The following is a 112,364-nucleotide window of genomic DNA, read 5'->3' on the forward strand; positions in this document are numbered from 1 at the left end:
GGTGGCGAGGATGACGCGGCGGTGTGCCGCGGGCGTGAGCGCCGCGTCCTGCACCGCGGCCGGGGCCCGGCCGTGGACCTGGAGCACCTCCGCGTCCACCCCGCCGAGCTGCCCGGCCACCCGGGCGATCTCCCCGACGCCGGGCAGGAAGCACAGGACATCGCCGGAACGTTCCGCCAGCGCCCGCCGCACCACCGAGGCCACGTGCGCCAGCTGCGCGGGATCCACGCGCATCCCGTGCGGCGGCCGCACCGGCCGGGCCGGCGGGGCCCACACCGTCTCCACCGGGTACGACACCCCGGCCGCCTCCACCACCGGCGCGCCCCCCAGCACCCGGGACCAGCCGGCCGCGTCGGTCGTCGCCGAAGCCGCCACCAGCCGCAGCTCCGGGCGCAGGGTCTCCCGTACGTCCAGCAGGAAGGCGGCGACCGTGTCGGCGTCGAGGTGCCGCTCGTGGCACTCGTCCAGGATCACCACGTCCACGCCGGCCAGCTCCTGGTCGCGCTGGAGCCGCTGGAGCAGCACGCCGGTGGTGACCACCTCCACCACCGTCCCGGCGCCGGCCACCCGCTCCCCGCGCACCGTGAAGCCCACCGAGCCGCCGACCTCCTCACCCAGCAGCCAGGCCATGCGCCGCGCCGCGGCCCGGGCGGCGATCCGCCGCGGCTCGGCGACCACGACCCGCCGCCGCGGGCCGCCGCCCACCAGCCCGGCCAGCACCAGCGGCACCAGCGTGGTCTTGCCGGTGCCGGGCGGGGCACAGAGCACGGCGGTGCCGTGGGAGTCCAGCGCCGAGACGAGGGCGGGCACGGCCTCCCGTACGGGAAGCGCGTCGAGGGAGGCCTGGCGGATCCCGGAGGTCGGGCGCGTCAACGCAGCTCAGTCCCTCTCGCACACGAAGATCGCGGTGCCCGGGATGAGGTTGCCGCGCAGCGGGGACCAGCCACCCCACTCCTGGCTGTTCCATTCGGGCCACTCCGGCTCGACCAGGTCGACCAGGCGGAAGCCGCCCGCCACCACATCGCGGACCCGGTCCCCGATCGTGCGGTGGTGCTCCACGTACACGGCACGGCCCTCCTCGTCCTGCTCGACGTACGGGGTCCGGTCGAAGTAGGACGCGGCGACGGACAGCCCCTCGGGGCCGGGCTCGTCGGGGAAGGCCCAGCGGATCGGGTGGGTCACGGAGAAGACCCAGCGGCCGCCGGGGCGCAGGACGCGGTGCACCTCGCGCATCACGTTCACCGGGTCGGCGACGAAGGGGACGGCGCCGTAGGCGGAGCAGGCCAGGTCGAAGGAGGCGTCGCGGAAGGGCAGCCGGCCGGCGTCGGCCTCGACGAGGGGGACGTCCGCGCCGATGCGCAGGGCGTGCTGGAGCTGGCGGTGGGAGAGGTCGAGGGCCACGGGGCGGGCGCCCTGCGCGGCCAGCCAGCGCGAGCACTGCGCGGCGCCGGCGCCGATCTCCAGGACGTCCTTGCCCTTGAGGGAGGCGGCGGGGCCGAGCAGGGCCGCTTCCGCTTCGTCCAGCCCCTCCGGGCCCCATACGAAGCGGTCGTCGCCGAGGAAGGCGCCGTGCTCGCTCTGGTACTCGTCGGCGTTGCGGTCCCACCAGCCGCGGCTGGCCCGGCTGCTCTCCGCCTCGCCGGCGTCACGCCGGGTGGCCTCCGCGTCGTCCCCGGAGGCGGAATCCGCCTCGTACGCGTCTTCGGGGGCGTAGTCCTCTTGGTTCATGGGGCCCGTCGTCGTAGTCTGCGGATGTCTGCCGAGCGGAAGCAGGGACGTGCCATCACGGCGTCCCCGCCCACGAATTGTGCCGGTTGTGCGGCGATCTGCCGGGGGTGTCCGCCTTCGCGCATTGACCCTGTCCGGCCGCCCCCGTATGCTACAAGTTGCGCTGCGAGCCTGTGCTCCTCAGACCTAGCAGGCTGCGCTTGCATCTGTTGATGTCCCCTCGGTTTTCGAGGCCCCTCCGCTCCTCGCGGAAAGGGGGTCTCCTTGGCTGTCCGGCTTCGGCAGATGCCGATAAGGGCTCCCGGCGTAGCAGTACCTACGACTTTCTGTCCGTAACCGGAGCCCTTTCCCACATGACGAGCAGCACCGAGACCACCTCTACCACTCCGCAGGTAGCGGTCAACGACATCGGTAACGAGGAAGCCTTCCTCGCCGCGATCGACGAGACGATCAAGTACTTCAACGACGGCGACATCGTCGACGGCGTCATCGTGAAGGTCGACCGGGACGAGGTCCTGCTCGACATCGGTTACAAGACCGAAGGCGTGATCCCGAGCCGCGAGCTCTCGATCAAGCACGACGTCGACCCGAACGAGGTCGTCAAGGTCGGCGACGAGATCGAGGCCCTGGTTCTCCAGAAGGAGGACAAGGAAGGCCGTCTGATCCTGTCCAAGAAGCGCGCCCAGTACGAGCGCGCCTGGGGCACGATCGAGAAGATCAAGGAAGAAGACGGCATCGTCACCGGTACCGTCATCGAGGTCGTCAAGGGTGGTCTCATCCTCGACATCGGCCTCCGTGGCTTCCTGCCGGCCTCCCTCGTCGAGATGCGTCGCGTCCGCGACCTCCAGCCCTACGTGGGCAAGGAGCTCGAGGCGAAGATCATCGAGCTGGACAAGAACCGCAACAACGTGGTCCTGTCCCGCCGTGCCTGGCTGGAGCAGACCCAGTCCGAGGTCCGCCAGACGTTCCTCACCACCCTGCAGAAGGGTCAGGTCCGCTCCGGCGTCGTTTCCTCGATCGTCAACTTCGGTGCCTTCGTGGACCTGGGTGGCGTCGACGGTCTCGTCCACGTCTCCGAGCTGTCCTGGAAGCACATCGACCACCCGTCCGAGGTCGTCGAGGTCGGTCAGGAAGTCACCGTCGAGGTCCTCGACGTGGACATGGACCGCGAGCGCGTCTCCCTGTCGCTGAAGGCGACGCAGGAGGACCCGTGGCAGCAGTTCGCCCGGACCCACCAGATCGGCCAGGTCGTCCCGGGTAAGGTCACCAAGCTGGTTCCGTTCGGTGCGTTCGTCCGCGTGGACGAGGGCATCGAGGGTCTGGTCCACATCTCCGAGCTGGCCGAGCGCCACGTGGAGATCCCGGAGCAGGTCGTCCAGGTCAACGACGAGATCTTCGTCAAGGTCATCGACATCGACCTCGAGCGTCGCCGGATCTCGCTGTCCCTGAAGCAGGCCAACGAGTCCTTCGGTGCCGACCCGGCGTCGGTCGAGTTCGACCCGACCCTGTACGGCATGGCCGCGTCCTACGACGACCAGGGCAACTACATCTACCCCGAGGGCTTCGACCCCGAGACCAACGACTGGCTCGAGGGCTTCGACAAGCAGCGCGAGGCCTGGGAGACCCAGTACGCCGAGGCGCAGCAGCGCTTCGAGCAGCACCAGGCGCAGGTCATCAAGAGCCGCGAGGCCGACGAGGCCGCTGCCGCCGAGGGTGCTGCCGCCCCGGCCGCCGGTGGCAACGCCGGTGCGGGCATCTCGGGTGGTTCGTACTCCTCGGAGTCGGACGAGACCTCCGGCGCCCTGGCGTCGGACGAGGCCCTGGCCGCGCTCCGCGAGAAGCTGGCCGGCGGCCAGAGCTGATCGCAGCGCGCTTCACACTCCGGTGTGAGCCGAGCTGGTCGAGTTGAACGGTAAGGCCCGTCCCCTCAGGGGGGCGGGCCTTACCGCGTTTCCCCTCGCGTGATCCGTTGCGTTCCTGTGAATGCGGCCAACTGGGGAATGGTGACGGGGCCTTGGACGTTCTTCGCAGAGAACGCGGCGAGGAGGAGTGGTGACGGTGCTTGATCCACAGGGTTTGTACGAATGGGACGCCAAGGGTCTGGCGGTGGCCGACCTGGCGGTCGCCCAGGACTCGGCCGGGCTGGTCATGCTGTACCACTTCGAGGGGTACATCGACGCGGGCGAGGCCGGCGAGCAGATCGTGGAGCGGCTCCTGGACACCCTGCCCCACCAGGTGGTCGCCCGTTTCGACGCGGACCGGCTGGTGGACTACCGGGCGCGCCGCCCGCTGCTGACCTTCCAGCGCGACCACTGGACCGAGTTCGAGGAGCCCCGGCTGGAGGTCCGGCTCGTCCAGGACGCCACCGGAGCGCCCTTCCTGCTGCTGTCCGGCCCGGAGCCGGACGTGGAGTGGGAGCGCTTCGCCGTCGCCGTCCGGCAGATCGTCGAGCGACTCGGCGTCCGGCTCTCGGTCAACTTCCACGGCATCCCGATGGGCGTCCCGCACACCCGTCCCGTGGGCATCACCCCCCACGGCAACCGCACCGACCTCATGCCGGGCCACCGCAGCCCCTTCGACGAGGCGCAGGTCCCGGGCAGCGCGGAGTCGCTGGTGGAGTTCCGCCTGGCCCAGGCCGGGCACGACGTGCTGGGCGTCGCCGCGCACGTACCGCACTACGTCGCCCGCTCCCCGTATCCGGACGCCGCGCTGACGGTGCTGGAGGCGATCACGGCGGCGACCGGGCTGGTGCTGCCGGCCGTGGCGCACGCGCTGCGGACCGAGGCGCACCGTACGCAGACGGAGATCGACCGCCAGATCCGGGAGGGCGACGAGGAGCTGGTCGCCCTGGTGCAGGGGCTGGAGCACCAGTACGACGCGGCCGCGGGCGCCGAGACCCGGGGGAACATGATCGCCGAGCCTACGGAGATCCCGTCGGCGGACGAGATCGGCCGCGAATTCGAGCGGTTCCTCGCGGAGCGCGAGGGCGAGAACTGACGCGGAGGGGGCTGTAGGGGCGCCGGGGCCGGGGTCTAGGCTGCGGGCATGCTGAAAGTGGGCCTGACGGGCGGAATCGGTGCCGGCAAGAGCGAGGTCTCGCGGCTGCTGGCGGGGTACGGGGCGGTCATCGTGGATGCCGACCGGATCGCGCGGGAAGTCGTCGAGCCCGGCACGCCCGGGCTCGCGGCCGTGGTGGCCGCCTTCGGGGAGGCGGTGCTGACCGCGGAGGGGGCGCTGGACCGGCCGAAGCTGGGGTCGATCGTCTTCGCCGATCCCGCGAAGCTCCAGACCCTCAACGCGATCGTGCACCCGCTGGTCGGGGCACGGTCGGCCGAGCTGGAGGCCGCCGCGGGGGCCGACGCGATCGTGGTGCACGACGTGCCGCTGCTCGCGGAGAACGGCCTGGCGCCCCTCTACGACCTGGTCGTCGTGGTGGACGCGGCGCCCGGGACGCAGCTGGCGCGGCTGACCGCGCTGCGCGGGATGGCCGAGCAGGAGGCCCGGGCCCGGATGGCCGCGCAGGCCACCCGGGAGCAGCGGCTGGCGGTGGCGACCCTCGTGATCGACAACGACGGGCCGCTGGAGGCGCTGGAACCGCAGGTGCGCGCGGTGTGGGAGGAACTCACGGCGCGGGCGGCGAAGCGGGCCGTGGAGCAGGCGGCGGACTGACGCGGCTGACCCGGCCATGGAATAGCGGGCGCGCGGAGGAGCGTTGAACGCGGCCGCAGAGGGAAGGAACAGATCGTGTCCGACACCACGCCGCACTCCTCGCCGTCCCCGTCGTCCGGTGCGGCGAGCCCCGAGACGCACGTCATCGACTACCGGGCCGCCGAGCAGCTGCTGGCCGCTCGCGACCCGCGCGGTGCGGTCAAACTGCTCGACTCGGTCATAGCCGCCCACCCGGAGAACACCGCGGCCCGGCTGCTGCGCGCCCGCGCCTTCTTCGCCGCCGCCCAACTGCGTCCGGCGGAGCTCGAGTTCGAACTGGTGCTGGAGCGGGAGCCGGACAACGCCTTCGCCCACTTCGCGCTGGCCCGTACCCACGAGCGTTCCGGCCGGCCCGAGCAGGCCCGCAAGCACTTCCGGCTGGCCGCCGCGCTGGACCCGCAGCCCGAGTACCTCCAGGCCGCCCGTTTCGAGGACTGAGCCCCCGGGCGGCGGTCTCAACGGCTGCGGGGCGGCTCGTACGGCGGGATGTCCGGGCCGGGCTGGTAGTGCGGGCCCTGGTGGATGTGGTGCAGCACCACGGCCAGGTCCACGGTCACGATGACCGCCAGGACCCCGCAGGCGGCCGCCCAGCCGGGACGGTCGGCCAGTGAGAAGCCGGCCGTCCCGGCGACGGCCCAGATCAGCCCCCACACGCCCAGCCAGAACCGCAGCCGCAGCGGGCTGCGCGCGGTCACCGGCTCGTTTCCGGAACGCATGGCCATCGCCACCTCGCCTTGCCTGATGTCCATGGTCCCACTCCGCGGCGTGCGCGGGGCCGGCGTGCTACGGGTTGAGCTTGTTCACGGCGGTGGTGGTCGTCTTCTTGAAGGCGGGGACGGGGCCGTCGGAGAGGTTGCCCATCTGCCCCCACTTCACGACCGTCACCGTGGAGCCGTCGCGTCCGATGCCGTAGAGGTGTACGCCGGGCTCGGAGTCGGGGACCGAGGTGTGCACGCCGTACACGTGGGCGCCCTCCTCGACGGGCAGCCGGCCGTAGTCCTGCCAGGAGGCCGTGCCGCCGGGGGTGGCGCGCAGCCAGTCGGCCGCGCAGGCCGCGACCTTGCGCTCCAGGGCGGCGGCCAGCTTGGCGGCCGCCGAGGCCGAGGAGGACCGTACGGAGACCTGCACGGCGCCGGTGTCGAACTCGGTGCGGAAGGTGCGGTGCCAGCTGCCGGTCGCCGGAAGGGCGCCGTCCAGGCAGAACGGTGCGAACTCGGGCAGCCCCTTGGTGACCTTGTCGGCGTACCAGGCGGAGCCGGGGTGCGGTGGCAGGTCGGCGCCGGTGAGGAACCCGGGCGCGGTCGCGGCCGTGGCAGTGGCCGACCCCGTCACGACGAGGGCGGTGGCCGCCGCGAGGGCGGCGAGGGCGGTGGTGGCGGTGGCGGTGCGTCGGAACATGGTCGGTTCTCCCCGTTTCCATCGGTGCCTGGGCGTACGGCAAGAGCCTTGCCCCGAGGCGGGGTGTCGGGCCACGGATCGGGGCGGATTCGGGACACTGGAATGGCCGTACGTGCTGTCACCTGGGGGAACACCCCCAGCATGGAACGGAGTCGAGGGACGGGGGGACGCTGTGGGCGGGGACGTGGGCGAGGCGGAGCGGTTCGCGGGGCTGATGCGGGAGCTGAAGGAGCGCGCCGGGCTGAGTTACGGTGCGCTGGCGCGCAAGCTGCACACGAGCACCTCGACCCTGCACCGCTACTGCAACGGGGAGGCGGTGCCGGCGGAATTCGCGGTGGTGGACCGCTTCGCACGGGTCTGCGGGGCGTCCGCGGGGGAGGCGGCAAACCTGCACCGGGCGTGGCTGCTGGCGGACGCACGGCGACGGGAGGCGACCCGGGTGGTGCCGCAGGCGCGGGGGCGTGATGCGGCAGCGGGGCCGGGGCGTGGTGCGGCGCCGGACCAGGGGGCGGAGCGTGGTGCGGGTGCGGACCCTGGGCCGGAGCCGGAGCCGGAGCCGGAGCCGGAGCCGGAGCCGGAGCCGGAGCCGGAGCCGGAGCCGGGGCGCGGTGCGGGGCAGGCGCCGGGGGCGGAGCGCGGTGCGGGGCCGGGCCTGGGCCCGGTTTCCGTGCCCCGGCAGGGCCCGGGGTCCGAGCCCCGTGCGGAGCCGGAGGCCGAGGTCGCGGTGGTCGCCCGGCCGTCCTGGTACCGGCGGCGGGTGGGTGCGGCGGTCGCAGTGGGGGTGGCGGCGGGAGTGGTGGCCGTGGCGGCGCTGGCGGCGGCCGGGCCGGAGCGCGGTACACCGGCGGGCGCCGCAGGGCCCACCGCCCGCCCGGCCCCGACCACCTCCTCGGCGTCGATCCTGCCCGGGGCCCCCGCCACGTCGCCGTCGGCCGGAGCGTCCGGACCGGCCGACGGCCCCGCCGCCTCCCCGTCGGGGGAACCGACCCCGGGACCGGACTCCGCCTCCGCTCCGGCACGCCGGCCCACGCCCGCGCCGCCCGCTCCCGCCGTGCCGCTGAGGGCGGCGGTGCGGTCACACGTCTGGGCCGCGGGCTGCGATCACGCCTACCTGGCCGATCGGAACCCGGGCTCGGTACCCCCGCCGCCGGTGGAGGCGGACGCACCCGCCTGGGCCGCGGCCCAGGGCGCCGTGCACGCCGGAACGCAGATCGTGGAGGTCACGCTGCACGGCACGGGCGCGGGCAGCGTGGTGCTGGAGGACCTGGAGGTACGGGTGGCCGCGCGGCGCACCCCGCCCGCCTGGAACGTCTTCCAGATGTCGCAGGGCTGCGGCGGGGCGCTCACCCCGGCGGTCTTCGCGGTCAACCTGGACGCGCCGCGCCCCCTGGCCCGGCCGGTCGCGGGGAACGACGGCGACGGCACTATCCCGGCCCCCTCCTTCCCCCTGCGCGTCTCGGCGTCCGAGCCGGCCGTCCTGCGGGTGGAGGCCACCACCACGGGCTGCGACTGCGACTGGTACCTCGACCTCCGCTGGACCGGCCCGGCCGGCTCCGGCACCCTCCGCATCGACGACGCCGGCCGCCCGCTGCGCGCGAGCGCCGCCACCGGCCGACCCGTGTACGGCTATGCGACGGAACGGGGCCGCTGGGCACGCTGACCCGCAGCCTCCCCCCGGAGAGCCCGCCGGACAACGAGACGGGCCCGCAAGACCAGGCGGGCCCCGGCAGGAGCCGGCGGAAACACGCAGGTCAGGCCCGTTGTCAGTGGGCGCGCCTAGACTCGGCGGCAGAGGGGATCCTCATCGGTCGGGCAGCAGGGGAGGGGGACACAGTGACGACAGCACCGCAGTCGGGGGAGCCGCGCGCGCTGCTGCGCCATGCCGCCGTTTTCCTGCCCGCTGCCGTCCCCCGGGAGGGGCGCATCGCCTTCTGGGCTCCCGACGGGGACGCCCTGCCCGAGGCCGGTACGCCGGCGCCGCTCACCGTCGTCCGCCCGCACGGTGACGGGGTCCGCAGCCGGACCGTGCCCGCCGTGACCTTCTCCGTCACCGCCGCCCTGCCCCTGCTCGCCGGAGCGGCCCGCAGTCCCCTCGCGCATCCGGCCACCCGCGCCTGGGGCACCGCCGCCACGCAGGCGCTCACCCTGGTCGCCCGGGGCAGGCTGCTCCCCGGGCTGACCCCCGAAGGGGTCGACGCGTGGCGGGCCGGGCCGCTCGACGCCGCCGATGTCGACCATCTCCGCGCGGTCGCCGCCGCGCTGCCGTACGAGGGGTACGCGACCCCGCTGGCCGGCCGCCGCCCCCTGCACCTGCCCGAACCGGAGGCCCTGGTCCGCGCCTTCCTCGACGCCGTCGCCGACAGCCTGCCCCGCACCCCGGCCGCGGCCGTGGCCGCGGGCCGGCCGTTCGCCGCCCGGGAGCCGCAGCAGGTGCCCGGGATACGGGACTGGGCCGCGCAGGTCGCCGCCGGAGCCGATACGGGTGTCGGGATCTCGCTGCGGCTCGACCTGTCCTCCTTCCGCCTCTTCGACGAGGCCGAGGAGGCGGACACCCGCCGCGCGGGAGCCGCCGTCGTCCAGGTGCACAGCCTCGCCGACCCCACCCTGGTCACCGACGCCGGACAGCTCTGGGCGGGCACGGCGGCCGCCGGGTTCGGCCCCAGGGCCCGGATCGACGCCGTGCTCGCGCTGCGCCGGGCCGCGCGGGTCTGGCCGCCCCTGCTGCGCCTCCTCGACCAGCCGGTCCCCGATGCGCTGGCCTTGTCCGACCCGGAGCTCGAAGACCTGCTCGGCGCAGCCGCGAGCCGGCTGGCCGCCGCCGGGGTCCCTGTCCACTGGCCGCGCGAGCTGGCCCGTACGCTCTCCGCCACCGCCGTCGTACGGTCCACGGCGCCCGGCTCCGCCACCGACGGCACCGCCTTCTTCGACGCCGAACACCTCTTCGCCTTCTCCTGGGAGCTGGCGCTCGGCGGCGACCGGCTCACCCCGGGGGAGATGGACGCCCTCGCACAGGCCCACCGGCCCGTGGTGCGGCTGCGCGACCAGTGGGTGCGGGTCGATCCGGAGCTGGTGCGCAAGGCGCGCAAGCGGGACCTGGGGCTGCTGGACCCGGTGGACGCGCTGGCCACCGTACTGTCGGGCACGGCGCAGATAGAAGGAGAAGCGGTCGAGGCGGTTCCGGTGGGGGCCCTGGCCGCGCTGCGGGAGCGGCTGACCGCAGAGCAGGCCCCGCTGCCGCAGCCCGCCGCCCTCAAGGCCACCCTGCGCGACTACCAGGCGCGCGGCCTTGCCTGGCTGGACCTGATGACCTCCCTCGGGCTCGGCGGCTGCCTCGCCGACGACATGGGCCTGGGCAAGACCGTCACCCTGATCGCGCTGCACCTGCACCGGGACCGACCCGAGCCCACGCTCGTGGTGTGCCCGGCGTCCCTGCTGGGCAACTGGCAGCGGGAGATCGAGAAGTTCGCCCCCGGCACGCCGGTGCGCCGCTTCCACGGCGGCAGCCGCAGCCTCGACGACCTGACGTCCTGCGCCGGAGGGTTCGTGCTCACCACGTACGGGACGATGCGCGCCAGTGCGCCGCTGCTCGCGGAGCAGCGCTGGGGCATGGTCGTCGCCGACGAGGCGCAGCACGTCAAGAACCCGCACTCGGCGACCGCGAAGGCGCTGCGCACCGTGCCGGCCCCGGCCCGGGTCGCGCTGACCGGCACGCCCGTCGAGAACAACCTCTCCGAGCTGTGGGCGCTGCTCGACTGGACCACGCCGGGCCTGCTGGGTCCGCTCACCACCTTCCGGGCCCGCCACGCCCGCCCGGTGGAGCACCAGCAGGAGGAGGACGGCGGCAACGAGGCGGCGGTGGCCCGGCTGTCCGCGCTCGTCCGCCCCTTCCTGCTGCGGCGCAAGAAGTCCGATCCGGGGATCGCGCCCGAACTGCCGCCGAAGACGGAGACCGACCACCCCGTCTCCCTCACGCGCGAGCAGGCCTCGCTCTACCAGGCGGCGGTGGACGAGGCGATGGCCGTGATCGAGTCGAGCGAGGGCATGGAGCGGCGCGGCATGATCATGAAGCTGCTGGCCTCGCTCAAGCAGATCTGCAACCACCCCGCCCAGTACCTGAAGGAGGAGCAGCCCCGGATCCCGCACCGTTCCGGCAAACTGGCCCTGCTCGACGAGCTGCTGGACACGATCCTGGCCGAGGGCGGCTCGGTGCTGGTGTTCACGCAGTACGTGACGATGGCCCGCCTCATCGAGCGCCACCTCTCGGCACGGGGGATCTCCCACCAGCTCCTGCACGGCGGGACGCCCGTGGCGCGCCGCGAGGAGCTGGTGGACCGGTTCCAGGCGGGCGAGGTCCCCGTTTTCCTGCTCTCCCTGAAGGCGGCCGGCACCGGGCTGAACCTCACGCGCGCCGGGCACGTCATCCACTTCGACCGCTGGTGGAACCCGGCCGTGGAGGAGCAGGCCACCGACCGCGCCTACCGGATCGGCCAGACCCAGCCCGTACAGGTGCACCGGATCATCGCCGAGGGGACCGTGGAGGACCGGATCGCCGAGATGCTGGAGGCGAAGCGGGCCCTGGCCGATGCGGTGCTGGGCTCCGGGGAGTCGGCGCTGACCGAGCTGACCGACCGCGAGCTGGCCGACCTGGTCTCCCTGCGGAGGCCCGCATGATCACCGCGCGCGACGACCGCCGCCGCACCTTCGAGACCGTGCCCGCCGGGGTGGAGGCGGTCAGCTGGTGGGGCCGGGCCTGGGTGTCGGCCCTGGAGGAGGCCTCCCACGACACGGCCCGGCTGGCCCGGGGCCGCACCTACGCCGCCGAGGGGCACGTCGACGCGGTCACCGTCACCCCCGGCCGGATCGTGGCGTACGTACGGGGCAGCCGGCCCCGCCCCTACCGCACCGAACTGACCCTGCCCGCCTTCGCGGACGCCGAGTGGACCGAAGTCCTGGAGGAGGTGGCAGGCGACCCCGCAGCCCTCGCCGGCCTGCTGGAGCGGGAGGTCCCGCAGTCACTCGCGGCGACGATCCTGCCCGCCGCCGGCGAACTCCACCCGCACTGCTCCTGCCCGGACTTCGGACGTCCGCCGTGCAAGCACGCGGCCGCCCTCTGCTACCGGGCGGCCCGGCTCCTCGACGAGGACCCCTTCGTGCTGCTGCTCCTGCGCGGCCGCGGCGAGCGGGAGCTCCTCGACGAGCTCGCCCGCCGCAACGCCGCCCACGCCGCGCGCGAACAGCCCGATGCCTCCCCCGACTTCCCGGGCGTCCCGGCCCGGGCGGCGCTGGCCCGCACGAGCCTGCCACCGCTGCCCGCGCCGCTCGCCGCGCCCGCCGCGGCGGGACTCCCGCCCGCCTACCCGGCCGACCCCGCGGCGCCGGACCCGCTCGCCCTGGACCAGCTCGCCTCCGACGCCGCGGCCCGCGCCCTCGCCATCCTGACCACCGCCGAGGACCCGATGGCCGGGTTCGGCCTCTGGCAGGACGCCGTCCGGCTGGCCTCCGCGCACCCCACGGCCGGCCTCACCGGCGCCGCCCGCACCCTCTACCGGGACCTGGCCCGCGCCACGGGCCGCACCACCACCGACCTCGCCCGGGCCGCCGCGGCCTGGCGCCAGGGCGGCCGTCCCGCCCTGGCCGCCCTGGAAGAGCCCTGGGACCCGCCGGCCGGTCCCTTCGACCGGGCCCGGCCGGCCCTCCTCGCCGCCGCCGAGGGCTCCTTCCGCCCCGACCGCAACCGCCTCACGGCCGGCACCCGGCAGCTCCGGCTCGGCCGCGACGCCCTCTGGTACGCCTACGAGTCCCGCCCGGAGGCCGAGGACTGGTGGCCCACGGGACGCCCTTCCCCTGACCCGGTCACGGCCCTGCGGGGCTGATCCCGGCCGCCCAGCGCGTCAACGTGGCGAAGTCGCGGTCGCGCAGGCCGTGGCGGGGGTGGATGCGCAGCAGGAGCGCCGGAGTCGGGTGGTGGGCGGCCACCCAGGCGCGGTCGGCGGCGGTGATCATGTCGTCGACCCAGGCGAAGGGCCGGCCGGCCGCCCAGTCGAGGAGGGCCCGGGTCTTCCAGGACAGGCCGTCCGGGTCCCGCGCGAAGAGTTCCGGCCATTCGATGACGGGCAGATCACCCGGTAGTCCGATGTGCGGGGCGATCATCGTGTTGGCCTGGTGCGTCCAGGCGGTGGCCCAGGCGAGCTCGAACGGCAGGGCCAGCAGCCGGGGGCCGTGGGAGGGGTGGAGCCGTACCCGCGCGCCACGGCGGGCGCTGCGGGATTCCGGGTCGCGGTAGGAGAGCCAGACGTCCGGTTTCATCCGGTGGCTGGTGTAGCCGCGCAGGCGGGCGAAGGGGGCCCGGAAGGGGTTGAGCGGGCCGTCCACGTCGAGGAGGAGCAGCGGTCGTTCAGTCATGAAGTAGGCACTACCCAGTACACGATGGAGTGAAATGCCTACCGGCTCTATAACCCGAATGGGTTGGGCGCGTTGTTTCCGGTGCGGGCGCGATGCCCGTGAAACCCTCCGGAAGGCAGGAAATCTGATGCGTCACAGTCGTCGGAACGGCTTGATCGCGGCGGTGGTTGCGGGAGGTGGGCTGGCGGTCGCGGGTGTGGGCGGGTTCGCCTACGCGGACGCGGACGCGGACGGCCGGGCCGAACGGTCGCCGGGGCTGTTGTCCGGGAATCTGGTGCAACTGCCGGTGCACGTCCCGGTGAACGCGTGCGGGAACACCGTGAGCGTGGTCGGCGTGCTCAACTCGGCCGCGGGCAACAGCTGTACGAACGCGCATCCGGAGCCGCGGCCCTCGGATCCGTCGTCCCATCCCTCGCACCAGTCGAAACCCGGGACCGGCAATGCCGGCGGAGCCGTCGCGCAAGGGCGCGGAAAGGATTCACCCGGGCTGCTCTCCGGCAACGGACTCCAGCTGCCGGTCGACGTGCCCGTGAACATCAGCGGCAACGCGGTGAGCGTCGTCGGCGTCGGCAACGGCTCCCACGGGAACACCTCCGTCAACGGGGACACCCCCACCGGCGGCACGCCGTCCCAGCCGCCTGCCACCGAGCTGCCCGTGACTCCGCCCCCGCCCCCGGCCCCGCCCGCCCCGCCGCGGCCCGGCGAGTCCCTCGCCCACACCGGCGCCGCCGGAATCGGCTACCTGATCCCCGGCGGGGGAGCCATGCTGCTGGGCGGCGTGCTCCTCTACCGCCGCTTCCGGCTCAGCTAGGAAGCCGGCGCCAGCCGTCCAGGATGGCATCGATCTGCGCCGCCAGCCGGGCCCGGGCCGCGAACCGCGGGACACCTGCCATCAGCAGGGCGTCGTACTCGGTGTCGGTGTGCCGCACGGCGGCCCGTACCGCGACCGAGACCGCCAGTTCGTCGAGGGCTCGGCCGGCCGCGGTGCGGCCCACCCGCCCGCTGCCGCGCACCGAGGCGTGCGTGGCTATCGCCACCGCCCGCTCGGCCGGGCATCCGGGGAACAGCCGCACGATCTCGGCGGCGAAGGCCGCCGTGAACCGGGTGTCCTCGGCCGCCCGGCGCAGCCGGTCGCGTTCCCTGCGCCGCGCCCGCGCCTCGGCGTCCGCGAGGCAGGCGCGCTCCGCCCGGGCCAGGGCGGCATCCTCGACGAGGAGGCCCAGCCGCTCGTAGCGGCGGCGGCGCCGGTTGAAGCGGAGGACGACGGCACTCAGCGAACTCGCCTCACGGGAACGGCGGGTCAGCGCCGCGTCCCCGCGGGGGAGGTAGACCAGATGCCCGAGATCGGCGCAGTCCAGGCAGCGCGGGACGCCCGCCTCGCGCACCAGGTGCCGGAGCGGCCCCTGCCGGCACTCCGCACAGTGGATCTGCTTCAGAGACTCGAACACCACCAGGCTCATACCGATGTGATACCGCCGCCCGGGCCGCCTATCACCTGGAACGGGACGGAGGTTGCGGTTTCGCCAACTCCCGCTCGTCGGCCGGAAATCCACCTACCGTGACGCCAGCGGGCCGAGCGGTGGCCCGTGGAGGAGGGGACATGGGCGGACGGCAGGCGACGGCACGGCCTCCGAGGGCAGCGAACGCGGGCGATCTCGTCGGGCGGGAGATCGTCATCGAACCCGGCGGCTGCACCGGCTGGCACTACCACCGGGTGCCGCTGATCGCCCTCCTCAAGTCCGGGACGCTGACGCGGATCCTGCACGACCACACGGTCGTGGTGCACCACCCCGGCTCCACCTTCGTCGAGCCGGCCGGCATCCGGCACATCCATCTCGGGCGCAACCTGGGCACCGAGCCGGTCGTGCTCTACGTGACCTGCGCCCTGGCCGAGGACGACCCCCTGTCCATACCCGCGCCCGCCCGGGAGTGCCGGTGCGGCTCACACCGGCCGGCGCATCTTCCCGCGCACCCGGCAGAAGTCCCCTGAGGCCGCGTGCGGCCCGCCGGCTCCCTTACCGACAATGGGCTGGTGCAGTTGGAAGCGATCACATGGCAGCGGATGGCCGAGCGGCTCGCCGGTCACCTCGACGACCCCGACACCCCGCCCGGCGGGCGCGCTTGGCAGCGGGTGGGCATCGACGGAGCGCCGGCCGCCGGGACCGGCGTCCTCGCCGGGCACCTCGCCGACGCGCTGCGCACGCGCGGGCGGCCGGTCCTGGTGGTACCGGCCGAGGGCTTCCTGCGGCCCGCATCCCTCCGCTTCGAGTACGGCCGCGAGGACGTGGACTCGTACCTCGGCGGTTGGTACGACACGGCCGCGCTCTGGAGGGAGGTGTTCGGCCCCACCGACCCCGGCGGCACCGGCCGGGTGCTGCCCGACCTGTGGGACCCGACGACCGACCGCGCGACCCGCAGCCCCTACACCGAACTGCCGCCCGGCGGCGTGCTGGTCGTGCACGGCCCGCTCCTGCTGGGCCACTGGTTCCCCTTCGACCTCAGCGTCCACGTCCGGCTCTCCCCGGGCGCGCTCGCCCGCCGCACCGAGGAGTCCGCACGCTGGACCCTGCCCGCCTTCGAGCGCTACGAGGCGGACACCGACCCGGCCTCGGCCGCAGACGTACTGGTCCGCGCCGACGACCCCCGCCATCCCGCCTGGACCGGCATCCGCAGGTAGTGCCGTCGTACCCCTGTGTGGGTCAGGGCCTGCCGCCCAGTCGGGTGACGGCCAGCGCCGCCGTGTGGCAGCCGGCGCGGGCGGCCTCCACCGGGTCCGCGCCCGCCAGCCGGGCCGCGAGGAAACCGCCGGTGAACGCGTCCCCGGCGCCCGTCGAGTCCACCGCGTCGGCCGGCTCCGCGGCGACCTCGGCGGTGATCCGCCCCCGCTCGGCGACCAGCGCCCCCGCAGCGCCCCGCGTGACCACCACCAGCGGTATCCGGCGGCTCAGCTCCACGGCCGCGCGGGCCAGTCCGGCCGGCTCGGGCAGCCCCGCGAGCAGTTGGGCCTCGTCCTCGTTGGGCAGCAGTACGTCGGCACCCGCCACCGCGTCGAGGAACCGGCGCGGGCCCAGCGTGATCAGGAATCCGGCCGAGGCGGGGTCCACGCTCACCGGCACCCCCCGGCTGCGGGCCGCCCGCAGCGCGACCAGGGCCAGCTCCCGGCTGCTGTCGGCGAAGAACAGGTACCCCGACAGGTGCAGATGGGCCACCCCGTCCAGCAGGGACGGATGCCAGTCGCCGGGGCACAGCCGCAGGGCGGCCCCGCTGTCCGTCAGGAAGGTCCGCTCGGCGTCCTTGCCGACCAGCGCGACCACCGTCCCGGTCGGCTCCTCTCGGTCGACCACCAGCCGGGGCCGCACCCCCGCCTCCACCAGAGCCCGCTCGTGCCACCGGGCGGACTCGCTGCCCACCCGGGCCAGGAGCCGTACCTCCGCGGCCCCCGTCTGCGCCGCCCAGCAGGCCGCGTTGGCCCCGGCGCCGCCCGGCAGGGTCCGGATCCGGGCGGCCGTGTCCGTGGCCGGAGCCAGCGGTTCCGGGTGCACCGCCACCACGTCGGTCACCACGTCCCCGACGATCAGCAGCGCCCCCGGCCCGCCCGGCCGGCCCACCTCGCCCGGGCCGGAGCCGCTCCGGCCGGCCCCGCCCCGTCCCGGCCCGCTCATGCCCGCGCCGCCCAGGCCTCCGCGATCCGGGCCCCGAGCCGCACGTTGCCCCGTACGGCCGCCAGGTTCGCCTCCAGTGAGGCGCCGCCCGTCGCCCGTACCAGGAACCCCAGCAGGAACGGGGTCACCGCCTGGCCCGTGACACCCCGCTTCCGGCACTCCGCCAGCGCCTCGGCCAGCACCCGGTCGTGCAGCTCCGGATCCAGCTGCTCCTCCCGCGCCACCGGATTGGCCACCAGCAGCGCCGATTCAGGCCCCGCCAGCGCGTCCTGAGCGGCCATCACCGCCGCGATCTCCTCGGGCCCCTGCACCGTCCAGTCCACCGGCTCGCCCGAATCGGCCAGGTAGAAGCCGGGGAAGTGCTCGGTCCGATACCCCAGCACGCCCACCCCCAGCGTCTCCAGCCGCTGCAACGTGGCCCGCACGTCCAGGATCGACTTCACCCCCGCACAGACCACCGTGATCCGGGTCCGCGCCAGCAGGGAGAGGTCCGCCGACTCGTCCTGCGTCTGCGCCCACTCCCGGTGTACGCCGCCCAGCCCGCCCGTGGCGAAGACCCGCAGGCCCGCCCGCGCGGCCAGGAAGGCCGTCGCGGACACCGTCGTCGCCCCGGTCGCCCCCGTTGCCAGCGCGGGCGCCAGATCCCGGTGGCCGAGCTTGCGCACTCCCTCCCCGCCCGCGATCCGCTCCAGCTGCTCCTTGTCCAGGCCGGCGTACGCCACCCCGTCCACGACCGCGATCGTCGCCGGAACCGCACCCTCGGACCGGACCAGGGCCTCCAGTTCGAGCCCGACCGCCAGATTGCGGGGGCGGGGCAGGCCGTGCGCGAGGATCGTCGACTCCAGGGCCACCACCGGCCTGCGCCGGGCGAGTGCCTCGCGGACCTCTTCGGACAGGACCGGTCCGCCGGACGGGGATGCAGTTGCTGTGTGCTGTGACATGTCCCCATCCATGGCACGGGACGCACGCCCCCAAACGCGCTCCCGCCCCAGCCGTCACAACCTGTCCGAGTAGCGTTCCTGCCGGAGGCCCGGGACGTACAGGCCGCGCCGGCCGAAACCCTGTGGGTCCTGCGCCCGGGCGGCCTGCTCGCGGGGGGACTGGACAGGGTGACTCGCAGGCCGGGCGGTTGCTGGACGTTCCGCTGACCGCGCCGCGCGGGCGGGCCGGATTACGCTGACGCGCCATGAGCACCAGTGATCACACAGCGGCGGCGGCCGCCGAGCCGGCCCCCGCCTCCTTCGCCGTCTCCGTACCCGACGTCCCCGACTCCGAGCTGGAGGCCGAGGACCTCGACCCCGGCCAGATCGTCTCCGGCGCGCCGGTGGTGACGGGCAAGGTGCTGTGGGAGTCGGCGGACGGCAGGCAGGTGCGCGGGATCTGGCAGATCACCCCGGGCGTGGTCACCGACGTCGAGGCCGACGAGCTGTTCGTGGTGGTCAGCGGCCGCGCCACCATCGAGGTCGAGGGCGGCGGAACCCTGGAGGTGGGCCCCGGGAGCGCCTGCGTGCTGCGGGAGGGCGACAAGACGACCTGGACCGTGCACGAGACGCTGCGCAAGGCCTACCACATCAGCTACTGACCCCCTTGGCGGGCGCGGGCGCCGTCGCGGGGTGGCGGCGGGCGGTGAACAGCGCGAGCGCCGCCAGCGGCAGCAGCAGACCGGCGCCGATGGCGTTCAGCCAGCCGTAGCCCGCCTGGGCCATGACCAGACCGGCGGACGCGCCGCCCACGCCCGCGGCGGTGTTCATGGTCAGGTCGCTCAGGCCCTGTACGGCGGCCCGCGCGGGCTGCGGCACCGAGTCGGTCAGCAGCGCCGAACCGGAGACCATCCCGGCCGACCAGCCGAGGCCGAGCAGGAAGAGACCGGCGGCGCTCTGCGCGTGGTTCCCGGCGGCCGTGCCGGCGAGCAGCGCGGCGACCGACAGCAGCCCGGCCGCGAGGCCGATCACGGACAGCCTGCCGAGCCGGTCGGCGAGCCATCCCATGACCGGCGAGAAGGCGAACATGCCCGCGATGTGACCGCTGATGACGAGGCCGATGAGTTCCAGGCCGGCGCCGTGGTGGCCCAGGTCCATCGGGGTCATGATCATGATCGAGACCATGGTCGTGTGCGACACGGCGACGGTGACGAGGGCGAGCCGGGCCCGCGGGGATTCCCGGACGGCGGCGAACCCCGCGCGCAGCGAGCGGCCCGCGCGGGTCTGCTCCTCGGGCGCCGCCAGCGCCCGGGCGGTCAGCAACGGGTCCGGGCGCAGCAGTACGGCGATCAACGTGCCGGTGAGGACGAAGACGACGGCGGCCCACACGAAGGGGCCCGCCGTCTGGGGTATGGAGGTTCCGGCGAAGCTGTGGCTGGCGGGGGCGGACAGGTTGGGGCCGAGCACCGCGCCGATGGTGGACGCCCACACGACGACGGAGATGGCCCGGGCCCTGCGGTCCGGGGCCGCGAGGTCGGCGGCGGCGAAGCGGGCCTGGAGGTTCGCGGACGAGGCGGCGCCGAACGCGGCCATGCCGAGGAGCAGCAGCGGAAAGCTCTTGACGGTGGCGGCCAGCACCACGAGGGCCGCGCCGGCGGTACCGATCGCATAGGCCAGGACCAGCCCGGGGCGGCGGCCGCGTGCCGTCATCAGCGCCGCGAGCGGCAGCGACACCAGGGCGGTGCCGATCACGGAGGCGGTGGAGGCGAGGCCGGAGAGGGCCTCGGTGCCGCTGATCTCGGTCGCGAGGACGGGGGCCAGGGCGATGCTGATGGGCACGCCGAGCCCGCCGAGGATCTGGCTGGCGATAAGCACGGCGGAGGTGCGCAGCTGCAGCCGGGCCAGATCGGGCAGGCCGGCCGCTCGGGCCGTACGGTCCGTGCCGGGTGAGACGGTCACGCCGTACCCCCCCTTGACGGCTGCACGACCGGCTGCGCGAACGGCTGCGCGAGCCGCTGCGCGAGCGGGTGGGGCTGCGGGGCGGGTGGGAGCGCGCCCGGACCGGGCGGGGCGGCAGGAGTAGTCACCGCGGCAGTGTCCCACCCCTTACCCTGCAGCGGAACCGAGATTCCGCCCGCCCGTACCGCCGGTCCCGTACCGCCCGTCCCCGCGCCGCCCACGCCGCACCGCTCAGAACAGCGGCTGCGGGAGCACGCCCTCCAGGGCGAGCAGCAGCCGCTTGGTCTCGACGCCGCCGCCGAATCCCCCGATGCCCCCGTCGTTCTCCACGACCCGGTGACAGGCCACCACCAGCGGCAGCGGATTCGACCCCATGGCATTGCCCACGGCCTGGGCGGCGCCCGGCTGGCCCACGCGCGCGGCCAGCTCCCCGTACCCGACGACCGTTCCGTACGGCACGGAGCGGTCCAGTTCCTGGAGCACCTGCCGGTTGAAGCCGGAGCTGAAGCGCCAGTCCAGCGGCAGTTCGAAGCGCCGCAGCGCGCCGGAGAAGTACGCGGCGAGCTGGCGTACGGGCTCGGCCAGCAGCACCTCCGCGCCCGGCGCGGGCCGCCGGGCGTCGGCGCCGAGCCGGGAGACGAGGGGGCCGATCATCGCGTCGACGCGGTCCGGCTCGGCATGGAACCCGACCCGGGCCAGCCCCTCCGGGGTCGCGGCCAGGAGCAGGGGGCCGATGTCGGAGGCGACGACGGTCCATTCGAGGTGCGGCCCGCGGGGCCGCTCGGTGCTGTCCACGCCTCCACCGTACGGCGGGGGACCGACAGCGCCCTCCCGCCGGCCGCCCCCGCCGGGCTCAGAACCCGTTGACCGCCGCCCGCACGACGTCCGGGGCGTTGGTGATGATCCCGTCCACGCCCATGTCCGCCACCTTCCGGGCCGTCGCGGCGTCGTCCACGATCCAGGTGTCCACCTCCATGGTCCGGCCGTGGGCGCCCAGCAGGCCGTGCACCGCCGCGACCCACTCGGCCGAGATCGTGGTGTGCCACGGGTTGATCCGGTCGGTGAACTCCGCGTACTTCGGCAGGTCCGCCACGGTCGGGGTGCCCAGGAACGCCGTCACCAGGTCCGGTCGCAGACCGTGCACGATGCGCACGCTGGCGGCGCTGAAGCTCTGCACCACCAGGCGCCGCGTCACGTGGCGCTCGTCGAGCCAGCCGAGCTCGCCCAGCAGGTTCAGGGTCTGCTGCTCGATCCCGGGGTAGAGCTCGGGCTTCTTGATCTCCAGCAGCAGCCGCTGCTGATTGCGGCCCACCCGTTCCATGTACTCCCGCAAGGTCGGCACCCCGGCGCCCGCGAACTGCTCGTCGAACCAGCTGCCCGCGTCCAGCCGGGCGATCTCCGCCGCCGTGAAGTCCTTGACCCGCCAGGGCGCCCGGTCCGGGAAGACCTCTTCGACGTCGGTGGTTCGGGACAGGGTGTCGTCGTGGATCACCACCAGCTCGCCGTCCTTGGTGCGCTGCACGTCGTTCTCGACCCATTCGAAGCCCAGCCGCATCGCCATGTCGATCGCGTCGAGGGTGTTCTCCGGGGCGTACGCCGAAGCCCCCCGGTGGGCGTACACGACGGGGCCGCCCAGCGCTGCCCGGTCGGCGGGGGAGGGGGCGGAGCCGGGGCCGTTGCCGGTGGCGGCGGACGAGGCCGTCCCGCCCAGCAGGGTGAGGGTGAAGCCCAGGAATGCGGCGGCGGCCGCGGCGGCGGGTCGGACGTACATGTGCGTTCTCCTCGGGTCGTGAACCCTGTTCCTGCGTCAGACGGGTGCGGAGCGACAGACGTTGCGGAGGTGTGCTTCACGGCGGGCCTTCACCGCGATCATGGGGTCGAAGATCACCGGGCCGCCACCGAACTACGACAAACGGACCAGAAGGAATGAGATCCGTCCGGCGCGGATGCGTGAGTGTCAGTGGGGGGTCGTACGGTTGACTCATGCGGCCCGTATCGAAGATCGAACGCACGGTGGCGCCTTTCGAGGTCGTCAGCTCCTACCAGCCCAGCGGCGACCAGCCGGCGGCCATCGCCGAGCTGGAGAAGCGCATCCGTGCAGGTGAAAAGGACGTCGTCCTGCTCGGTGCGACCGGCACCGGCAAGTCGGCGACGACCGCCTGGATGATCGAGAGGCTCCAGCGCCCCACGCTGGTGATGGCGCCGAACAAGACGCTGGCCGCCCAGCTGGCGAACGAGTTCCGCGAGCTCCTGCCGAACAACGCCGTCGAGTACTTCGTCTCGTATTACGACTACTACCAGCCCGAGGCGTACGTTCCGCAGTCGGACACCTACATCGAGAAGGACTCCTCGATCAACGAGGAGGTGGAACGGCTGCGCCACTCCGCGACCAACTCGCTCCTCACCCGGCGGGACGTGGTCGTCGTGGCCTCGGTGTCCTGCATCTACGGCCTCGGCACCCCGCAGGAGTACGTCGACCGGATGGTCGCCCTCAAGGTCGGCGAGGAGATCGACCGGGACCAGCTGCTGCGCCGCTTCGTCGACATCCAGTACACCCGCAACGACGTGGCCTTCACCCGCGGCACCTTCCGGGTGCGCGGCGACACGATCGAGATCTTCCCGGTCTACGAGGAACTGGCCGTCCGCATCGAGATGTTCGGCGACGAGATCGAGGCCCTCTCCACCCTGCACCCGCTGACCGGCGAGGTCATCAGCGAGGACCGCGAGCTGTACGTCTTCCCGGCCAGCCACTACGTCGCCGGCCCCGAACGCATGGAGAAGGCGGTCCGCGGCATCGAGGCGGAGCTGGCCGAGCGCCTCGCCGAGCTGGAGAAGCAGGGCAAGATGCTGGAGGCGCAGCGACTGCGCATGCGCACCACCTACGACCTGGAGATGATGCGCCAGATCGGGTCCTGCTCCGGCATCGAGAACTACTCGCTGCACATGGACGACCGCGAGCCGGGTTCCGCGCCCAACACCCTGATCGACTACTTCCCGGAGGACTTCCTCCTGGTCATCGACGAGTCCCACGTGACCGTGCCGCAGATCGGCGCCATGTACGAGGGCGACGCCTCGCGCAAGCGGACCCTGGTCGACCACGGCTTCCGGCTGCCGTCCGCGCTCGACAACCGGCCGCTGAAGTGGGAGGAGTTCCAGGAGCGGATCGGCCAGACCGTCTACCTGTCGGCGACCCCCGGAAAGTACGAGCTCTCGCGCGGCGACGGCTTCGTCGAGCAGATCATCCGCCCCACCGGCCTCGTCGACCCCGAGGTCGTCGTCAAGCCCACCGAGGGCCAGATCGACGACCTGGTGCACGAGATCCGCGCGCGGGTGGAGAAGGACGAGCGGGTCCTGGTCACCACCCTCACCAAGAAGATGGCCGAGGACCTCACGGACTACTTCCTGGAGCTCGGCATCCAGGTCCGCTACCTGCACAGCGACGTGGACACCCTGCGCCGCATCGAGCTGCTGCGGGAGCTGCGGTCCGGCGAGTTCGACGTACTCGTCGGCATCAACCTGCTCCGCGAGGGCCTCGACCTGCCCGAGGTGTCCCTGGTGGCGATCCTGGACGCCGACAAGCAGGGGTTCCTGCGCTCGGGAACCTCCTTGATCCAGACCATCGGCCGCGCGGCGCGCAACGTCTCCGGCCAGGTCCACATGTACGCGGACACCATCACCCCGGCGATGGCCCAGGCGATTGACGAGACGAACCGCCGCCGGGAGAAGCAGGTCGCCTACAACACCGCGAACGGGATCGACCCGCAGCCGCTGCGCAAGAAGATCAACGACATCGTCGCCACCATCGCCCGCGAGGAGCTCGACACCGAGCAGCTGCTGGGCACCGGGTACCGGCAGGCCAAGGAGGGCAAGGCGGCCGTCGCTCCGGTGCCGGCGCTCGGCGGCAAGGCGCAGGCGGGCGTCAGGGGAGCCAAGGGCGCCAAGGGCAAGGCCAAGGCCGCCGAGGTGCTCACCGACCGGCCCGCCGCCGAACTGGCCTCGCTCATCGAGCAGATGACGGAGCGGATGCGGGCGGCGGCCGCGGAGCTGCAGTTCGAGGTCGCGGCCCGGATCCGGGACGAGGTGGGCGAGCTGAAGAAGGAGCTGCGGCAGATGAAGGAAGCGGGCCTCGCCTGACCGGGAGCCTGTCAGTAGGGTTGGTGCACGGCCGCAGGTACACGCTGCGCGTTCGTTAGTTGGGGCGGGTTTATGAGAGGGGACAGCGCGTGACGGTCAACATGACCAAGGGTCAGGCCATCAGTCTGCAGAAGGCGGACGGAGGCACGCTGACCGCGGTCCGGATGGGCCTCGGCTGGCAGGCGGCGAAGCGCCGCGGGCTCTTCGGCTCGCGGACGCGGGAGATCGACCTGGACGCCTCGGCGGTGCTCTTCGCCGACAAGCAGCCCGTGGACGTGGTGTTCTTCCGGCATCTGCAGAGCGACGACGGCTCGGTCCGGCACACCGGTGACAACCTCGTCGGCGGCGCCGGCCAGGGCGGGGACGACGAGTCCATCCTCGTCGACCTCCAGCGCGTGCCGGTGCACATCGACCAGATCGTCTTCACGGTGAACTCCTTCACCGGCCAGACGTTCCAGGAGGTGCAGAACGCGTTCTGCCGCATCGTCGACGAGACCAACGGCCAGGAGCTGGCCCGTTACACCCTCGACGGCGGCGGTCAGTACACCGCGCAGATCATGGCGAAGGTGTCCCGCGCGGGCGCGGGCTGGAAGATGACGGCCCTGGGCAACCCGGCCAACGGCCGCACGTTCCAGGACCTGATGCCGGCGATCCTGCCGCACCTGTAAGCGAAGAAGTACGGGGGAGACGGGACGATGGCGGCCGAACTGGTCCGGGGGCAGAACCACGCCCTGCCCGAACACAAGGTGCGGATCACGGTCTCGGCGGGCACACCGGTGCTCGCCCTGGCCTCGCTCGGGGACGAGCGGGGCGCCGTGACGGGCCCGGAGGGGATCGCGCACCCCGGTGCCTGCGCCCTGCCGGGTGTGGAAGCGCCCGACGGGTCCGCCGACCGGCACCGGTTCGCCGTCGACCTGGACGCGGTGGACCCCGCGGTGCACCGGGTCGCCGTCCTGCTCTCCCTGCCCCCCGGCGGCCCGGCCCGGTTCGGGGCCGTCGCGGCCTCGCACATCGCCGTCGCCGGCCTGGACGGCACGGCGCTCGTCGAGTACACCCTCACCGGGCTGGACGCCGAGACCGCCGTCGTCGCCCTGGAGCTCTACCGGCGCCAGGGGACTTGGAAGGTGCGTGCCGTCGGGCAGGGCTACGCCGACGGGCTCACCGCCCTGTTCGCCGACCAGGGGCTCCCCGCGCCCGTCGCCGCCGAACTGGCGGCCCGCGTGCACGCGTGCGTCGCCGCCCCGGTGGCGCCCGGCCCGGTCCCCGTGTCCGGAGTGCCGTACGCGGGTACCCCGGGCCCGGCGCCCGAGTCCGGCACGTCGCCGACGCCGGCTGCGGAACCGGCGCCCGCTCCCGAGCCGGCTCCCGCGATCGGTGCCGACGGGACCATCAACTACGCCCACCCGCGCCGCCGCCGCACCAGCACCGAGCCCCCCGAGCCCGCCCCGCGGGCCGCCGAGCCGTCGGAGCCGGGCCAGGCTCCGCGCCCCGTCGCCGGGGACGCCAGCGGCTGGTCCATGGACGAGCGGCTCTACAACCAGGTCTGGGGCATGTTCGAGGACCTGGCCCGCGCCGTCGCCGCCTACCGCAGCGCCGTCGACTTCGCCGACTCCCGGATGGACCGCGAGCTCGACGAGGCGCTGTCCGACCCCCGCCACCGCATCGGCGGCTCCGGCAACGCCGCCCGCGACACCGCCCGGGCCCGGCGCGAGGAGCTCGTCGCCCAGGCCCAGGCCGTACTCGACCGGGACCTCGCACAGCTCCTCGCCGAGTGCGAGGTGGTCGAGCCCGCGCTGCCGGCCTCGTACGCCCGCTGGGACAACCCGGTCTGGCACGGCCACCGGGTCCCCGAGGAGGGTCCGCTGGCCCTGCGCCTGGGGGACCTGCACCTGCCCGAGCGGCCCGATCTGCGGATCCCCATGCTCGTAAGGCTCCCGCTGGAGCGCGGTCTCTGGATCGACAACGGCCGCACCGGCTCCGAGGCCGCGATGGCCATGGACACCGACCGGCTGCGCCGGGCCGCCATGGACATGGCCGTCGCCCACGCGGCGAGGCTGCTCGCGGTCCACCCCGCCGACCGCTTCTCCGTCCACGTCATCGACGCGGCCGGGGCCGGCGCCGCCTCACTGGCGCCCCTCGTCCGCGCCGGGGTGCTGGCCGGTCCGCCCGCCGCCGGGGCGGTCGGGGTCTCCGAGACGCTGGAGCGGTTGACCCGCCGGGTGGACCTCGTACAGATGGCGCTGCGGGCCGGTGCTCCCGAGGACCTGCCGCCGGACGTGGACACCGCCGAGCAGCTGCTGATCGTGCACGACTTCCCGCACGGGTTCGACGACCGGGCCGTCACCCGTCTGCGCTACCTCGCCGACGAGGGACCGGCGGTCGGCGTGCACCTGCTGATGGTCGCGGACCGTGACGAGGCCTCGGCCTACGGGCCGCTGCTGGACCCCCTGTGGCGCTCCTTGATGCGGCTGTCCCCGGTGCCCGACAACCATCTCGCCGATCCCTGGGTCCACCATGCCTGGACCTTCGAGCCGGACCTGCCCCCGCAGGGCAGCCGCGTCCTCGACCAGGCCCTGGAGCGGGTGGCGGAGGGCAGGCGCACCCGGCGATGACCTGCGGATGACCAGTACTTGGCATTCCCTTTACCTTTTCGGGCCCGGGCGGGTACCCTGGTGAGCGCGGAGGGGAGTATTCCTGCTTTCCTGCTACGGCGTGCCCGTCAATACGGACCAGCGGTTACAGACCGCAGCCGGTCCCGGGGCGTCGGCCCACGGCCTCCAGGCCGCCCGGGTGGAAGAGACCTCCGGCAGCGATGACGCTGACGAAGTGCTGAGCCATCCGCCGGAGGCGTGTCAACCGTGGAAGTTTCCTGGACCCTGTGGGTGCTGACCATTCTTGGTCTGTCCCTCCTCATCGGCGCCGATTTCTTCATCGGCCGCAAACCGCACGACGTATCGATCAAGGAAGCGGGCGCCTGGACGGTCGTCTGGATCGTCCTCGCCGCGATCTTCGGCCTCGGCCTGTGGTTCTTCGGGAACGCCCAGGCCTCCCAGGAGTTCTTCGCGGGCTTCATCACCGAGAAGTCGTTGAGCGTGGACAACCTCTTCGTCTTCGTCCTGATCATGGCGAAGTTCGCAGTGCCCTCCCACCTCCAGCAGCGCGTGCTGCTCGTGGGCGTACTGATCGCCCTGGTGCTGCGCGCGGTCTTCATCGCGGCCGGCGCCGCGATCATCGCCAGCTTCTCCTGGGTCTTCTACATCTTCGGCGCGTTCCTGATCTACACCGCCTGGAAGCTGATCCAGGAGGCGCGCAAGGACGAGGACGAAGAGGAGTTCGAGGAGAACCGCCTCCTCAAGTCCGTCGAGAAGAAGTTCGGCGTCGCCGACAAGTACCACGGCACCAAGCTCGTCATCAGGAACGGCGGCAAGCGCGTCCTGACCCCGCTGATGGTCGTCATGCTCGCCATCGGCACCACCGACGTCCTGTTCGCCCTGGATTCCATCCCCGCCATCTTCGGCCTCACCCAGGACCCGTACATCGTCTTCACCGCCAACGCCTTCGCCCTCATGGGCCTGCGCCAGCTGTACTTCCTCATCGGCGGGCTGCTGAAGAAGCTGGTCCACCTCAGCTACGGCCTGTCGGTCATCCTCGGCTTCATCGGCGTCAAGCTCGTGCTGCACGCGCTGCACGAGAACGGGGTGCACGTCCCGGTGATCTCGATCCCGGTCTCCCTCGGCGTCATCTGCGGTGTCCTGGTCATCACCACGGTCACCAGCCTGATGGCCTCGAAGAAGCAGGCGGCGGCCGAGGCCGCCGCCCGCCCGGAGAACATCGACGCCTGACGACCTACGCGGGGGCGGTGGCCGCCTCGGCCGCCGCCCCCGGCCGCACCCGTACGACCAGCGGGTTGGTCTCGGGCAGCAACGCGAAACAGCCCAGGCTGAGCAGGGCGATCCCGCTCAGGTACACGGCGACGCCCCACGGCGGACCGGACCCGTCCGCCAGCGCCGTCGCCACGATCGGGGTCAGCGCCCCGCCCAGCACCCCGCCCAGGTTGTAGCCGACGGCCGCTCCCGTGCAGCGGATCCGCGGCGCGTACAGCTCCGGCAGGTACGCGCCCACCACCGCGAACATCGTGACCATGCCGAACAGGGCACCCACGAAGCCCAGCGTCATCAGCAGCGGCTCCGCCGTGCGCAGCAGCGCCACGAGCGGGAACATCCACACCGCGCAGAGGGTGCAGCCGAGCAGACACAGGGGGCGCCGGCCGTAGCGGTCGCCGAGCAGGGCCGCCAGCGGCGTCGCCAGACCCTGGAGGGCGACCGCCGCCATGATGCAGGCCAGGATCACGCTGCGCCCGACGCCGAGCTGCTCGGTGGCGTACGCGAGCGACCAGGTGGTGACCGTGTAGAAGACGGCGTACCCCACGGCGAGCGCTCCGCCGGTCAGCAGGAGCAGCCGCCAGTGGCCGCGGACCACCTCCGCCAGCGGGGCCTGAGCCCGGCGCCCCGTCTCGGCCAGCGCCCGGAACTGCGGGGTCTCCTCCACCGAGCGCCGCAGCCACAGCCCGGCCAGGGCCAGCACCCCGGCCGCCCAGAACGGCACCCGCCAGCCCCACGCGGTGAACTGCGCGTCGGTCAGGGTGGTGGACAGCGCCAGGACGATGCCGTTGGCCAGCAGGAAGCCCACCGCGGGGCCGATCTGCGGGAAGCTCGACCACAGACCCCGCCGCCGCTCGGGGGCGTGTTCGGCGGTGAGCAGCACCGCGCCGCCCCACTCGCCGCCGAGTCCCAGGCCCTGGAGGAAGCGCAGCAGGAGCAGCAGCACGGGCGCCGCCACGCCGATCGTTCCGTACGTGGGCACGCAGCCGACCGCGACCGTGGCGAGGCCGGTGAGCAGCAGGGAGGCGAGGAGCACCGGGCGGCGGCCGTACCGGTCGCCGATGTGGCCGAAGACCGCCGAGCCGAGCGGGCGGGCGAGGAAGCCGGCGCCGAAGGTCCCGAAGGCGGCCAGGGTGCCGGCGAGCGGGGAGAAGGACGGGAAGAAGAGCGGGCCGAGCACGAGGGCGGCGGCGGTCCCGTAGACGAAGAAGTCGTAGAACTCGATGGCGGTCCCGGCGAGGGAGGCCGAGGCGAGGCGCAGCATGCCGGGGTGTCCGCCCGCCGCGGTGCGCGGGTGGCCGTGCCGCTCGGAGGGCGCGGAGGGCCGGGACGGCTCGGGGGACGGGGTGGGGTCTTGTTGCATGGTGCAGCAAATACCCCTCCCCGCCCTTCAGGACGTGCGTTCGGCCGTTCTCGACCGGAAGGAGTGCACCGCGTACCGGAATTGACGGCCGCGGGGCTCTACCAGCCGCGCTCGCGCCACTCGGCCAGGTGCGGCCGCTCGGCGCCGAGCGTGGTGTCGTTGCCGTGGCCCGGGTAGACCCAGGTCTCGTCCGACAGCTGGTCGAAGAGCTTGTGCTCGACGTCGTCGATCAGGCTGGCGAAGGCCTCCGGGTTGCCGCCGGTGTTGCCGACACCGCCGGGGAAGAGGCAGTCGCCGGTGAACACGTGCGCGTGCCCGTGCGGGTCGTCGTAGACCAGGGCGATCGAGCCGGGGGTGTGTCCGACCAGGTGGCGCACGGTCAGCTTGACCCGTCCGACCTGGATCGTGTCCCCGTCCGCCACCGGCACGTCGGTGGCCACCGGGATGCCCTCGGCGTCGAGGGCGCCCGCGTAGGTCCGCGCCCCGGTCGCCGCGACCACCTCGGCGAGCGCGCCCCAGTGGTCACCGTGCCGGTGGGTGGTGACGACGGACGCGATGCCGTCGTCGCCGATCAGGCTCAGCAGCGTGCCGGCCTCGGCCGCCGCGTCGATGAGCAGCTGCTCGTCGGTGGCGCGGCAGCGCAGCAGGTAGGCGTTGTTGTTCATCGAGCCCACCGCGACCTTGGAAATCATCAGGTCCGCGAGCTCGTGCACGTCGGCCGGACCGCCGACCTTGACCTCTCCGGTGTACGTCATGGCTTGATCCTAGAGCGGCGGGAGCTCGGGAAGGGGGCCGCCCGCCGTGGTCAGGGAGGCGCCCTTGTCGCCGCGGCCGGCCAGCCAGGCCAGCAGGCCGGCGGCGGTGCCGGACACCGTGACGGCCGGGTCCCCGGCGGAGCCGGTGCGCCAGCGGCGCCCGTCGGCCGCGGCCAGGGCCACCGGCGGCACCTCCGGGCGCCCGGACCAGCGGTCGGCGAGGAACTCGATCTCCCGCTCGGTGAACTCGTCCGGGAGGTCGCCGAGCTCGTAGCCGATGTTCAGGTCGACGTGGTGCAGCTCGACCTCGACGAGCCGGCGGAAGGGCACGTTCGAGGCGAGGTCGGTGACGCCGTTGCGCAGCTCGACGGTGCGCGACCAGTCCTGGGCGGGCTCGCCGGTGGCGAGGAAGCGGGCCGCGGAATCACGGAGGTCCGTCAGGTGTTCTTCCAGGGGCCGACCGGAGTCGCGCTCGATGTCCGCGTCGCGCGCGGCGGCGCTCTCGTACATGGGGCGCCCTTCGAGGACGTTCACGAGGGCGTCGGCGTTGCGCGCGAGGTGGGCCAGGATGTGGCCCCGGGTCCACGCCGGCAGATGTGACTGCTCGGCGAGGGCGGCGTTGTCCAGTTTCGCGACCGCGGTCAGCAGTCGGTCCGTGGCTTCACGTACAGATCGCAGGTCGTGCACATGATCAGTCATGACGGCGAGCCTAGTGGTTTCCGGGCCGCGGCCACACGATCGGGTGAAGAGGTCTGCGGAGTGCCGTAAATCGAATGTGCGTGCTATACGCTCGAAGTCCAGACTTCAAATCCACCGCAGCGGCGCCCCCCATACCCTGGGACGGGGGCCCGTGCCCCCGCTCTCTCAAGAAAGGTGCGGACCGGCGTGACCGACCGTCTCATCGTTCGTGGCGCTCGCGAGCACAACCTCAAGAACGTCTCGCTCGACCTGCCCCGCGACTCACTCATCGTCTTCACCGGACTCTCCGGATCGGGCAAGTCCTCCCTGGCCTTCGACACGATCTTCGCCGAGGGTCAGCGCCGCTACGTCGAGTCGCTCTCGTCGTACGCCCGCCAGTTCCTCGGGCAGATGGACAAGCCCGACGTCGACTTCATCGAGGGCCTCTCCCCGGCCGTCTCGATCGACCAGAAGTCGACCTCGCGCAACCCGCGCTCCACCGTGGGCACCATCACCGAGGTCTACGACTACCTGCGTCTCCTTTTCGCCCGCATCGGCAAGCCGCACTGCCCCGAGTGCCGGCGCCCCATCTCCCGCCAGTCGCCGCAGGCGATCGTCGACAAGGTGCTGGCGCTCCCCGAGGGCAGCCGGTTCCAGGTGCTCTCTCCGCTGGTGCGCGAGCGCAAGGGCGAGTTCGTCGACCTCTTCTCCGACCTCCAGACCAAGGGCTACAGCCGGGCGCGGGTGGACGGCGAGACCATCCAGCTCTCCGAGCCGCCCACGCTGAAGAAGCAGGAGAAGCACACCATCGAGGTGGTCATCGACCGCCTCACCGTCAAGGACAGCGCCAAGCGCCGGCTCACCGACTCGGTGGAGACGGCCCTCGGTCTCTCCGGCGGCATGGTCATCCTGGACTTCGTCGACCTCGCCGAGGACGACCCCGAGCGTGAGCGGATGTACTCCGAGCACCTCTACTGCCCGTACGACGACCTGTCCTTCGAGGAGCTCGAACCGCGCTCCTTCTCCTTCAACTCGCCCTTCGGCGCCTGCCCCGAGTGCACCGGTATCGGTACGCGCATGGAGGTGGACCCGGAGCTGATCGTTCCGGACGAGGAGAAGTCCCTCGACGAGGGCGCGGTCTCGCCGTGGTCGCTCGGCCACACCAAGGACTACTTCCAGCGGCTGATCGGCGCGCTCGCGGGCGAGCTGGGCTTCCGCACGGACATCCCGTGGGCCGGGCTGCCGGCGCGCGCCAAGAAGGCACTGCTCTACGGGCACAGGACGCAGATCGAGGTCCGCTACCGCAACCGGTACGGGCGGGAGCGCGCCTACACCACGGCCTTCGAGGGCGCCGTGCCGTTCGTCAAGCGCCGGCACGCCGAGTCGGAGAGCGACGCCAGCCGCGAGCGCTTCGAGGGCTACATGCGCGAGGTGCCCTGCCCGACCTGCGAGGGCACCCGGCTCAAGCCGATCGTGCTCGCGGTGACGGTGATGGAGAAGTCCATCGCCGAGGTGGCCGCCATGTCGATCAGCGAGTGCGCGGAGTTCCTCGGCAGGCTGCGGCTCGACGCCCGCGACAAGAAGATCGCCGAGCGGGTGCTCAAGGAGGTCAACGAGCGGCTCCGCTTCCTGGTGGACGTCGGTCTGGACTACCTCTCCCTCAACCGGGCCGCCGGCACCCTGTCCGGTGGCGAGGCCCAGCGCATCCGGCTCGCCACGCAGATCGGCTCCGGCCTGGTCGGCGTGCTCTACGTGCTGGACGAGCCCTCCATCGGCCTGCACCAGCGGGACAACCACCGGCTGATCGAGACGCTGGTGCGGCTGCGCGACATGGGGAACACGCTCATCGTGGTCGAGCACGACGAGGACACCATCAAGGTGGCCGACTGGGTCGTGGACATCGGCCCGGGCGCGGGCGAGCACGGCGGCAAGGTGGTGCACAGCGGGGCGCTGAAGGACCTGCTGAAGAACACCGAGTCGATGACCGGGCAGTACCTGTCCGGCAAGCGGTCCATCCCGCTGCCGCAGGCCCGCCGGCCCGTGAACGGGGAGCGCAGGCTCACCGTGCACGGCGCCCGGGAGAACAACCTCCAGGACATCGACGTGTCCTTCCCGCTGGGCGTGCTCACGGCCGTGACCGGTGTCTCGGGCTCCGGCAAGTCGACGCTGGTCAACGACATCCTCTACACGCACCTGGCGCGCGAGCTGAACGGCGCGCGCTCGGTGCCGGGGCGGCACACGCGGGTGGACGGGGACGACCTCGTCGACAAGGTCGTGCATGTGGACCAGTCGCCGATCGGCCGGACGCCGCGCTCGAACCCGGCGACGTACACGGGTGTCTTCGACCACGTGCGCAAGCTGTTCGCGGAGACGATGGAGGCGAAGGTGCGCGGCTACCTGCCGGGCCGCTTCTCCTTCAACGTCAAGGGCGGCCGGTGCGAGAACTGCTCCGGCGACGGCACGATCAAGATCGAGATGAACTTCCTGCCGGACGTCTACGTCCCGTGCGAGGTCTGCCACGGTGACCGGTACAACCGGGAGACCCTGGAGGTCCACTACAAGGGCAAGTCCATCGCCGAGGTCCTCAACATGCCGATCGAGGAGGCGCTGGACTTCTTCGAGGCGGTGCCGACGATCTCGCGGCACCTGCGGACGTTGACGGAGGTCGGGCTGGGCTACGTACGGCTGGGCCAGTCCGCGCCGACGCTGTCGGGTGGCGAGGCGCAGCGCGTGAAGCTGGCGTCGGAGCTGCAGAAGCGGTCGACGGGGCGGACGGTGTACGTGCTGGACGAGCCGACGACGGGGCTGCACTTCGAGGACATCTCGAAGCTGATCAAGGTGTTGTCGGGGCTGGTGGACAAGGGGAACTCGGTGATCGTCATCGAGCACAACCTCGACGTCATCAAGGTCGCGGACTGGGTCATCGACATGGGCCCCGAAGGCGGCTACGGCGGCGGTCTGGTGGTGGCCGAGGGGACGCCGGAGCAGGTCGCGTCGGTGGGGGCGAGCCACACGGGCAAGTTCCTGCGGGACATCCTGGGGGCGGACCGGGTCTCCGACGCGGGCTCGCCTCCGGCGAGGGCCGCGGCGAAGAAGGCCCCGGCCAAGAAGGCGGCCGCCGCGAAGAAGGCGGCGCCGGCCAAGAAGGCGACGACGCGGGCCCGCAAGGCGTAGCCGCGCACGGCCGCCGGGCGGGGGCGGGGTGGGTCGGGGCTCGGTCCCGGACCCTCCGCTCCCGTACCTCCGCTCCCGGACCCCCCGATCCCTGGCCGGGGTCTGTGGGGGCGGTTGCGGCGGGGCCGGGCGCGCGCCGGGGCACCTCCTCGGGCGCCGAACGTGGCAACGGGTCGGACGGTGATGCGGGACAGCGTTCGGCGCCCTGCGGGGGCGCCCCGCCACGCACCCGGCCCCGCCGCAACCGCCGGGCGCGTGGCGGGACCAGCCCGGGTACCGAACGCGGCCATCCCTGGCCGGGGTTCGGCGTGCTGCGGGGGAGCCCCGCTCGGAGCGGTGTTACGCGGCTACGCCGATGGCGTGGCCGGTGGTCGACGGGTCGGTCAGGGTCGTCAGGAGGGCGTCCGCCACGTCGGCCCTGGCGATGACCTTGCCGCCCGGGACGTTCCCGTCGACGGCCCGGCGGTAGGCGCCCGTGTGCGGCCGGTTCAGCAGCCGCGGCGGGCGGATCACCGTCCATTCGGTCGTGCTGGCGCTGATGGTCGCCTCCATGACGGCGAGATCCGCGTACACGTCCCGCAGCAGCCTCCGCAGGAGCGGATAGACCACCACCCGCGCGAGCGCCCCGTCCTCCGGGGCGTCCGGGGCCACCGGCGCGGCGCTGACCGCCGACAGCCGTCGCACCCCCGCCCGGTCCATCGCCGAAACGATCGACCGCAGGGCCGGACCGGCGATCGGCGTCAGCTTGGCCTGCTTGTTGCTCGCCGCGCCGAGGGCCGAGATCACCGCCACCCGGCCCGCCAGGACGGGTACGAGCGCCTCCTCGTCCGTCAGGTCGGGGACGACTGCCACCTCCAGCCGGTCGTGGGCGGGCACGTCCAGGCGGGCCGGGTCGCGGACCACGGCCGTCACCTCGTGGCCCGCGGCCAGCGCCTGCTTGACGACCTCGTGGCCGACGCCGCCCGTGGCTCCGAACACCGTGAGTTTCATGGCTCTCGCTCCCGTCGGTAAAGGGTGAGGATGGGTGGGTGAGTATTCACTCACCCGCCGCTTCCCTTAGGGTGAGTGAGTGCTCACTCCAAAGTCAAGCCGTCCCACCCCCGAGCGGATCCTCGACGCCGCCGAGACCCTGATGCGCACCATTGGACTGGCCGCTGCCACCACCAAGGCCATCGCCCGAGAAGCCGGGTGCTCGGAAGCCGCGCTCTACAAGTACTTCGCGAACAAGGAAGAGCTGTTCGTGCGGGTGCTGATGGAACGCACGCCCAACGCGGGCCCGCTCATGGCCGCCCTGCACGGCGGGCCGGCGACGGAGCAGGAGGGGCCCGCGAGCGCGGGTGAGGAGGCGCTCGCCGAGATCGCCCGGCATGCCGCGCTCTTCTACGCCGACGCCATGCCGATGGCCGCCTCGCTCTTCGCCGACCCCGTCCTCCTCACCCGCCACCGCGAGGGCGTACAGAAGATCGGCTCCGGCCCCCACGTGATCCTGGACGCACTGGCCGGCCGGCTGCGCCGGGAGGCCGACGCGGGCCGGCTGCGCCCGGGCGCCGATCCGCAGGCCGCCGCGGCCCTGCTGCTCGGCGCCTGCTTCCAGCGGGCGTTCTTCCTGCACTTCTCCGGCGAGGAGGTGGTCCAGCCGGTGGAGGAGTTCGCCCCCGCCGTGGCCCGGACCGTGTGGGCCGCTATCGGGTGAGCTCGGCCGCGTACGGGGGCTCCGCGCCCGCCCGGGTGCAGGTCAGGGCCGCCGCGTGCGCGGCGTAGGCCAGGACGTCGGGCCAGTCCACCGGCCGGCCGGACGTCGCCGACAGCCGGTGCAGCAGGGCGGCGTTGACGGTGTCGCCCGCGCCGATCGTGTCGGCCACGGTGACCCGGCGGCCCGGGACCGAGTGCTCCGCGCCCTCCCGCGTCCAGACGGTCAGCCCCGCCGCACCCCGGGTCAGCACCACCGCCGACGGCCCCGCCGCCAGCCAGTCCGCGACCCGGCCGCCCAGCCAGGCCGCGTCCTCCTCCGACAGCTTGAGGACGGTCGTGTACGGCAGCAGCCGCTCCAGGAACCGGGCGCGGTACGCCGCCGGATCCGCGATCAGCGCCGGCCTGATGTTGGGGTCCAGCAGGGTCAGCCGCCCGCGCCCCGACTCCCGGCGCAGCAGCGCCTCGTACGCGCTCGCGCCCGGCTCCAGGACCAGCGAGCAGGTGCCGAGCGCGAGGGCCCGTACGGACTCGGGGAGGGCGGGCGGCAGGGTGAACAGCCGGTCCGCGGTGCCCTCGACGTAGAAGCCGTACGAGGCCGAGCCGTCCGGGGCCAGCGAGGGCACGGCGAGGGTGGTCGGCTCCGGCCCGCGCTGCACCAGGGACAGGTCCACGCCGGCCGCCCGCAGCCCGGCCAGCAGGCTCTCGCCGAAGCCGTCCGTCGAGACCCGGGAGCAGAAGGCCACCTGGGCGCCGAGGCGCCCGAGGGCGAGCGCGGTGTTGTACGGTCCGCCGCCCGGCCGGGGCAGCAGCGCGCCCGGCGGCCGCTCCGCGGGCACCAGGTCGATGAGGGCTTCTCCGCCGACGACGATCACGCGGGGGAAGCTATCCCATCGGCCGCGGGTATCGTCGGGTGGGCCGAGCCCCGCCCGTCACCCAGGAGAGTTCCATGCCCGCGCAGCCGTCCTCCGCCCGCCGTACCGTCCTCAAGGGCGCCGCCGCGCTCGCCGGTGCGGTGGGTGCCGGTGTGACGCTGGCGGCCTGTTCCACCGAGGGCAACAGCGGCTCCGGCTCCCCGGCGGTTCCGAAGGAGCCGGTGGAGCTGGGGGCCGCGGCCGAGGTCCCGGTCGGCGGGGCGAAGCTGTACCGCGAGCGGAAGCTGATCGTCAGCTGTCCGGCGGAGGGTCAGTACAAGGCCTTCAGCGCCCAGTGCACGCACGCCGGCTGCGTCCTGGACAAGATCGTCGAGGGCGAGGGCAACTGCCCTTGCCACGGCAGCCGCTTCGACCCGGCGACCGGCAAGGTGCTGCGCGGCCCGGCCACCGACCCGCTGCCCGCCGTCCCGGTCAAGGCGGAGAACGGCAAGCTGATCGCGGGCTGAACGCGCCCGGCGCGCGGCTACTCCCAGTCCCAGGCGATCCCGAGGATCCCGCGCCGGACCGTCTGCTCCACCAGGTGCACCGCCCGGTGCCGGCCGCTCGGGGTCAGGTCCGCGAAACCCGTGCGCGGGGCCTGCGGGCCGGTGCGGGCGAAGCGGCGGCACCGCACCGGCAGGGCTGCCCCGTCGAAGCGGACCTGGAGCATGTACTGGCCGCCCGCGTAGCTGAAACCGCGTACGTACTCGCTGCTGCGCCCGCCCGTGCCGTCCCGGACGCCGTAGCCGAAGACGTACGTGTCCCCGCGCCGCAGCCGGGCGTCGAAGAGCAGCTCCGCGACCACCACGCCGGCCTCCGGGTGGCGCCGGATCCGGCCCGTGCGGCAGTTCTCGTACGCCGTCACCTCCATGCGGGAGGTGTCGCAGCCCGGATCGCCGTGGTGGATCGCGAGGTAGCGGTCGACCCCGTCGCGGTGGGCGCGGACGATCTGCTGCGACGCGCGGGTCCGCATCTCGCCCCCCGGCCCGATGCGGACCCGTTCGTGATGGCCGAGCGAGTGCAGTCCGCCGTCGGGCGGGAGCTCCATCCCCTCCAGCAGCTGCTCGACCGCCGCGCCCACGCTGATGAGGGTCCGGTACGGGCGGGCGGCCGGGCGCGCCGCCTGGCCCGGGCCGGGGTCCGGGGTGCGCAGGAGGCGGGTGAGGGCGCCGTCGGGCAGCTCCAGGATCTGCTCCAGCGCGGTCACGGCCCGGAGGGACTCCGCGTGGCGCGGCCGCCGCGCGCCCTGCTGCCAGTAACTGAGGCTGGTGACGCCGACCTTGATGCCGCGCGCCGCGAGCCGGTGCTGAACCCGGTGCAGGGGCAGCCCGCGCGCGGCGAGGGCGGCGCGCAGGGCCAGATGGAAGGGGCCGCCGCGCAGGAGCCGGCTGAGCTCTGCCGCGCCTGCCGTGTCCCCGGTCGGCCGCATGGCGACTCCCTTGTGAACATTCACACGCGTCGGCGCGGAGATCGCGCCGGTGGTCCCGGTGGTACCGGGGGACCAGGTGACACGGCAGCAACCGTTCACACCGCAGCCCCACCGTTCACACGGCGATGTCACCGCGTATTGAAGCGGGTTGACCTGATCGCGACAACTCCCTGATGCTCCTGGACAGCGTCCGGACGCGCTCCTCCACCCCCACATCCCCCTCGGGAGGAACGCGATGCGCAACCGAAAGCGGTGGCCGTACCTGGCCGCCTTCCTCACCGCCCTGCTCCTCGCCCTGCCGCTCGGCGCCGGCACCGCCACGGCCGCCGCCGACAACGGTGCCCGCGCCGGTGCCGTCACCGGTACCGGCGCGGAATCCCTTCTCGCGTCCAAGCGGCTGAACATCACCATGCAGGCGCAGCAGAAGACCAACTGGTGCTGGGCCGCGGGCGGCAACACCATCGCCACCTGGTTCGGCCGCAACTACAGCCAGAACCAGTTCTGCAACGCCGCCTTCAACCGCCAGCAGGGCTACGACTGCCCCAACAACCAGGCCACCCTCGGCAACGTCCAGACCGGCCTGCGCTGGGCGGGCATCAACTCCGGCTCGTACGTGAACGGCTGGCTCCAGTACTCCACCGTGCAGACCGAGATCAACGCCAACCGCCCGATCGAGACCCGGATCCAGTGGTCCAACGGCGGCGGCCACATGCACGTCGTCTACGGCTACGACACCGCCAACAGCTGGGTCTACTGGGGCGACCCGTGGCCCTCCAGCGACCGCTACAACTGGGCGTCCCACGCCTGGTACGTGGACAACAGCACCTTCTCCTGGACCCACTCGCTCTACCGGATCGGGGCGTGACCGCCATGACCGTGCGTTCCGCCGCCGCCGCGGTCCTTGCCGCCGCCGCAACCGCCGTCACCGCCGCCGTCGGCGTCCTCGCCCTGGGCGGGGAGGCCGTCGCGGCCCCCGTACCGCAGCCGGCCGCCGCCACGGCCGAGATCCGGGCCGCCGCCGGGCAGGCGGCCGCCGCGCCCGAGACCCTGGCAACGCTCGCCCGCTTCTTCGCGCGGGAGGGCAAGGTCTCGGCGGACGCCGCGCAGCCCCGTATCGAGGGAGAGGCGATACCGGTGAACCACCTCTCCCCGGACTTCGTGGCCGGGAAGGCCGGTGCGCCGGTCGCCCGCCTGGAGTTCCTCGCCAGCGAGGCGGTCTCCTCGGACGGGCAACGGGCCGCGCTGTGGACGGCGCGGACGGAGGCCGGGTGGCAGGTGGTGAACATCGCGACCGGCGACGACGAGTTCCGCTACGCGCAGGCGGGGGCGGCGAAGCTGCCGGGCGGCACGGTGTTCCGCGAGCCGCAGATCGACGCGTGGTACGTGGCCGGGGGGAACAGGGTGCTGCCCCTGGACGAGGACGCGGTACGGGCCGTGGGCGCGCAGGGCGCCACGCTGAGCGCCTACCGGGCCCGGGTCGTCAAGGCGTACGGGGACAAGCTGCCGGGGTCGGCGTACGCCGAGGGCGGCATGGCGGGTGGCTTCGCCGGCTCCGCGGAACCCGGCGCGCCGGTGGCGGTGATGGCCGGAGCCGGGGCGCTCGCGCTGGGCGGGGCCGGGGTGCTCGCCGTGCGCCGCTCCCGGCGTAGCCCGGCCTGACCCGGCCAGGACCCGGCCACCGGAACAGGGGGCCGGGCCCTGCGGGGCTTTCCCCTACCCACCCCTTCCCGAAACCGGGGCTCCGCCCCGGACCCCGCGCCTCAAACGCCGGCGCGGCTGAAAGAGCCGCACCGAGCGGACGGCAGCTGCCACATCCAGCCCCGCCGGCGTTTGAGGCGCCGCCGGAGGCAAAACCAGCCCGCCGGCGTTTGAGGCGCGGGGGTGCGGGGCCGGAACCCCACGGCAGGGGGACCGCGGGCCCGCAGAGCCCCCGGCAGGGGGGCCGCAGGGGTGAGGTCCGTTGTCAGCCCGCGCAAGTAGGGTGATGGCATGGCCGACCCTTCCAGCTACCGCCCCAAGCCGGGACAGATCCCCGACTCGCCCGGTGTGTACAGATTCCGCGACGAGCACCGCCGGGTGATCTACGTCGGGAAGGCCAAGAGCCTGCGCCAGCGCCTGGCCAGCTACTTCCAGGACGTCGCCGGCCTGCACCCCCGTACGGCCACGATGGTGACCACCGCCGCATCCGTCGAGTGGACCGTCGTCTCCACCGAGGTCGAGGCCCTGCAGCTGGAGTACTCCTGGATCAAGGAGTACGACCCCCGGTTCAACGTCAAGTACCGGGACGACAAGAGCTACCCCTCCCTCGCCGTGACCATGAACGAGGAGTACCCGCGGGTCCAGGTCATGCGCGGGCCCAAGAAGAAGGGCGTGCGCTACTTCGGGCCGTACGGGCACGCCTGGGCCATCCGCGAGACCGTCGACCTGATGCTCCGGGTGTTCCCCGTACGGACCTGCTCCGCCGGAGTGTTCAAGCGCTCCGCGCAGATCGGCCGGCCCTGCCTCCTCGGTTACATCGGCAAGTGCTCCGCGCCCTGCGTCGGCCGGGTGACCCCCGAGGAGCACCGCGAACTCGCGGAGGACTTCTGCGACTTCATGGCCGGCCGGACCGGCACGTACCTCTCCCGCCTCGAGAAGCAGATGCACGCGGCCGCCGAGGAGATGGAGTACGAGAAGGCCGCCCGGCTGCGCGACGACATAGGGGCCCTGCGCCGCGCGATGGAGAAGAACGCCGTCGTGCTCGCCGACGCCACCGACGCCGACCTGATCGCGGTCGCCGAGGACGAGCTCGAAGCCGCCGTGCAGATCTTCCACGTACGCGGCGGCCGGGTCCGCGGCCAGCGCGGCTGGGTCACCGACAAGGTCGAGGCCGTCGACACCGCCGGGCTCGTCGAGCACGCCCTCCAGCAGCTCTACGGGGAGGAGACCGGCGAGAGCGTGCCGAAGGAGGTGCTGGTCCCCGCCATGCCCGAGGACGCCGCCGCGCTCGGCGAGTGGCTGGCCGCGCGGCGCGGCTCCCAGGTCAGCCTGCGCATCCCGCAGCGCGGGGACAAGAAGGCGCTGATGGAGACCGTCCACCGCAACGCGCTGCAGTCTCTCGCCCTGCACAAGACCAAGCGCGCCAGCGACCTCACCACCCGCTCCCGGGCCCTGGAGGAGATCGCCGAGGCCCTGGAGCTGGACAGCGCCCCCCTGCGCATCGAGTGCTTCGACATCTCGCACCTCCAGGGCGACGACGTCGTGGCCTCGATGGTCGTGTTCGAGGACGGGCTGGCCAGGAAGAGCGAGTACCGGCGCTTCCAGATCAAATCCTTCGAGGGGCAGGACGACGTCCGCTCCATGCACGAGGTCGTCTCCCGCCGCTTCCGCCGCTACCTCCAGGAGAAGCTGAAGACCGGGGAGTGGGAACCGGAGGACGGCGACGGCGTCCCGCCCGAGGACGACGGGCGGGCCAAGCGGTTCGCGTACCCGCCGCAGCTCGTCGTCGTCGACGGCGGGCAGCCGCAGGTCGCCGCCGCCAAGCGGGCCCTGGAGGAGCTCGGGGTCGACGACGTGGCCGTGTGCGGGCTGGCCAAGCGGCTGGAGGAGGTCTGGCTGCCGGGCGAGGACGACCCCGTCGTGCTGCCCCGTACCAGCGAGGGCCTGTACCTGCTCCAGCGGGTACGTGACGAAGCCCACCGGTTCGCCATCCAGTACCAGCGCAACAAGCGCGGCAAGCGCCTGAAGTCCGGCCCGCTGGACGAGGTGCCGTGCCTCGGCGAGAGCCGCAAGCAGGCCCTGGTCAAGCACTTCGGTTCGGTGAAGAAGCTGAGACAGGCGACAATCGACCAGATCTGCGAGGTCCCGGGCATAGGCCGCAAGACGGCCGAGACCGTGGCCGCGGCCCTCGCCCGGGCGGTCCCCGCCGGCCCTGCCGTCAACATGGCCACAGGAGAGATCATTGAGGATGAGACCCCCGCCCCGCGGGTGGGGGCACCTCCCGGCGGTGGCCGGGAGACATCGTCCGAACGGGGGACCGAGCAATGACCGAGCACGAGACCGCGCACGACCGAGACGGAGCACAGGTGAGTACGGGCACGACAGTGGAGCCCGGCGAGGCCGCCGAGGCGGCCATCCCCGAGCTGGTGATCATCTCCGGGATGTCCGGGGCCGGCCGCAGTACGGCGGCCAAGTGTCTGGAGGACCTCGGCTGGTTCGTCGTCGACAACCTCCCGCCGGCGCTGATCCCCACCATGGTGGAGCTCGGCGCCCGCTCCCAGGGCAACGTGGCCCGCATCGCCGTCGTCGTCGACGTCCGCGGCCGCCAGTTCTTCGACGCCCTGCGCGAGTCCCTCGCCGACCTGGACCACCGTGGCGTCACCCGCCGCATCGTCTTCCTGGAGTCCTCCGACGACGCGCTGGTCCGCCGCTTCGAGTCGGTCCGCCGCCCCCACCCCCTCCAGGGCGACGGGCGCATCACCGACGGCATCGCCGCCGAGCGCGACCTGCTGCGCGAGCTGCGCGGCGACGCCGACCTGGTCATCGACACCTCCAGCCTGAACGTGCACGAACTGCGCGCCAAGATGGACGCCCAGTTCGCCGGCGACGAGGAGCCCGAGCTCCGCGCCACCGTCATGTCCTTCGGCTACAAGTACGGCCTCCCCGTCGACGCCGACCTCGTCGTCGACTGCCGCTTCATCCCCAACCCGCACTGGGTGCCGGAGCTGCGCCCCTTCACCGGGCTCAACGAGGAGGTGTCGGGGTACGTCTTCAGCCAGCCGGGCGCGAAGGAGTTCCTCGACCGCTACACCGAGCTGCTCCAGCTCATCGCCACCGGCTACCGCCGCGAGGGCAAGCGGTACGTGACCATCGCGGTCGGGTGCACGGGCGGCAAGCACCGCAGCGTGGCCATGTCCGAGAAGCTCGCCGCCCGCCTCGCCTCCGAGGGAGTCGAGACCGTCGTAGTCCACCGGGACATGGGGCGCGAGTGACCGCACGGACCCCGCGGCTGAGCCGCCTGCGCCGTCTGACCCCCGGACGGGGCGAGGACGGTGCGGGACGCTCCGGCCGCCGGCGCGGCGCCACCCCCAAGGTGGTCGCCCTCGGAGGCGGACAGGGCCTGTCCGCCTCCCTCGCGGCGCTGCGCCGCATCACCGGTGACCTCACCGCCGTGGTCACCGTCGCCGACGACGGCGGCTCCAGCGGCCGGCTCCGCGAGGAGCTCGGCGTGCTGCCGCCCGGCGACCTGCGCAAGGCGCTGGCCGCGCTGTGCGGGGACGACGACTGGGGCCAGACCTGGGCCCGGGTCATCCAGCACCGCTTCCAGTCGCGAGGGGAGCTGCACGAGCACGCCGTCGGCAACCTGCTGATCGTGGCCCTGTGGGAGCAGCTCGGCGACCCCGTCCAGGCCCTCGACCTGGTCGGCAAGCTGCTCGGAGCCCAGGGGCGGGTGCTGCCGATGTCGGCCGTGCCGCTGGAGCTCCAGGCGCTGGTCAAGGGGCACGACCCGGCCCGCCCCGAGGACGTCGACACCGTCCGCGGGCAGGCCACGGTGGCCCTCACCCCGGGCGAGGTGCTCTCCGTACAGGTCGTACCGGGCGATCCGCCGGCCGTGCCGGAGGCCGTCGCGGCGGTGCTCGACGCCGACTGGGTGGTGCTCGGTCCGGGGTCCTGGTTCTCCTCCGTGATCCCGCACCTGCTGGTGCCCGAACTGCTCGACGCGCTGGTCGAGACGAAGGCCCGCAAGGTGCTGTCGCTGAACCTCGCGCCGCAGCCCGGCGAAACAGAGGGCTTCTCTCCGCAGCGTCATTTGGAGGTTTTGGCCCGACACGCCCCTAAACTCGCCCTGGACGTGGTGTTGGCCGACCAGGCCGCCGTGCCCGACCGCGAGTCCCTCGCCGATGCCGCAAAACGGTTCGGCGCGGCGGTCGAGCTGGCGCCGGTCGCCAGGCAGGACGGCTCTCCCAAGCATGATCCGGAGCTGCTCGCCGCCGCGTACGACCGTATTTTTCGGATGCATGGAAGGATCGGCCCATGGCGATGACGCCCGCGGTGAAGGATGAGATTTCCCGGCTCCCCGTCACCCGGACCTGCTGCAGGAAGGCGGAGGTCTCGGCGATCCTTCGGTTCGCGGGCGGCCTCCACCTGGTGAGCGGACGGATTGTCATCGAGGCGGAGCTGGACACCGGCATCGCTGCCCGCCGGCTGCGCAAGGACATCCTGGAGATCTTCGGACACTCCTCGGACCTGGTGGTCATGGCTCCCGGCGGCCTGCGCCGCGGCAGCCGCTACGTGGTCCGCGTCGTGGCCGGGGGTGACCAGCTGGCACGCCAGACGGGCCTCGTGGACGGCCGCGGGCGCCCGATCCGGGGTCTTCCGCCGCAGGTGGTCTCCGGGGCCACCTGCGATGCCGAGGCGGCCTGGCGCGGCGCCTTCCTGGCCCACGGCTCGCTGACGGAGCCGGGACGGTCCTCCTCCCTTGAGGTCACCTGCCCCGGCCCGGAAGCCGCTCTGGCCCTGGTGGGCGCCGCCCGCAGGCTCTCCATCGCCGCCAAGGCGCGCGAGGTGCGCGGAGTGGACCGGGTCGTGGTCCGCGACGGCGACGCGATCGGCGCCCTGCTGACCCGGCTCGGCGCGCACGAGTCCGTGCTGGCCTGGGAGGAGCGGCGGATGCGGCGCGAGGTGCGCGCCACCGCCAACCGCCTCGCCAACTTCGACGACGCCAACCTGCGCCGCTCGGCGCGCGCCGCGGTGGCCGCCGGAGCCCGGGTGCAGCGCGCGCTGGAGATCCTCGGCGAGGAGGTCCCCGAGCACCTCGCCGCGGCCGGCCGGCTGCGCATGGAGCACAAGCAGGCCTCCCTGGAGGAGCTGGGCGCGCTCGCCGACCCCCCGCTGACCAAGGACGCGGTCGCGGGCCGGATCCGCCGACTGCTCGCGATGGCCGACAAGCGGGCCCAGGACCTCGGCATTCCGGGGACCGAGTCGAACCTCGACCTGAGTGAGGAAATGGCCGACAACATGGCCGGTTAGCGGGGCTCGGGGGCGGGTGCGGGTGGGTGCGCCTGCGCGGCGCTGCTCCCCGCCCCGCCCCTTCTCCGTTTCCCGGGACAGCGCCCCCGGACCCCGCTCCCGGCGGGGCCGGGAGCGCACGGGGCTGAAAGTGCGGAGCCCCGCGGTACGCCCCATTGACACGGGCGTCGGCCGATCGTGAGCCTGGCCCCCGAACGCTTTCGTGGCAGACGACGCCCAGGGGGGCACATGAGGCACCGCGCGAGACTGATCCTCGCCGCAAGCGCACTCGTCTTCGGAACCACACTCGCCGCATTACCCGCCGCGGCGCAGGCCCGGCCCGGCTCCGCCCCGGGCTCCGCACCCGGCGCCGACGAGGTGCGGGTCTACGACGCCGACCTCACCCGGGAGCAGGTCCCGCTCGTCCTCGCCGCGGGCCAGGACGCGCACGAGCTCAGCGAACGAGCCCCGCAGACGGGCACCGCCAAGGTCGAGCTCTTCCTCACCGGCGGCCAGGCCAAGCAGCTCGCCGACCAGGGCGTCAAGCTCGCCGAACGCAGGCTCCCGGCCACGGCCCGCGGCAAGGCCGCCGGCGACGGGGTGTTCCGCCCGTACAGCGGCAAGGGCGGCCTCCAGGAGGAGATCCTCGCCACCGCCCAGGCCAACCCGGCCCTCACCAAGGTCGTCTCCATCGGCAAGACCGTCCGCGGCAAGGACATCCTCGCCCTCAAGGTCAGCAAGGACGCGAGGAAGACCAAGGACGGCGACAAGCCCTCAGTGCTCTACATGTCCAACCAGCACGCCCGCGAGTGGATCACCCCCGAGATGACCCGGCGGCTGATGCACCACACCCTCGACAACTACGGCAAGGACCCGAGGATCACCAGGCTGGTCGACTCCACCGAGCTGTGGTTCCTGCTCTCCGCCAACCCGGACGGGTACGACTTCACGCACGCGCCCGACGGCGAGCGGCTGTGGCGCAAGAACCTGCGCGACAACAACGGCGACGGCAAGATCACCTCCGGGGACGGGGTCGACCTCAACCGGAACTTCGCCTTCAAGTGGGGCTACGACAACGAGGGCTCCTCGCCGGACCAGGCCAGTGAGACCTACCGCGGCCCCAAGGCCTCCTCCGAGCCCGAGACCGTCGCCCTCGACGCCTTCGAGAAGCGCATCGGCTTCGAGTACGCCGTCAACTACCACTCCGCCGCCGAACTGTTGCTGTACGGCGTGGGCTGGCAGGTGGCCACCCCCACCCCCGACGACGTCGCCTACAAGGCGCTCGCCGGCACCCCCGAGAACCCGGCCGTCCCCGGCTACTACCCGCAGGTCTCCTCCGAGCTGTACACCACCAACGGAGAGGCCGACGGCCACGCCTCCAACGTCAACGGCGTCATGATGTTCACGCCCGAGATGACCACCTGCCAGACGGCCTCCGCGATCGACCCGAACGACCGCTGGAAGCCCGAGGACTGCGCCTCCGGCTTCAACTTCCCGGACGACGAGAAGCTCATCCAGGCGGAGTTCGCCAAGAACGTCCCCTTCGCCCTCACGGTCGGCGAGAGCGCCGCGCACCCGGACCGGCCGGCGTCCGCCGTCGGCCTGAGCGCCGCGGACTTCACCCCCGACCCCTTCACCACCTCCTACGCGGCCCGCGGCGAGGACCAGACGGTCTCCGTGACGGCCCGCAAGGCGCTGAAGGACAAGGAGCTCAACTTCCGGATCAACGGTGGCCGCAGGCACGACGAGGCGCTCAAGGCCTGGAAGGGCGGCGAGGTCTACGGCGGCGACGACAACAACTGGTTCGACGAGTACCGGGCCGAGGTGGACGGTACGAAGCCCGGCGACAAGGTCGAGGTCTGGTTCACCGGCCGCGACCGCTCCGGCAAGCAGGTCTCCAGCGAGCACTTCACCTACACGGTGGCCGAGCGGCCGCGCGCGGACGTGCTGGTGATCGCCGAGGAGGGGGCCAAGGCCCGGCACGCCCAGGCCTACGTCGACGCCCTGCGCGCCAACGGCAAGTCCGCGGCGGTCTGGGACGTGGCGACGCAGGGCACCCCGCACCACCTCGGCGTGCTCTCCCACTTCCGTACGGCCGTCCACTACACCGGCGCCAAGACCCCGGGCGGCGACACGCAGCTGGCCGTACGGGACTTCCTGAACGAGGGCGGCAAGCTGATCGAGGCCGGTGAGCTGGCGGGCGGCAACGCCCAGGTCGGCCGCGCCGTGACCGACGACTTCAGCCAGTACTGGCTCGGCGCCTTCGCCCGTACGAGTGTCGGCGGCGCCACCGGATTCACCGGCGCCGGAGCCCTGGCCGGGGCCAAGGGCGGCCTCGGCGACGCCGCCGGCAACCCGCTCAACGCCCCCGGTTCCTACGCGGTGACCTCCGAATCCCTGGCCCCGGCGCAGTTCCCGCAGTTCAAGAGCGCGCAGGCGGGCCAGTTCGCCGGGGTCGTGAACCCGTACGCCCCCTACGCCGGCAGCGGGATGGCCTCGGCCCTGCACACAGACGGCGACTGGAAGCGGCTCACCCGCACCCTCGACCTCACCCAGGTCACGGCCGCGGACAAGCCGCAGCTCAAGTTCGCCCTCAACTGGAACACCGAGCAGGGCTACGACCACGCGGCCCTGGAGGCCCGTACCGCCGGCGGGGACGACTGGACCACCCTGCCGGAAGCGGGCGGGCTGAGCAGCACGGCCGTTCCCGAGGAGTGCGCGGCCGGCTTCTTCGTCAACGGCCACCCCTTCCTGCGCCGCTACCTCACCCTGGAGGGCGGCGGCTGCACCCCGACGGGCACCAGCGGGGCCTGGAACACCTTCACCGGCTCCTCCGACGGCTGGAAGCAGGTCTCCTTCGACCTGAGCGCCTACGCCGGCAAGCAGGTCGAGGTCTCGCTCGCCTACATCACCGACCCGGGCTCCGGCGGCCGCGGGGTCTTCGCGGACGAGGCGCGTCTGTCCGTCGGCGGGGCCGACCAGGCGGTGGAGGGCTTCGAGACCTCCCTCGGCGTCTGGACCGCGCAGGGCGCACCTGCCGGAAGCGCGGAGGTCCCGGGCGATTGGTCCCGGTCGGGCGAGCTGTTCAAGTCCTATGCGGCCGTCACTACCCGTGACACCGTCCTGCTGGGCTTCGGCCTGGAACACCTGCCGGCCGCGGCGGATCGTGCCGTACTCGTCGGTAGGGCGCTGCGCGCCCTGAACCGCTGACCAGCGGCCCCCTCGCCGCTCACCCTGAGTAACGCAGAGCAAGGTCCCCGGGGTCCCGTATCGGCCGTCCGGTATGGGGCTCCGGGGTGTGTCAGGCCCCGGTCGATGTCACTCAAAAGCTCACGGAGAGGTAGGGTCATAAGCGGTCGGGGACATCCCATACAGCTCGCCGGCGCTCTTACCGGCGCACCAACGAGGAGATCGGTTCGTGACGATCCGCGTAGGCATCAACGGTTTTGGCCGCATTGGCCGCAACTATTTCCGGGCGCTCCTGGAGCAGGGAGCGGACATCGAGATCGTCGGTGTCAACGACCTGACTGACAACGCCACCCTGGTGCACCTTCTCAAGTACGACACGATCCTGGGCCGCCTCAAGCACGAGGTCTCCCACACCGCCGACACCATCACGGTGGGCGGCAACACCTTCAAGACCTTCGCCGAGCGTGACCCCGCGAACCTCCCCTGGGGCGAGCTGGGTGCCGACATCGTCATCGAATCGACCGGCATCTTCACGAAGAAGGCCGACGCCGCCAAGCACATCGCGGCCGGTGCCAAGAAGGTCCTCATCTCGGCTCCGGCCAAGGACGAGGACATCACGATCGTGATGGGTGTCAACCAGGACAAGTACGACGCGGCCAACCACCACGTCATCTCCAACGCCTCCTGCACCACCAACTGCGTGGCGCCGATGGCCAAGGTCCTCGACGAGAACTTCGGGATCGTCAAGGGCATGATGACGACCGTCCACGCCTACACGAACGACCAGCGCATCCTGGACTTCCCGCACTCGGACCTGCGTCGCGCCCGCGCCGCCGCCGAGAACATCATCCCGACCTCCACCGGGGCCGCCAAGGCCACGGCGCTGGTCCTCCCGCAGCTGAAGGGCAAGCTGGACGGCATCGCCATGCGCGTCCCGGTCCCCACCGGCTCGGTCACCGACCTGGTCCTCGAGCTCTCCCGCGAGACCACCGTGGAAGAGATCAACGCGGCCTTCCAGAAGGCCTCCGAGGGGCAGCTGAAGGGCATCCTCGACTACACCGAGGACGCGATCGTCTCTTCCGACATCGTGAACTGGCCCGCGTCCTGCACCTTCGACTCCTCCCTGACCATGGTTCAGGAGGGTACGCAGGTCAAGGTCGTGGGCTGGTACGACAACGAGTGGGGCTACTCCAACCGTCTCGTCGACCTCACGGTCTTCGTCGGTGGCCAGCTCTAAGGTCGCCCCGGTTCCAAGGCAAGGCACCACGATGTGAGCACAGGGTCCGGCAGCGCGACGAAGCGCCGCACGGGCCCTGTTGCTTGCCTCGTTCTCCCTTCCTCGCCCTTCGAGTGAAGGGCTCACAAGGAGTAGAAACACATGAAGACGATCGACGAACTGCTCGCCGAAGGCGTCAAGGGCAAGCGGGTCTTCGTCCGCGCGGACCTCAACGTCCCGCTGGCCGACGGCACCATCACCGACGACGGCCGCATCCGCGCCGTGCAGCCGACCATCGCGAAGCTCGCCGAAGCCGGCGCCCGCGTGGTCGTCGCCTCGCACCTGGGCCGTCCCAAGGGCGCCCCGGACCCGGCCTTCTCCCTCGCCCCGGCCGCCGGGCGACTCGGTGAACTGCTCGGCACGGAGGTAGCGTTCGCCACCGACACCGTCGGCGCCTCCGCCAAGGAGACCGTCGCCGCCCTCACCGACGGCCAGGTGGCCGTCATCGAGAACCTGCGCTTCAACGCCGGTGAGACCGCCAAGGACGACGCCGAGCGCGGCGCCTTCGCGGACCGGCTCGCGGAGCTCGCCGACATCTACGTCGGCGACGGCTTCGGCGCCGTCCACCGCAAGCACGCCTCGGTCTTCGACCTCCCCGCGCGCCTCCCGCACGCGGCCGGCTACCTCATCGCCACCGAGGTCGGCGTCCTGAAGAAGCTGACCGACGAGGTCAAGCGCCCGTACGTCGTCGTCCTCGGCGGAGCCAAGGTCTCCGACAAGCTCGCCGTCATCGACCAGCTCCTCGGCAAGGCCGACCGCATCCTCATCGGCGGCGGCATGGCGTACACCTTCCTCTACGCCAAGGGCTACGAGGTCGGCATCTCCCTGCTCCAGAAGGACCAGGTGGACGTCGTCAAGGAGTACATGGCGCGCGCCGAGAAGAGCGGCGTCGAGCTGGTCCTCCCCGTCGACATCCTGGCCTCGGCGGACTTCCCCGACCTCAAGGGCAAGACCCCGGCCCAGTACGTCACCGTCGACGCGGACAAGATCCCCGCCGACAAGGAGGGTCTGGACATCGGTCCCAAGACCCGTGAGCTGTACGCGTCGAAGATCGCCGACGCGGAGACCGTGTTCTGGAACGGTCCCGTGGGCGTCTTCGAGCACCCCGACTACGCCGGTGGCACCACCGCCATCGCGCAGGCCCTCGTCGACAGCAGCGCCTTCACCGTCGTCGGTGGCGGCGACTCGGCCGCCGCCGTGCGCACGCTCGGCTTCGACGAGAACGCTTTCGGCCACATTTCCACCGGTGGCGGCGCCTCCCTCGAATACCTCGAGGGCAAGACGCTCCCCGGCCTCGCCGCCCTGGAGGGCTGACCCCTAATGACTGCTGTCGAGACCGGCCGCACCCCGCTGATGGCGGGCAACTGGAAGATGAACCTCAACCACCTCGAGGCCATCGCCCACGTCCAGAAGCTCGCCTTCGCCCTCAACGACAAGGACTACGACGCCGTCGAGGTCGCGGTCCTGCCGCCCTTCGTCGACCTGCGCTCGGTCCAGACCCTGGTCGACGGCGACAAGCTGAAGATCAAGTACGGCGCCCAGGACATCTCGGCGCACGACTCCGGCGCCTACACCGGTGAGATCTCCGGCCCGATGCTGGCGAAGCTGAAGTGCACGTTCGTGGCCGTCGGCCACAGCGAGCGCCGCCAGTACCACGGCGAGACCGACGAGCTCTGCAACGCCAAGGTCAAGGCCGCCTTCAAGCACGGGATCACGCCGATCCTCTGCGTCGGCGAGGGCCTGGACGTCCGCAAGGCCGGACAGCAGGTCGAGTACACGCTGGCGCAGCTCGACGGCGGCCTCAAGGACGTCCCGGCCGAGCAGGTCGAGTCCATCGTGATCGCGTACGAGCCGGTCTGGGCCATCGGGACCGGCGAGGTCGCCACCCCCGAGGACGCCCAGGAGGTCTGCGGGGCGATCCGCGGCCGCCTCGCGGAGCTGTACTCGCAGGAGCTGGCCGACAAGGTCCGCATCCAGTACGGCGGCTCGGTGAAGGCCGGGAACATCGCGGCGATCATGGCCCAGCCCGACGTCGACGGCGCCCTGATCGGCGGCGCGGCGCTGGACGCCGACGAGTTCGTGAAGATCGTCCGCTTCCGCGACCAGTAGGCACCACAGTGAGTATGCGGTAGGACGGATCCGTCGTACCCTTGCGGGGGCCGGAGGCTGGACACCAGCCACCGGCCCCCGCGTCACTTCGCAGCACAGCCGGAAAGTCCTGAAAAGCCAGAAAGTAGGAATCAGCCGTGATTATGGGGTTCTCGATCGCCCTGATCGTCTTCAGCGCCCTGCTGATGCTGCTCGTGCTGATGCACAAGGGCAAGGGCGGCGGCCTTTCCGACATGTTCGGCGGCGGCATGCAGTCCTCGGTCGGCGGTTCCTCCGTCGCCGAGCGCAACCTGGACCGCATCACCGTCGTGGTCGGTCTGCTGTGGTTCGCCTGCATCCTGGCGCTCGGCCTCCTGATGAAGTCGAGCAGCTGACCGTTCTGGCCATTCCGGCAGTCCGGTGGGCAACGCCCGGCCTATCATGAGGTCCGCCGTCCAAGACTGGAATCAGTAACTCCGGTCACTGGACGTGCGTTGGGCCTTACGTAGACTTGGGCGCCCGCGGCGGAAATTCCACTCAGGCTCCGCGGCACCATCACGCAGGGAGTTACGACCGTGGCAAGTGGCAACGCGATCCGTGGTAGCCGGGTCGGAGCGGGGCCGATGGGTGAGGCCGAGCGCGGCGAGTCCGCGCCCCGCCTGCGCATCTCCTTCTGGTGCTCGAACGGGCACGAGACGCAGCCGAGCTTCGCCAGCGACGCGCAGGTGCCGGACACCTGGGACTGCCCGCGCTGCGGGTTCCCGGCCGGCCAGGACCGGGACAACCCGCCGGCGCCGCCGCGTACGGAGCCGTACAAGACGCACCTGGCGTACGTGCGCGAGCGGCGTACGGACGCCGACGGCGAGGCGATCCTCGCCGAGGCACTCGCCAAACTGCGCGGCGAGATCTGAAGTCCGCCCGGCACGTGTGACGTGAGGCCCGGTCGCACAGGAGTCCTCTCCTGTGCAACCGGGCCTCTTTGTGTGGGTTGTGCCGCTTCAGATCCCTTAGGTTGGGAAGTGGCGGGGCACGACAGGACGGAAGAAACGGGTTGATGTCCGAGATGAACGCAGACAGCCGTACGAAGCTCAACCGGACCGCTGAGTGGTTGGCACTCGGCAAGCACCGGGAGGAATTCGGGCAGACGCATCTGCGGGAGCTGTTCGAGGAGAATCCGGGCCGCGGTACCGGCTACACGCTGCGGGTCGGGGACCTGCACATCGACTACTCGAAGCACCTCGTGACCGACGAGACGCTGAGGCTGCTGCGCGAACTGGCGGCGGCGACGGGCGTGGCCGAGCTGCGCGAGGCGATGTTCCGCGGCGAGAAGATCAACACCACCGAGGACCGGGCGGTCCTGCACACCGCCCTGCGCGCACCGAAGGACGCCGTCGTCGAGGTGGACGGCGAGAACGTCGTCCCCGGCGTCCACGCCGTCCTCGACAAGATGGCCGCCTTCTCCGACCAGGTCAGGTCCGGGGCGTGGACCGGCTTCACCGGACGCCGCATCAGGAACCTCGTCAACATCGGCATCGGCGGCTCCGACCTCGGTCCGGCGATGGCCTACGAGGCCCTGCGCGCCTTCACCGACCGGGCCCTGACGGTGCGCTTCGTGTCCAACGTGGACGGCGCGGACCTCCACGAGGCCGTCCGGGACCTGGACCCCGCCGAGACGCTGTTCATCATCGCCTCCAAGACCTTCACCACGATCGAGACCATCACCAACGCCGAATCGGCGCGGGAATGGCTGCTGGCGGGGCTGGGCGGCGACCAGGCGGCCGTGGCACGGCACTTCGTGGCGCTGTCCACCAACGCCGAGAAGGTCACCGGGTTCGGCATCGACCCGGCCAACATGTTCGAGTTCTGGGACTGGGTCGGCGGCCGCTACTCCTTCGACTCGGCCATCGGGCTCTCCCTGATGATCGCGATCGGCCCGGACGCCTTCCGGGAGCTGCTCGGCGGCTTCCACGCCATGGACCGGCACTTCCGCACGGCGCCGCCGGAGGAGAACGCCCCGCTGCTGCTGGGCCTGTTGGGCATCTGGTACGCAGCCTTCTTCGACGCACAGTCGCACGCGGTGCTCCCGTACAGCCACTACCTCTCCCGCTTCACCGCGTACTTGCAGCAGCTGGAGATGGAGTCCAACGGCAAGTCCGTGGACCGCGACGGCAATCCGGTGGAGTGGCAGACCGGACCGGTGGTGTGGGGCACGCCCGGCACCAACGGCCAGCACGCCTACTACCAGCTCATCCACCAGGGGACGAAGGTGATCCCCGCCGACTTCATCGGCTTCGCGCACCCGGTCGCGGAGCTGGGGACCGCCCTGGCGGCCCAGCACGACCTGCTGATGGCGAACTTCTTCGCGCAGACGCAGGCGCTGGCCTTCGGCAAGACGGCGGAGGAGGTACGGGCGGAGGGCGCTCCGGAGTCACTGGTTCCGCACAAGACCTTCCAGGGGAACCACCCCACGACGACCATCCTGGCGACCGAGCTCACCCCCGCGGTGCTGGGGCAGTTGATCGCGCTCTACGAGCACAAGGTGTTCGTCCAGGGCGCGGTGTGGAACATCGACTCCTTCGACCAGTGGGGCGTGGAGCTCGGCAAGGTTCTCGCCAAGCGGGTCGAGCCGGCGCTGACGGAGGGCGCTGACGTGCCGGGCCTGGACGCCTCCACGAAGGCCCTGGTGGCCACGTACCGGAAGCTGCGCGGCCGCGGCTGACGGTCCTTCGCCCACGGACGGCAGAGCGCCCCGCACCTCGAAGGTGCGGGGCGCTCCGCCGTGCGTGCCGGTACGGATCAGGCCGAGGCGGGCGGGTACATCCCGGAGGGCAGCTTGGCCGCCGCCGCGCGGTCCAGGAGCCACAGGGTGCGGGAGCGGCCGTACGCCTCCGCGGCCGGGGCCTGGACGCCGCCGGCGCCGCCGAGCGCGATGGCCACCGCGCCTGCCTTGTCCTCGCCGGCCGCCAGCAGCCAGACCTCGCGGGCCGCCCGGATGGCCGGCAGGGTCAGCGAGATACGGGTCGGCGGGGGCTTCGGGGAGCCGTGCACACCGACCACCGTGCGCTCGGTCTCGCGCGCCGCCGGGTGCTCCGGGAAGAGGGAGGCCACGTGCGTGTCCGGGCCCACGCCCAGCATCAGCACGTCGAAGCGGGGGACCGGGCCGTGGTCCTCCGGGCCGGCCGCGCGCGCCAGCTCGGCCGCGTAGGAGGCCGCGGCCGCGTCCACGTCGGTCCCGTACGGGCCGTCAGAGGCGGGCATCACGTGGACCCGGGCGGGGTCCACGGGCACGGAGTCCAGCAGGGCCGCACGGGCCTGGGTGTGGTTGCGCTCGGGGTCGTCGGCGGGGACGTACCGCTCGTCGCCCCACCAGAGGTCCAGCCGGGCCCAGTCGACGGCGTCCCGGGCCGGGGCGGCGGCGAGCGCCGCGAGGAGGCCGTTGCCGTTGCGTCCGCCGGTGAGGACCACGGACGCGGTGCCGCGGGCCGTCTGTGCGTCCACGATCTTCGTGATGAGCCGGGCTGCCGCGGCCTGGGCCATCAGCTCTTTGTCCCGGTGGACGACGACCTGGGGAGTCGTCATACCCATGTGCTGCCGCCTTTTGTGTGGTTCCGGGTGAGGTGGTGCGGGGTGCGGGATGCGGGTGCCGCTGCGCGGAGCCGTCCCCGCCCCGCCCTTTCTCCGTTTCCCGGGGCTCCGCCCCGGACCCCGCGCCTCAAACGCCGGCGAGGCTGATTTCAGCCCGCCCGGCGTTTGAGGGCACGGGCGCGAAGCGCACGTACGGGGGTCGGGGGCGGAGCCCCCGGGAGCGGCGGCCGGGGTCGCAAGCCCAGGTTTCGGGAAGGGGCGGGGTGGGGGAAAGCCCCGCAGGGCAGGGTTACTTGGCCGTCGCCTTCTTGGCCGGCTTGGGGGCCGGCTTCGGGGCGGCGGCCTCGGCCGCCTCGGCCTCGGCCGGAGCAGGCTCGGGCGCAGCGGCCGGAGCCGGGGCCCCGGACGGGCCCAGGCGGGTGACGCCGAACTTCAGCGAGGCCTCGTACGTGTTGTCCGGGTCCAGGCGGCGGAGTTCCTCCGCCAACAGCTCGGCCGTGTCGCGGCGCTTCAGCGCCACCGCACGGTCGGGCTGCCCCGGCATGCACAGCGTGGCCAGCGCCCCGTCGGCCCGGTCCAGGACGATCGCGCCGTCCTTGGTCTCCAGACGTACGGCCGTGAGGCCCGGGCCCGAGGACAGGGTCCGCTGGACGGGGACGCCGAGCCGGTCCGCCAGCCACATGGCCAGCAGTTCGCAGCTCGGGTTCTCGTCCTCGCCCTCGACGACCGCCGAGACCACCGACACCCGCTGCTGGTCCAGCGCGGCCGCCAGCATGGAACGCCACGGGGTGATCCGGGTCCAGGACAGGTCCGTGTCCCCGGGGGCGTAGGCCGCCGCCCGCTTGGCGAGTGTCCCGATCGGGTCCTCGCAGGAGTACGTGTCCGTGATCCGTCGCTGGCCCAGCGCACCCAGCGGGTCGCCCGCCAGGTCCGAGGGGGCGCCGTCCGGCCACCAGACGACCACGGGGGCGTCCGGGAGGAGCAACGGCAGAACCACCGACTGGGCGTGGTCGACCAGTTCGCCGTGCAGGCGGAGCACAACCGTTTCGCCGGTGCCGGAGTCCGCCCCGACGCGGACTTCCGCGTCGAGACGGGCGTCGCGGCGGCTGCGCGGCGAGCGGCTGACCCGCTTGATGACGACGACGATCCGCGAGGGGTGTTCGTGGGACGCGTCGTTCGCCGACTTGAGCGCGTCGTACGCGTTCTCCTCGTCGGTCACGATCACCAGCGTGAGGACCATGCCGATGGCCGGCGTGCCGATGTCCCGGCGTGCCTGCACCATCGCGGCATTGATCTTGCTGGAGTTGGTCTCCGTGAGGTCGATCTTCATGGCCGGCGCCAGCTCCGTCCGTCTCGTGCGAGCATCTCGTCCGCCTCGACCGGCCCCCAGGTGCCCGCCGGGTACTGCGCGGGCTTGCCGTGCTTGTCCCAGTACTCCTCGATCGGGTCGAGGATGTTCCAGGACAGTTCGACCTCCTGGTGGCGCGGGAAGAGGTTCGCGTCGCCCAGCAGCACGTCCAGGATCAGCCGCTCGTACGCCTCGGGGCTCGACTCCGTGAAGGACTCGCCGTAGGCGAAGTCCATCGTCACGTCCCGGACCTCCATGGAGGTGCCCGGGACCTTGGAGCCGAAGCGGACCGTGACGCCCTCGTCCGGCTGGACCCGGATGACCAGGGCGTTCTGCCCCAGCTCCTCGGTCGCGCCCGACTCGAACGGCAGGTACGGGGCGCGCTTGAAGACCACCGCGATCTCCGTCACCCGGCGGCCCAGGCGCTTGCCGGTCCGCAGGTAGAAGGGGACGCCCGCCCAGCGGCGGTTGTTGATCTCCAGGCGGATGGCCGCGTAGGTGTCGGTCTTCGACTTGGGGTCGATGCCGTCCTCTTCGAGGTACCCGACGACCTTCTCGCCGCCCTGCCACGCTGCCGCGTACTGACCGCGCACCGTGTGCTTGCCCAGGTCCTCCGGCAGCTGCACCGCCGTCAGGACCTTCAGCTTCTCGGCCACCAGCGCCTTGGGGTGGAAGGAGCCGGGCTCCTCCATCGCCGTCAGCGCGAGCAGCTGCAGCAGGTGGTTCTGGATGACGTCGCGGGCCGCGCCGATGCCGTCGTAGTAGCCGGCCCGGCCGCCGATGCCGATGTCCTCGGCCATGGTGATCTGCACGTGGTCGACGTACGACCGGTTCCAGATCGGCTCGAACATGGTGTTCGCGAAGCGGAGCGCCAGGATGTTCTGGACGGTCTCCTTGCCGAGGTAGTGGTCGATCCGGAAGACCTCGTCACGCGGGAAGACCTCGTGGACGACCTTGTTGAGTTCCTCGGCGCTCTTCAGGTCGTGGCCGAAGGGCTTCTCGATGACGGCACGCCGCCAGGAGCCCTCCTTCTGCGCCAGACCGTGGTTCTTGAGCTGCTGGACCACCTTTGGGAAGAACTTCGGAGGCACGGACAGGTAGAAGGCGAAGTTGCCGCCCGTACCCTGCGCCTTGTCGAGCTCGTCGATCGTCGCCTTCAGCGTCTCGAACGCGGCGTCGTCGTCGAAGTCGCCCTGGACGAAGCGGCAGCCCTGCACCAGCTGCTGCCACACCTCCTCCCGGAAGGGGGTGCGCGAGTGCTGCTTGACGGCCTCGTACACCTCCTGGGCGAAGTCCTCGTGCTCCCATTCACGGCGGGCGAAACCGATCAGCGAGAAGCCCGGCGGCAGCAGCCCCCGGTTCGCCAGATCGTAGATCGCCGGCATCAGCTTCTTGCGCGACAGGTCACCCGTAACGCCGAAAATGACCAGGCCGGACGGCCCCGCGATGCGCGGGAGCCGCCGGTCCTGTGCGTCACGAAGCGGGTTCGCTCCGTTTACAGACAAGGTGTTCAGGCCTCCGTGGGGGCGAGGCGCTCGAGCTCCGCCTCGGTCGACTTCAGCAGGTCGTTCCAGGACGCCTCGAACTTCTCGACGCCCTCGTCCTCGAGCAGCTGCACCACATCGTCGTACGAGATGCCCAGCTTCGCGACCGCGTCGAGCTCGGCGCGCGCCTGCTCGTAGGTGCCGCGGACGGTGTCGCCCGTGATCTGCCCGTGGTCGGCGGTGGCCTCGAGGGTGGCCTCGGGCATGGTGTTCACCGTGTTCGGGGCGACCAGGTCGTCCACGTACAGGGTGTCCTTGTACGCCGGGTCCTTGACGCCCGTCGAGGCCCACAGCGCACGCTGCTTGTTGGCGCCGACACGCTCCAGGGCGCTCCAGCGGTCCGAGGAGAAGACCTCCTCGTACGCCTCGTAGGCCAGACGGGCGTTGGCGAGCGCCGCCTTGCCCTTGAGGGCCTTCGCCTCGTCGGTGCCGACGGAGTCCAGGCGCTTGTCGATCTCGGTGTCCACGCGGGACACGAAGAAGGAGGCGACCGAGTGGATCAGGGAGAGGTCCAGGCCGGCGGCCTTGGCCTTCTCCAGACCCGCCAGGTACGCGTCCATGACCTCGCGGTAGCGCTGCAGCGAGAAGATCAGCGTGACGTTGACGCTGATGCCCTTGCCGATGACCTCGGTGATCGCCGGCAGGCCGGCCTTGGTCGCCGGGATCTTGATGAGCGTGTTCGGGCGGTCCACCAGCCAGGCGAGCTGCTTGGCCTCGGCGACGGTCGCCGCGGTGTCGTGGGCCAGGCGCGGGTCGACCTCGATCGACACGCGGCCGTCCTGGCCGTCGGTGCGGTCGTAGACCGGGCGCAGGATGTCGGCGGCGTCGCGGACGTCCGCCGTGGTGATCATGCGCAGGGCCTCCTCGACGGTGACCCGGCGGGTCGCGAGGTCGGTGAGCTGCTGCTCGTAGCCCTCGCCGCCGCTGATCGCCTTCTGGAAGATCGCCGGGTTGGTGGTGACACCGACCACGTGCGACTGGTCGATGAGCTCCGCCAGGTTGCCCGACGTGATGCGCTTGCGGGACAGGTCGTCCAGCCAGATCGCCACGCCCTCGTCGGAGAGGCGCTTGAGTGCGTCTGTCATGGGAAATGCATCTCCTACTGGTCTTGTACCGGCGTCAGCGGGCGGCGGCGGAGAGGGAGGACTTCGCGGCGGCGGTCACGGCCTCGGCGGTGAAGCCGAACTCGCGGAACAGCACCTTCGCGTCCGCGGATGCCCCGAAGTGCTCCAGCGACACGATCCGGCCCGCGTCGCCCACGTAACGGTGCCAGGTCAGGCCGATGCCCGCCTCGACGGCGACGCGCGCCTTGACGGAGGGCGGCAGGACGCTGTCCTTGTACGCCTGGTCCTGCTCCTCGAACCACTCGACGGACGGCATCGAGACGACCCGGGTGGGGATGCCCTCGGCCTGCAGCTGCTCGCGGGCCTCGACGGCCAGGTGCACCTCGGAGCCGGTGCCGATGAGGACGACCTCCGCGGGACCGCCCTCGGCCTCGAACATCACGTACCCGCCCTTGGCGGCGTCCTCGTTGCGCTCGTAGGTCGGCACTCCCTGGCGGGTGAGCGCCAGGCCGTGCGGGGCGCCCTTGCCGAACACCTTGGTGTGGCGCTTGAGGATCTCGCGCCAGGCGACGGCGGTCTCGTTGGCGTCGGCCGGGCGGACCACGTTCAGGCCCGGGATGGCGCGCAGCGAGGCCAGGTGCTCGACCGGCTGGTGCGTCGGGCCGTCCTCGCCGAGGCCGATGGAGTCGTGCGTCCACACGTACGTCACCGGCACGTGCATCAGCGCGGACAGGCGGACGGCGTTGCGCATGTAGTCGGAGAACACCAGGAAGGTGCCGCCGTAGATGCGGGTGTGGCCGTGCAGGGCGATGCCGTTCATGGCCGCGGCCATGGCGTGCTCGCGGATGCCGAAGTGGATGGTGCGGCCGTACGGGTCGGCCTCCGGCAGCGGGTTGCCCACAGGCAGGAACGAGGAGTCCTTGTCGATGGTGGTGTTGTTGGAGCCGGCCAGGTCGGCCGAGCCGCCCCACAGCTCCGGGATGACCGCGCCGAGCGCCTGGAGCACCTTGCCGGAGGCGGCACGGGTGGCGACGCCCTTGCCGGCCTCGAAGACGGGGAGCTTGTCCTCCCAGCCCGCGGGCAGCTCGTTGGCGTTGATGCGGTCGAACTCGGCGGCGCGCTGCGGGTTGGCGGTGCGCCAGGCGGAGAAGTCCTTCTCCCACGCGGCCTTGGCCTCGCGGCCGCGGTCGAGCGCCTTGCGGGTGTGGGCGATGACCTCGTCGGAGACCTCGAAGGTCTGCTCCGGGTCGAAGCCGAGGACGCGCTTGGTGGCCGCGACCTCGTCGTCGCCGAGCGCCGAGCCGTGCGCCGCCTCGGTGTTCTGGGCGTGCGGGGCCGGCCAGGCGATGATCGAGCGCATCGCGATGAAGGAGGGGCGCTCCGTCTCGGCCTTGGCGGCCTGGAGGGCGGCGAACAGCGCCTTCGGGTCGAGGTCGCCGTTCTCCTGCTGCGCGACGCGCTGGACGTGCCAGCCGTACGCCTCGTAGCGCTTGAGGGTGTCCTCGGAGACGGCCGTCTCGGTGTCGCCCTCGATGGAGATGTGGTTGTCGTCCCACAGCAGGACCAGGTTGCCGAGCTTCTGGTGGCCGGCCAGCGCGGACGCCTCGTGGGAGATGCCCTCCTGGAGGCAGCCGTCACCCGCGATCACGTAGATCATGTGGTCGAACGGGGAGGAGCCCTGGGGGGCCTCCGGGTCGAACAGGCCGCGCTCGTAGCGGGCGGCCATGGCCATGCCCACGGCGTTGGCGATGCCCTGGCCCAGCGGGCCGGTGGTGGTCTCGACGGCGGCCGTGTGGCCGTACTCCGGGTGACCGGGGGTCTTGGAGCCCCAGGTGCGGAACGCCTTGAGGTCGTCCAGCTCCAGGCCGAAGCCGCCCAGGTAGAGCTGGGTGTAAAGAGTGAGGGACGAGTGCCCCGCGGAGAGCACGAAGCGGTCGCGGCCGACCCACTCATGGTCCGCCGGGTCGTGCCGCATCACCTTCTGGAAGAGGGTGTACGCGGCGGGGGCCAGGCTCATCGCCGTACCGGGGTGGCCGTTTCCGACCTTCTGGACCGCGTCGGCGGCCAGGATGCGGGCGGTGTCGACGGCCCGCTGGTCCAGTTCGGTCCACTCGAGCTCTGTGGTGGTCGGCTTGGTGCTCACCGTGGGTCAGGGCTCCTCTCCACATGTTTGTTTTCCGGTGACGAACGGTGCACCGGCGCGATTCCGAGCCTACCCCCGCAACGGCGTGCAGCTATTCGAGTGCCCACAGTCCGTCACTGCGTCGGCAGCCGGTGTTCACCTGACCACCCGGTCCGATCGGCCCAACACGAAGCGACCCCGGCGCGGGGCGACGTAAGCGCAACGTCTAGAGTGGCGTGGTACGTGCAAGCCTTGACCGGGCGCCCATTCCTTGTGTGGCCTGAGTCGGGGCTTGCTGGATTCTCTGTCAGGGGTGTGCGTGACGGCCGTCGAATCCCGTCCAGCGGGGGTGCTCGGGACGAGCCCCGGTCACCGGCCGTTCGGGGCCCGGGCAATGGCTTTCGTGGCTTTGACCAAGCCTCGGATCATCGAACTTCTGCTGATCACCACAGTGCCGGTGATGTTCCTCGCCGAGCAGGGCGTGCCGTCCCTGTGGCTGGTCCTCGCCACCTGCTTCGGTGGCTACCTGTCGGCGGGCGGCGCCAACGCGCTGAACATGTACATCGACCGCGACATCGACGCGCTGATGGACCGGACCTCGCAGCGCCCGCTGGTGACCGGCATGGTCAGCCCGCGGGAGTGCCTGGTCTTCGGCATCACCCTCGGTGTGGTCTCCACCCTCTTCTTCGGCCTGCTGGTCAACTGGCTGTCGGCCGCCCTCGCGCTCGGCGCGCTCCTCTTCTACGTCGTGATCTACACGATGCTGCTGAAGCGGCGCACCGCCCAGAACATCGTCTGGGGCGGGATCGCGGGATGCATGCCGGTGCTCATCGGCTGGTCGGCCGTCAAGGACGAGGTCTCCTGGGCCGCGGTCATCCTCTTCCTCGTCATCTTCTTCTGGACGCCGCCGCACTACTGGCCGCTGTCGATGAAGGTGAAGGACGACTACGCGCGTGTCGGCGTGCCGATGCTGCCGGTCGTGGCGGGGAACAAGGCCGTCGCCCGTCAGATCGTCCTCTACAGCTGGGTGATGGTGGCCGTCTCGCTGCTGCTCACCCCGCTGGGTTACACCGGCTGGTTCTACACGGCGGTCGCGCTGCTGTCGGGCGGCTGGTGGCTGTGGGAGGCGCACGCGCTGCACGCGCGGGCCAAGGCGGGCGTGACGGGCGCGAAGCTCAAGGAGATGCGCCTGTTCCACTGGTCGATCACCTACGTGTCGCTGCTCTTCGTGGCCGTGGCCGTGGATCCCTTCCTCCGTTGATTACTCGCCGGTAGCATGCCTTCCATGGCAGACACCGCAGACAGCGCAGACTCCGCAGGCACCGCAGCCGCCGCGGAGAAGAAGCAGGACCGTACGGCGGCCAAGCTGGCCAAGCAGATCGGCGCGTTCGCCCGGAAGCACGGCGGCGCCGAGGGCCAGCTCGCCCACATCGGGCAGGCCGGCACCCGCATCGTGCTCGTCGGCACGGACGGCGGCTGGGGCGACCTGGTGGCCCCGGACTTCGCCGTGGCGCAGCTGGCCGCCGAGAAGGCCGGGCTCACCCTCCACGAGGAGTTCGACGGGGAGTTCGCCGCGCGCGTACGGACCGGCCCGTACGAGTGGACGCGGATGGCGGGCATCCAGCTGGGCGGCCCCGAGAACCCGGCGGCCTGACCCTCCCGTACCCGGGCGGCCGCTCGGTCAACAGCGCGAGCAACACCTCGCACCCCGCTCACCCGTTAGGACGTGTGGAAGCCCCTTCCTCACGTCCGCAACGGGATGCCCGGATGATCGAAACGCCGCCCCTGGTGGACCAGTACTGCCACGGATTCCTCCGTACGGAGCTGGGCCTGGGCACCTTCGAGGGCCAGCTGGTCCGCTCGGCGGGCCCGCCAGCCCCCGGCACCACCTCCTTCGACACCCAGACGGGCTTCGCGGTGCGCCGCTGGTGCCCGCCGCTGCTCGGGCTGGAACCGCACGCCGCCCCCGCCCGCTATCTGGCCCGGCGGCGCGAGCTGGGCGCGGCCGAGGCCGCGCGGCTGCTGTTGCGGGGCTCCGGCGTGGGCGCCTACCTCGTCGACACGGGCGTGCCCGGGGACCTCACCGGGCCCAAGGAGCTGGCACTGGCCGCGGACGCCGAGGCCTTCGAGGCGGTCCGGCTGGAATTACTGGCCGAGCAAGCTGCCGACACCTCCGGAACGGTGCCCGCCTTCCTCGCCAACCTCGCCGAGGCCGTGCACCACGCCGCGACCGGGGCCACCGCCTTCACCTGCGGCGCGGCCGCGGGACACGCAGCCGCCGGCGTGCCCGAGCCGCCCGGTCCGGGCGAGGTGGGCGGGGCGGCCGGGCGGTGGCTGGACCGGCGGGCCCGGGGCGGCGTCGTGGAGGACCCCGTACTCCTGCGGCACCTGGTGTGGAGCGCCGTCGCCTCCGGGCTGCCGCTCCAGCTGCACACGGGCGAATCGGATCCGGCCGGGCTGGCGGGGTTCGTACGGGCCACCGCGGGCGCGGGTACGCGGCTGGTCCTGCTCGGCGGGTACCCGTACCACCGGCACACGGCGCGGCTGGCCGCGGCCTTCCCGCACGTGTACGCCGACGCGGGCGCGGCCCTCGGGGCGACCGGGGCGCGGGCCGCGGCGGTCCTGGCCGAGTCGCTGGAGCTCGCGCCGTTCGGGAAGCTGCTGTTCTCCAGCGGCGGCCGGCGGCTCCCCGAACTGCACGCGGTGGGCGCCCTGGTGTTCCGGGAGGCGCTGGGCCGGGTCCTGGGCGGCTGGGTCGCCGACGGGGCGTGGACCTGGCGGGACGCGGACCGGGTGGCCGCCATGGTCGCGGCGGGCAACGCCCGCCGCGTCTACCGGCTCGACGAGCGGGGCGGCCCGGGCCCGTCCTGAAGGACTCAGACGGTGGAGAGCTGCGCGTCGCCCTGGGCCGGGATCTCCACCTGCTCGGCCGGCCGCTCGCGCAGGCTCAGCGCGAGGCGGACCACCGAGATCCACACCAGGCAGGAGCCGAGCATGTGGGCGGCGACGAGCAGTTCGGGCAGTTCGGTGAAGAACTGCACGTAGCCGATGCCGCCCTGCGCGAGCAGCACGACCAGCAGGTCGCGGGCGCGGGCCCGGGTGTCGACGGGCGCGTCCACCACGCGCAGCACCAGCCACATCGCGACGGCGAGCGCGCAGACCAGCCAGGCGGCGATGGCGTGCACGTGGGCGGTGGCCGCCCAGTCGAACGGCATCCGCTTGATCTCGCTCTTGTCACCGGCGTGCGGTCCGGAGCCGGTCACGACGGTGCCCGCCGCGATCAGCACCAGGGTGGTGGCGATCAGGGCCCACGACAGCTTGCGCACCGGGCCCGGCACGCGCGGCCGGGGCTCGCCGTCGCCCTCACGGGTGCGCTGCCAGGAGACGGTGGTGACCGCGATCAGGCCGGTGGCGAGCAGGAAGTGCCCGGCGACGCTGTACGGGTTGAGCCCGGTCAGCACGGTGATGCCGCCCAGGACCGCGTTGCCCATCACGAGGGCGAACTGCACCCAGCCGAGCTTCGTCAGCGAGTGGCGCCACGGCTTGGCCGAGCGCGCCGCGAGGATGAACCAGCCCACCGCCGCGCTGAGCACGTACGTCAGCATCCGGTTGCCGAACTCGATGGCCCCGTGGAAGCCCTGGGCCTGTGTCACGACGAGGCTGTCGTCGGTGCACTTGGGCCAGGTGTCGCAGCCGAGACCGGATCCGGTCAGCCGCACCGCGCCACCGGTGACGATGATGGCCACGCTCATCAGGAGCGCGGCGGCCGCGGCCCGCCGGACGGTCCGGGGTGACGGCGTCCAGCGGTCGGCGATGTATGCGAATGGGTTCAACACGGCCCCTATCGTAGGCGCCGCCTTGTGCAAAGTTTCACGAGGGGGTACCGGCGGGTGCGTCGGGGCCCGCGACCAGCCGGAACCTCGCCCCGGCCGGGTCGCCCTCCGCGTGCCACCACAGGTGGATCCGCCAGGGCGTCCCGTCGCCCGGGTGCTGTGCCGAAGCCGTGAATCCACGTACCAATTCGGCCCCTACGTCCTGTGCCGTCCTGTTTCGCACTTCCGCCGAGCCGTACCAGGGAGGACCCTGCCGGTTCCACAGCCCGTCAGGACCGCGCACCTCGAAGCGCCACACCGCGCGCCACGGGGTCACCTCCAGCATCGTTGCCACCTGGTCGGCGTCCAGGTGCAGCCGGGCCGCCATCTCGGGCTCCGTGACGCCCTGGATGCGGGCGGCCACCACGGCCTGGGGCAGCAGCCGTTCGGGCAGCAGCCCCTGGGCGCGCAGGCTGACCAGGGAGTCGAAGGAAAGGAAGCGCAGGCGCAGTTCCAGCTGGTGGCCGATGTGGTCGATGGCCCCCTCGGCCTCGTCGGCCGCCTCGGCGTCACCGTCCCCGCGCAGCAGCTGCCGGAAGTCCGACTCCGCGTCCACGGCCCAGGCCACCGCCTCCTCGGCGAAACCCAGCTCGGCCAGACGGTCGCCGAGGAACACCTTCGCCTGGGCCAGGCCGCGGCGGTTTACCAGGTCGTGCTGGTCCAGCCGCGACCACACCCCGACCGCCGTCCGGGTCAGGTCACGGGCACGCTCGCCGGCCGCCCGCTCCATGGCGCTCGGGCCGTCCGTGGCGGCCGGGCCCAGCGGATGCCTGGGCAGCCGGTCCTCGTCGCTCAGCGGCCAGGACAGCCACACGCCGTGGTTGATCAGCCCGCGGGCGTACCAGCGGGCGAACTCGGGGGAGTGGGCGGCCGCGCGCTCGGAGCTGCGCAGCCCCTCCTCGATGGTGGCGAGGGCGCCCGCGCGGTCTCCCTCGGCGAAGCGCAGGGCGGCGCGGTCGGCGAGGCGCAGGCCCAGCCGGGCGGTGCACTCGGGGTCGTCCGGGAACCCGCGCAGGGCCCCGATCAGCCGGTCGAGCAGCCGCTCGCGCTCCTGCGGATCCGTGTGCGCGGCCCCCGCGCGCACCCGTGCCCATTGTTCGTCGAGCCGTAGAACGGCCTCCCGCTGCGCCATGCTCGCCCCCCGGCGTCGTGGTCCGCGCACCTCATGGGTGAAGGCGTCCATCGTCGCGGGCGAGCCGGCCGGCGCGGAAGGGTTTCATTCCCAGCGGAACAGCCGTGCCGCGGCCCCCAGGCCCAGTACGGCCCAGCCCGCCAGCACGGCGGCGTCTCCCCAGGGCAGCCCGGCCCCGTGCCGGAGCACCTCGCGCAGTCCGTCGGACAGGGCCGAGATGGGCAGCATGCCGAGTACGGACTGCACGGCGCCCGGGAACTTCTCCAGCGGCACGATCACCCCGCCGCCGACCAGCAGCAGCAGGAACACCAGGTTGGCGGCGGCCAGGGTCATCTCGGCCTTGAGGGTGCCCGCCATCAGCAGCCCCAGCCCGGAGAACGCGGCGGTGCCGAGCAGCAGCAGCCCGGCCACCGACAGCGGGTTCCCGTGCGGGGACCAGCCCAGCGCGAGGGCGATCACCGTCAGCAGGGCGACCTGGAGCACCTCGGTGACCAGCACCGACAGGGTTTTGGCGGCCATCAGCGCCCAGCGCGGCAGCGGGGAGGCCCCCAGGCGCTTGAGGACCCCGTAGCGGCGGTCGAAGCCGGTGGCGATGGCCTGGCCGGTGAAGGCGGTGGACATCACGGCGAGGGCGAGGATGCCGGGGGCGAGGAAGTCCACGGACTTCCCGGCCCCCGTGTCGACGATGTCCACGGCCGAGAAGAGGGTCAGCAGCAGGGAGGGGATGATCACGGTCAGCAGCAGCTGCTCCCCGTTGCGCAGCAGCATCCGGGTCTCCAGGGCCGTCTGCGCCAGGATCATTCGGGAGACGGGGGCCGCCCCCGGCCGGGGGGTGAACGTACCGGCGCTCATGCGCGCAGCTCCTTACCGGTCAGTTCGAGGAACACGTCTTCGAGGGTGTGCCGCTCCACCGCGAGGCTGTCCGGCATCACGCCGTGCTGGGCGCACCAGGAGGCGACGGTGGCCAGCAGCTGCGGGTGCACGTCGCCGGTCACCCGGTAGACGCCGGGAGTGAGCTCCGCGGCCCGGGTGCCGTCGGGGAGCGCCTTCAGCAGCGAGGCGAGGTCGAGGGAGGGGCGGCCGGTGAACCGCAGGGTGTTCTCGGCGCCCCCGCGGCACAGCTCCTCGGGGCTGCCGTGGGCGATGACCTTGCCGGTGTCCACGATGGCGACCTCGTCGGCGAGCTGCTCGGCCTCGTCCATGTGGTGGGTGGTGAGGACGACGGTGACCCCGTCGGCGCGCAGTTCCCGTACGAGGTCCCAGGTCGCGCGGCGGGCCTGCGGGTCGAGGCCGGCGGTGGGCTCGTCCAGGAAGACCAGCTCGGGGCGGCCGACCACGGCCATGGCCAGGGCGAGGCGCTGCTGCTGGCCGCCGGAGAGCCTGCGGTAGGCGGTGCGGCCGCAGCCGCCGAGGCCCAGGCGTTCCACCAGGGTGTCCACGTCGAGGGGGTCGGCGTACAGCCTGGCCATGTGGCGCAGCATCTCGACCGCGCGGGCGCCGGAGTAGACGCCTCCGGACTGGAGCATCACGCCGATCCGCGGGCGCAGCGCCCCGGCCTGGGCGACGGGGTCGAGGCCGAGGACGCGGACGGTGCCGGCGTCGGGGCGGTGGTAGCCCTCGCAGGTCTCCACCGTGGTGGTCTTGCCCGCGCCGTTGGGACCGAGGACCGCGGTGACCGAGCCCCTCCGGACGGTGAGGTCCAGGCCGTCCACCGCCGTTTTGGGGCCGTACCGCTTCACCAGTCCGCGGATCTCCACGGCGGGGTCGTTGCTCATGGGGGTTGAGTCTACGGAGCCCCGAAAGGGGCCCCGGATCCCGGGGCCGAGGGCCGTGGAATTCGAACACCCCGCCGCGCACACGGGTCTTTTCAGCCTGGCGGTCCTGGGCGGGGCGCCGCTTTCGGTGATCTTTTACGGGACGGGCCGCATTCCGGGCCGGGAAACGGCGGGTGGCGGAGGTGTGCTGGTGGGAGCCGTTTTCCGGGTCCTCCGCGGCGCTCGGCGCGCATGCGGACTGTTCCCGTCCGGATAACTCTGTGTCGATAAATTAGGTAACCCTTAGTGATAGAGGCCACCAGCAGTGGCGTCCGTCACGGCTTGTCGGGGCTCGGCTAATTACGCAACAATGGCGTTGTGAAATACGGCGAACGGCAGAACGAGGCCCCCCAGGGGGAGCTCGCCACCGGGGAGCGGTCAACCCGCAACCGCGTGGCGCGCTCGATCCTGGACCACGGTCCGTCCACCGTCGCCGACCTCGCCCAGCGTCTCGGCCTCACCCAGGCCGCCGTCCGCCGCCACCTCGACACGCTCGTCGCCGACGACGTGGTCGAACCCCGTGAGCAGCGTGTGTACGGCGCACGCACCCGGGGTCGGCCCGCCAAGGTCTTCGCGCTGACCGACTGCGGCCGCGACGCCTTCGACCAGTCCTACGACAAGCTCGCCGCGGACGCCCTGCGCTGGATCGCGCAGTCCGTCGGCGGCGGCGAACAGGGAGAGGCGGCGGTCGCCGCCTTCGCCCGGTCCCGGATGGAAACGCAGGCGCGCAGCTACCGGGAGGCCGTGGAAGCGGCCGCCCCGGCGGAGCGCACGGAGGCCCTGGCCAAGGCGTTGACCGCGGACGGGTACGCTGCTACGGCGAAGAGCGCTCCCGGTCCGCACAGCGGTGAACAGCTCTGCCAGCACCACTGCCCGGTCGCGCACGTCGCCGAGCAGTTCCCGCAGCTCTGCGAGGCGGAGACCGAGGTCTTCTCCCGCCTGCTCGGGACGCATGTGCAGCGACTCGCGACCATCGCCCACGGCGACGGGGTGTGCACGACGTTCATTCCGCGCAGCGCGAGCGCCACACAGACCGACTCATCAGTATCTGCAAGTACGGCCGGGAGGAACCCCGCATGACCACGGAGACTGCTCACCCTGAGCTCGATGGCCTGGGCACCTACGAATACGGCTGGGCCGACTCCGACGCGGCCGGTGCCGCTGCCAAGCGGGGTCTGTCCGAAGAGGTCGTCCGCGACATCTCGGCGAAGAAGTCCGAGCCCGAGTGGATGCTGAACCTCCGCCTCAAGGGTCTCAAGCTCTTCGACCGCAAGCCCATGCCGAACTGGGGCTCCGACCTCAGCGGCATCGACTTCGACAACATCAAGTACTTCGTGCGCTCCACCGAGAAGCAGGCCGCTTCCTGGGAGGACCTGCCCGAGGACATCAAGAACACGTACGACAAGCTCGGCATCCCGGAGGCGGAGAAGCAGCGCCTCGTCGCCGGTGTCGCGGCCCAGTACGAGTCCGAGGTCGTCTACCACCAGATCCGTGAGGACCTGGAGGAGCAGGGCGTGATCTTCCTCGACACGGACACCGCGCTCAAGGAGCACCCGGAGCTCTTCCAGGAGTACTTCGGCACGGTCATCCCGGTCGGCGACAACAAGTTCGCGTCGCTGAACACCGCCGTGTGGTCGGGCGGCTCGTTCATCTACGTCCCCAAGGGCGTCAAGGTCGACATCCCGCTCCAGGCCTACTTCCGCATCAACACGGAGAACATGGGCCAGTTCGAGCGGACGCTGATCATCGTCGACGAGGACGCGTACGTCCACTACGTCGAGGGCTGCACCGCCCCGATCTACTCCTCGGACTCGCTGCACAGCGCCGTGGTCGAGATCATCGTGAAGAAGGGCGGCCGCTGCCGCTACACGACCATCCAGAACTGGTCGAACAACGTCTACAACCTGGTCACCAAGCGCGCCGTGGCGTACGAGGGCGCGACCATGGAGTGGATCGACGGCAACATCGGTTCCAAGGTCACCATGAAGTACCCGGCCGTCTACCTGATGGGCGAGCACGCCAAGGGCGAGACCCTGTCCATCGCCTTCGCGGGCGAGGGCCAGCACCAGGACGCCGGCTCCAAGATGGTCCACATGGCGCCGAACACCTCCTCGAACATCGTCTCGAAGTCGGTGGCCCGCGCGGGCGGCCGCACCTCGTACCGGGGTCTGGTCGAGATCGGCGAGGGCGCCCACGGCTCGAAGTCCAACGTGCTGTGCGACGCGCTCCTGGTCGACACGATCTCCCGCTCGGACACGTACCCCTACGTGGACGTCCGCGAGGACGACGTCTCCATGGGCCACGAGGCCACGGTCTCCAAGGTCTCGGACGACCAGCTCTTCTACCTCATGCAGCGCGGTCTCACCGAGTTCGAGGCCATGGCCATGATCGTGCGCGGCTTCGTCGAGCCGATCGCGAAGGAGCTGCCGATGGAGTACGCGCTGGAGCTCAACCGGCTGATCGAGCTGCAGATGGAGGGCTCGGTCGGCTAGTCCGCCGCCCGCCCTGCATCCCGCACATTCTTTGACGTACGTAGGAAGAGAGCAAGACGACAGCCATGGCTGAGGCTCAGAACATTCCGGCGGGTTCGACCACTGCCGGCGCGATCGCGGTGGCCGCCGAGTCCACCGTCGCCACCCGGATGAGTGCGCCCCCGTCCTTCGACGTGGCCGACTTCCCGGTCCCGCACGGCCGCGAGGAGGAGTGGCGGTTCACGCCGCTCGCCCGCCTCAAGGGCCTGCACGACGGCACCGCGGTCGCCAACGGAACCATGAAGGCCCAGATCGACGCGCCCGAGGGCGTCACGGTCGAGGCGGTCGAGCGCGGCGACGAGCGGATCGGCAAGGCCGGCATCCCCGTGGACCGGGTCTCCGCCCAGGCCTTCTCCTCGTTCGCCAAGGCCACGGTCGTCACCGTGCCCAAGGAGACCGTGCTCGCCGAGCCGATCCGCGTCGCGCTGCACGGCGAGGGCGGCACGACCTTCGGTCACACCGTCTTCGACATCAAGCCGTTCGCCGAGGCGATCATCGTGATCGACCACACCGGTGACGGCGTGCGCGCCGCCAACGTCGACATCCTCGTCGGCGACGGCGCCAAGGTGACCTTCGTGTCCGTCCAGGACTGGGACGACACCGCCGTCCACACCTCGCAGCACAACGCCCTGATCGGCCGCGACGCGAGCCTCAAGTCCGTGGTCGTCACCTTCGGCGGTGACCTCGTCCGCCTGCACCCGCGCGTCCGCTACGCGGGCCCCGGCGGCGAGGCCGAGATGCTGGGCCTGTACTTCACGGACGCCGGCCAGCACCAGGAGCACCGCCTCCTGGTCACGCACGACGCCCCGCACTGCAAGTCGAACGTGGTCTACAAGGGCGCCCTCCAGGGCCAGGACGCCCACGCCGTCTGGATCGGTGACGTACTCATCGAGAAGACCGCCGAGGGCACCGACACCTACGAGATGAACCGCAACCTCGTCCTCACGGACGGCGCGCGGGTCGACTCGGTGCCGAACCTGGAGATCGAGACCGGCGAGATCGTCGGCGCCGGCCACGCCTCCGCGACCGGCCGCTTCGACGACGAGCAGCTCTTCTACCTGCAGGCCCGCGGCATCCCGGCCGACGAGGCCCGCCGTCTGGTCGTGCGCGGCTTCTTCGCCGAGCTCGTCCAGCAGATCGGTGTCCCGGACATCGAGGAGCGTCTGCTCGCCAAGATCGAGACCGAGCTCCAGGGTTCCGTCTGATGAATTACGTCAAGGCCTGCGCGCTGAGCGAGCTGGAGGAGAACACCCCGAAGCGGGTGGAACTCGACGGCACGCCGGTGTCCATCGTCTCCACCGACGGGGAGGTGTTCGCGATCAACGACATCTGCTCGCACGCGAACGTCTCCCTCTCGGAGGGCGAGGTCGAGGACTGCATGATCGAGTGCTGGCTGCACGGATCGGCCTTCGACCTGCGCACCGGCAAGCCCTCCGGTCTGCCCGCGACGCGACCCGTCCCCGTATACCCCGTAAAGATCGAAGGGGACGACGTGCTCGTCTCCCTCACCCAGGAGTCCTGAGGTATCCATGGCAACGCTTGAAATCCACGACCTGCACGTCTCCGTCGAGGCCGAGAACGGCGCCCGCGAGATCCTCAAGGGCGTCGACCTCACCGTCAAGCAGGGTGAGACGCACGCCATCATGGGTCCGAACGGCTCCGGCAAGTCCACCCTGGCGTACTCGCTCGCCGGTCACCCGAAGTACACCATCACCGGTGGCACCGTGACCCTCGACGGCGAGGACGTCCTGGAGATGTCCGTCGACGAGCGCGCCCGCGCCGGCGTCTTCCTCGCCATGCAGTACCCGGTCGAGGTCCCCGGCGTCTCGGTCTCCAACTTCCTGCGCACCTCCGCCACCGCCATCCGCGGCGAGGCCCCGAAGCTGCGTACCTGGGTGAAGGAGGTCAAGTCCGCCATGGAGCAGCTCCAGATGGACCCGGCCTTCGCCGAGCGCAACGTCAACGAGGGCTTCTCCGGCGGTGAGAAGAAGCGCCACGAGATCCTCCAGCTGGAGCTCCTGAAGCCGAAGATCGCGATCCTCGACGAGACCGACTCCGGCCTGGACGTCGACGCCCTGCGCATCGTCTCCGAGGGCGTCAACCGCGTCCGCGAGAGCGGTGAGGTCGGCACCCTGCTGATCACCCACTACACGCGCATCCTGCGCTACATCAAGCCCGACTTCGTGCACGTGTTCGCGAACGGCCGCATCGCCGAGTCCGGCGGCGCCGAGCTCGCCGACCAGCTCGAGGCCGAGGGCTACGACAAGTACGTGAAGGGTGGCGCGACCGCGTGACACAGCTGCCTGGCCTCCTCGACACCGAGGCGATCCGCAAGGACTTCCCCCTTCTGGATCGTGTGGTCCACGACGGGAAGAAGATCGTTTACCTGGACAACGCGGCGACTTCGCAGAAGCCGCGCCAGGTGCTCGACGCGCTGAACGAGTACTACGAGCAGCACAACGCCAACGTGCACCGCGGCGTGCACGTGCTCGCCGAGGAGGCCACGGCGCTGTACGAAGGTGCTCGCGACAAGGTCGCGGCCTTCATCAACGCACCGAGCCGCGACGAGGTGATCTTCACCAAGAACGCCTCGGAGTCGCTCAACCTCGTCGCGAACATGCTCGGCTGGGCCGACGAGCCCTACCGGGTCGACCGCGAGACCGAGATCGCCATCACGGAGATGGAGCACCACTCCAACATCGTGCCGTGGCAGCTGCTCGCGCAGCGCACCGGCGCGCAGCTGAAGTGGTTCGGCCTCACCGACGACGGCCGGCTCGACCTGTCCAACATCGAAGAGGTCATCACGGAGAAGACGAAGATCGTCTCCTTCACGCTGGTCTCCAACATCATGGGCACGGTCAACCCGGTCGAGGCGATCGTCCGGCGCGCCCAGGACGTCGGCGCCCTGGTGCTGATCGACGCCTCCCAGGCCGCCCCGCACATGCCGCTGGACGTGCAGGCGCTCGGCGCCGACTTCGTGGCCTTCACCGGGCACAAGATGTGCGGCCCGACCGGCATCGGTGTCCTGTGGGGCCGCCAGGAGCTCCTGGAGGACCTGCCTCCGTTCCTCGGCGGCGGCGAGATGATCGAGACGGTGTCGATGCACGCCTCGACGTACGCCCCGGCGCCCCACAAGTTCGAGGCGGGTACGCCCCCGATCGCCCAGGCCGTCGGCCTCGGTGCGGCCGTGGACTACCTGACCGCCATCGGCATGGACAAGATCGCGGCGCACGAGCACGCGATCACCGAGTACGCGATCAAGCGCCTCTCCGAGGTGCCCGACCTGCGGATCATCGGCCCCACCACGGCCGAGGACCGCGGCGCGGCGATCTCCTTCGTCCTCGGCGACATCCACCCGCACGACGTCGGTCAGGTACTGGACGAGCAGGGCATCGCGGTCCGCGTGGGACACCACTGCGCGCGCCCCGTCTGCCTGCGCTACGGAATTCCGGCGACGACGCGAGCGTCTTTCTATCTGTACTCCTCTCCGGCCGACGTCGACGCACTGGTCGCCGGGCTGGAGCACGTACGGAACTTCTTCGGCTGACGGACGAGGCGACGAGGACGCAGTGAAGCTCGATTCGATGTACCAGGAACTGATCCTGGACCACTACAAGCACCCGCACGGGCGTGGCCTGCGCGACGGCGATGCCGAGGTGCACCACGTCAACCCGACCTGCGGCGACGAGATCACGCTGCGCGTGAAGTACGACGGCGAGACGCTCACCGACGTCTCCTACGAGGGCCAGGGCTGCTCCATCAGCCAGGCCAGCGCGTCCGTGCTGAACGAGCTGCTGGTCGGCAAGGACCTGGCCGAGGCGCAGAAGATCCAGGCTGTCTTCCTGGAGATGATGCAGTCCAAGGGCAAGATCGAACCCGACGAGGCCATGGAGGAGGTGCTGGAGGACGCGGTCGCGTTCGTCGGCGTCTCCAAGTATCCGGCGCGTGTGAAGTGTGCTCTCCTGAGCTGGATGGCGTGGAAGGACGCGACCGCCCAGGCGCTGGGCGACGCGGAGAGGAAGACGGCATGACCGAGAACGCGACGCCCGAGGCGTCGACCAAGCCGGCCACCGAGGAAGAGGTCCGCGAGGCCCTCTACGACGTGGTCGACCCCGAGCTGGGCATCGACGTCGTCAACCTGGGCCTGATCTACGGCATCCACATCGACGACGCGAACATCGCCACCCTCGACATGACGCTGACCTCGGCGGCCTGCCCGCTGACGGACGTCATCGAGGACCAGGCGAAGTCGGCGACGGACGGCATCGTCAACGAACTCCGGATCAACTGGGTCTGGATGCCCCCGTGGGGCCCGGACAAGATCACCGACGATGGCCGTGAGCAGCTGCGCGCGCTCGGTTTCAACGTCTGATCCAGCGCTTGCCCGCGAGGCCCCCGGCACGGTCGTGCCGGGGGCCCTCGCTGTTTTCACCTACCAGGGGGACGGCGTCGCGGGATGCCTCAGGCGCAGCACCCGGTCCGTGTAGAGCAGTCCGGAGGCCGGCTGCGGGACGGTCAGGAGCAGGGCCGGGGCGAGCAGGGCGCCGAGGAGGCCGAACCACGACAGGACGGCGTACGCGGCTCCCAGCGCGAGCGCCCCGGCGGGGACCGTGATGCCCAGGGTCCGCCACCAGGCCCCGCGCACCAGGCGGGCCGAGCGGCGCAGGGCCGCCACGGGGCCGAGCGCCTCGGACCCGGCGGCCGTGGGCGCCAGGGCGAAGAGGACCCCCAGCCACAGGGCGACCGGGGCGAGGGGCAGTACGGCGAGCGGCGGAAGGCCCGCGGCGAGGGCGGCCGCGCCGGGGCCCGCCGCGGCCAGCAGGGCCAGCAGCCGGGCCCCGCACACGGCCGGGATCCGGGGCCCGGCGGCCCGCAGCAGCCCGAGTGCGGTGACGGGCCGACCGAGCACGGCCGGCCGGAGCAGCGCCGCGGCCAGGGCCGTGGCCAGCGCCCAGCCGAAGAGCAGGAAGAGGGCGGTGGCGGGCAGGAGGGTGTAGACGAACACCCGGCTGCCGGCGCTGCGCGTGAGGGAGGCGAGGGTGGCCGCCCCGGCGACGGCGGGGAGCGCGAGCAGCCCGGCCAGCTGGCCGAGGAGCAGCGCGCCGAGCAGCCGGCCCCCGTACCGGCCCAGGGTGGTGACCGCCGCCGAGGATGTCGCGCGGCCCCAGCGGGCGCAGGGGCACCACGCCCGGCCGCGGAGACTGCGGGGGCAGCCAGCCGCCGCCCCGGTGGGTCCAGTGCTGCGCCATGCGCGGGCCCCTCTCCGCTGGAGGCGGACAGGGTAGCGCCGCGGGGCCCAGGAGTCCCGGGGCGTGCATGTGTACGGGCGTACGCAACGATGTGTACAGTCGTACGCATGCCTTACGTACTGCTCGCCGCCGCCATCGCCGCGGAAGTCGCCGGGACCACCGCCATGAAGTACAGCGACGGCTTCACCAAGCTGTGGCCTTCGCTGGGCACGCTGCTGGGCTACGCCATCGCCTTCACCCTGCTCGCGCAGACGCTGAAGTCGATGTCGGTCGGCACGGCCTACGCGATATGGGCCGGCGTCGGCACCGCCGCCATCGCCGCCATCGGCATGGTGTTCCTGGGGGAGGCGGCGACCGCCGCGAAGATCGCCGGGATCCTCCTGGTGATCGGCGGGGTGGTCCTGCTCAACCTCGGCGGGGCCCACTGATGGCCCCCGCCGCACGGCGCTACGACCCCGACCGGCGCCAGCGGATCATCGACGCGGCGATCCGGGTGGTGGCGGCCAAGGGCATCGCGGGACTGAGCCACCGGAGCGCGGCGGCGGAGGCCGACGTACCGCTCGGGTCGACGACGTACCACTTCAAGACGCTCGACGACCTGCTGGTGGCGGCGCTGCGGCAGGCGAACGAGGGCTTCGCGCGGGCGGTCGCGGACTCGGACGCGCTGGCCGACCCGGTTGCGGACGCGGACCTCGCGGCGGCGCTGGCCCGCCTCCTGGGCGAGTTCCTGGCGGCGGACCGGGGCCGGGCGGAGCTGGAGTACGAGCTCTACCTGGCGGCCCTGCGGCGCCCGGCGCTGCGGCCGGTGGCCGCGGAGTGGTGTGACGCGGCGGCCCAGGCGCTGGCCGCGTGGACGGACCCGGTGACGGCGCGGGCGCTGGTGGCGGTGATGGACGGCATCGGCCTCCAGGTCCTGCTGACGGAGGCGGAGTACGACGAGTCGTACGCGCGCGAGATCCTGGGCCGGGTGCTGCTGCGCGGCTAGGCGGCCTAGGGGGGCGGCGGATCAGGGTCGGATGGCCCGGCGTGTCTGGTCCTGAGCCGCCGGCGGGGTTCGGGAGGTGCCGTCACGGGTTTCCGGGCTCGGGGGCCAGGACCGCGTCCAGCATGCGGTGGACCGTCGCGGCCAGGGCGGGAACCGTGGGGGTGGGGCGGGTGGCGGCGAGGGCTCCGGCCAGCTGGTCGTAGAGCAGGCCGTCGGTCCAGGCCACCAGCAGCTCGGCGGCTGCCTCGGGGTGGGCGGCGCCGAGGGCGGCGAGGATCGCGGCGGCGCGGGCGCGGGCCCCGAGGCCGGCCCGGTGCAGCCCGGTGCGCAGGTCGGGGGTGCGGGCCGCTTCCAGGCTGAGCTCGAAGCGGGCCAGCTGGCGCTCGCGGCCCGCCGTCAGCCAGTGGTGGAGGACCGCCGCGAGGGCGGCCGCCGCCTCGGCCCGGCCGGCCGGGCCCGCCGACAGGGACGGGGCGGTGGGCGCGTCCTGGTCCACATCCGCCAGGTCCAGCTCTGCCAGCCGCTCGTAGCAGGCCTCGATCAGGGACGTCCGGGTGCGGAAGTAGTACGAGGTGCTGCCCGCCGGCAGGCCGGCGGCGGTGTCGACCGCCCGGTGGGTCAGCCCCCGCAGACCGGCGGCGGCGACGGTGGCGATGGCGGTGTCGGCGATCAGTGTTCTGCGGTCGGTGGTGGACATGAGGGCACTCTACAGATGTAGAGTGCCCTCATGTCGCCTCTACGGATGTAGAGGCCCGGTGGGAGGAGCGTCCATGTCCCGACGTCGAGTGGCCGTGGTGGGAGCCGGGATCGGCGGGCTCACGGCGGCCGTGGCGCTGCACCGGTGCGGCTGGGAGGTCACGGTGTACGAGCGGGCCGCCGAGCCCGCCGTCGGCGCCGGCATCGTGCTCGCGCCCAACGCGCTGCGCGCCTTCGATTCCCTCGGCTTCGACGTGGAGCGGGCCACCGGCAGCGCCGTGCCCGCCGCCATGGGGGTGCGCCGGCCCGACGGCGGCTGGCTCAACCGGGCCGACACCGGTGCGCTGGCCGCGCGGTACGGGAGCCCGCCGCTGGCCGTGCACCGCGCCGCCCTCACCGACGGGCTGGCGCAGGAGCTGCCGGCCGGGACGGTGCGGTACGGGACGGCCGTCTCGGAGGTCCGCGACGCCGGGGGTGCCCCGCTGGTCCGTGCCGACGACGGGGAGCGGCGGGTCGATGCCGTGATCGCCGCGGACGGCATCAACAGCCCCCTGCGCCGTCGGTACTTCCCCGAGCACCCCGGACTCCACTACAGCGGCGAGACCGCCTGGCGGGCGGTCGTGTCCGCCGACGGGCTGCCGGTGCTCGCCGCCTCGGAGACCTGGGGGCGCGGTGAGCGGTTCGGGATCGTGCCCCTGGCGGACGGGCGGGTCTACGTCTACGCCACCGCCTTCGCGGCTCCGGGCACCCGGCCCGCCGACGTACCGGCCGAGCTGGCCCGGCGGTTCGGCCGGTGGCACGATCCGGTGCCCGCGCTGCTGGAGCGGCTGGACCCCGCCACGCTGCTCCAGCACGACCTGTACGACCTGGCGGAGCGGCTGCCCCGCCTCCACGACGGCCGGATCGCCTGGATCGGCGACGCCGCCCATGCCATGACCCCCAACCTGGGGCAGGGCGGATGCCAGGCCATCGAGGACGCGGTGGTCCTCGCCCACCTGCTGGACCGGAGCGAGGGCGACCGTATCCCGCAGGCCCTCGCCGCGTACTCCGCCGCCCGGCGGGACCGGACCGACGCCATCCGGCTCCGGGCCCGCCGGGCCGGCCGGGTGGCAGGGCTGCGCCACCCCCTGGCGGCCGCCGCCCGCGACCTCGCCGTCCGGGTCACGCCCGCCCGGGTTGCCTTCCGCGCGCTGGACGACCTCTACGACGGGTTCGCCCTTCCGGCCTAGACCCCGCTACGACCCCGCGGCGGAACGGACCGCGGCCAGGGCCACCTGCACGCTCGCCTCGATGTCGCCGATGGGGTAGAAGACCTCGCGGACCACGCGGTCCCGCCCGACGACCAGGGTCAGCCGCTTGATCCGGCTCACGCCCGCCGCGCGGAAGGTCGGCAGGCGCAGCGCCGCCGTCAGGGCCAGGTCCGCGTCCGAGAAGAGCGGGAAGCGCAGCCCCTCGTGCTCCGCGAACTCCCGCTGTTCGTCCGGGCGCTGGGTCGAGACCCCGTGCACGGTGGCGCCGGCCGCGGTGAACTCCGCGAGCTGGTCGCGGTAGGTGCAGGACTCGAGGGTGCAGCCCCTGGCGCCGGGGATCCCCGCCCAGCCGGGCGGGTAGGACGCGGCCCGCGCGTAGGCGCCGGGGAAGCAGTACAGGACCGTGAACGGGGTGTCCGCCGCCACCGGATCCCCGAACTCCCCGAACCGGTCCGGCAGGAGCAGCTCCGGGACCCGGGTGCCGCGCAGCGCGTGCACCCGGTCGGCCTCCCGCGAGGTCCCTTCGGTCGTCGCCGTCATCTCTCCGTCTCCCAGGATCCACTGGTCCCCCCAGTCCTGGAGGGCGATCAGCACCGGCAGCAGCCCCCGCCCGCGGGGGGTCAGCCGGTACTCGTGCCGCACCGGGCGTTCCTGGTACGGCTCGCGCGTCAGCACCCCGGCCTCGACGAGCAGCTTCAGCCGCTCGGCGAGGACCTTGCGCGATACGCCCAACTCGCCCTGGAGCTCGTCGAAGCGGTGGAGGCCGCGCGCGGTGTCCCGCACGATCAGCAGCGTCCACCAGTCGCCCACGACGTCGAGCGCCTGGGCGATGGAGCAGTCGGCGTCGCCGAGGTGCGTGCGCTGGGCCATGGGCACTCCTTTGTCCGTTGACCCAAGGCTGTCATGCTGACATAGTCAGTTCCCAAAAGGAACTCACTACGTCGGGCATGGGGGACACGGGTGTGCTGCAGGGCTTCAAGGACGTACCGAGGGTTGTGTGGCTGCTGGCTGCGGGGGTCTTCGTCAACGCCGTCGTCAGCTTCACCTTCGTCTTCGTCTTCCTCTACCTGACCGGCCCGCGCGGCCTCGGCGCCGCCCAGGCGGGCCTGGTCACCGGCGTCGGCGGCATCGGGCTCGTCGCCGGCAACTTCACCGGCGGCTGGTACGGCGACCGCTTCGGCCACCGCCGGGTGCTGCTCGCCGCCTCCGCGCTCGGTGGCGCCGCCCTGATGGCCTTCCCGCTGCTGCCCACCCCGCTGCTGTACGCCGCGCTGCCCCTGGCCCAGTACGCCTCCGGCGTCGTACGGGCGGCGAACTCCGCGCTGGTGGCCGTGACCGTCCCCGAGGGGGCCCGCCGACAGGCCTTCGCCGTCGTACGGTGCGTGTCCAACGGCGGCTTCACGCTCGGCCCGCCGCTGGGGGCCCTGGTCGCCGCCGGGCTCTCGTACGACTGGCTCTTCGTCGGCGACGGCCTCGGCACCCTGTTCTTCGCGTTCTGGACCGCCCGCGTCGTCCCGGCGCGCGGCGCCGCCCGCACGCCCGCCGCGGCACCGGACGGGGGTCAGGGCCGCGGCGGGGTGTGGGCCGAACTGCGGGCGCGGCCCGGAGTGCTGGTGCTGCTCGGCGCGATCCTGGTCGTCGACGTGGTGTACCGGCAGCAGTACTCCCTCTTTCCCGTCTTCCTCGCCGACCACGGCCTCGACGTACGCGCCTTCGGCCTGGTCATCGCGCTCAACGGCGCCGTCATCCTGCTGCTGGAGCTGCCCGCCGCGGTCGCCCTGCGCGCCCGCCCGCCGCTGGCGGTCATCGGGACCGGACTGGTGCTGGTCGGCGCCGGCTACGCCGCGCTGCTGTTCGGCGCCGGACTCGCCACCGCCGTGGTCATGATGGTGCTGCTCAGCCTCGGCGAGATCCTCTACAAGACCACCGCCACCGCCTACGTCGCCGACGAGGCCCCCGAGCACGCCGTCGGGCGCTTCCAGAGCCTGTACGCCGGGGTCTCGGTCAGCGGGACCGTCCTCGCCCCGCCCGCCGGCGGGGCCGTGTACGCGGCGGCCCCCGGCCTGCTGTGGCCGCTGTGCGCGGCCTTGGCCGCGGGCGCCGGGGCGGCCGTCCTGGCCAGGCACCGGAGCGAGGTGCGGACCGCCGGACGGCGGGCGGAGCGACACGGCGCGCGCCCGTCACATGAGACCGGTTCGCAACCGCGGGCCGTCGCCGGTTAGGTTGCTGGCATGACTGCTACACGTACCACCGGCGCCGTCGCCGCCGGCCTCGCCACCCTCACCGCCGACGGCACCGTCCTCGACACCTGGTTCCCCGCCCCCCAGCTGGTCGCCGAGCCCGGCCCGGCCGGCACCGAGCGCCTCACCGCCGACCAGGCCGTGGAGCTGCTGGGCGCCGCCGCGGCGAAGGCGATCCGCCAGGACGCGGTCCGCGGCGTCGAGGTCGTGGCCGTCCGTACGGTGATCGCCTCCCTGGAGGACAAGCCGCTGGACGCGCACGACGCGTACCTGCGCCTGCACCTGCTCAGCCACCGCCTGGTCAAGCCGCACGGCCAGAACCTGGACGGCGTCTTCGGCCTGCTGGCCAACGTCGCCTGGACCTCGCTGGGCCCGGTCGCCGTCGACCAGGTCGAGACCGTGCGCCTCAACGCGCGCGCCGAGGGCCTGCACCTCCAGGTCACCTCGATCGACAAGTTCCCGCGGATGACGGACTACGTCGCCCCCAAGGGCGTCCGCATCGCCGACGCGGACCGCGTCCGCCTCGGTGCGCACCTCGCCGAGGGCACCACCGTCATGCACGAGGGCTTCGTCAACTTCAACGCCGGCACCCTGGGCACCTCCATGGTCGAGGGCCGCATCTCCGCGGGTGTCGTCGTCGGCGACGGCTCCGACATCGGCGGCGGCGCGTCCACCATGGGCACCCTCTCGGGCGGCGGCAAGCAGATCATCTCGATCGGCGAGCGCACCCTGATCGGCGCCGAGGCGGGCGTCGGCATCGCGCTGGGTGACGAGTGCGTCGTCGAGGCCGGCCTCTACGTGACCGCGGGCACCCGCGTCACCCTCCCGGACGGCCAGATCGTCAAGGCCCTGGAGCTCTCGGGCGCCAACAACATCCTCTTCCGCCGCAATTCGGTCACCGGCGCCGTCGAGGCCCGCCCGTACAAGGCGGCCTGGGGCGGCCTGAACGAGGTCCTGCACAGCCACAACTGATGCCCGCCGCGCCGACCACCGGCTGAACCGGACCGGTCGGCGACGCCGGTCACCGCTGAACGCCCTTCCACGGCCCGAGACGGCCGGGGGAGGGCGTTGCGGCATTCAGGCGGGTGTCCTCGTCCGTCGTGGCCGGGGCACGCGCCCGGGCCCACGAAGCGCAAAGCCCTCCACCGGCGGGGAGAGCGCGGGCGGAGGGCTTGACGGTGCTGGGTGCCGGTGGGGGCGATCAGCGCAGCGGGATCGTGCGGACCAGGCCGGCGAAGGCCTGCTCCTCCGCCTCGGTCAGTTCCACCGACTCCATCGGGTGCGCGGCGGCGGTGCGCTGGGACGGGATCACCGACAGGCCCTCGAAGACGGCCGGCTCCGGGTGGTGGTGGAAGCGGCTGTCCCACAGCATGTGGCCGAGGCCGACGACCCAGACGAGGGCGGCGACGAGCAGGCAGGCGAGGCCGATTTCCTGGGCGAGGGAGATGGAGGGGAACACGCGGTCCTCCGGGGGAGTGCGGGGAACGAGGCGGCGCAAGATCGGGCGTGGAGACACTCAACACCACATGGGGTCGGTTGGACAGGGATGTGGCGAGCGTCACGCCCGGGACCGAAAGTCCCCACCTTGTCCGGGAACGGTCCGCGCCCACGGCCCGTCAACGCGCCTTCCGCGCCCCGACCTGGGCCGTCATCGCGCCGCCGCCACCCCCCTACGGCTCCAGGGACAGCTTGAAGCCCTCGTGGCTGCGGGCGAAGCCCAGCCGCTCGTAGAAGCGGTGCGCGGCGCCGCGCCGCTTGTTGCTGGTCAGCTGGACCAGCCCGCATCCGCGCTCGCGGGCCCGGTCCACCGCCAGCCGCATCAGTTCCGCGCCCAGACCCCCGCCGCGCCGGTCCGCGCGGATCCGTACCGCCTCGACCAGGGCGCGCTCCCGGCCGCTGCGGCCGAGGCCAGGGACGTACGTCAGCTGGAGGCAGCCGACGACCCTGCCGTCCGGCTCCGTGAGCACCAGCACCTCGTTGCGGGGGTCGGCCTCGATGGCGCGGAAGGCCCGCTCGTGCGCCTCGCCGACCACGATCGAGGCCGGGTCCACCACCCGCTCCTCGTCGTCCAGCAGGGCGAGTACGGCGGGCAGGTCCTCGCGCGTGGCGGTACGGAAGATCATGGCCAGGAGTGTGGCAGAGGGCCCGGCCGGGACGGCGGCCGGGCCCTCTGCGGTCCGGGGAAGCCGCGTGGCCACAGGACCACGGACAACGGGACACGGCGGCGACGGGACTACGGGACTACGGGACTACGTACTACAGGGCTTCAGGGCTACGGGCGGAAGCGCAGCACCTGCGGGTCGTGGTCGCTGTTCTGCGCCGAGAACTCCGCGTTGATGTGCACGCTGTCATACGTGAAGGACTTGATCGCCGGGCTCGTCAGGATCTGGTCCAGCACCTGCGCGTTGCCCTGGTAGACGTAGGAGTACCGTTCCGCCTTCGGCAGCGACTTGATCGCCGGGTACAGCGCCCCGCCGTCGGCCAGCGCGTTCGTCGTCGCCGAGAACTCGAAGTCGTTGATGTCACCGAGGACGAGGACGTTCGCGTTCTTCTCCGCCGCCAGGATCTCCTTCACGAAGCCGTTCACGGCCTGCGCCTGGAGCAGCCGCTTGGCCTCCGACGAGCGCACCGGCGGCTGGTGGTGCGAGGTCAGGCCCTCGTCGCCGCCCTTGGAGCCGAAGTGGTTGGCGATCACGAAGACGGTCCGGCCGCGGAAGACGAACTCACCGGCCAGCGGCTTGCGGCTGTCGGCCCACGCCGGGTTCGCCGGGTCGATGCGGCCGGGGGAGTGGGTGAGGGCCGCGTGGCCGTTCTCCCGCAGGACTCCGTTCGCGGTCGTCGCGTCGCCCGCGGCGCGGTCGGTGAAGGAGACCCGGGCGGGGTTGAAGAGGAACACCTGGCGGATGTTGCCGCCGGGCTCGCCGCCGTCCTTCTTGTCCTCCGGGTTGACGCTCCGCCACTGGTAGGCGGGGCCGCCGGCGGCAGCGATCGCGGCCGTGAACTTCGCCAGCGTCTGCTCGGCCGAGACCGTGCCGTCGTTCTTGGCGCCGTTGTCGTCCTGGATCTCCTCCAGGGCGAGGATGTCGGGGGAGGCGAGGTTCTCGACGACCGCCTTGGCGAGGTTGTCGAACTTCTCCTGCGGGTCGCTCGGGTCGAGGTTCTCGACGTTGTACGTCGCCACCGCGAGCTCACCCGGGGCCTGCGCCTTGGTCTTCTCGGGGGCGAGCGTGCCCGCCGTGACGGTGCCGAGGGTGCGGGCCACCAGCGTGTAGCCGCCGAACTGGTTGAAGTCCAGCGGGCCTTCGGTGGTGCCGGTCAGCCTGTCGCCGACGTTCGCCACGGGGAAGGGCTGCTGCGCGATCGGCGCGAGCTGCTGGATCTGGAGGCGGCCGGTGTTCTGGGACTCGTACGAACCGTAGATCGTCCCGCCGCGCCTGGCGGCGTTCTCCCAGCCCTTGACGGTGACCCACAGCTCGTTGTACGGGTCGGTGGCGCCGACCACGCGCGAGGTGCCGATCGTGACGTTCATGCCCTCCAGGGACTCGTAGTAGTCCAGGGCGTAGCGCGAGGGCTCCAGGGCCAGGCCGTTGATGCTGCCGCCGGCGGCCGGGTCGCCGGCCGGGGCGTACTCGGCCGGCACCGAGTACTCGTTGACGGCGGTGGCCTCGGGCAGCGCGTTGCCCGAGGAGACGACGGAGACCGTCGGCTTGGAGATCTGGGTCACCGACTGGTTCCCGGAGTTGACGCCGCCGGGGACGTACTCCCCGACCGTGCCGGAGACCTTGACCGCGTCGCCCACGGCGACCGTCGGCGCGGAGCTCGTGAAGACGAACACGCCCTCGCTGGTGGCGTCGTTGTCGTCGGCGTCCGGGTCCTGGATCCAGAAACCGCGCGAGCCGTACGTACGCACACCCGTCACGATGCCCGCGACATCGGCGACCTGCTTGCCGTTGAGCGGGGATATCCGGGTGGTGCCCTGGATGTCGTGGATGCGTATCGGATCGGCGGACACGGCGCCTTCGGCCGCGTCGGCGGAGCCCGCGAGCAGGCCGGTGGCCAGCGCGGTGGCGACGAGGGCCGCGACGGCGGCGGAACGGGGATGCGAGGAGCGCATGGGCGGGAACTCCGGTGTGGGATGAGGGAGGAGCACGGGGGTGCGGCAGTGAGATCCGCGAGATCTGCGGGAGGCTTGCGGCTCCCGAAACATCTACGCGCGTCAATTTCGTGGGTGGCCGGCAAAGTTGTCAAGGGCTCTAGGGAATACGACAGCTGACTGTGGGATGAACCAAAGGCGATCGCCCGCCGTCGGTGCCCGAATTGCGTCTACGCTGAAGCGCCCGACGGGCCGTCACGGCCCGCCCCACCGCGTCCCACCGCGCCCGCGAGGAGAACCGCCCCATGTCCGCAGAGCCGCACCCCACGCTGCCGCCGGTACGGCTGCACTCCGATGCGGAACTGGCCCGCGACGCCCTCGTCGCCCCCCTGTTCGCCCGCGCCGTACGGCTCGCCCGCTGGGCCGGACCCGACACCCGCGTCGACGTGGGCGGCGAACTCGTCGCCGCCCAACTGCCCGAGGCCGCCGCGGTGCTCGGCCTCGACGCCGCCGACCCGGCCTCCGTGGCGTACGCGAGCCAGGCCTGGCGGGTGGCCGTGGACACGGGCCTGGTCGACGTGACCGAACCGGAGGCGGACGGAGGGGACTTCGCGAACTCCGCGAACTCCGCGAGCTCCGCGAGCTCCGCGAGCTCCGCGAACTCCGCGAACTCCGCGAACTCCGCGAACTCCGCGAACTCCGCGAACTCCCTGGTTTCCGGAGGCCCCGGACCGGAAGAGGCCGGCACCGCCCGGCCCGGCGAGGACCTGGCGCTTCTGACGGGCGGCGCCCCCGGCGACGTGCTCGACCTCTGGCTGGCGGCCCTGGACACCGTCCTCGCCGATGCGGCGGTACCCGACCTGGACGACCTCGTCGACGCGCTGGACGAGGGCGGGGAGATCGACTTCGACCAGCTGGACTGGAACCCGCGGCGCGAGGCGGACTTCCTGGACGGGGTCCTCGCCAACCTCTACCTGCTCACCGTCGCCGAGGGCAGGTCGCCGGACGAACCGGTTCCGCTGCCGGTGCTCGCCGCGTCCATGGTCATGCCCGAGGACATGGCGGATCCGACCGACGCCGTCCTGGAGCAGGTCTCGGACGCGATGATGCGCCTCGACGACCAGTTCCGGCAGCTGGAGCCGATCGGCCTGGTCGAGTACCGGCCCGTCGACGAGGAGCTGCTGGCGGAGGCGGACGACGAGGGCGTCCCCGCGGCCGGGGGAACGGCCGCGACCGCAGGCCAGGCCGGCGACGACGCGGACGAGGACGTCTCCCGCTACGGGATGGTCCGCCTGACCCCCCTCGGCCTGTACGGGGTCCGCGCCCGGATGCTCGAGGCCGGCGTCGAGGCCCCCGCGGTCGGAGAACTGGCCGACAAGGGCGCGGACGCCCTGCTCGACGTGGTCTCCTCCTACCCCGAGGCCGCCGCCCAGGCCGAGATGGAGCTCTGGCTGGCCGGCCGCGCGCTGCCCGCCGCCGTGGCCGAACTGCTGGACGCGGCGCGCGGTGACGACCCGGGCGCCCCGCTGCGCCGGCTGCGCTGCCAGCAGGCCCTCGCCCCGGCCGGGCCGGAGGCCGAGCCCGCCGTCCGCGCGGTGCTGGACGACGCGGAGCTGGGCGGGCTCGCCCGGGTCTGGCTGGCCGAGCGCGGGGTGACCGGCGTACCGGCACCGGACGAGGAGATGGTGTTCTGGCTGACGGTCGACACGATCGCGGCGCAGCTCGCCGCCGACGGGGAGACCGAGGAGCTGCCGCTCCTGATGGAGACCCTCACCGGCCACCACACGGGCTTCTTCGACCGGGTGTGGCGGGTGGAGCACCCGGCGACGGCGTACGTCCTGGAGGCTATGGGGCGGCTGCACCCGGACAAGAAGGCGGCGAAGGAGGCCCGTAAGGCCGCGTTCAAGGCACGCTCCCGGCGGCCCTGAGGCGGGCGGGCCCGGGCGGACCCCCCGCTTCCGCACGCGACTGCGACCGGTCGAAAGAGCGACCGGCCCAGGACCCCGTTGCATGAACATACGTAGTGATGCATACTCTTCCTATGTCCAAGGTCCTCACCTCCCTGCCCGCCGGCGAACGCGTCGGCATCGCCTTCTCCGGCGGCCTCGACACCTCCGTCGCGGTTGCCTGGATGCGCGACAAGGGTGCCGTTCCGTGCACCTACACCGCCGACATCGGCCAGTACGACGAGCCCGACATCGCCTCGGTGCCCGGCCGTGCGAAGACCTACGGCGCCGAGATCGCGCGCCTGGTCGACTGCCGCGCGTCGCTGGTCGAGGAGGGACTGGCCGCGCTCACCTGCGGTGCGTTCCACATCCGCTCGGGCGGCCGCGCCTACTTCAACACGACGCCGCTCGGCCGCGCCGTCACCGGCACCCTGCTGGTCCGGGCGATGCTCGAGGACGACGTCCAGATCTGGGGCGACGGCTCGACCTTCAAGGGCAACGACATCGAGCGGTTCTACCGCTACGGCCTGCTCGCCAACCCGCACCTGCGGATCTACAAGCCCTGGCTCGACGCCGACTTCGTGACCGAGCTCGGCGGCCGCAAGGAAATGTCGGAGTGGCTGCTCGCCCACGACCTCCCCTACCGCGACAGCACCGAGAAGGCGTACTCCACCGACGCCAACATCTGGGGCGCCACCCACGAGGCCAAGACCCTGGAGCACCTCGACACGGGCGTCGAGACCGTTGAGCCGATCATGGGCGTGCGGTTCTGGGACCCCTCGGTCGAGATCGCCACCGAGGACGTGACGATCGGCTTCGACCAGGGCCGCCCCGTCACGATCAACGGCAAGAAGTTCGGCTCCGCCGTCGACCTGGTGATGGAGGCCAACGCCATCGGCGGCCGCCACGGCATGGGCATGTCGGACCAGATCGAGAACCGGATCATCGAGGCCAAGAGCCGCGGCATCTACGAGGCCCCGGGCATGGCCCTGCTGCACGCCGCGTACGAGCGCCTCGTCAACGCCATCCACAACGAGGACACCCTCGCCCAGTACCACAACGAGGGACGGCGCCTCGGCCGCCTCATGTACGAGGGCCGCTGGCTCGACCCGCAGGCCCTGATGGTGCGCGAGTCGCTCCAGCGCTGGGTCGGCTCGGCCGTCACCGGCGAGGTCACCCTGCGACTGCGGCGCGGCGAGGACTACTCGATCCTCGACACCAAGGGCCCGGCCTTCAGCTACCACCCGGACAAGCTGTCCATGGAGCGCACCGAGGACTCCGCCTTCGGCCCGGTGGACCGGATCGGCCAGCTCACCATGCGCAACCTCGACATCGCCGACTCGCGCGCCAAGCTGGAGCAGTACGCCGGCCTCGGCCTGATCGGCACCGGCAGCCCCGCCATCGGCGCCGCCCAGGCGGCCGCGACGGGCCTGATCGGCACCATGCCGGAGGGCGGCGCCGAGGCCATCGCCTCCCGCGGCGAGGTCTCCGGCGACGAGGAGATGCTGGACCGCGCCGCGATGGAGTTCGGCACGGACTGAGGTCCGCACCGACGGCACGGGCTTCACCGCCCCCGGCCGGTCCGGCGCCACGACGGCGCCGGGCCGGCCGTTCGCGTATCCGGTGGCGTGACACGGCTGTCCGGGCACCGGCAGGCGTGGGCCCCCCCGCGGCGACAATGCGCCGTTCATGGGGTGGAGTTGGCCATTCCGGCCGCGGGCAAGGGGTCGGCCGCACGTCGCGGGTAGTTCAGCCGCCGTTCACGTGCGGGCGGGAGCGTGTGCGCCGACGACCGCACGACAGGCGCACCACCTCCCCACCCCTGGAGACCCGATGCCGCTCAGCCGCAGAGACTTCACCGCCCGTACCGTCATCGCCGGTGCGGGCGTCGCCCTCACCGGGACCGTCGGAGCCCTCGCGACCGCACCCGGCGCGCTGGCCGCCGACGACGGCACGCGCCGCGACGAGCACGGGCGGCCCTGCGAACCCGGCTACGGCCCCCTCGTCCCCGACCCGGCCGGCCTCCTGGCGCTCCCCGCCGGATTCACGTACCGCGTGATCACGCACAGCGGTGTCACCACACTGGACTCCGGCGAGACCACCCCGTCCCACCACGACGGGACCGCCGCCTTCGAGGGCCACCGAGGAGTCACCCTCCTCGTCAACAACCACGAGCTCAAGGGCAAGCGGGAGAACTGGGCGCACCCCGTCCCCCTCGCCGAGGGCCTCGTCTACGACCCCGCCGCGGCCGGCGGCTGCACGGTCGTCGAGGTCCGGCGCGGCGGCGAGGTCGCCGAATGGGTCGGCGTCGCCGGTACGTCGACCAACTGCGCGGGCGGTGCCACCCCCTGGGACACGTGGCTGACCTGCGAGGAGACCGAGGACCTGGCCGGCAAGAACGGCATGACGAAGGACCACGGCTACGTCTTCGAGGTCGACCCGCACGACCGCCGCGCCAACCGCGACCCTCAGCCGATCAAGGCGTTCGGACGCTACGCGCACGAGGCGGTGGTCATCGACCCGCGCCGGGGCCACGCCTACCTGACCGAGGACGCCTCCGGCCCCAACGGGCTGTTCTACCGCTGGACCCCGCCCAGCGGATTCCGCCACGGCCGCGGCAGGCTCCGTACCCTCTCCGCCGACGCCGGCGTACTCCAGGCCGCCAAGTGCATCGACAGCTCGGGCCGCTTCGTCGACGACCTCTCGCGCGCCACGAGGATCGGCACCGTCTACGGGGTCGACTGGGTGGACGTGGCGGACCGCGACGCGCGGACCGTCCCCGTGCGCAAGCAGTTCGCGGACGGGGTCGTGACGCGGGGACGGAAGCTGGAGGGCATGTGGTGGGGCGACGGCGGCGCGTACTTCGTCTCGTCCTACGCCCGTGAGGAGAGCCCGGGCGCGGCGCACGACGGCCAGGTGTGGTTCTACGACCCCAAGCGGCGCACGGTCCGGCTGACCGTCCTGATCGGGGTGAACACGGACACGTCGGCCGAGGGCGGCTACGACGGCCCCGACAACATCACCGTGTCGCCGTACGGCGGCCTCGTCATCGCCGAGGACGGCTCGGGCCTCCAGCACCTGTTCGGCGCGACCGAGTCGGGCCGGACCTACCCGCTGGCGCGCAACGAGCTGAACATCGGCACGGCCGAGGAGCCCGAGTACTCGGAGTTCACCGGCGTCTGCTTCTCACCGGACGGGCGCACGCTGTACGCCAACCTCCAGGACCCGGGCATCATGCTGGCCATCACCGGGCCGTGGCGGCGCGCGCACTGACGCGGCTCCCGCTGCCGCCGCCCGGCGGCCCGCCGGTGGCTCACCGGCGGGCGGCGCTTCACCGGCGGCGGCCGGTCCACCGACGGCTCACTGGGCCGCGGCAACCTCCGCCCGGGAGGCCGCGGCCCACTCGGCGAGGAGGAACTCGTACGCCTCCGAGGGCCACTCGCCGTCCACCCGGGTCTCGACAAGGTGCCGTATCGCCTCGTTCGCCTCTGCGGCGGACGGGCGGGCGGGCCCCGCGGGGTTGAGTGACTCGTACATGCCTCCAAGGCTACGGGCGGGCACGGACAGCCACCCCCGGATTACGCGTGGCATCCATCACCCGCCCTCCCCGGCTGCGGCCGCACCTGCCCGCCCACCTGCTCAGAGTGCCTGTGCGGCGGGCTTGACCATCCCGCGCACTGTGCGGGACTTCACAAACTCGCCCATGGCCGTCATCTCCCACTCCCCGGAGAACTGCTTGATCAGCTTGGCCATCATGACCCCGGTCTGCGGTTCGGCACCGGTGAGGTCGAAGCGCACCAGCTCCTCGCCGCTCGCCGCGTCGATCAGCCGGCAATAGGCCTTGGCCACCTCGGTGAACTTCTGCCCGGAGAAGGAATTGACCGTGAAGACCAGCCCGGTGGCGTCGGCGGGAAGACGGCCGAGGTCCACGACGATCACCTCGTCGTCGCCCGCTCCCTCGCCCGTGAGGTTGTCCCCCGAGTGCTTGATGGCGCCGCCGAGGATCGACAGCTTGCCGAAGTAGCAGCTGTCGATGTGGTTGCGCTGCGGGCCGTAGGCGATGACGGACGCGTCGAGGTCGATGTCCCGGCCGCGGAAGGCGGGCTCCCAGCCCAGGCCCATCTTGACCTGGGAGAGCAGCGGCCGGCCGCCCTTGACCAGGGAGACCGTCTGGTTCTTCTGCAGGCTGACCCGGCCCTTGTCCAGGTTGACCTTCCCGGCGCCGAGCGCGGCGGACGCGGCCACGGGGGCGGGCGCCGCCGGGGCCGGCGGCGCGGCCGGGGCGGGCGTCGTGGCACCGCCGAGCCAGGGGGAGGCCGGGTAGGAGGCCGGCGGTGCGGGCGGAGCCGGGGGCGCGGGCGGGGCGACGGGGGCGGGCGCGGGGGCCGCGGCCGCCGGCTCCTCGTCCACGGAGACGCCGAAGTCGGTCGCGATGCCGGCGAGGCCGTTCGCGTACCCCTGGCCGACCGCCCGGACCTTCCACACGCCGCCGCGCTGGTAGACCTCGACGACGACGAGCGCGGTCTCGGTCCCCAGCCGCGGCGGGGTGAAGGTGGCGATCACCGCGCCGCCGTCCGCGTTGCGCACGGTGGCGGTGGGCTCGATGCCCTGGAAGGTCTGCCCGGCGGCGTCGGGGCTGGCCGTGACCACGATGCGCTCGATGCCCGGGGGCACGGCGCTGGTGTCGACGGTGATCGAGTCCGGCGCCGTACCGCCACCGGACCGGTAGTCGACGCCGGGCCCGGAGGGCTGGTTGTAGAAGATGAAGTCGGCGTCGGAGCGCACCTTGCCGTTCGCCGCGAGGAGCAGCCCGGATACGTCGAGCCGCACCGGGGCAGCCACGTCCACCGTCACGCGGACGGTATTGAGCGGCAGGTTGGAACCAGGGGTCATAGCGGTCATGCCCGGAGAACGACCGAGGGTGCTTTGCCGTTCCCTTACCCTCGCGACAGATTCGGCCCGGGATCCGGCGCGCGGTTCATCGCCGGTTGCGGGGGTGGTTCTTCGCCGTGCGCTCGTTGCCGAACTTGTACGAGCCGGTCCAGCGCGCCATCACCAGCTGCGCGTCACCGGCCCCCACCTCGGCGAGGAACCTGTCGGCCCGGCTCCCGCGGAGGGTGGCCGCGGTACGGCCCTGGTGGGTGATGACGACGCGGTGGTCGCGGTGTTGTTCGTACGAGAACCCGTGCGGCTTCGGCATGAGCCGCAGCCTGCCCCGCCCCGGGCGGAGGCGGCAACGCAATTAGCGGGCCCCCGGCCGCCGCCCGGCACCCCGCTGCAGGTGGCGGGGGCCCGACAGCCACCCGGCGGCCTCCGCCCGGACCGCCCCCCGGCTACCTCCGGCCACCGCCCCCGGGCCACCACCTGCGGCCCGCGCTCAGGCCCCCGTCACACGGCGCGGCAGCCCCAGCGGGTTGGCCTCGCGCAGCTCGGCCGGGAGGAGTGCGTCCGGAACCGACTGGTAGGCCACCGGCCGCAGCCAGCGCTCGATGGCGGTCCCGCCGACGGAGGTGGAGTGCGAGGTCGCCGCCGGGTAAGGGCCGCCGTGGTGCTGGGCCGGGGCCACGGCGACACCGGTCGGCCAGCCGTTCACCACGATCCGCCCCGCCAGCCCCGTGACCTGGGCGATCAGTGCGGAGGCCGGGCCCGGCGCACCCTCGGTCTCGGCGGCCGACAACTGGAGGGTGGCGCTCAGGTTCCCGGAGAGCCGCTCCAGCACCGCGGCCGCCTCGCGCTGGTCGGCGTACCGGACGACGACGGTCACCGGGCCGAAGCACTCCTCCAGCAGCACCTCGTAGGAGTGGCGGTCGGTACCTTCCGACCCATCGGACCCATCGGACCCTTCGGACCCCGCGGCGCCCCCGGCGGGGTCGACGAGCAGGCCGGCCGGGACGGTCAGGTAGCCCGCCCCCACGGTGTGCTCCCCTCCGGACCCGGGGGTGACGGGCGCGGTGACGCCGGGCAGCGCCGCACGCTCGCGGACGCCGGCGAGGAAGTTCTCCCGCATCCGGTGGTCGAGCAGGACCCCCGGCTCCGTCTCGCCGAGCGCCTTGGTCAGCGCCTCCGTGAGCCGGTCGCCGTCCGCGCCCTCGGGGACCAGGACCAGACCGGGCTTCACGCAGAACTGGCCGACGCCGAGGGTGACCGAGCCCGCGAGTCCCGTACCGATCTCCTCGGCGCGCTCGGCGGCGGCCGCCGGGGTGACCACGACGGGGTTGAGGGAGCCGAGCTCCCCGTGGAAGGGGATGGGCACGGGCCGGGCGGCGGCCGCGTCGAACAGGGCCCGCCCGCCCCGGATGGACCCGGTGAACCCGGCCGCGGCCACCAGCGGGTGGCGGATCAGCTCCAGGCCGGCGTCGAACCCGTGGACCACCGAGACCACCTCGGCCGGCAGACCGGCGGCGACCGCAGCCCGGCGCAGCACCGAGGCGCACAGCTCGGAGGTCGCGGGGTGGTCGGGATGGGCCTTGACGACCACGGGGCAGCCTGCGGCCAGCGCGCTCGCGGTGTCCCCGCCGGGCACGGAGAAGGCGAGCGGGAAGTTGGAGGCGGCGTATACGGCGACCACGCCGAGCGGCACCTTGTAGCGGCGCAGTTCGGGGCGGGGCGGGCTGAGGGAGGGATCCGCGCGGTCGATCCGGATGTCGAGGTAGGACCCCTCGTCCACGGCGTCGGCGAAGGCGCGCAGCTGACCGGTCGTGCGCGCCAGCTCGCCGGTGAGCCGGCCCGGGCCGAGTGCGGTCTCGGCGTCGGCGGCCTCGATGACGTGCGGGGCGGCTTCGTCGAGCAGCGCGGCGGCCTTGCGCAGGAAGGCGGCGCGGACGCCGGCGTCGGCGAGCGCGCCACGGGCCGCGTGCGCGGACCGTACGGCTTCGTCCACCTCCTGGCGTGTGGCCTCCACCGCAACCTGCTCGCGCTGCTTCCCGGTGCGGGGGTCCACACTCCAGACTGGTGTCGTCGTCATGACCCGCTGCCTCCTGGATCGTTCAGTATTCTGAACGCCGTTCCGGTGGATGAATGATCACATCTGCTGCGGACTCTATTTCCGCGTCCTCCGCGTGACAAGAGGCGACCAGAGGGGAAGCGCGCGCATGACGACGACCGAGGCGGGGCCCACGGACGAGGCGGGGCCCGCGGACGAGGCGGGGTCCTCGGCCCAGGGGGTGCCCACGGCCCAGGGGGCGGCGGTCAAATCGGCGGTCCGGACCGTCCTGCTGCTGGAACACTTCGCGGCCCGGCCCGGCCTGCACAGCCTGGCCGACATCCAAAGCGACCTCTCCCTCCCCAAGTCCAGCCTGTACATGCTGCTGCGCACGCTGGTGAACCTGGGCTGGGTGGAGACGGACGCGACGGGCACGCGCTACGGCATCGGCGTACGGGCGCTGCTGGTCGGCAGTTCGTACATCGACGGCGACGAGGTGGTCACCGCGGCCCGGCCCACCCTGGACCGGCTCTCCGACGACACGACGGAGACCATCCACCTGGCCCGGATGGACGGAACGAGCGTCGTGTACCTCGCGACCCGCCAGTCCCAGCACTACCTGCGGCCCTTCACCCGGGTCGGGCGGCGGCTGCCGGTGCACTCCACGGCACTGGGCAAGGCGCTGCTGGCCACGCACACGGACGAGGAGGTACGGGGGCTGCTGCCGCTGCGGCTGGAAGCGGTCACCGAGCACACCATCACCGACCGGGAGCAGCTGATCGAGGAGCTGGCGCTGGTGCGGGAGCAGGGGTACGCGGTGGACCGGGAGGAGAACACGCTCGGGCTGCGCTGCTTCGGAGTGGCGGTGCCGTACCGGACGCCGGCGCGGGACGCGGTGAGCTGCTCGGTGCCGGTGGCGCGGCTGACGGCGGGGCACGAACAGACCATCAAGGCGGCGCTGTTCGAGGCGCGGGACCGGCTGTCGGTGGTCACGCGGCGCATGTGACAACCCGGTCGCGGGTCAGCGGACCGCGGAACGCGAATCGCGGCCCGCGGCCCGGCGACCGCCACATCGGCCGGGGACCGGGGCCCGTGGCCGATGTGCCGCGACCATGCCGTGCGGCGGCAGGGGTGGTTCCTCCCCCGCGCGGGGGAGGCGGTTCCCCTTGGAGGGGGAGGTGGCGGGGCAGCGGACACGGGACCGTTGGGTCATGACCACGCGAGCAGTTCACCCATCGACGTACGAGACCCACCGGGAGACCCGGCGGCCGGCCCCCGCCCTGGGGACCGGAGGGCGGATCCTGCGGGCGGTCGCCCTGACCGCCACCGTGCCCTATCTGGTGCTCAAGACCGCCTGGCTGGCCGGGAGCAGGATCGGGATACCGGACGGCAGCGTGCTGCTTGACCCGGGGCCCTTCCTCATGGCGGCGAATGCCGTCACCGTGGCGATGGACGCCTGCGTGGTCCTGCTCGCGCTGCTGCTCACCAGACCCTGGGGCAGACGGGTGCCGGCCTGGACGCTCACCGTCCCGGTGTTCGTCGCGACCGGACTGCTGACCCCGATCCTCCTCGGGTTCCCGGGCCAACTGCTCATACGGGCGCTCGGCTTCGGGGCGGAGCCCGTCGGGGAGGCGGTGCGGGAGCCTTTCCTGGACCCCTGGGTGTTCAACGTCGTCTACGCCGGATTCACGGTTCAAGGACTCGCCCTGGCCGGTCTGTTCGTGCCCTATGCGCGGGAGCGCTGGGGCCGGCGGTGGCAGGGCGTGACGGGCGCGCGGCTGCCGTCACCCACGGGGGTGGTGGCGGCGGCCGCGGCTACGGCCGGCCTGGCGATCGCGGTGGTGTACGGGTACTGGGCCTGCGGCGGTGCGGCCGGGCTGGGTGCCGAGAGCGTGGCCGCGTACTCCGTGGAGAGGGCCCTGGTGTCCGCGCTCCACGGGACGTGCGCGCTCGCCGCCGGAGTGGGGGCCGTGCTCCTGGCCCGTGGCGGGGCGTTTGCGGCGCGGTGGCCGCTCGGCCTCGTCTGGATCGGTGCGGCGGCGGCCCTGAGCTGGGGGAGCTGGATGCTGATCACCTCGTTCGGACCCCAATTGGACGGCGGCGAAGGGCCTTCCGCCGCGGTCCAGTTGGCCTACGCTGACCAGATGATCACCGGATTGCTCGCCGCCGCCGTCCTCATACGGTTCCTCACCGCCCGCCGACCGGCGTGAACCGGCTGCTGGGGGCGCGGGCCAGGCTGCGCTGGGTCCACCTCGTACTCGGCGGGGCCCTGCTGATGCCGTACTTCCTCCTCACCCAGGTGGGGGTCGGCATCGCGGCCGGCGGGGCCAATGCCCTGGCGTCCCTCCCGCTCACCCTCGCCGCCTACGCGGCCGCCCTGCCGCTGGTCGCCGTCACCGCCGTGTTCGGACTGGTCCGGCCGCTGTCCGTGGCCGCCGTCCGGGCCATGTGCGGGGTGCCGGGGGAGCGGCTGGCCGACGGGCCGGCGCGGTCCTGGGCCGCGCGGGGGCGGACCTCGGCATGGTGGACCCTGCACCTGGGAGTGGGGGCGGTGATCAGCGGGCTCAGCCTCGCGGTGCCTCCCATGGCGGTGGTGCTGATCGCGCTGCCGTTCGTGCCGGGGCTGCGCGAGCCCGAGCTGGGGCTGGGCTGGTTCAGCACGAGAGCCGACCCGTACCTGGCCCCGCTGCTCGGGGCGGGTCTGCTGGCCGGGCTCGCCCTGTGCGCCGCCGGGGCCGGGGCGCTGCTGGCCCGGCTGGCGCCCGTACTGCTCGGGCCGACGGCTGCCGACCGGCTGGCCGCTGCCGAGGAGCGGGCCGCCGACCTGGCCGTGCGCAACCGGCTCGCCCGGGAACTGCACGACGCCGTCGGCCACGCGCTGAGCGCCGTCACCCTCCAGGCGGTCGCCGCCCGCCGGGTGCTCGACAGCGACCCCGCCTTCGTACGGGAGGCACTGGCCGCGATCGAGGACACCACCCGGCGGACGGTGGGCGAGCTGGACGCCGTACTGGGCCTGCTGCGGGACGGGGATCCGGCCCGGCCGGACGCCGCGCCCGCGCCGACCCTCGCCGCCGACCTCGACGGACTGCTGGCCCGCACCCGGGCCGGCGGTACCCCCGTCACCGCCCACCAGGACCCCGGACCCGCCGGGGACTGGGAGGGCCTTCCGGCCATCGCCTCCCGCGAGGCGTACCGGATCGTCCAGGAGGGCCTCAGCAACGCACTGCGCCACGGCGCGGGTCCGGTGGAACTGCGGATCCGCGTCCGGGGCCGGGAAGAGACCGGACATCGTGAACTGGAGATCACCATGACCAATCCGCCCGCCGCGCCGGAGGACCGGGAGCCCCGCACCACCGGGGGCCGCGGGCTGCGCGGTGCCGCCGAACGGGCCGCGCTCCTCGGCGGCGGCGTCGAGGCGGGCCCGCACGAGGGCCGGTGGCGGCTGCGGGCCGTCCTCCCGCTCACCGGAGGCGACCGATGAGCGCACCGGCCCCGGCGGTCCGGCCGCCCCTGCGCATCGTGCTCTGCGACGACGAGCGGATGGTCCGCACGGCCCTGCGGGTCATCCTCGAAGCCGAAGCCGACCTCGAGGTCGTGGGCGAGGCGGCCACCGGCGCCGAGGCCGTGGCGCTGGTCCGCTCCCTCGCGCCCGACGTGGTGCTGATGGACGTCCGGATGCCCGAGATCGACGGGATACGGGCGACCGAACAGATCCTCGCCACCATGGCCGAGCCGCCCCGCGTCGTGGTCGTCACCACCTTCGAGAACGACTCCTACGTCTACGCCGCCCTGCGCGCGGGAGCCTCCGGGTTCCTCCTCAAGCGGGCCGGCCCCGACGAACTGATCGGCGCGGTGCGGCTGGTCGCCCGCGGCGACTCGCTGCTCTTCCCGGCCGCCGTCCGTTCCCTCGCCGCCGCGCACACGGCCGGCGCCCCGCCCGCAGCGCCCTGGGTGGCCCGGCTCACCGACCGGGAGGCCGACGTCCTGCGGCTGATGGCCACCGGACTGTCCAACCACGAGATGAGCGAGCGCCTCGGGGTCGGCCCGCAGACGGTCAAGACCCACGTCGCGTCGGTCCTGGCCAAGACCGGCTCGCGCGACCGCACCCAGGCCGTCATCGCGGCCTACGAGGGAGGCTTCATGAAGAAAAGCTGAGAACCCCGCCACAATCGGGGCAGAGCGGAACGCCCGGTGCGGCTGGTGCGTCCTTCTGGGGGATGAACAAGACGATCAGGCGAGCGTCGGTCTTCTGCCTGCTCCTGGTGCTGGCCCTGCTGGTCCGTGTCACCTGGGTGCAGGCCTACCAAGGCCAGGCCCTCGCAGACGACAAGAACAACCGGCGCAACCTCATCGGGCAGTACGAGAACCCGCTGGGCAACATCATCGTGGGCGGGGAGGCGATCACGGGCTCGACCAGGACGGGCGGCAAGGACTTCGGCTACAAGCGGACCTACACCAACGGCCCGCTCTACGCGCCGATCACCGGATACAGCTCGCAGGCCTTCGGCACGAGCATGCTGGAGGGCGTCTACAAGAACGTCCTCAACGGCTCCGACAGCCGGCTGAAGACCATGATGGACATGCTCACGAACAAGCGGGCCGCCCCCGGCAACGTCCTGACGACCATCGACCCGGACGTGCAGAAAGCGGCGTACGACGCGCTCCAGGGCAAGCAGGGCGCCGCCGTCGCCATCGACCCCTCGACGGGCCGGATCCTGGGGGTCGTCAACAACCCCTCCTACGACCCGGGCCGGATCACGGGCGCCAACGACACGGAGGCCTGGGAGGAGCTGTCCGCCGACAAGGGCAAGGCGATGGAGAACGTGGCCCTGCGCAAGCCGCAGGCACCCGGCTCCACCTTCAAACTGGTCACCCTCGCCGCGGCGATCGAGAACGGGCTGGTCTCCTCCATCGACCAGAACACCTCCGTTCCCGGCGACTACACGATCCCCGGCACCAGGACCAAGCTGAAGAGCGAGGTCCCGGACGAGATGTGCCACAACGCCTCGCCGCGCACCGCCCTCAGGCTCTCCTGCAACAACGTCTTCGCCGACTTCGCGCACAGGCTGGGCCAGGACAAGATGCGCGCGATGGCCGAGAAGCTCGGCTTCAACACGCAGATCGACACCCCGGTCCGCACCAACCCGCCGAGCAAGTACCCGTCGAAGAAGATGTCGGTCGACCAGGTCGCGCAGACGGGTATCGGCCAGTTCGACGTGCAGGCCACCCCGCTCCAGATGGCGATGGTGACGGCCGCGATCGAGAACGGCGGCAAGCTTGTCGCCCCGCACATGGTCTCCCAGGTCACCGACGCCGGCGGCAACGTCCTGGAGAGCTTCGAGGACCCCAAGTCCCAGCAGGTCATGAGCGAGAAGACGGCCTCGATGCTGCGCGACGCCATGCGGACGGTCGCCACCGAGGGCGGCGGCAAGAGCGCGCAGGTGCCGGGCGCCGAGGTGGGCGGCAAGACCGGTACCGCCCAGCGCGGCGTGAACAACAGCCTGCCGCCGCTGGCCTGGTTCACCTCGTACGGGAAGCTCGACGGCAAGCAGATCGCCGTCGCCGTCGTGATCGAGAACTCCGACACGGACCGCTCCGAGATCGGCGGCGGCAAGCTGGCCGCCCCCATCGCCCAGAAGATGATGGAGGCGTGGCTGAAGAAGTAGCCCGCGGGCCGTGCGGCCGGCGCGCCGGGAACCGAGACGGTTCCCGGCGCGTTTCCCTCTCCATGATCCGTATCGCGCGCCCCGCCGACCTCGACGCGATCGCCGCCCTCCACGCCCGGGCCCGCGCGACCTACTACGAGGGCCGCATTCCCGAGGAGGCCTACAGCGGCGCGGCCGAGCTCGCCCGTACCCGCGAGGGCTGGTCCCGGGCCGTCGCCCGCGCCCAGGCCGACGGCGGGGTCCTGTGCGCCGAGCAGGACGGCGAGCTCACCGGGGTCGCCGCCTTCCGCACCGCGGACGGCGAGACCACCCTCACCCAGCTGCACGTCGACCCGGTCCACTGGCGCAAGGGCACCGGAGCCGCCCTCCACGCCGCATGCCTGGACGCATGGCGCAGCGCCGGAATCCAGCGGGTCCGCCTGGAGGTCTACACGCACAACCTCCGCGCCCAGGCCTTCTACGCCACCCACGGCTGGCTCCCGGAGCCGCACCCCACCGCCTCCGGATCCCACCGCGTCCTGTGGCTCTCGGTGCCCCCGCCGTCCGGGGAATGAGACGGACCCCCAGGTCGTTGAAGCGGGAACTGTTTCGTTCCCCGGACCCGGAGAGAAGAAGGATCATGCGCGTCGAGATCTGGAGCGACATCGCCTGCCCCTGGTGCTACATCGGCAAGGCCCGTTTCACCAAGGGGCTGGCCGAGTTCGCGCACCGTGACGAGGTGGAGGTCGTCTTCCGGTCCTTCGAGCTCGACCCCAACGCCGCCAAGGGCGTCACCGCGCCCGTCACCGAGATGCTCGCCAAGAAGTACGGCCGCACCCTCGACGAGGCGCGCGCCATGGAGGAGCACGTCGCGGCGAGCGCCCGCGCCGAGGGTCTGCAGTACCGGATCGACGGGCGCGACCACGGCAACACCTTCGACATCCACCGCCTGCTGCACCTGGCCGAGGCCCGGGGCCGCCAGGAGGAGCTGCTCGACCTGGCCTACCGGGCCAACTTCGGCGAGGAGCGGTCCGTCTTCGACCCCGAGGTGCTGATCGCGCTCGCCGTCGAGGCCGGGCTGGACGAGGCGGAGGCCCGCGCCGTCCTCGCGGACGACTCCGCCTACGCCGACCAGGTCCGGGCCGACGAGCGCGAGGCCGCCGAACTGGGCGCCAACGCCGTGCCGTTCTTCGTCCTCGACCGCCGCTACGGGATCTCCGGCGGACAGCCGGCCGAGGTGTTCACCCGCGCCCTGGAGCAGGCCTGGGCCGGGCGCGAGGTGCCCGAACCGGACGCCGGCGCCGGGGCGTGCGAGCCCGGCGAGGCCTGCACAGTCCCGCCGGTATAAGCATTTCTTTGGGACGCCACGGATAATTCGGCAATGGACTTTGGGTTGTTTCTGGCGCAGAGTTACCTCATGGATCTTGACCTCGCCGAAGCGACCCGTGCCGAGTTCGCGCACTCCACCGCCTACCTCAACACCGCAAATTGCGGGGTGCTCCCGCGTTCCGCCGTCGCGGCCGTACGGGAGCTGGCCGACGCGGCGGGGGCCGGAATCCCCGCCGGATTCGGCGACTTCGACCGGGTGAACCGGGCCCGTGCCGCCTTCGCGCGGCTCGTGGGGGTGGGCGTGGAGCGGGTGTCCGTCGGCTCGGCCGTGTCCACCCACGCCGGTCTCGTCTCTGCCTCCCTCCCGCCGGGCGCCGAAGTCCTCTGCCCGGAAGACGACTTCGCCTCCGTCATCAACCCGTTCGTGGTGCGGGGAGACCTCAAGGTCCGCTTCGCGCCGCTGGAAACCCTCGCCGAGGCCGTCGGCCCGGACACCGCACTGGTCTCGCTGAGCGCCGTGCAGTCCGCGGACGGCCGGATGGCGGACCTGCCCGCCGTCCGCGCGGCGACCGCCGCCCACGGGGCCCGGATGCTGGTGGATGCCACGCAGGCAGTGGGCTGGCTGCCCTTCGATGCCTCCCCGTACGACTACACGGTCACCGGCGGGTACAAGTGGCTGCTGGGCATGCGCGGTGCCTCGTACATGACCGTGTCGCAGGAGGCCCAGCACACCCTGACGCCGCTGCACGCGGGGTGGGTGGTGGCGGAGTCCCTCTGGGACGACATCTACGGGCCGATGGGGGAACTGGCCCGCGACGCGCGGCGGTTCGACGAGTCCCCCGCCTTCCTCAGCTACCACGCGGCCGAGGCCTCACTGGCCCTGCTGGAGCGGATCGGCATCGAGGCGATCCACGCCCACGACACCGCCCTGGCCGCCCGCTACCGGGCCGGCCTCGCCCGCCTCGGCCACGAGCCGGTGCCCGGCGAGGCCGCCATCGTCTCGGTGCCGGGGCTCGCCGACCGCCAGCCCGCCCTCCAGGCGGCCGGCATCGCCACCAGTGCCCGCGCGGGCGCCCTGCGGGCCTCCTTCCACCTCTACACCACCGAGGCGGACGTGGACCGGCTCCTCGACGTCCTCTCCTGACCGGGGGCTTGCGAGGGCGAGCACGATCAGGCGGGCGGCCCTGGGGGCCGAGGCCCGGCGCGCCGGGAGGGCGAGCCGGCTCACGCCGCGGCGGCAGCCGCCCACGCCGACTCCGCCGCGGCGAGCGCCGCGCCGGGCTCGGCCCCCAGGGCCGCCGCGAGGGCCGTCAGCGAGGCGCGGACCACGGGCAGCGCGGCCGCCGTGCCGTAGTGGTTGACCCGCAGCATCTCCTGCGCGAGCGCGCCACCCCCCGCCGCGAGCGGAACCGCCGGATCCGTGGCCAGCGCCTTGGCCACCACCGGCGCGGCGCCCGCGACCCGCAGGGTGGTGGCCACCGGCGCCGCCTCCGACGCCCGGCCCACGTACGGGGTGATCCCCAGCTCCGCCGCGCCCGCACGGGTCGCCGCCGCGGCGGCCGCGTGGCGGGCCGTCACCGAGGACAGCCCCTCCGCCGCGATCCGGTCCAGGCAGGCCTCCAGCGCCAGCATCTCCAGCTGCGCCGGCGCGTGCAGCAGGGTCCGGCGCCCGCCGTCGATCCAGCGTTCCTTCCAGTCCAGGAGCGAGAGGTACGAGCGGCGCGGCGCCGCCGGGTTCGCGGCGAACCGGGCCCACGCCCGCTCCGAGACCGACACCGCCGACACGCCCGCCGGGCCGGCCATCGCCTTCTGCGCGCCGATCACGCACAGGTCGACGCCCCACGCGTCCGGGAGCAGCGGCTCGGCGCCCACCGACGCCACCGCGTCCAGCATGAACAGCGCCCCGTGCGCCCGTACGACCTCACCGATCTCCGCCACCGGGTTCGTGTTGCCGGTCGCCGCCTCGGCGTGCACCAGCGAGACGAAATCGATCTCCGGGTGCTCGGCCAGCGCCCGCGCCACCTGCTCCGCCGTCACTGCCGTGTCGAAGGGGACCGTCAGGTCCACCACCGTGGCGCCGCAGTCGCGCAGCCAGCCGCCGAAGGTGTTCCCGTAGGGGCCGGTGACCACGTTCAGCGCCGTCGAACCGGGCCGGGCGCCCGACCGGATGCAGCCCTCCAGCGGCAGCAGCGCCTCGCCCTGGGTGATCACCACGTCCTGCCGGGTGCCGAGCAGCTCCGCGACCCCCCGTTCGATCGAGGCGAAGCGCTCCGCCGTGAGCGGCGGGAGGTCCAGGAGGGGGTGGGTCACGGTGCTGCTCTCTTCGTCCGGGGTTACCCGCCGAGCGTACCGAGCCCGCACGTACAGTGCCGACATGAGCGATGTGAGCGAAGTGCTGCACGTGAAGGGGCGGGTGCTGGTCGGGCCGGACGAGGTCCGCGACGAGCTCTGGGTGGTCGGGGGCCGGATCTCCTACGAGCGCCCGCGCGCCGCCCGGGAGATCACCACCGTGACCGGCTGGGCCCTGCCCGGCCTGGTCGACGCGCACTGCCACGTCGGCCTGGACTCCCACGGTCCGGTCGACGCCGAGACCGCCGAGCGCCAGGCCCTGACCGACCGGGACGCCGGCACCCTCCTCATCCGCGATGCCGGATCGCCCTCCGACACCCGCTGGATCGACGACCGCGAGGACCTGCCGAAGATCATCCGGGCCGGCCGGCACATCGCCCGCACCCGCCGCTACATCCGCAACTACGCCCACGAGATCGAGCCCGCCGACCTCGTCGCGTACGTGGGCCGCGAGGCGCGGCGCGGCGACGGCTGGGTGAAGCTGGTCGGCGACTGGATCGACCGCGAGGCCGGGGACCTGGCCCCCTGCTGGCCGCGCGCCGAGGTGGAGGCCGCCATCGCCGAGGCGCACCGGCTGGGTGCCCGGGTGACGGCCCACTGCTTCGCGGAGGACTCGCTGCGCGATCTGGTGGAGGCGGGGATCGACTGCATCGAGCACGCCACCGGCCTCACCGAGGAGACCGTTCCGCTGTTCGCGGAGCGCGGGGTCGCGATCGTCCCCACCCTCGTGAACACGGCGACGTTCCCGAAGCTGGCGGCGGGCGGCGAGGCGAAGTTCCCGGACTGGTCGGCGCACATGCGACGGCTCCACGAGAAGCGGTACGACACCGTCCGGGCCGCCTACGACGCGGGCATCCAGGTCTACGTCGGCACCGACGCGGGAGGCTCCCTGCCGCACGGCCTGGTCGCGGCGGAGGTGGCGGAGCTGGTGAAGGCCGGGATCCCGCCGCTGGACGCCCTTTCGGCGACGGCCTGGGCGGCGCGCGCCTGGCTCGGCAGGCCGGGTCTGACCGAGGGAGCGCCGGCGGACCTCGTGGTCTACGCCGCCGACCCCCGGGCGGACGTAGGGGAGTTGGCGCGGCCGCTGCGGGTCGTCGTGAACGGCGCGGTACGGGCCTGAGCGCCGCGGCTCACCGGGTTGACGGCGCGTGACATCGGCGGCTCCCCGGTCGTTGTGAACGGTCGCGCGGACGACCGGTGTCGGGAACCCTGGGAAAGGAGAGCACTCACGTTCTTCACGAGGCGGGGGAAATCGAATACATGCGTGGAAACCACCCTTTGGGGTGAACTCACGCCAGGTGGCCGCCCGTTCACTCACAGTGCGTAAAGATTCCGGGGACGAAGCCGTCGGCGCCCGCGATGTCCCCCATCGGCGGCGCGACGGCACCCATCTCCCCGGGGGTTCCACCACCTTGAACAGCAACACCTTCCGCATGCCCGCGGCCGTCCTGCTCGCCACGGGAGCGGTAGCCCTGCTCACCGCGCCGCCCGCCCTCGCCACGGGCGGCGGCGCCGGGAGCGAGGGCAAGGCCGGCGCCGTCGTCCTGCGCACCGGACTGGACGTGGGCCTGCTCAACAAGACCGTCCACATCCCGCTGAAGGCGACCCTCAACGAGGTGAGCGCCCCGGCGGCCCCCGCCGAGAAGACGGCGCTGACGGTCACCCTGGACGGGGTCGAGGGGGGTGCGCCGGTCAGCGTGCTCCGCGCCGACGTGGCCACCTCGAAGGCCACCGCGGACAAGACCCGGGCCGAGGCGGAGGCCAACCTCGCCAAGGCCCGGGTGCACGTGCCGGGCTTGCCGGCGCTCTCGCTCATCGAGGTGGAGAAGGTCACGTCCAAGGCCGTCTGCGAGGCCGGCAAGCAGCCCGTGGCCACCGCGAACGTCCTCGGGACGGTGACCGCGCTCGGCAAGAGGACCACGCTGTCGGCGGGCGGCCCCACCACGATCGAGGTCCCGGGCGTGGGCCTGGTCAGCCTGGAGCTGTCCGGCACCAGGACCACGTCCACCACGGCCGCCGCGGCCGCGCTCCGCCTGAAGGTGTCGGTGAACCCGCTGAACCTGGGCGTGGCCGAGGTGGAGGGCGAGGTCGTACTCGCCGAGGCGCACTGCGAATCCCCGAAGGGACCCGCGCCGACCCCGCCCGCGAAGCCGGACGTCAAGCCGCAGACCGGGACGGGAACCGGGTCGGGGATCACCACCGACGCCAACCTGGCCGAGACCGGCGGCGGTTCGCTGACCCCGTACGTGGCGGGCGCCGCGCTGATCCTGCTCGGCATCGGTGCGGGCGCGCTGGTCGTCTCCCGGCGGGGCCGGACTTCGTAAGGTAGCGCCCCCTCCCGGGCGGCCCGGTCAACGTGAGGGGTCGGGGGCGCGGTGGGGTGTCGTCCGGGACCGAAACGAGATGAATTCGGCGCGAGCTTCCGCCGTGCAACCCAGCCCCCAGGGCGCCGAACATCGAAGCCCGTCCCGGACGACACCCCACGGCGCCCCCGGCCCCAGACCCCGCCCCCAGCCCTCCGTCAGCGCGCGGCCAGCGCAAGCGCGTGGTCCAAGGCCTGGAGCAGCCGCCCCGTGGTCGCCCGGTCCCGGACCGCGAGCCGGAGCCAGGAGTGGTCCAGCCCCGGAAAGGTGTCCCCGCGGCGGACCGCGAAACCCAGCGCGCGCAGCCGCGCGCGCACCTCCGCACCGCCTTCCACCCGGATCAGCACGAACGGCCCCTCCGCCACCCCCACGACCGTGACCTCCTCGAACTCCGCGAGCCCGGCCAGCAGATGCGCCCGGTCCACCGCGATCTGCCGGGCGGCCTCCTCCGCCTCGGCCAGCGCCGCCGGAGCCATACAGGCCTCGGCCGCCACCAGCGCAGGCGTGGACACCGGCCACAGCGGCTGCGCCGCCGCCAGCTTGGCGATGACCTCCGGCTCGGCCAGCACGTAGCCGATCCGCAGCCCCGCCAGCCCCCACGTCTTCGTCAGGCTCCGCAGCACCACCAGTCCCGGCACGTCCGTCCGCCCGGCGAGGGCCTCCCGTTCCCCGGGTACGGCGTCCATGAACGCCTCGTCCACCACGAGGATCCGGCCCGGGCGGGCCAGCGCGGCCAGCGTCGCCGCCGGGTGCAGGACCGACGTCGGGTTGGTCGGGTTGCCGACCACCACCAGGTCCGCTTCCTCGGGCACCGCCGCCGGGTCGAGCCGGAACCCGTCCTGCGCCCGCAGCACCACCCGCTCCACCCGGCGCCCGGCGTCCCGCAGCGCCGCCTCCGGCTCGGTGAACTGCGGGTGCACCACGACCGGCCGTACCGGGGCCAGGGCCCGCGCGATCAGCACGAAGGCCTCCGCCGCCCCGGCCGTCAACAGCACCCGGTCGACCGGAATCCGGTGCCGATCCGCGACCGCCGCGCGGGCGGGCCGGCCGTCGGGGTATGCGGAGAGATCCCCGAGGGACGCCGCGATCCGCTGTCTGAGCCACTCCGGCGGTGTGTGCGCCCGTACGTTGACCGCGAGGTCCACCAGCGCCGAGCCCGCGTCCATCACCTCCGCGTCCCCGTGGTGGCGCAGGTCGTGCGCCTGCGCGGTGGCCACCGCGCAGGTCGCCGCCACCGACCGCCGCTTCGGTACGAGGAGTTCGCCGCCCCCCGCGAGCGCCGCCGCCTCCGCCACCGAGGGCGTGCCCGTGGCGGTGCGCGCCGCGTCCGAGGGATGCGGGACCGTGATCGCGGCCAGCTGGTGGGCAGGGTAGCTGAGGAGGGGCACGCCGAAACGTTCCGCCGCGCCCGCTATCCCCGACTCGCCCGCTTTGGAGTCCACCGTGGCCAGCGCCGTCACCGACCCCGAGGCCAGCCCGGCCCCCCGCAGCGTCTCCTCGACCAGGGCACACACCTCCGCGACGGAAACCCCCGCGCGTCCGCCGACCCCGACCACCAGCTGCGCGTCGTACTCGCCCACCGGGGGTCCTCCCTCCGTAGTCACCGCGACCGCCACCGGCCGGTCGTGTCAGTCGTCAACAGTCCAACACGGGCCACCCGCGCGCGGACGTGCGCGCGGGGCGAGGAGTCGGTATTCAGGGGCACATGGCCGTGATGGTGGCGCTGGGCGCGTTCCTGATGACCCTGGCGGGCGGCTGGACGGCGCAACGCGTCACCGACCGCCGCCACCTCGTGCTGGGCCTGGCCGGCGGGCTCATGCTCGGCGTCGTCGGCCTCGACCTGCTCCCGGAGGCCCTGGCGGCGGCGGGCGGCCCGGAGCACGACGTCTTCGGCGTACCCCTCGCCCTGCTGCTCTTCGTGGCCGGCTTCCTCGTCGCGCACGTCGTGGAACGGCTCCTGGCCGTACGTCAGGCCGCGCACGGCGCCGAGAACGGGGGCCGCGTCCCCCAGGTCGGACTCACGGCCGCCGCCGCCATGGTCGGACACAGCGTGGCCGACGGCGTGGCCCTGGGCGCGGCCTTCCAAGTCGGCGGGGGCATGGGCGTGGCCGTGGCGCTGGCCGTCATCACGCACGACTTCGCCGACGGGTTCAACACCTACACCCTGACCAGCCTCTACGGGAACGCCCGACGCAAGGCCCTGCTGATGCTCTTCGCGGACGCCGCCGCACCGGTGGCGGGCGCGGCGTCCACTCTGCTGTTCACCCTTCCGGAGGAACCCCTCGGGGCGTACCTGGGCTTCTTCGGCGGGATCCTGCTGTACCTGGCGGCCGCCGAGATCCTGCCCGAGGCACACCACAAGCACCCCGCCTTGTCCACGCTGATGTGCACGCTGAGCGGGGTGGCCGGGATCTGGCTCGTGGTGGGCCTGGCGGACTGATCTCACGGCCGGGCCGCCGCCGCTTCGACGAAGCGCCGGGCGACCGACGGCTCCGCCGCCCAGTGCGTGTGCAGGTAACTCGCGTGCACACCCCGCTGTACGAAGCCCTCGACGCGGCGCTCCGGGTGCGTGAACCCCCACGCGGGCGCCGCACCGGCGCCCGGCTCGATCACCGTCCGGTGGAACTCGTGCCCGCGCAGCCGGGTCCCGGCGACGGCGAGCGCGCTGTCGGAGACCGCCACCGCCTCGCGGTAGCCGAGGGTGAGCCGCTCGGACATCCGGGCATCGGCGTCGAGCACCCCGCACATGGGCTTCCCGTCCAGCGAGCGGGCCAGGTACAGCAGTCCGGCGCACTCGGCGGCCACGGGTCCGCCGTGCGCGGCGAACCGGGCCACGGCCGCCCGCAGCGGCTCGTTGGCGGACAGCTCGGGGGCGTACACCTCGGGGAAACCGCCGCCGATCACCAGGCCGGCCGTTCCCTCGGGGAGGGCCTCGTCCCGCAGCGGGTCGAAGGTGACGACCTCCGCTCCGGCGGCGGCGAGCAGCTCGGCGTGTTCGGCGTAGGAGAACGTGAACGCGGCCCCGCCGGCGACGGCGATCACCGGGCGTCGGCCGGGCTCCCGCCCCAGGTCCGCGAGTGCGGCGCCGCTGCCGGGGACTCCGACCCCGGACCCCCGCGCCTCAATCGCCGGCGAGGCTGGATTTTGCCCGTCGGCAGCGTCGATGGGGGCTCCCCGCAATCCTGCATCCGACAAGCTGGAGGGCGCGGAGCGCACTTCCAGCCCCTCCGGCGTTAGAGGAGCGGGGTCTGGGGCGGAGCCCCAGGTGCGCGCCAGCGCACTCGCCGGCGACCACGGCTCGCAGGCAAGCGGCGGTGCTGTCCGCGCCAGGGCCATGAGCGCGTCCAGGTCGCAGCCCTGGCGGACCTGCTCGGCCAGCGCCGCGACAGCGGCGAGCGCATCGGCCCGCCGCTCGGCGACCGGCACCAGGCCCAGGTGCCGCGACGGCGCGGCCACCTGGGGAGCCCGCCGCAGGACACCGAGCACCGGCATCCCGGCCTCCTCCAGCGCCTCCCGCAGCATCGCCTCGTGCCGGTCGGAGCCGACCTTGTTCAGGATCACGCCCCCCAGCCGCACCTGCGGGTCGAAGGACGCGAAGCCGTGCACCAGCGCCGCCACCGACCGCGACTGCGAGGACGCGTCGACCACCAGCACCACCGGCGCCCGCAGCAGCTTCGCCACCTGCGCCGTCGACGCCAGTTCACCCCGGCCCGCGGCCCCGTCGTAGAGGCCCATCACGCCCTCGACCACGGCGAGCCCGCACCCGGCCGCCGCGTGCGCGAACAGCGGAGCGACCAGCTCCGGCCCGCACATGAAGGCGTCCAGGTTGCGGCCCGGCCGGCCGGTGGCCAGCGCGTGGTAGCCGGGGTCGATGTAGTCGGGCCCGGCCTTGTGCGGGGACACGGCGAGGCCGCGCTCCGAGAAGGCCGCCATCAGGCCCGTGGCCACGGTGGTCTTGCCGCTGCCGGAAGACGGCGCGGCGACGACCAGCCGGGGAATGTTGAACGAGGTCACCACTCGATGCCCTTCTGGCCCTTCTGGCCGGCGTCCATCGGGTGCTTGACCTTGGTCATCTCGGTGACGAGGTCCGCGAACTCCACCAGCTTCTCCGGCGCGTTGCGGCCGGTGATCACCACGTGCTGGGTGCCGGGCCGGTTCCGCAGCACCTCGATGACCTCGTCGACGTCGATCCAGCCCCAGTGCATCGGGTACGCGAACTCGTCGAGGACGTACAGGCGGTGGGTCTCGGCGGCCAGATCCCGCTTGACCTGCTCCCAGCCCTCCTTGGCCGCCTGCTCGTTGTCGAGCTGCGCGTCCCGCTGGACCCAGGACCAGCCCTCGCCCATCTTGTGCCAGACGACGGAGCCGCCCTCGCCGGAGGCGCCGAGCACCTTGAGCGCGTTCTCCTCGCCGACCTTCCACTTCGCCGACTTGACGAACTGGAACACCCCGATCGGCCAGCCCTGGTTCCAGGCGCGCAGCGCCAGCCCGAAGGCCGCGGTCGACTTGCCCTTGCCGGGGCCGGTGTGGACGAAGACGAGCGGACGGTTGCGGCGCTGGCGCGTCGTGAGTCCGTCGTCCGGAACGACGGACGGCTGTCCCTGAGGCATTACGCGGCCCTCCTGTTGCTGCTGTCGGCTGATGCGGCGGATGTCACCGCGGTACGTACGTTCTTCACGAGTCCGGCCAGCGAGTCGGCCCGCAGCCCGTCGAGGGTGACGGCGGGCCCGCCGAGGTCGGCGGCGAGCACCCCGGCCAGCCCCAGCCGGACCGGCCCGGACTCGCAGTCCACGACCACGGACGCGACCCCTTCGGCCTGGAGCAGCCGGGCACTGCGCGCCGAGAGCGCGCGCGGGCCCCCGCCGGCGGCACCGGCCGAGGTGGCTCGCCCGTCGGTGACCACCACGAGCAGCGGCCGGCGCGACGGATCGCGCAACCGCTCGATCCGCAGCACCTCGCGGGCCTTCAGCAGCCCGGCGGCCAGCGGGGTGCGGCCGCCGGTGGGCAGCCGCTCCAGCCGGGTCGCGGCGGCGTCCACCGAGGAGGTCGGCGGCAGCGCCAGTTCGGCCGTGGCACCCCGGAAGGTGATCAGGCCGACCTTGTCCCGGCGCTGGTAGGCGTCCAGGAGCAGCGACAGCACGGCGCCCTTGACCGCGCTCATCCGCTGCCGGGCGGCCATCGAGCCGGAGGCGTCGACGACGAAGAGGACCAGGTTGCCCTCGCGGCCCTCCCGCGTGGCCTGGCGCAGGTCGTCCTTGCGGATCACCAGGCCGGGGCCGCTGCGCCCGCGCGCCTTCTGGTGCGGGGCGGCCGCGTGCACGGTGGCCGCCAGGTGCAGCCTGGTCAGGTTGCCCCGGGGGCGCTGGGCCCCGGTGGTCCGGCCGTGCGCGGTGCGGGCGCGCGAGCGCCGTCCGGCGGCGCCCTCGCCGAGGCCCGGCACGCTCAGCATCCTGGTCCGGAACGGCTCGGAGGCCCGTACGGCGGCCTGTTCGGGCCCACCGGCTCCCTGGGAGGAGGGCTGCGGGGACTCGGGGGCGTCCGCGGGGGAGCTCTCGGTGGTGTCCGGCGGGGCGTCGGAGGCCTGGGGGCCGTCGCCCTGCGGGGGCACCGAGCCGCCCCCGTCGGGGCCGCCCCCGTCACCGCCGTCACCGCCGTCGCCGCCGTCGCCGCCGTCCGGGCCCTCGGGCTCCGGCTCCGGGTCGGGTTCCGGGTCCTCGTCCTCGAACTGGTCCAGGATCTCGTCGAGCTTGTCCTCGTCGAGGCCCGGCGCATCGAAGGGGTTGCGGCGGCGCCGGTGGGGGAGCGCCAGCAGCGCGGCCTGCCGTACGTCTTCCTTCCGTACGTCGGTCCGCCCGGCCCAGGCGGCCAGCGCGGTCGCGGTCCGGGCCATCACGATGTCGGCCCGCATGCCGTCGACCTCGAAGGCGGCGCAGGTCGCGGCGATCTGCAGCAGCGCGGTGTCGCCGAGCGTCACCTCCGGGAGCAGGGCGCGCGCGGCCACCACCCGGGCCCGTACGTCCCGTTCGTCATCGGCCCAGCGGGTCGCGAAACCGGCCGGGTCGTCCTCGTAGGCGAGCCGGCGGCGCACCACCTCGACGCGCTGGGCGGGCTCGCGGGAAGCGGCGACCTCGACGGTCAGTCCGAAACGGTCGAGGAGCTGCGGCCGCAGCTCGCCCTCCTCGGGGTTCATCGTGCCGACGAGGAGGAACCGGGCGGCGTGCCGGACGGAGACGCCCTCGCGTTCGACGTACGAGGCGCCCATCGCGGCGGCGTCCAGGAGCAGGTCGATCAGGTGGTCGTGGAGCAGGTTGACCTCGTCGACGTACAGGATCCCGCGGTGCGCGTCGGCGAGCAGCCCGGGCTCGAACGCCTTCACGCCCTCGGCGAGGGCCCGTTCGATGTCGAGGGCGCCGACGAGCCGGTCCTCCGAGGCGCCGACGGGCAGCTCCACCATGCGGGCCGGCCGTGCCTGGCCGGGGCCGGGCTCGTGGGGCCCGTCGGGGCAGGCCGGATCCGGCGCGCCCGGCGCGCACGAGAACCGGCACCCGGGCACGACGTCCACCTGCGGCAGCAGCGCCGACAGCGCGCGTACGGCGGTGGACTTGGCGGTCCCCTTCTCGCCGCGCACGAGGACGCCGCCGACCGCCGGGCTCACGGCGTTGAGCAGCAGCGCGAGGCGCAGGTCGGTCTGGCCGACCACGGCCGTGAACGGGTAGGGCGTGCTCATACGGTGGCCCCTCCTTGGTGGATATGAGTGTGCGTGCGCGGGCGTGCGGCGGGGCGGGGACGGGGTGCGGGTCGCCGGTGGCGTACCGCTGCGCGGAGCGGTCCCCTACCCGCCCTTCCACCGTTCCCTGGGGCTCCGCCCCAGACCCCGCGCCTCAAACGCCGGCGAGGCTGGGTTTCACGCTCGGCGGGGCTGGGGTGCGCGCAGCGCACTTCCAGCCCCGC

General features: G+C 72.7%; 102 protein-coding genes and 1 pseudogene (2 of these 103 only partly in view). 61 read left to right on the forward strand and 42 right to left on the reverse strand.

Going from position 1 to position 112,364, the window contains the following annotated elements:
- Positions 1 to 873 carry the 5' end (the start) of an ATP-dependent RNA helicase gene (locus tag ACIP5M_RS24910; RefSeq protein WP_401200769.1) on the reverse strand. 1,983 nt of this gene lie to the left of the window's left edge, so the window shows 873 of its 2,856 coding nt (coding positions 1-873); the start codon lies at positions 871 to 873; the stop codon falls past the left edge of the window.
- 6 nt (positions 874 to 879) lie between these two features.
- On the reverse strand, positions 880 to 1,728 hold the full coding sequence (locus ACIP5M_RS24915) for a class I SAM-dependent methyltransferase (RefSeq protein ID WP_401200771.1): 849 nt from the start codon (positions 1,726 to 1,728) through the stop codon (positions 880 to 882).
- A 353-nt stretch (positions 1,729 to 2,081) separates the two neighbouring features.
- Between ACIP5M_RS24915 and rpsA the strand changes: the two genes are divergently transcribed.
- The 4 genes from rpsA (at position 2,082) to ACIP5M_RS24935 (ending at position 5,874) form a co-directional block, all read left to right on the forward strand.
- Positions 2,082 to 3,590, forward strand: a complete 1,509-nt coding sequence (rpsA, locus tag ACIP5M_RS24920) for a 30S ribosomal protein S1 (RefSeq protein ID WP_030010959.1) — start codon at positions 2,082 to 2,084, stop codon at positions 3,588 to 3,590.
- Between the two features lie 196 nt (positions 3,591 to 3,786).
- Positions 3,787 to 4,725: a PAC2 family protein gene (locus tag ACIP5M_RS24925; protein ID WP_401201156.1), complete on the forward strand. Its 939-nt coding sequence runs from the start codon at positions 3,787 to 3,789 to the stop codon at positions 4,723 to 4,725.
- Between the two features lie 48 nt (positions 4,726 to 4,773).
- Entirely contained in the window at positions 4,774 to 5,397 is a 624-nt protein-coding gene (coaE, locus tag ACIP5M_RS24930) for a dephospho-CoA kinase (protein WP_401200774.1), read from the forward strand.
- A gap of 75 nt (positions 5,398 to 5,472) precedes the next feature.
- On the forward strand, positions 5,473 to 5,874 hold the full coding sequence (locus ACIP5M_RS24935) for a tetratricopeptide repeat protein (protein WP_401200777.1): 402 nt from the start codon (positions 5,473 to 5,475) through the stop codon (positions 5,872 to 5,874).
- 17 nt (positions 5,875 to 5,891) lie between these two features.
- On the opposite strand, the gene ACIP5M_RS24940 is transcribed toward ACIP5M_RS24935, so the two are convergent.
- Both ACIP5M_RS24940 and ACIP5M_RS24945 read right to left on the reverse strand, forming a co-directional pair.
- On the reverse strand, positions 5,892 to 6,152 hold the full coding sequence (locus ACIP5M_RS24940; protein WP_401201160.1) for a DUF6343 family protein: 261 nt from the start codon (positions 6,150 to 6,152) through the stop codon (positions 5,892 to 5,894).
- A gap of 67 nt (positions 6,153 to 6,219) precedes the next feature.
- A complete protein-coding gene (locus ACIP5M_RS24945; protein WP_401200779.1) occupies positions 6,220 to 6,834 on the reverse strand; it encodes a hypothetical protein in 615 nt (204 codons plus the stop codon).
- Between the two features lie 172 nt (positions 6,835 to 7,006).
- Here ACIP5M_RS24945 and ACIP5M_RS24950 point away from each other — a divergent pair, with 172 nt between their 5' ends.
- From ACIP5M_RS24950 to ACIP5M_RS24960, 3 genes are all read left to right on the forward strand, one after another.
- Positions 7,007 to 8,494, forward strand: coding sequence for a helix-turn-helix domain-containing protein (locus ACIP5M_RS24950; RefSeq protein ID WP_401200782.1), 1,488 nt, complete (start codon positions 7,007 to 7,009; stop codon positions 8,492 to 8,494).
- 173 nt (positions 8,495 to 8,667) lie between these two features.
- A complete protein-coding gene (locus tag ACIP5M_RS24955; RefSeq protein WP_401200783.1) occupies positions 8,668 to 11,505 on the forward strand; it encodes an SNF2-related protein in 2,838 nt (945 codons plus the stop codon).
- Complete coding sequence (locus ACIP5M_RS24960) at positions 11,502 to 12,707, forward strand: SWIM zinc finger family protein (RefSeq protein ID WP_401200786.1); 1,206 nt, start codon at positions 11,502 to 11,504, stop codon at positions 12,705 to 12,707. Before ACIP5M_RS24955 ends, ACIP5M_RS24960 begins: the two co-directional genes overlap by 4 nt.
- Here the strand turns inward: ACIP5M_RS24960 and ACIP5M_RS24965 are convergent.
- Positions 12,688 to 13,236 carry a hypothetical protein gene (locus tag ACIP5M_RS24965; protein ID WP_401200788.1) on the reverse strand — a complete coding sequence of 183 codons (549 nt, stop codon included), beginning with the start codon at positions 13,234 to 13,236 and terminating at the stop codon, positions 12,688 to 12,690. The genes ACIP5M_RS24960 and ACIP5M_RS24965 overlap by 20 nt on opposite strands.
- A 127-nt stretch (positions 13,237 to 13,363) precedes the next feature.
- Here ACIP5M_RS24965 and ACIP5M_RS24970 point away from each other — a divergent pair, with 127 nt between their 5' ends.
- Positions 13,364 to 14,047, forward strand: a complete 684-nt coding sequence (locus ACIP5M_RS24970; RefSeq protein WP_401200791.1) for a chaplin — start codon at positions 13,364 to 13,366, stop codon at positions 14,045 to 14,047.
- Here ACIP5M_RS24970 and ACIP5M_RS24975 read toward each other — a convergent pair.
- A complete protein-coding gene (locus ACIP5M_RS24975) occupies positions 14,040 to 14,696 on the reverse strand; it encodes a DUF2293 domain-containing protein (RefSeq protein ID WP_401200794.1) in 657 nt (218 codons plus the stop codon). The genes ACIP5M_RS24970 and ACIP5M_RS24975 overlap by 8 nt on opposite strands.
- Before the next feature lie 140 nt (positions 14,697 to 14,836).
- Between ACIP5M_RS24975 and ACIP5M_RS24980 the strand changes: the two genes are divergently transcribed.
- Positions 14,837 to 15,226, forward strand: coding sequence for a cupin domain-containing protein (locus tag ACIP5M_RS24980; protein ID WP_401200797.1), 390 nt, complete (start codon positions 14,837 to 14,839; stop codon positions 15,224 to 15,226).
- Between the two features lie 42 nt (positions 15,227 to 15,268).
- Positions 15,269 to 15,913 carry a uridine kinase gene (locus ACIP5M_RS24985; RefSeq protein WP_401200799.1) on the forward strand — a complete coding sequence of 215 codons (645 nt, stop codon included), beginning with the start codon at positions 15,269 to 15,271 and terminating at the stop codon, positions 15,911 to 15,913.
- Between the two features lie 22 nt (positions 15,914 to 15,935).
- Here ACIP5M_RS24985 and ACIP5M_RS24990 read toward each other — a convergent pair whose 3' ends face one another.
- Complete coding sequence (locus ACIP5M_RS24990) at positions 15,936 to 16,898, reverse strand: carbohydrate kinase family protein (RefSeq protein WP_401200802.1); 963 nt, start codon at positions 16,896 to 16,898, stop codon at positions 15,936 to 15,938.
- The gene (locus ACIP5M_RS24995; protein ID WP_401200805.1) at positions 16,895 to 17,839 is read right to left on the reverse strand and encodes a pseudouridine-5'-phosphate glycosidase; all 945 of its coding nucleotides are present in this window, start codon (positions 17,837 to 17,839) and stop codon (positions 16,895 to 16,897) included. Before ACIP5M_RS24995 ends, ACIP5M_RS24990 begins: the two co-directional genes overlap by 4 nt.
- A gap of 245 nt (positions 17,840 to 18,084) precedes the next feature.
- Here ACIP5M_RS24995 and ACIP5M_RS25000 point away from each other — a divergent pair, with 245 nt between their 5' ends.
- On the forward strand, positions 18,085 to 18,480 hold the full coding sequence (locus ACIP5M_RS25000) for a cupin domain-containing protein (RefSeq protein WP_401200808.1): 396 nt from the start codon (positions 18,085 to 18,087) through the stop codon (positions 18,478 to 18,480).
- Here the strand turns inward: ACIP5M_RS25000 and ACIP5M_RS25005 are convergent.
- The 3 genes from ACIP5M_RS25005 to ACIP5M_RS25015 form a co-directional block, all read right to left on the reverse strand.
- Positions 18,470 to 19,777, reverse strand: coding sequence for an MFS transporter (locus ACIP5M_RS25005; RefSeq protein ID WP_401200811.1), 1,308 nt, complete (start codon positions 19,775 to 19,777; stop codon positions 18,470 to 18,472). The genes ACIP5M_RS25000 and ACIP5M_RS25005 overlap by 11 nt on opposite strands.
- A gap of 231 nt (positions 19,778 to 20,008) precedes the next feature.
- Positions 20,009 to 20,572 carry a methylated-DNA--[protein]-cysteine S-methyltransferase gene (locus ACIP5M_RS25010; RefSeq protein WP_401200813.1) on the reverse strand — a complete coding sequence of 188 codons (564 nt, stop codon included), beginning with the start codon at positions 20,570 to 20,572 and terminating at the stop codon, positions 20,009 to 20,011.
- Between the two features lie 58 nt (positions 20,573 to 20,630).
- Positions 20,631 to 21,548, reverse strand: a complete 918-nt coding sequence (locus tag ACIP5M_RS25015; protein WP_401200816.1) for a glycerophosphodiester phosphodiesterase — start codon at positions 21,546 to 21,548, stop codon at positions 20,631 to 20,633.
- Positions 21,549 to 21,760: 212 nt separating this feature from the next.
- Here ACIP5M_RS25015 and uvrB point away from each other — a divergent pair, with 212 nt between their 5' ends.
- The 4 genes from uvrB to ACIP5M_RS25035 all read left to right on the forward strand — a co-directional run bounded on the left by uvrB (position 21,761) and on the right by ACIP5M_RS25035 (position 27,753).
- Positions 21,761 to 23,911 carry an excinuclease ABC subunit UvrB gene (uvrB, locus tag ACIP5M_RS25020; RefSeq protein ID WP_401200819.1) on the forward strand — a complete coding sequence of 717 codons (2,151 nt, stop codon included), beginning with the start codon at positions 21,761 to 21,763 and terminating at the stop codon, positions 23,909 to 23,911.
- Positions 23,912 to 24,000: 89 nt separating this feature from the next.
- Positions 24,001 to 24,579 carry a TerD family protein gene (locus tag ACIP5M_RS25025; RefSeq protein ID WP_401200822.1) on the forward strand — a complete coding sequence of 193 codons (579 nt, stop codon included), beginning with the start codon at positions 24,001 to 24,003 and terminating at the stop codon, positions 24,577 to 24,579.
- A gap of 27 nt (positions 24,580 to 24,606) precedes the next feature.
- Positions 24,607 to 26,523 carry a TerD family protein gene (locus ACIP5M_RS25030; RefSeq protein ID WP_401200825.1) on the forward strand — a complete coding sequence of 639 codons (1,917 nt, stop codon included), beginning with the start codon at positions 24,607 to 24,609 and terminating at the stop codon, positions 26,521 to 26,523.
- A 246-nt stretch (positions 26,524 to 26,769) separates the two neighbouring features.
- On the forward strand, positions 26,770 to 27,753 hold the full coding sequence (locus tag ACIP5M_RS25035; protein ID WP_401200826.1) for a TerC family protein: 984 nt from the start codon (positions 26,770 to 26,772) through the stop codon (positions 27,751 to 27,753).
- A 4-nt stretch (positions 27,754 to 27,757) separates the two neighbouring features.
- Here ACIP5M_RS25035 and ACIP5M_RS25040 read toward each other — a convergent pair whose 3' ends face one another.
- From ACIP5M_RS25040 to ACIP5M_RS25050, 3 genes are all read right to left on the reverse strand, one after another.
- On the reverse strand, positions 27,758 to 29,056 hold the full coding sequence (locus ACIP5M_RS25040; RefSeq protein ID WP_401201163.1) for an MFS transporter: 1,299 nt from the start codon (positions 29,054 to 29,056) through the stop codon (positions 27,758 to 27,760).
- A 197-nt stretch (positions 29,057 to 29,253) separates the two neighbouring features.
- Positions 29,254 to 29,910: an MBL fold metallo-hydrolase gene (locus tag ACIP5M_RS25045; RefSeq protein WP_401200829.1), complete on the reverse strand. Its 657-nt coding sequence runs from the start codon at positions 29,908 to 29,910 to the stop codon at positions 29,254 to 29,256.
- Between the two features lie 9 nt (positions 29,911 to 29,919).
- The gene (locus ACIP5M_RS25050; RefSeq protein WP_401200831.1) at positions 29,920 to 30,609 is read right to left on the reverse strand and encodes a maleylpyruvate isomerase family mycothiol-dependent enzyme; all 690 of its coding nucleotides are present in this window, start codon (positions 30,607 to 30,609) and stop codon (positions 29,920 to 29,922) included.
- 186 nt (positions 30,610 to 30,795) lie between these two features.
- Between ACIP5M_RS25050 and uvrA the strand changes: the two genes are divergently transcribed.
- Positions 30,796 to 33,762, forward strand: a complete 2,967-nt coding sequence (gene uvrA / locus ACIP5M_RS25055; protein WP_401200833.1) for an excinuclease ABC subunit UvrA — start codon at positions 30,796 to 30,798, stop codon at positions 33,760 to 33,762.
- A gap of 339 nt (positions 33,763 to 34,101) precedes the next feature.
- Here the strand turns inward: uvrA and ACIP5M_RS25060 are convergent, their stop codons facing one another.
- Complete coding sequence (locus ACIP5M_RS25060) at positions 34,102 to 34,752, reverse strand: NAD(P)-dependent oxidoreductase (RefSeq protein ID WP_401200836.1); 651 nt, start codon at positions 34,750 to 34,752, stop codon at positions 34,102 to 34,104.
- A 79-nt stretch (positions 34,753 to 34,831) separates the two neighbouring features.
- Here ACIP5M_RS25060 and ACIP5M_RS25065 point away from each other — a divergent pair, with 79 nt between their 5' ends.
- The gene (locus ACIP5M_RS25065) at positions 34,832 to 35,455 is read left to right on the forward strand and encodes a TetR/AcrR family transcriptional regulator (RefSeq protein WP_401200837.1); all 624 of its coding nucleotides are present in this window, start codon (positions 34,832 to 34,834) and stop codon (positions 35,453 to 35,455) included.
- Here ACIP5M_RS25065 and ACIP5M_RS25070 read toward each other — a convergent pair.
- A complete protein-coding gene (locus tag ACIP5M_RS25070) occupies positions 35,445 to 36,326 on the reverse strand; it encodes a carbohydrate kinase (RefSeq protein WP_401200839.1) in 882 nt (293 codons plus the stop codon). The two genes, ACIP5M_RS25065 and ACIP5M_RS25070, sit on opposite strands and share 11 nt — an antisense overlap.
- Positions 36,327 to 36,400: 74 nt before the next feature.
- Between ACIP5M_RS25070 and ACIP5M_RS25075 the strand changes: the two genes are divergently transcribed.
- Positions 36,401 to 36,832, forward strand: coding sequence for a Rieske (2Fe-2S) protein (locus tag ACIP5M_RS25075; protein ID WP_401200842.1), 432 nt, complete (start codon positions 36,401 to 36,403; stop codon positions 36,830 to 36,832).
- A gap of 17 nt (positions 36,833 to 36,849) precedes the next feature.
- On the opposite strand, the gene ACIP5M_RS25080 is transcribed toward ACIP5M_RS25075, so the two are convergent.
- A complete protein-coding gene (locus tag ACIP5M_RS25080; protein WP_401200845.1) occupies positions 36,850 to 37,794 on the reverse strand; it encodes a hypothetical protein in 945 nt (314 codons plus the stop codon).
- Positions 37,795 to 38,029: 235 nt separating this feature from the next.
- Here ACIP5M_RS25080 and ACIP5M_RS25085 point away from each other — a divergent pair, with 235 nt between their 5' ends.
- From ACIP5M_RS25085 to pgi, 13 genes are all read left to right on the forward strand, one after another.
- Entirely contained in the window at positions 38,030 to 38,659 is a 630-nt protein-coding gene (locus tag ACIP5M_RS25085) for a papain-like cysteine protease family protein (RefSeq protein ID WP_401200848.1), read from the forward strand.
- 5 nt (positions 38,660 to 38,664) lie between these two features.
- The gene (locus tag ACIP5M_RS25090; RefSeq protein ID WP_401201166.1) at positions 38,665 to 39,453 is read left to right on the forward strand and encodes a hypothetical protein; all 789 of its coding nucleotides are present in this window, start codon (positions 38,665 to 38,667) and stop codon (positions 39,451 to 39,453) included.
- 330 nt (positions 39,454 to 39,783) lie between these two features.
- Positions 39,784 to 41,820 (forward strand): excinuclease ABC subunit UvrC, encoded by a 2,037-nt coding sequence (uvrC, locus tag ACIP5M_RS25095; RefSeq protein ID WP_401200851.1) that lies wholly within the window; start codon positions 39,784 to 39,786, stop codon positions 41,818 to 41,820.
- On the forward strand, positions 41,817 to 42,764 hold the full coding sequence (rapZ, locus tag ACIP5M_RS25100; RefSeq protein ID WP_401200852.1) for an RNase adapter RapZ: 948 nt from the start codon (positions 41,817 to 41,819) through the stop codon (positions 42,762 to 42,764). The genes uvrC and rapZ overlap by 4 nt, the downstream gene beginning before the upstream one ends.
- Entirely contained in the window at positions 42,761 to 43,816 is a 1,056-nt protein-coding gene (yvcK, locus tag ACIP5M_RS25105) for a uridine diphosphate-N-acetylglucosamine-binding protein YvcK (RefSeq protein WP_401200854.1), read from the forward strand. Before rapZ ends, yvcK begins: the two co-directional genes overlap by 4 nt.
- Positions 43,807 to 44,802 carry a DNA-binding protein WhiA gene (whiA, locus tag ACIP5M_RS25110; RefSeq protein ID WP_030009075.1) on the forward strand — a complete coding sequence of 332 codons (996 nt, stop codon included), beginning with the start codon at positions 43,807 to 43,809 and terminating at the stop codon, positions 44,800 to 44,802. The genes yvcK and whiA overlap by 10 nt, the downstream gene beginning before the upstream one ends.
- Before the next feature lie 228 nt (positions 44,803 to 45,030).
- Positions 45,031 to 47,991 carry a M14 family zinc carboxypeptidase gene (locus tag ACIP5M_RS25115; RefSeq protein WP_401200857.1) on the forward strand — a complete coding sequence of 987 codons (2,961 nt, stop codon included), beginning with the start codon at positions 45,031 to 45,033 and terminating at the stop codon, positions 47,989 to 47,991.
- Positions 47,992 to 48,199: 208 nt separating this feature from the next.
- Positions 48,200 to 49,207, forward strand: coding sequence for a type I glyceraldehyde-3-phosphate dehydrogenase (gene gap, locus ACIP5M_RS25120; RefSeq protein WP_401200860.1), 1,008 nt, complete (start codon positions 48,200 to 48,202; stop codon positions 49,205 to 49,207).
- 141 nt (positions 49,208 to 49,348) lie between these two features.
- Positions 49,349 to 50,560: a phosphoglycerate kinase gene (locus tag ACIP5M_RS25125; protein WP_401200863.1), complete on the forward strand. Its 1,212-nt coding sequence runs from the start codon at positions 49,349 to 49,351 to the stop codon at positions 50,558 to 50,560.
- Positions 50,561 to 50,566: 6 nt separating this feature from the next.
- Complete coding sequence (gene tpiA / locus ACIP5M_RS25130) at positions 50,567 to 51,355, forward strand: triose-phosphate isomerase (protein WP_401200865.1); 789 nt, start codon at positions 50,567 to 50,569, stop codon at positions 51,353 to 51,355.
- A gap of 143 nt (positions 51,356 to 51,498) precedes the next feature.
- Positions 51,499 to 51,729, forward strand: a complete 231-nt coding sequence (gene secG, locus ACIP5M_RS25135) for a preprotein translocase subunit SecG (RefSeq protein ID WP_374778246.1) — start codon at positions 51,499 to 51,501, stop codon at positions 51,727 to 51,729.
- 180 nt (positions 51,730 to 51,909) lie between these two features.
- Positions 51,910 to 52,245 (forward strand): RNA polymerase-binding protein RbpA, encoded by a 336-nt coding sequence (locus ACIP5M_RS25140; RefSeq protein ID WP_007263454.1) that lies wholly within the window; start codon positions 51,910 to 51,912, stop codon positions 52,243 to 52,245.
- Between the two features lie 152 nt (positions 52,246 to 52,397).
- Positions 52,398 to 54,053 carry a glucose-6-phosphate isomerase gene (pgi, locus tag ACIP5M_RS25145; RefSeq protein ID WP_401201169.1) on the forward strand — a complete coding sequence of 552 codons (1,656 nt, stop codon included), beginning with the start codon at positions 52,398 to 52,400 and terminating at the stop codon, positions 54,051 to 54,053.
- 77 nt (positions 54,054 to 54,130) lie between these two features.
- Here the strand turns inward: pgi and pgl are convergent, their stop codons facing one another.
- From pgl to tkt, 5 genes are all read right to left on the reverse strand, one after another.
- A complete protein-coding gene (pgl, locus tag ACIP5M_RS25150) occupies positions 54,131 to 54,913 on the reverse strand; it encodes a 6-phosphogluconolactonase (protein WP_401200867.1) in 783 nt (260 codons plus the stop codon).
- A 295-nt stretch (positions 54,914 to 55,208) separates the two neighbouring features.
- Positions 55,209 to 56,249: a glucose-6-phosphate dehydrogenase assembly protein OpcA gene (gene opcA, locus ACIP5M_RS25155; RefSeq protein WP_401200870.1), complete on the reverse strand. Its 1,041-nt coding sequence runs from the start codon at positions 56,247 to 56,249 to the stop codon at positions 55,209 to 55,211.
- Positions 56,246 to 57,772, reverse strand: a complete 1,527-nt coding sequence (zwf, locus tag ACIP5M_RS25160; protein ID WP_401200873.1) for a glucose-6-phosphate dehydrogenase — start codon at positions 57,770 to 57,772, stop codon at positions 56,246 to 56,248. The genes opcA and zwf overlap by 4 nt, the downstream gene beginning before the upstream one ends.
- Positions 57,773 to 57,777: 5 nt before the next feature.
- Positions 57,778 to 58,896: a transaldolase gene (gene tal, locus ACIP5M_RS25165; RefSeq protein ID WP_401200876.1), complete on the reverse strand. Its 1,119-nt coding sequence runs from the start codon at positions 58,894 to 58,896 to the stop codon at positions 57,778 to 57,780.
- Positions 58,897 to 58,930: 34 nt separating this feature from the next.
- On the reverse strand, positions 58,931 to 61,018 hold the full coding sequence (gene tkt, locus ACIP5M_RS25170; RefSeq protein WP_401200877.1) for a transketolase: 2,088 nt from the start codon (positions 61,016 to 61,018) through the stop codon (positions 58,931 to 58,933).
- A gap of 298 nt (positions 61,019 to 61,316) precedes the next feature.
- Between tkt and ACIP5M_RS25175 the strand changes: the two genes are divergently transcribed.
- From ACIP5M_RS25175 to ACIP5M_RS25185, 3 genes are all read left to right on the forward strand, one after another.
- Positions 61,317 to 62,258 carry a heme o synthase gene (locus ACIP5M_RS25175; RefSeq protein WP_401200880.1) on the forward strand — a complete coding sequence of 314 codons (942 nt, stop codon included), beginning with the start codon at positions 61,317 to 61,319 and terminating at the stop codon, positions 62,256 to 62,258.
- 15 nt (positions 62,259 to 62,273) lie between these two features.
- On the forward strand, positions 62,274 to 62,651 hold the full coding sequence (locus ACIP5M_RS25180; protein ID WP_401200882.1) for a hypothetical protein: 378 nt from the start codon (positions 62,274 to 62,276) through the stop codon (positions 62,649 to 62,651).
- A 113-nt stretch (positions 62,652 to 62,764) separates the two neighbouring features.
- Positions 62,765 to 63,868 carry an amidohydrolase gene (locus tag ACIP5M_RS25185; protein ID WP_401200885.1) on the forward strand — a complete coding sequence of 368 codons (1,104 nt, stop codon included), beginning with the start codon at positions 62,765 to 62,767 and terminating at the stop codon, positions 63,866 to 63,868.
- Positions 63,869 to 63,873: 5 nt separating this feature from the next.
- On the opposite strand, the gene ACIP5M_RS25190 is transcribed toward ACIP5M_RS25185, so the two are convergent.
- The 4 genes from ACIP5M_RS25190 to ACIP5M_RS25205 all read right to left on the reverse strand — a co-directional run bounded on the left by ACIP5M_RS25190 (position 63,874) and on the right by ACIP5M_RS25205 (position 67,776).
- Entirely contained in the window at positions 63,874 to 64,863 is a 990-nt protein-coding gene (locus tag ACIP5M_RS25190; RefSeq protein WP_401200888.1) for a heme A synthase, read from the reverse strand.
- Positions 64,864 to 64,867: 4 nt separating this feature from the next.
- On the reverse strand, positions 64,868 to 66,001 hold the full coding sequence (locus ACIP5M_RS25195; protein WP_401200891.1) for a hypothetical protein: 1,134 nt from the start codon (positions 65,999 to 66,001) through the stop codon (positions 64,868 to 64,870).
- An 84-nt stretch (positions 66,002 to 66,085) separates the two neighbouring features.
- Entirely contained in the window at positions 66,086 to 66,853 is a 768-nt protein-coding gene (locus ACIP5M_RS25200) for an ABC transporter permease (protein ID WP_401200894.1), read from the reverse strand.
- Positions 66,850 to 67,776 (reverse strand): ABC transporter ATP-binding protein, encoded by a 927-nt coding sequence (locus tag ACIP5M_RS25205; RefSeq protein ID WP_401200896.1) that lies wholly within the window; start codon positions 67,774 to 67,776, stop codon positions 66,850 to 66,852. The genes ACIP5M_RS25200 and ACIP5M_RS25205 overlap by 4 nt, the downstream gene beginning before the upstream one ends.
- 357 nt (positions 67,777 to 68,133) lie before the next feature.
- Here ACIP5M_RS25205 and ACIP5M_RS25210 point away from each other — a divergent pair, with 357 nt between their 5' ends.
- From ACIP5M_RS25210 to ACIP5M_RS25245, 8 genes are all read left to right on the forward strand, one after another.
- Complete coding sequence (locus tag ACIP5M_RS25210) at positions 68,134 to 68,895, forward strand: helix-turn-helix transcriptional regulator (protein ID WP_401200899.1); 762 nt, start codon at positions 68,134 to 68,136, stop codon at positions 68,893 to 68,895.
- Positions 68,892 to 70,307, forward strand: a complete 1,416-nt coding sequence (sufB, locus tag ACIP5M_RS25215; protein WP_401200901.1) for a Fe-S cluster assembly protein SufB — start codon at positions 68,892 to 68,894, stop codon at positions 70,305 to 70,307. Before ACIP5M_RS25210 ends, sufB begins: the two co-directional genes overlap by 4 nt.
- Positions 70,308 to 70,372: 65 nt before the next feature.
- Complete coding sequence (sufD, locus tag ACIP5M_RS25220) at positions 70,373 to 71,551, forward strand: Fe-S cluster assembly protein SufD (protein ID WP_401200903.1); 1,179 nt, start codon at positions 70,373 to 70,375, stop codon at positions 71,549 to 71,551.
- Positions 71,551 to 71,868 (forward strand): bifunctional 3-phenylpropionate/cinnamic acid dioxygenase ferredoxin subunit, encoded by a 318-nt coding sequence (locus ACIP5M_RS25225; protein ID WP_030027083.1) that lies wholly within the window; start codon positions 71,551 to 71,553, stop codon positions 71,866 to 71,868. Before sufD ends, ACIP5M_RS25225 begins: the two co-directional genes overlap by 1 nt.
- 7 nt (positions 71,869 to 71,875) lie before the next feature.
- Positions 71,876 to 72,640, forward strand: coding sequence for a Fe-S cluster assembly ATPase SufC (gene sufC, locus ACIP5M_RS25230; protein WP_327282841.1), 765 nt, complete (start codon positions 71,876 to 71,878; stop codon positions 72,638 to 72,640).
- On the forward strand, positions 72,637 to 73,893 hold the full coding sequence (locus ACIP5M_RS25235) for a cysteine desulfurase (RefSeq protein WP_401200906.1): 1,257 nt from the start codon (positions 72,637 to 72,639) through the stop codon (positions 73,891 to 73,893). Before sufC ends, ACIP5M_RS25235 begins: the two co-directional genes overlap by 4 nt.
- Positions 73,894 to 73,915: 22 nt before the next feature.
- Positions 73,916 to 74,377: a Fe-S cluster assembly sulfur transfer protein SufU gene (sufU, locus tag ACIP5M_RS25240; protein ID WP_401200909.1), complete on the forward strand. Its 462-nt coding sequence runs from the start codon at positions 73,916 to 73,918 to the stop codon at positions 74,375 to 74,377.
- Positions 74,374 to 74,718, forward strand: a complete 345-nt coding sequence (locus ACIP5M_RS25245) for a metal-sulfur cluster assembly factor (RefSeq protein ID WP_030027092.1) — start codon at positions 74,374 to 74,376, stop codon at positions 74,716 to 74,718. The genes sufU and ACIP5M_RS25245 overlap by 4 nt, the downstream gene beginning before the upstream one ends.
- Before the next feature lie 60 nt (positions 74,719 to 74,778).
- Here the strand turns inward: ACIP5M_RS25245 and ACIP5M_RS25250 are convergent, their stop codons facing one another.
- Positions 74,779 to 75,351, reverse strand: coding sequence for a hypothetical protein (locus ACIP5M_RS25250; RefSeq protein ID WP_401200912.1), 573 nt, complete (start codon positions 75,349 to 75,351; stop codon positions 74,779 to 74,781).
- A gap of 351 nt (positions 75,352 to 75,702) precedes the next feature.
- Here ACIP5M_RS25250 and ACIP5M_RS25255 point away from each other — a divergent pair, with 351 nt between their 5' ends.
- Positions 75,703 to 76,023, forward strand: a complete 321-nt coding sequence (locus ACIP5M_RS25255; RefSeq protein WP_401200915.1) for a DMT family transporter — start codon at positions 75,703 to 75,705, stop codon at positions 76,021 to 76,023.
- Positions 76,023 to 76,580 (forward strand): TetR/AcrR family transcriptional regulator, encoded by a 558-nt coding sequence (locus tag ACIP5M_RS25260; RefSeq protein WP_401200918.1) that lies wholly within the window; start codon positions 76,023 to 76,025, stop codon positions 76,578 to 76,580. The genes ACIP5M_RS25255 and ACIP5M_RS25260 overlap by 1 nt, the downstream gene beginning before the upstream one ends.
- A gap of 82 nt (positions 76,581 to 76,662) precedes the next feature.
- Here the strand turns inward: ACIP5M_RS25260 and ACIP5M_RS25265 are convergent, their stop codons facing one another.
- Positions 76,663 to 77,277, reverse strand: a complete 615-nt coding sequence (locus tag ACIP5M_RS25265) for a TetR/AcrR family transcriptional regulator (protein WP_401200921.1) — start codon at positions 77,275 to 77,277, stop codon at positions 76,663 to 76,665.
- Positions 77,278 to 77,350: 73 nt separating this feature from the next.
- Between ACIP5M_RS25265 and ACIP5M_RS25270 the strand changes: the two genes are divergently transcribed.
- The gene (locus ACIP5M_RS25270) at positions 77,351 to 78,505 is read left to right on the forward strand and encodes an FAD-dependent monooxygenase (RefSeq protein WP_401200924.1); all 1,155 of its coding nucleotides are present in this window, start codon (positions 77,351 to 77,353) and stop codon (positions 78,503 to 78,505) included.
- Positions 78,506 to 78,511: 6 nt separating this feature from the next.
- Here ACIP5M_RS25270 and ACIP5M_RS25275 read toward each other — a convergent pair whose 3' ends face one another.
- Positions 78,512 to 79,396 carry a winged helix-turn-helix transcriptional regulator gene (locus ACIP5M_RS25275; RefSeq protein ID WP_401200927.1) on the reverse strand — a complete coding sequence of 295 codons (885 nt, stop codon included), beginning with the start codon at positions 79,394 to 79,396 and terminating at the stop codon, positions 78,512 to 78,514.
- Between the two features lie 77 nt (positions 79,397 to 79,473).
- Here ACIP5M_RS25275 and ACIP5M_RS25280 point away from each other — a divergent pair, with 77 nt between their 5' ends.
- Entirely contained in the window at positions 79,474 to 80,748 is a 1,275-nt protein-coding gene (locus tag ACIP5M_RS25280; protein WP_401200930.1) for an MFS transporter, read from the forward strand.
- A gap of 9 nt (positions 80,749 to 80,757) precedes the next feature.
- A complete protein-coding gene (dapD, locus tag ACIP5M_RS25285; RefSeq protein WP_401200932.1) occupies positions 80,758 to 81,738 on the forward strand; it encodes a 2,3,4,5-tetrahydropyridine-2,6-dicarboxylate N-succinyltransferase in 981 nt (326 codons plus the stop codon).
- Between the two features lie 229 nt (positions 81,739 to 81,967).
- On the opposite strand, the gene ACIP5M_RS25290 is transcribed toward dapD, so the two are convergent.
- The 3 genes from ACIP5M_RS25290 to ACIP5M_RS25300 all read right to left on the reverse strand — a co-directional run bounded on the left by ACIP5M_RS25290 (position 81,968) and on the right by ACIP5M_RS25300 (position 84,880).
- Positions 81,968 to 82,225 (reverse strand): hypothetical protein, encoded by a 258-nt coding sequence (locus ACIP5M_RS25290; RefSeq protein WP_401200934.1) that lies wholly within the window; start codon positions 82,223 to 82,225, stop codon positions 81,968 to 81,970.
- 211 nt (positions 82,226 to 82,436) lie between these two features.
- Positions 82,437 to 82,889: a GNAT family N-acetyltransferase gene (locus ACIP5M_RS25295; protein ID WP_401200937.1), complete on the reverse strand. Its 453-nt coding sequence runs from the start codon at positions 82,887 to 82,889 to the stop codon at positions 82,437 to 82,439.
- A 149-nt stretch (positions 82,890 to 83,038) separates the two neighbouring features.
- Positions 83,039 to 84,880, reverse strand: coding sequence for an endonuclease/exonuclease/phosphatase family protein (locus ACIP5M_RS25300; RefSeq protein ID WP_401200939.1), 1,842 nt, complete (start codon positions 84,878 to 84,880; stop codon positions 83,039 to 83,041).
- Between the two features lie 284 nt (positions 84,881 to 85,164).
- On the opposite strand from ACIP5M_RS25300, the gene ACIP5M_RS25305 reads away from it, so the two are divergent.
- The 3 genes from ACIP5M_RS25305 to ACIP5M_RS25315 all read left to right on the forward strand — a co-directional run bounded on the left by ACIP5M_RS25305 (position 85,165) and on the right by ACIP5M_RS25315 (position 90,078).
- The gene (locus ACIP5M_RS25305) at positions 85,165 to 86,787 is read left to right on the forward strand and encodes a hypothetical protein (protein ID WP_401200941.1); all 1,623 of its coding nucleotides are present in this window, start codon (positions 85,165 to 85,167) and stop codon (positions 86,785 to 86,787) included.
- Between the two features lie 113 nt (positions 86,788 to 86,900).
- Positions 86,901 to 88,346, forward strand: coding sequence for an argininosuccinate synthase (gene argG / locus ACIP5M_RS25310; RefSeq protein ID WP_401200944.1), 1,446 nt, complete (start codon positions 86,901 to 86,903; stop codon positions 88,344 to 88,346).
- Positions 88,347 to 88,638: 292 nt separating this feature from the next.
- On the forward strand, positions 88,639 to 90,078 hold the full coding sequence (locus tag ACIP5M_RS25315; RefSeq protein ID WP_401200946.1) for an alkaline phosphatase PhoX: 1,440 nt from the start codon (positions 88,639 to 88,641) through the stop codon (positions 90,076 to 90,078).
- Positions 90,079 to 90,165: 87 nt separating this feature from the next.
- On the opposite strand, the gene ACIP5M_RS25320 is transcribed toward ACIP5M_RS25315, so the two are convergent.
- The 4 genes from ACIP5M_RS25320 to ACIP5M_RS25335 form a co-directional block, all read right to left on the reverse strand.
- Positions 90,166 to 90,342 (reverse strand): hypothetical protein, encoded by a 177-nt coding sequence (locus tag ACIP5M_RS25320; RefSeq protein WP_401200948.1) that lies wholly within the window; start codon positions 90,340 to 90,342, stop codon positions 90,166 to 90,168.
- A 102-nt stretch (positions 90,343 to 90,444) separates the two neighbouring features.
- Positions 90,445 to 91,707, reverse strand: a complete 1,263-nt coding sequence (locus tag ACIP5M_RS25325; RefSeq protein ID WP_401200951.1) for a TerD family protein — start codon at positions 91,705 to 91,707, stop codon at positions 90,445 to 90,447.
- A gap of 76 nt (positions 91,708 to 91,783) precedes the next feature.
- The gene (locus ACIP5M_RS25330) at positions 91,784 to 92,005 is read right to left on the reverse strand and encodes a hypothetical protein (RefSeq protein WP_401200954.1); all 222 of its coding nucleotides are present in this window, start codon (positions 92,003 to 92,005) and stop codon (positions 91,784 to 91,786) included.
- A gap of 177 nt (positions 92,006 to 92,182) precedes the next feature.
- Positions 92,183 to 93,769 (reverse strand): aldehyde dehydrogenase (NADP(+)), encoded by a 1,587-nt coding sequence (locus ACIP5M_RS25335; RefSeq protein WP_401200957.1) that lies wholly within the window; start codon positions 93,767 to 93,769, stop codon positions 92,183 to 92,185.
- 127 nt (positions 93,770 to 93,896) lie between these two features.
- Here ACIP5M_RS25335 and ACIP5M_RS25340 point away from each other — a divergent pair, with 127 nt between their 5' ends.
- The 8 genes from ACIP5M_RS25340 to ACIP5M_RS25375 all read left to right on the forward strand — a co-directional run bounded on the left by ACIP5M_RS25340 (position 93,897) and on the right by ACIP5M_RS25375 (position 101,845).
- Positions 93,897 to 94,733, forward strand: coding sequence for an IclR family transcriptional regulator (locus tag ACIP5M_RS25340; protein WP_401200959.1), 837 nt, complete (start codon positions 93,897 to 93,899; stop codon positions 94,731 to 94,733).
- 205 nt (positions 94,734 to 94,938) lie between these two features.
- Positions 94,939 to 95,937, forward strand: a complete 999-nt coding sequence (locus ACIP5M_RS25345) for a hypothetical protein (protein WP_401200962.1) — start codon at positions 94,939 to 94,941, stop codon at positions 95,935 to 95,937.
- A complete protein-coding gene (locus ACIP5M_RS25350) occupies positions 95,934 to 97,208 on the forward strand; it encodes a sensor histidine kinase (protein WP_401200964.1) in 1,275 nt (424 codons plus the stop codon). The genes ACIP5M_RS25345 and ACIP5M_RS25350 overlap by 4 nt, the downstream gene beginning before the upstream one ends.
- The gene (locus ACIP5M_RS25355; RefSeq protein ID WP_401200966.1) at positions 97,205 to 97,882 is read left to right on the forward strand and encodes a response regulator; all 678 of its coding nucleotides are present in this window, start codon (positions 97,205 to 97,207) and stop codon (positions 97,880 to 97,882) included. The genes ACIP5M_RS25350 and ACIP5M_RS25355 overlap by 4 nt, the downstream gene beginning before the upstream one ends.
- 62 nt (positions 97,883 to 97,944) lie before the next feature.
- Positions 97,945 to 99,393, forward strand: a complete 1,449-nt coding sequence (locus ACIP5M_RS25360; protein WP_401200968.1) for a peptidoglycan D,D-transpeptidase FtsI family protein — start codon at positions 97,945 to 97,947, stop codon at positions 99,391 to 99,393.
- 62 nt (positions 99,394 to 99,455) lie between these two features.
- Positions 99,456 to 99,947, forward strand: coding sequence for a GNAT family N-acetyltransferase (locus ACIP5M_RS25365; RefSeq protein WP_401200970.1), 492 nt, complete (start codon positions 99,456 to 99,458; stop codon positions 99,945 to 99,947).
- A 65-nt stretch (positions 99,948 to 100,012) separates the two neighbouring features.
- Positions 100,013 to 100,720 (forward strand): DsbA family oxidoreductase, encoded by a 708-nt coding sequence (locus ACIP5M_RS25370; protein WP_401200973.1) that lies wholly within the window; start codon positions 100,013 to 100,015, stop codon positions 100,718 to 100,720.
- Positions 100,721 to 100,789: 69 nt separating this feature from the next.
- Entirely contained in the window at positions 100,790 to 101,845 is a 1,056-nt protein-coding gene (locus ACIP5M_RS25375; RefSeq protein WP_401200975.1) for an aminotransferase class V-fold PLP-dependent enzyme, read from the forward strand.
- A gap of 80 nt (positions 101,846 to 101,925) precedes the next feature.
- Here the strand turns inward: ACIP5M_RS25375 and ACIP5M_RS25380 are convergent, their stop codons facing one another.
- Positions 101,926 to 103,011: a pyridoxal-phosphate-dependent aminotransferase family protein gene (locus ACIP5M_RS25380; RefSeq protein ID WP_401200978.1), complete on the reverse strand. Its 1,086-nt coding sequence runs from the start codon at positions 103,009 to 103,011 to the stop codon at positions 101,926 to 101,928.
- A gap of 64 nt (positions 103,012 to 103,075) precedes the next feature.
- Between ACIP5M_RS25380 and ACIP5M_RS25385 the strand changes: the two genes are divergently transcribed.
- On the forward strand, positions 103,076 to 104,170 hold the full coding sequence (locus tag ACIP5M_RS25385) for an amidohydrolase family protein (RefSeq protein WP_401200981.1): 1,095 nt from the start codon (positions 103,076 to 103,078) through the stop codon (positions 104,168 to 104,170).
- A gap of 292 nt (positions 104,171 to 104,462) precedes the next feature.
- Complete coding sequence (locus ACIP5M_RS25390) at positions 104,463 to 105,374, forward strand: SCO1860 family LAETG-anchored protein (protein WP_401200983.1); 912 nt, start codon at positions 104,463 to 104,465, stop codon at positions 105,372 to 105,374.
- Positions 105,375 to 105,571: 197 nt separating this feature from the next.
- Here ACIP5M_RS25390 and cobC read toward each other — a convergent pair whose 3' ends face one another.
- Positions 105,572 to 106,993 carry an Rv2231c family pyridoxal phosphate-dependent protein CobC gene (cobC, locus tag ACIP5M_RS25395; protein WP_401200986.1) on the reverse strand — a complete coding sequence of 474 codons (1,422 nt, stop codon included), beginning with the start codon at positions 106,991 to 106,993 and terminating at the stop codon, positions 105,572 to 105,574.
- 125 nt (positions 106,994 to 107,118) lie between these two features.
- Here cobC and ACIP5M_RS25400 point away from each other — a divergent pair, with 125 nt between their 5' ends.
- Positions 107,119 to 107,853, forward strand: a complete 735-nt coding sequence (locus ACIP5M_RS25400; protein ID WP_401200989.1) for a ZIP family metal transporter — start codon at positions 107,119 to 107,121, stop codon at positions 107,851 to 107,853.
- Positions 107,854 to 107,855: 2 nt separating this feature from the next.
- On the opposite strand, the gene ACIP5M_RS25405 is transcribed toward ACIP5M_RS25400, so the two are convergent.
- The 4 genes and pseudogenes from ACIP5M_RS25405 to ACIP5M_RS25420 form a co-directional block, all read right to left on the reverse strand.
- Positions 107,856 to 109,427 (reverse strand): cobyrinate a,c-diamide synthase, encoded by a 1,572-nt coding sequence (locus tag ACIP5M_RS25405; protein WP_401200992.1) that lies wholly within the window; start codon positions 109,425 to 109,427, stop codon positions 107,856 to 107,858.
- Positions 109,424 to 110,023 (reverse strand): cob(I)yrinic acid a,c-diamide adenosyltransferase, encoded by a 600-nt coding sequence (gene cobO, locus ACIP5M_RS25410; RefSeq protein ID WP_053678569.1) that lies wholly within the window; start codon positions 110,021 to 110,023, stop codon positions 109,424 to 109,426. The genes ACIP5M_RS25405 and cobO overlap by 4 nt, the downstream gene beginning before the upstream one ends.
- Positions 110,023 to 112,140 (reverse strand): putative cobaltochelatase, encoded by a 2,118-nt coding sequence (locus ACIP5M_RS25415; RefSeq protein WP_401200995.1) that lies wholly within the window; start codon positions 112,138 to 112,140, stop codon positions 110,023 to 110,025. Before ACIP5M_RS25415 ends, cobO begins: the two co-directional genes overlap by 1 nt.
- A pseudogene (locus ACIP5M_RS25420) lies at positions 112,137 to 112,364 on the reverse strand (cobyric acid synthase); it runs 1,652 nt beyond the window's last position. Before ACIP5M_RS25420 ends, ACIP5M_RS25415 begins: the two are co-directional and overlap by 4 nt.

It is taken from the genome of Streptomyces sp. NPDC088762, assembly GCF_044750905.1.
Classification (GTDB): Bacteria; Actinomycetota; Actinomycetes; order Streptomycetales; family Streptomycetaceae; genus Streptomyces.

Coding starts and splice junctions, on each gene's coding strand:
- opcA (WP_401200870.1), bottom strand. CDS start 56,249: ATGAAGATCGACCTCACGGAGACCAACTCCAGCAAGATCAATGCCGCG.
- ACIP5M_RS25255 (WP_401200915.1), top strand. CDS start 75,703: ATGCCTTACGTACTGCTCGCCGCCGCCATCGCCGCGGAAGTCGCCGGG.
- ACIP5M_RS24915 (WP_401200771.1), bottom strand. CDS start 1,728: ATGAACCAAGAGGACTACGCCCCCGAAGACGCGTACGAGGCGGATTCC.
- ACIP5M_RS25355 (WP_401200966.1), top strand. CDS start 97,205: ATGAGCGCACCGGCCCCGGCGGTCCGGCCGCCCCTGCGCATCGTGCTC.
- sufC (WP_327282841.1), top strand. CDS start 71,876: ATGGCAACGCTTGAAATCCACGACCTGCACGTCTCCGTCGAGGCCGAG.
- ACIP5M_RS25075 (WP_401200842.1), top strand. CDS start 36,401: ATGCCCGCGCAGCCGTCCTCCGCCCGCCGTACCGTCCTCAAGGGCGCC.
- ACIP5M_RS24945 (WP_401200779.1), bottom strand. CDS start 6,834: ATGTTCCGACGCACCGCCACCGCCACCACCGCCCTCGCCGCCCTCGCG.
- secG (WP_374778246.1), top strand. CDS start 51,499: ATGGGGTTCTCGATCGCCCTGATCGTCTTCAGCGCCCTGCTGATGCTG.
- ACIP5M_RS25330 (WP_401200954.1), bottom strand. CDS start 92,005: ATGCCGAAGCCGCACGGGTTCTCGTACGAACAACACCGCGACCACCGC.
- ACIP5M_RS25115 (WP_401200857.1), top strand. CDS start 45,031: ATGAGGCACCGCGCGAGACTGATCCTCGCCGCAAGCGCACTCGTCTTC.
- ACIP5M_RS25415 (WP_401200995.1), bottom strand. CDS start 112,140: ATGAGCACGCCCTACCCGTTCACGGCCGTGGTCGGCCAGACCGACCTG.
- ACIP5M_RS24965 (WP_401200788.1), bottom strand. CDS start 13,236: ATGACTGAACGACCGCTGCTCCTCCTCGACGTGGACGGCCCGCTCAAC.
- ACIP5M_RS25050 (WP_401200831.1), bottom strand. CDS start 30,609: ATGACTGATCATGTGCACGACCTGCGATCTGTACGTGAAGCCACGGAC.
- ACIP5M_RS25300 (WP_401200939.1), bottom strand. CDS start 84,880: ATGCGCTCCTCGCATCCCCGTTCCGCCGCCGTCGCGGCCCTCGTCGCC.
- ACIP5M_RS25270 (WP_401200924.1), top strand. CDS start 77,351: ATGTCCCGACGTCGAGTGGCCGTGGTGGGAGCCGGGATCGGCGGGCTC.
- whiA (WP_030009075.1), top strand. CDS start 43,807: ATGGCGATGACGCCCGCGGTGAAGGATGAGATTTCCCGGCTCCCCGTC.
- ACIP5M_RS25365 (WP_401200970.1), top strand. CDS start 99,456: ATGATCCGTATCGCGCGCCCCGCCGACCTCGACGCGATCGCCGCCCTC.
- ACIP5M_RS25295 (WP_401200937.1), bottom strand. CDS start 82,889: ATGATCTTCCGTACCGCCACGCGCGAGGACCTGCCCGCCGTACTCGCC.
- ACIP5M_RS24940 (WP_401201160.1), bottom strand. CDS start 6,152: ATGCGTTCCGGAAACGAGCCGGTGACCGCGCGCAGCCCGCTGCGGCTG.
- ACIP5M_RS25080 (WP_401200845.1), bottom strand. CDS start 37,794: ATGCGGCCGACCGGGGACACGGCAGGCGCGGCAGAGCTCAGCCGGCTC.
- ACIP5M_RS25320 (WP_401200948.1), bottom strand. CDS start 90,342: ATGTACGAGTCACTCAACCCCGCGGGGCCCGCCCGCCCGTCCGCCGCA.
- ACIP5M_RS24990 (WP_401200802.1), bottom strand. CDS start 16,898: ATGAGCGGGCCGGGACGGGGCGGGGCCGGCCGGAGCGGCTCCGGCCCG.
- ACIP5M_RS25225 (WP_030027083.1), top strand. CDS start 71,551: ATGAATTACGTCAAGGCCTGCGCGCTGAGCGAGCTGGAGGAGAACACC.
- tal (WP_401200876.1), bottom strand. CDS start 58,896: ATGACAGACGCACTCAAGCGCCTCTCCGACGAGGGCGTGGCGATCTGG.
- ACIP5M_RS25200 (WP_401200894.1), bottom strand. CDS start 66,853: ATGAGCGCCGGTACGTTCACCCCCCGGCCGGGGGCGGCCCCCGTCTCC.
- ACIP5M_RS25185 (WP_401200885.1), top strand. CDS start 62,765: ATGATCGAAACGCCGCCCCTGGTGGACCAGTACTGCCACGGATTCCTC.
- ACIP5M_RS25260 (WP_401200918.1), top strand. CDS start 76,023: ATGGCCCCCGCCGCACGGCGCTACGACCCCGACCGGCGCCAGCGGATC.
- dapD (WP_401200932.1), top strand. CDS start 80,758: ATGACTGCTACACGTACCACCGGCGCCGTCGCCGCCGGCCTCGCCACC.
- sufB (WP_401200901.1), top strand. CDS start 68,892: ATGACCACGGAGACTGCTCACCCTGAGCTCGATGGCCTGGGCACCTAC.
- ACIP5M_RS24995 (WP_401200805.1), bottom strand. CDS start 17,839: ATGTCACAGCACACAGCAACTGCATCCCCGTCCGGCGGACCGGTCCTG.
- ACIP5M_RS25345 (WP_401200962.1), top strand. CDS start 94,939: ATGACCACGCGAGCAGTTCACCCATCGACGTACGAGACCCACCGGGAG.
- ACIP5M_RS24975 (WP_401200794.1), bottom strand. CDS start 14,696: ATGAGCCTGGTGGTGTTCGAGTCTCTGAAGCAGATCCACTGTGCGGAG.
- uvrB (WP_401200819.1), top strand. CDS start 21,761: ATGCGGCCCGTATCGAAGATCGAACGCACGGTGGCGCCTTTCGAGGTC.
- ACIP5M_RS25400 (WP_401200989.1), top strand. CDS start 107,119: ATGGCCGTGATGGTGGCGCTGGGCGCGTTCCTGATGACCCTGGCGGGC.
- ACIP5M_RS25000 (WP_401200808.1), top strand. CDS start 18,085: ATGAGCACCAGTGATCACACAGCGGCGGCGGCCGCCGAGCCGGCCCCC.
- uvrC (WP_401200851.1), top strand. CDS start 39,784: ATGGCCGACCCTTCCAGCTACCGCCCCAAGCCGGGACAGATCCCCGAC.
- cobO (WP_053678569.1), bottom strand. CDS start 110,023: ATGCCTCAGGGACAGCCGTCCGTCGTTCCGGACGACGGACTCACGACG.
- ACIP5M_RS25015 (WP_401200816.1), bottom strand. CDS start 21,548: ATGTACGTCCGACCCGCCGCCGCGGCCGCCGCCGCATTCCTGGGCTTC.
- ACIP5M_RS25195 (WP_401200891.1), bottom strand. CDS start 66,001: ATGGCGCAGCGGGAGGCCGTTCTACGGCTCGACGAACAATGGGCACGG.
- ACIP5M_RS25180 (WP_401200882.1), top strand. CDS start 62,274: ATGCCTTCCATGGCAGACACCGCAGACAGCGCAGACTCCGCAGGCACC.
- ACIP5M_RS25030 (WP_401200825.1), top strand. CDS start 24,607: ATGGCGGCCGAACTGGTCCGGGGGCAGAACCACGCCCTGCCCGAACAC.
- ACIP5M_RS25340 (WP_401200959.1), top strand. CDS start 93,897: ATGACGACGACCGAGGCGGGGCCCACGGACGAGGCGGGGCCCGCGGAC.
- ACIP5M_RS25325 (WP_401200951.1), bottom strand. CDS start 91,707: ATGACCGCTATGACCCCTGGTTCCAACCTGCCGCTCAATACCGTCCGC.
- ACIP5M_RS25385 (WP_401200981.1), top strand. CDS start 103,076: ATGAGCGATGTGAGCGAAGTGCTGCACGTGAAGGGGCGGGTGCTGGTC.
- ACIP5M_RS25315 (WP_401200946.1), top strand. CDS start 88,639: ATGCCGCTCAGCCGCAGAGACTTCACCGCCCGTACCGTCATCGCCGGT.
- ACIP5M_RS24980 (WP_401200797.1), top strand. CDS start 14,837: ATGGGCGGACGGCAGGCGACGGCACGGCCTCCGAGGGCAGCGAACGCG.
- pgl (WP_401200867.1), bottom strand. CDS start 54,913: ATGACGACTCCCCAGGTCGTCGTCCACCGGGACAAAGAGCTGATGGCC.
- ACIP5M_RS24960 (WP_401200786.1), top strand. CDS start 11,502: ATGATCACCGCGCGCGACGACCGCCGCCGCACCTTCGAGACCGTGCCC.
- ACIP5M_RS25275 (WP_401200927.1), bottom strand. CDS start 79,396: ATGGCCCAGCGCACGCACCTCGGCGACGCCGACTGCTCCATCGCCCAG.
- ACIP5M_RS25370 (WP_401200973.1), top strand. CDS start 100,013: ATGCGCGTCGAGATCTGGAGCGACATCGCCTGCCCCTGGTGCTACATC.
- rapZ (WP_401200852.1), top strand. CDS start 41,817: ATGACCGAGCACGAGACCGCGCACGACCGAGACGGAGCACAGGTGAGT.
- tpiA (WP_401200865.1), top strand. CDS start 50,567: ATGACTGCTGTCGAGACCGGCCGCACCCCGCTGATGGCGGGCAACTGG.
- ACIP5M_RS25280 (WP_401200930.1), top strand. CDS start 79,474: ATGGGGGACACGGGTGTGCTGCAGGGCTTCAAGGACGTACCGAGGGTT.
- ACIP5M_RS24970 (WP_401200791.1), top strand. CDS start 13,364: ATGCGTCACAGTCGTCGGAACGGCTTGATCGCGGCGGTGGTTGCGGGA.
- ACIP5M_RS25265 (WP_401200921.1), bottom strand. CDS start 77,277: ATGTCCACCACCGACCGCAGAACACTGATCGCCGACACCGCCATCGCC.
- pgi (WP_401201169.1), top strand. CDS start 52,398: ATGAACGCAGACAGCCGTACGAAGCTCAACCGGACCGCTGAGTGGTTG.
- ACIP5M_RS25360 (WP_401200968.1), top strand. CDS start 97,945: ATGAACAAGACGATCAGGCGAGCGTCGGTCTTCTGCCTGCTCCTGGTG.
- rpsA (WP_030010959.1), top strand. CDS start 2,082: ATGACGAGCAGCACCGAGACCACCTCTACCACTCCGCAGGTAGCGGTC.
- argG (WP_401200944.1), top strand. CDS start 86,901: ATGTCCAAGGTCCTCACCTCCCTGCCCGCCGGCGAACGCGTCGGCATC.
- ACIP5M_RS25040 (WP_401201163.1), bottom strand. CDS start 29,056: ATGCTGCGCCTCGCCTCGGCCTCCCTCGCCGGGACCGCCATCGAGTTC.
- ACIP5M_RS25305 (WP_401200941.1), top strand. CDS start 85,165: ATGTCCGCAGAGCCGCACCCCACGCTGCCGCCGGTACGGCTGCACTCC.
- ACIP5M_RS25205 (WP_401200896.1), bottom strand. CDS start 67,776: ATGAGCAACGACCCCGCCGTGGAGATCCGCGGACTGGTGAAGCGGTAC.
- coaE (WP_401200774.1), top strand. CDS start 4,774: ATGCTGAAAGTGGGCCTGACGGGCGGAATCGGTGCCGGCAAGAGCGAG.
- ACIP5M_RS25335 (WP_401200957.1), bottom strand. CDS start 93,769: ATGACGACGACACCAGTCTGGAGTGTGGACCCCCGCACCGGGAAGCAG.
- ACIP5M_RS25245 (WP_030027092.1), top strand. CDS start 74,374: ATGACCGAGAACGCGACGCCCGAGGCGTCGACCAAGCCGGCCACCGAG.
- ACIP5M_RS25090 (WP_401201166.1), top strand. CDS start 38,665: ATGACCGTGCGTTCCGCCGCCGCCGCGGTCCTTGCCGCCGCCGCAACC.
- ACIP5M_RS25375 (WP_401200975.1), top strand. CDS start 100,790: ATGGATCTTGACCTCGCCGAAGCGACCCGTGCCGAGTTCGCGCACTCC.
- ACIP5M_RS25045 (WP_401200829.1), bottom strand. CDS start 29,910: ATGACGTACACCGGAGAGGTCAAGGTCGGCGGTCCGGCCGACGTGCAC.
- ACIP5M_RS25060 (WP_401200836.1), bottom strand. CDS start 34,752: ATGAAACTCACGGTGTTCGGAGCCACGGGCGGCGTCGGCCACGAGGTC.
- ACIP5M_RS25085 (WP_401200848.1), top strand. CDS start 38,030: ATGCGCAACCGAAAGCGGTGGCCGTACCTGGCCGCCTTCCTCACCGCC.
- ACIP5M_RS25125 (WP_401200863.1), top strand. CDS start 49,349: ATGAAGACGATCGACGAACTGCTCGCCGAAGGCGTCAAGGGCAAGCGG.
- sufD (WP_401200903.1), top strand. CDS start 70,373: ATGGCTGAGGCTCAGAACATTCCGGCGGGTTCGACCACTGCCGGCGCG.